At 59.6% G+C, this 115,097-nt stretch carries 106 protein-coding genes and 3 pseudogenes (2 of these 109 cut by a window edge); 65 read left to right on the top strand and 44 right to left on the bottom strand.

The features are described 5' to 3' along the window. The 3 genes from QMK58_RS03835 to QMK58_RS03825 form a co-directional block, all read left to right on the top strand. Nucleotides 1–275 carry the 3' portion of a MerR family transcriptional regulator gene (locus QMK58_RS03835; protein ID WP_053154212.1) on the top strand. The gene continues 82 nt to the left of window position 1, outside the view, so the window shows 275 of its 357 coding nt (coding positions 83–357); its start codon lies off the left edge, out of view; the stop codon is at nt 273–275. A gap of 19 nt (nt 276–294) precedes the next feature. Beyond that, nucleotides 295–984, top strand: coding sequence for an SDR family oxidoreductase (locus QMK58_RS03830; RefSeq protein WP_053154183.1), 690 nt, complete (start codon nt 295–297; stop codon nt 982–984). A gap of 167 nt (nt 985–1,151) precedes the next feature. Further along, the gene (locus QMK58_RS03825; RefSeq protein ID WP_053154180.1) at nt 1,152–2,510 is read left to right on the top strand and encodes an 8-oxoguanine deaminase; all 1,359 of its coding nucleotides are present in this window, start codon (nt 1,152–1,154) and stop codon (nt 2,508–2,510) included. A gap of 71 nt (nt 2,511–2,581) precedes the next feature. Here the strand turns inward: QMK58_RS03825 and QMK58_RS03820 are convergent, their stop codons facing one another. After that, nucleotides 2,582–3,670, bottom strand: coding sequence for a calcium:proton antiporter (locus tag QMK58_RS03820; protein ID WP_320395887.1), 1,089 nt, complete (start codon nt 3,668–3,670; stop codon nt 2,582–2,584). A gap of 306 nt (nt 3,671–3,976) precedes the next feature. Between QMK58_RS03820 and QMK58_RS03815 the strand changes: the two genes are divergently transcribed. The 3 genes from QMK58_RS03815 (at nt 3,977) to QMK58_RS03805 (ending at nt 7,202) form a co-directional block, all read left to right on the top strand. Beyond that, complete coding sequence (locus tag QMK58_RS03815) at nt 3,977–5,059, top strand: BMP family ABC transporter substrate-binding protein (protein WP_053154034.1); 1,083 nt, start codon at nt 3,977–3,979, stop codon at nt 5,057–5,059. 141 nt (nt 5,060–5,200) lie between these two features. After that, nucleotides 5,201–6,166: a 2-oxoglutarate and iron-dependent oxygenase domain-containing protein gene (locus tag QMK58_RS03810; RefSeq protein ID WP_053154032.1), complete on the top strand. Its 966-nt coding sequence runs from the start codon at nt 5,201–5,203 to the stop codon at nt 6,164–6,166. Nucleotides 6,167–6,248: 82 nt separating this feature from the next. Beyond that, nucleotides 6,249–7,202, top strand: coding sequence for an adenosine deaminase (locus tag QMK58_RS03805; RefSeq protein ID WP_053154029.1), 954 nt, complete (start codon nt 6,249–6,251; stop codon nt 7,200–7,202). Between the two features lie 67 nt (nt 7,203–7,269). On the opposite strand, the gene QMK58_RS03800 is transcribed toward QMK58_RS03805, so the two are convergent. Then, nucleotides 7,270–8,004: an ArsR/SmtB family transcription factor gene (locus QMK58_RS03800; RefSeq protein ID WP_053154019.1), complete on the bottom strand. Its 735-nt coding sequence runs from the start codon at nt 8,002–8,004 to the stop codon at nt 7,270–7,272. A gap of 295 nt (nt 8,005–8,299) precedes the next feature. Then, nucleotides 8,300–9,229, bottom strand: coding sequence for a LysR family transcriptional regulator (locus QMK58_RS03795; protein ID WP_320395886.1), 930 nt, complete (start codon nt 9,227–9,229; stop codon nt 8,300–8,302). A gap of 125 nt (nt 9,230–9,354) precedes the next feature. On the opposite strand from QMK58_RS03795, the gene QMK58_RS03790 reads away from it, so the two are divergent. Then, nucleotides 9,355–10,368, top strand: coding sequence for a zinc-binding alcohol dehydrogenase family protein (locus QMK58_RS03790; protein ID WP_053154014.1), 1,014 nt, complete (start codon nt 9,355–9,357; stop codon nt 10,366–10,368). 239 nt (nt 10,369–10,607) lie between these two features. Further along, nucleotides 10,608–10,781 carry a hypothetical protein gene (locus QMK58_RS03785; protein WP_172681778.1) on the top strand — a complete coding sequence of 58 codons (174 nt, stop codon included), beginning with the start codon at nt 10,608–10,610 and terminating at the stop codon, nt 10,779–10,781. Nucleotides 10,782–10,789: 8 nt separating this feature from the next. On the opposite strand, the gene QMK58_RS03780 is transcribed toward QMK58_RS03785, so the two are convergent. Together QMK58_RS03780 and QMK58_RS03775 are read right to left on the bottom strand one after the other, a co-directional pair. Continuing rightward, the gene (locus QMK58_RS03780) at nt 10,790–11,986 is read right to left on the bottom strand and encodes a multidrug effflux MFS transporter (RefSeq protein ID WP_320395885.1); all 1,197 of its coding nucleotides are present in this window, start codon (nt 11,984–11,986) and stop codon (nt 10,790–10,792) included. Nucleotides 11,987–12,079: 93 nt separating this feature from the next. Then, nucleotides 12,080–12,277 (bottom strand): cation transporter, encoded by a 198-nt coding sequence (locus QMK58_RS03775; protein ID WP_053154002.1) that lies wholly within the window; start codon nt 12,275–12,277, stop codon nt 12,080–12,082. Nucleotides 12,278–12,426: 149 nt separating this feature from the next. Between QMK58_RS03775 and QMK58_RS03770 the strand changes: the two genes are divergently transcribed. The 3 genes from QMK58_RS03770 (at nt 12,427) to cueR (ending at nt 15,803) form a co-directional block, all read left to right on the top strand. After that, nucleotides 12,427–12,810 carry a hypothetical protein gene (locus QMK58_RS03770; RefSeq protein WP_320395884.1) on the top strand — a complete coding sequence of 128 codons (384 nt, stop codon included), beginning with the start codon at nt 12,427–12,429 and terminating at the stop codon, nt 12,808–12,810. 189 nt (nt 12,811–12,999) lie between these two features. Further along, nucleotides 13,000–15,393: a heavy metal translocating P-type ATPase gene (locus tag QMK58_RS03765; protein ID WP_053153996.1), complete on the top strand. Its 2,394-nt coding sequence runs from the start codon at nt 13,000–13,002 to the stop codon at nt 15,391–15,393. Beyond that, entirely contained in the window at nt 15,390–15,803 is a 414-nt protein-coding gene (cueR, locus tag QMK58_RS03760) for a Cu(I)-responsive transcriptional regulator (RefSeq protein WP_053153993.1), read from the top strand. Before QMK58_RS03765 ends, cueR begins: the two co-directional genes overlap by 4 nt. Nucleotides 15,804–15,935: 132 nt before the next feature. On the opposite strand, the gene QMK58_RS03755 is transcribed toward cueR, so the two are convergent. Beyond that, nucleotides 15,936–16,829: a PA4780 family RIO1-like protein kinase gene (locus tag QMK58_RS03755; protein ID WP_053153990.1), complete on the bottom strand. Its 894-nt coding sequence runs from the start codon at nt 16,827–16,829 to the stop codon at nt 15,936–15,938. Between the two features lie 708 nt (nt 16,830–17,537). On the opposite strand from QMK58_RS03755, the gene QMK58_RS03750 reads away from it, so the two are divergent. Continuing rightward, nucleotides 17,538–18,251, top strand: a complete 714-nt coding sequence (locus QMK58_RS03750; protein ID WP_371259751.1) for a methyl-accepting chemotaxis protein — start codon at nt 17,538–17,540, stop codon at nt 18,249–18,251. Nucleotides 18,252–18,302: 51 nt separating this feature from the next. Here the strand turns inward: QMK58_RS03750 and QMK58_RS03745 are convergent, their stop codons facing one another. After that, nucleotides 18,303–19,580 (bottom strand): acetyl-CoA C-acetyltransferase, encoded by a 1,278-nt coding sequence (locus tag QMK58_RS03745; RefSeq protein ID WP_053153987.1) that lies wholly within the window; start codon nt 19,578–19,580, stop codon nt 18,303–18,305. A 172-nt stretch (nt 19,581–19,752) separates the two neighbouring features. Between QMK58_RS03745 and QMK58_RS03740 the strand changes: the two genes are divergently transcribed. Next, nucleotides 19,753–21,105, top strand: coding sequence for a 3-oxoacyl-ACP reductase (locus QMK58_RS03740; RefSeq protein ID WP_053153985.1), 1,353 nt, complete (start codon nt 19,753–19,755; stop codon nt 21,103–21,105). 2 nt (nt 21,106–21,107) lie between these two features. Then, nucleotides 21,108–21,962, top strand: a complete 855-nt coding sequence (locus QMK58_RS03735) for a MaoC family dehydratase (protein WP_053153982.1) — start codon at nt 21,108–21,110, stop codon at nt 21,960–21,962. Between the two features lie 603 nt (nt 21,963–22,565). Here QMK58_RS03735 and QMK58_RS03730 read toward each other — a convergent pair. The 8 genes and pseudogenes from QMK58_RS03730 to QMK58_RS03695 all read right to left on the bottom strand — a co-directional run. Further along, nucleotides 22,566–22,670 (bottom strand): annotated as a pseudogene (locus QMK58_RS03730) (response regulator); the annotation flags it as partial. Between the two features lie 58 nt (nt 22,671–22,728). Continuing rightward, the gene (locus tag QMK58_RS03725) at nt 22,729–22,941 is read right to left on the bottom strand and encodes a Flp family type IVb pilin (RefSeq protein WP_082344400.1); all 213 of its coding nucleotides are present in this window, start codon (nt 22,939–22,941) and stop codon (nt 22,729–22,731) included. After that, complete coding sequence (locus tag QMK58_RS03720; RefSeq protein ID WP_320395883.1) at nt 22,889–23,464, bottom strand: TadG family pilus assembly protein; 576 nt, start codon at nt 23,462–23,464, stop codon at nt 22,889–22,891. The genes QMK58_RS03725 and QMK58_RS03720 overlap by 53 nt, the downstream gene beginning before the upstream one ends. Before the next feature lie 3 nt (nt 23,465–23,467). Continuing rightward, nucleotides 23,468–23,614 carry a hypothetical protein gene (locus QMK58_RS03715; RefSeq protein ID WP_320395882.1) on the bottom strand — a complete coding sequence of 49 codons (147 nt, stop codon included), beginning with the start codon at nt 23,612–23,614 and terminating at the stop codon, nt 23,468–23,470. Nucleotides 23,615–23,760: 146 nt separating this feature from the next. Then, nucleotides 23,761–24,324 carry a DUF4136 domain-containing protein gene (locus QMK58_RS03710; RefSeq protein ID WP_053153974.1) on the bottom strand — a complete coding sequence of 188 codons (564 nt, stop codon included), beginning with the start codon at nt 24,322–24,324 and terminating at the stop codon, nt 23,761–23,763. Between the two features lie 54 nt (nt 24,325–24,378). Further along, on the bottom strand, nt 24,379–24,999 hold the full coding sequence (locus QMK58_RS03705; RefSeq protein WP_053153971.1) for a DUF4136 domain-containing protein: 621 nt from the start codon (nt 24,997–24,999) through the stop codon (nt 24,379–24,381). Nucleotides 25,000–25,011: 12 nt separating this feature from the next. Then, the gene (locus tag QMK58_RS03700) at nt 25,012–25,761 is read right to left on the bottom strand and encodes a methyltransferase (RefSeq protein ID WP_053153968.1); all 750 of its coding nucleotides are present in this window, start codon (nt 25,759–25,761) and stop codon (nt 25,012–25,014) included. Then, nucleotides 25,761–26,063 (bottom strand): MazG-like family protein, encoded by a 303-nt coding sequence (locus QMK58_RS03695; RefSeq protein WP_053153965.1) that lies wholly within the window; start codon nt 26,061–26,063, stop codon nt 25,761–25,763. Before QMK58_RS03695 ends, QMK58_RS03700 begins: the two co-directional genes overlap by 1 nt. A gap of 178 nt (nt 26,064–26,241) precedes the next feature. On the opposite strand from QMK58_RS03695, the gene QMK58_RS03690 reads away from it, so the two are divergent. Beyond that, entirely contained in the window at nt 26,242–26,535 is a 294-nt protein-coding gene (locus tag QMK58_RS03690) for a hypothetical protein (RefSeq protein WP_053153962.1), read from the top strand. A gap of 84 nt (nt 26,536–26,619) precedes the next feature. Next, a complete protein-coding gene (locus QMK58_RS03685) occupies nt 26,620–27,969 on the top strand; it encodes an MATE family efflux transporter (RefSeq protein WP_053153959.1) in 1,350 nt (449 codons plus the stop codon). On the opposite strand, the gene QMK58_RS03680 is transcribed toward QMK58_RS03685, so the two are convergent. The 6 genes from QMK58_RS03680 to QMK58_RS03655 form a co-directional block, all read right to left on the bottom strand. Continuing rightward, nucleotides 27,963–28,757 (bottom strand): DUF4123 domain-containing protein, encoded by a 795-nt coding sequence (locus tag QMK58_RS03680; protein WP_320395881.1) that lies wholly within the window; start codon nt 28,755–28,757, stop codon nt 27,963–27,965. The two genes, QMK58_RS03685 and QMK58_RS03680, sit on opposite strands and share 7 nt — an antisense overlap. Further along, nucleotides 28,754–30,073, bottom strand: coding sequence for a type VI secretion system Vgr family protein (locus QMK58_RS03675; protein WP_053153952.1), 1,320 nt, complete (start codon nt 30,071–30,073; stop codon nt 28,754–28,756). The genes QMK58_RS03680 and QMK58_RS03675 overlap by 4 nt, the downstream gene beginning before the upstream one ends. Nucleotides 30,074–30,306: 233 nt before the next feature. After that, nucleotides 30,307–32,220: an arginine decarboxylase gene (gene speA, locus QMK58_RS03670; RefSeq protein ID WP_053153949.1), complete on the bottom strand. Its 1,914-nt coding sequence runs from the start codon at nt 32,218–32,220 to the stop codon at nt 30,307–30,309. 217 nt (nt 32,221–32,437) lie between these two features. Next, nucleotides 32,438–32,809, bottom strand: coding sequence for a translation initiation factor Sui1 (locus QMK58_RS03665; protein WP_007914613.1), 372 nt, complete (start codon nt 32,807–32,809; stop codon nt 32,438–32,440). Nucleotides 32,810–33,036: 227 nt separating this feature from the next. Beyond that, a complete protein-coding gene (locus QMK58_RS03660) occupies nt 33,037–33,606 on the bottom strand; it encodes an NUDIX hydrolase (protein WP_053153946.1) in 570 nt (189 codons plus the stop codon). A 3-nt stretch (nt 33,607–33,609) separates the two neighbouring features. Beyond that, entirely contained in the window at nt 33,610–34,677 is a 1,068-nt protein-coding gene (locus QMK58_RS03655; protein WP_053153944.1) for a DUF2333 family protein, read from the bottom strand. Nucleotides 34,678–35,149: 472 nt separating this feature from the next. Between QMK58_RS03655 and gcbA the strand changes: the two genes are divergently transcribed. The 14 genes from gcbA to QMK58_RS03585 all read left to right on the top strand — a co-directional run bounded on the left by gcbA (nt 35,150) and on the right by QMK58_RS03585 (nt 53,761). After that, the gene (gene gcbA, locus QMK58_RS03650) at nt 35,150–36,820 is read left to right on the top strand and encodes a diguanylate cyclase GcbA (protein ID WP_053153939.1); all 1,671 of its coding nucleotides are present in this window, start codon (nt 35,150–35,152) and stop codon (nt 36,818–36,820) included. A gap of 53 nt (nt 36,821–36,873) precedes the next feature. Next, nucleotides 36,874–38,820 carry a methyl-accepting chemotaxis protein gene (locus QMK58_RS03645; RefSeq protein WP_320395880.1) on the top strand — a complete coding sequence of 649 codons (1,947 nt, stop codon included), beginning with the start codon at nt 36,874–36,876 and terminating at the stop codon, nt 38,818–38,820. A gap of 190 nt (nt 38,821–39,010) precedes the next feature. After that, the gene (locus QMK58_RS03640) at nt 39,011–40,756 is read left to right on the top strand and encodes a protein-disulfide reductase DsbD (protein WP_053153932.1); all 1,746 of its coding nucleotides are present in this window, start codon (nt 39,011–39,013) and stop codon (nt 40,754–40,756) included. Between the two features lie 132 nt (nt 40,757–40,888). Beyond that, nucleotides 40,889–41,344 carry a type II 3-dehydroquinate dehydratase gene (aroQ, locus tag QMK58_RS03635; RefSeq protein WP_053153929.1) on the top strand — a complete coding sequence of 152 codons (456 nt, stop codon included), beginning with the start codon at nt 40,889–40,891 and terminating at the stop codon, nt 41,342–41,344. 24 nt (nt 41,345–41,368) lie between these two features. Continuing rightward, entirely contained in the window at nt 41,369–41,833 is a 465-nt protein-coding gene (accB, locus tag QMK58_RS03630) for an acetyl-CoA carboxylase biotin carboxyl carrier protein (protein ID WP_053153926.1), read from the top strand. A 17-nt stretch (nt 41,834–41,850) separates the two neighbouring features. Further along, nucleotides 41,851–43,209, top strand: a complete 1,359-nt coding sequence (accC, locus tag QMK58_RS03625) for an acetyl-CoA carboxylase biotin carboxylase subunit (RefSeq protein ID WP_053153923.1) — start codon at nt 41,851–41,853, stop codon at nt 43,207–43,209. 230 nt (nt 43,210–43,439) lie between these two features. Beyond that, nucleotides 43,440–44,318, top strand: a complete 879-nt coding sequence (gene prmA, locus QMK58_RS03620; RefSeq protein ID WP_053153920.1) for a 50S ribosomal protein L11 methyltransferase — start codon at nt 43,440–43,442, stop codon at nt 44,316–44,318. Nucleotides 44,319–44,348: 30 nt separating this feature from the next. Further along, a complete protein-coding gene (locus tag QMK58_RS03615) occupies nt 44,349–45,575 on the top strand; it encodes a DUF3426 domain-containing protein (RefSeq protein ID WP_320395879.1) in 1,227 nt (408 codons plus the stop codon). A 185-nt stretch (nt 45,576–45,760) separates the two neighbouring features. Further along, nucleotides 45,761–46,771: a tRNA dihydrouridine synthase DusB gene (gene dusB / locus QMK58_RS03610; RefSeq protein ID WP_053153915.1), complete on the top strand. Its 1,011-nt coding sequence runs from the start codon at nt 45,761–45,763 to the stop codon at nt 46,769–46,771. Continuing rightward, the gene (fis, locus tag QMK58_RS03605; protein WP_015093301.1) at nt 46,768–47,088 is read left to right on the top strand and encodes a DNA-binding transcriptional regulator Fis; all 321 of its coding nucleotides are present in this window, start codon (nt 46,768–46,770) and stop codon (nt 47,086–47,088) included. Before dusB ends, fis begins: the two co-directional genes overlap by 4 nt. Before the next feature lie 81 nt (nt 47,089–47,169). Then, nucleotides 47,170–48,777 carry a bifunctional phosphoribosylaminoimidazolecarboxamide formyltransferase/IMP cyclohydrolase gene (purH, locus tag QMK58_RS03600; protein ID WP_053153912.1) on the top strand — a complete coding sequence of 536 codons (1,608 nt, stop codon included), beginning with the start codon at nt 47,170–47,172 and terminating at the stop codon, nt 48,775–48,777. A 150-nt stretch (nt 48,778–48,927) separates the two neighbouring features. Then, entirely contained in the window at nt 48,928–50,223 is a 1,296-nt protein-coding gene (gene purD / locus QMK58_RS03595; RefSeq protein ID WP_320395878.1) for a phosphoribosylamine--glycine ligase, read from the top strand. A 99-nt stretch (nt 50,224–50,322) separates the two neighbouring features. Further along, the gene (locus tag QMK58_RS03590; RefSeq protein ID WP_320395877.1) at nt 50,323–53,100 is read left to right on the top strand and encodes a hybrid sensor histidine kinase/response regulator; all 2,778 of its coding nucleotides are present in this window, start codon (nt 50,323–50,325) and stop codon (nt 53,098–53,100) included. 64 nt (nt 53,101–53,164) lie between these two features. After that, a complete protein-coding gene (locus tag QMK58_RS03585; RefSeq protein WP_007991257.1) occupies nt 53,165–53,761 on the top strand; it encodes a MarC family protein in 597 nt (198 codons plus the stop codon). 196 nt (nt 53,762–53,957) lie between these two features. On the opposite strand, the gene QMK58_RS03580 is transcribed toward QMK58_RS03585, so the two are convergent. The 5 genes from QMK58_RS03580 to cobG all read right to left on the bottom strand — a co-directional run bounded on the left by QMK58_RS03580 (nt 53,958) and on the right by cobG (nt 59,348). Further along, nucleotides 53,958–54,773, bottom strand: coding sequence for a hypothetical protein (locus tag QMK58_RS03580; protein ID WP_320395876.1), 816 nt, complete (start codon nt 54,771–54,773; stop codon nt 53,958–53,960). Between the two features lie 193 nt (nt 54,774–54,966). Then, on the bottom strand, nt 54,967–56,676 hold the full coding sequence (cobJ, locus tag QMK58_RS03575) for a precorrin-3B C(17)-methyltransferase (RefSeq protein ID WP_053153903.1): 1,710 nt from the start codon (nt 56,674–56,676) through the stop codon (nt 54,967–54,969). After that, entirely contained in the window at nt 56,676–57,407 is a 732-nt protein-coding gene (locus tag QMK58_RS03570) for a precorrin-2 C(20)-methyltransferase (RefSeq protein WP_053154097.1), read from the bottom strand. The genes cobJ and QMK58_RS03570 overlap by 1 nt, the downstream gene beginning before the upstream one ends. Continuing rightward, entirely contained in the window at nt 57,407–58,033 is a 627-nt protein-coding gene (locus tag QMK58_RS03565; protein WP_053153900.1) for a precorrin-8X methylmutase, read from the bottom strand. Before QMK58_RS03565 ends, QMK58_RS03570 begins: the two co-directional genes overlap by 1 nt. Then, nucleotides 58,026–59,348: a precorrin-3B synthase gene (cobG, locus tag QMK58_RS03560; protein ID WP_053153897.1), complete on the bottom strand. Its 1,323-nt coding sequence runs from the start codon at nt 59,346–59,348 to the stop codon at nt 58,026–58,028. Before cobG ends, QMK58_RS03565 begins: the two co-directional genes overlap by 8 nt. A gap of 33 nt (nt 59,349–59,381) precedes the next feature. Between cobG and QMK58_RS03555 the strand changes: the two genes are divergently transcribed. The 24 genes and pseudogenes from QMK58_RS03555 (at nt 59,382) to ureC (ending at nt 82,128) form a co-directional block, all read left to right on the top strand. Further along, nucleotides 59,382–60,272, top strand: coding sequence for a hypothetical protein (locus QMK58_RS03555; RefSeq protein WP_320395875.1), 891 nt, complete (start codon nt 59,382–59,384; stop codon nt 60,270–60,272). Nucleotides 60,273–60,405: 133 nt separating this feature from the next. Continuing rightward, on the top strand, nt 60,406–61,617 hold the full coding sequence (locus QMK58_RS03550) for a bifunctional cobalt-precorrin-7 (C(5))-methyltransferase/cobalt-precorrin-6B (C(15))-methyltransferase (protein ID WP_053153891.1): 1,212 nt from the start codon (nt 60,406–60,408) through the stop codon (nt 61,615–61,617). Continuing rightward, the gene (locus QMK58_RS03545; protein WP_053153888.1) at nt 61,610–62,707 is read left to right on the top strand and encodes a cobalt-precorrin-5B (C(1))-methyltransferase; all 1,098 of its coding nucleotides are present in this window, start codon (nt 61,610–61,612) and stop codon (nt 62,705–62,707) included. The genes QMK58_RS03550 and QMK58_RS03545 overlap by 8 nt, the downstream gene beginning before the upstream one ends. Then, on the top strand, nt 62,704–63,432 hold the full coding sequence (locus QMK58_RS03540) for a cobalt-precorrin-6A reductase (protein ID WP_320395874.1): 729 nt from the start codon (nt 62,704–62,706) through the stop codon (nt 63,430–63,432). The genes QMK58_RS03545 and QMK58_RS03540 overlap by 4 nt, the downstream gene beginning before the upstream one ends. 171 nt (nt 63,433–63,603) lie before the next feature. After that, complete coding sequence (locus tag QMK58_RS03535; protein WP_320395873.1) at nt 63,604–64,002, top strand: DUF2946 domain-containing protein; 399 nt, start codon at nt 63,604–63,606, stop codon at nt 64,000–64,002. Nucleotides 64,003–64,051: 49 nt separating this feature from the next. Then, nucleotides 64,052–64,531, top strand: coding sequence for a copper chaperone PCu(A)C (locus QMK58_RS03530; protein WP_320395872.1), 480 nt, complete (start codon nt 64,052–64,054; stop codon nt 64,529–64,531). A 20-nt stretch (nt 64,532–64,551) separates the two neighbouring features. Then, complete coding sequence (locus QMK58_RS03525) at nt 64,552–64,998, top strand: DUF2946 domain-containing protein (protein WP_053153879.1); 447 nt, start codon at nt 64,552–64,554, stop codon at nt 64,996–64,998. A gap of 84 nt (nt 64,999–65,082) precedes the next feature. Further along, nucleotides 65,083–67,200 (top strand): TonB-dependent copper receptor, encoded by a 2,118-nt coding sequence (locus tag QMK58_RS03520; protein ID WP_053153876.1) that lies wholly within the window; start codon nt 65,083–65,085, stop codon nt 67,198–67,200. A 109-nt stretch (nt 67,201–67,309) separates the two neighbouring features. After that, nucleotides 67,310–68,689, top strand: a complete 1,380-nt coding sequence (locus QMK58_RS03515; RefSeq protein WP_320395871.1) for a PepSY domain-containing protein — start codon at nt 67,310–67,312, stop codon at nt 68,687–68,689. Between the two features lie 180 nt (nt 68,690–68,869). Continuing rightward, nucleotides 68,870–69,658 carry an ABC transporter ATP-binding protein gene (locus QMK58_RS03510; protein WP_320395870.1) on the top strand — a complete coding sequence of 263 codons (789 nt, stop codon included), beginning with the start codon at nt 68,870–68,872 and terminating at the stop codon, nt 69,656–69,658. Further along, nucleotides 69,655–70,059: pseudogene (locus QMK58_RS03505) on the top strand (iron ABC transporter substrate-binding protein); the annotation flags it as partial. The gene QMK58_RS03510 and the pseudogene QMK58_RS03505, both read left to right, overlap by 4 nt. A gap of 28 nt (nt 70,060–70,087) precedes the next feature. Further along, a pseudogene (locus QMK58_RS03500) lies at nt 70,088–70,762 on the top strand (FecCD family ABC transporter permease); the annotation flags it as partial. A 197-nt stretch (nt 70,763–70,959) separates the two neighbouring features. After that, nucleotides 70,960–71,382, top strand: a complete 423-nt coding sequence (locus tag QMK58_RS03495; protein WP_320395869.1) for a hypothetical protein — start codon at nt 70,960–70,962, stop codon at nt 71,380–71,382. Nucleotides 71,383–71,693: 311 nt separating this feature from the next. Next, nucleotides 71,694–72,959: an urea ABC transporter substrate-binding protein gene (gene urtA, locus QMK58_RS03490; RefSeq protein WP_053153869.1), complete on the top strand. Its 1,266-nt coding sequence runs from the start codon at nt 71,694–71,696 to the stop codon at nt 72,957–72,959. A 166-nt stretch (nt 72,960–73,125) separates the two neighbouring features. After that, nucleotides 73,126–74,628: an urea ABC transporter permease subunit UrtB gene (urtB, locus tag QMK58_RS03485; protein WP_053153866.1), complete on the top strand. Its 1,503-nt coding sequence runs from the start codon at nt 73,126–73,128 to the stop codon at nt 74,626–74,628. Next, on the top strand, nt 74,628–75,707 hold the full coding sequence (urtC, locus tag QMK58_RS03480; RefSeq protein WP_053153863.1) for an urea ABC transporter permease subunit UrtC: 1,080 nt from the start codon (nt 74,628–74,630) through the stop codon (nt 75,705–75,707). Before urtB ends, urtC begins: the two co-directional genes overlap by 1 nt. Next, a complete protein-coding gene (gene urtD, locus QMK58_RS03475; protein ID WP_320395868.1) occupies nt 75,704–76,576 on the top strand; it encodes an urea ABC transporter ATP-binding protein UrtD in 873 nt (290 codons plus the stop codon). The genes urtC and urtD overlap by 4 nt, the downstream gene beginning before the upstream one ends. Nucleotides 76,577–76,708: 132 nt before the next feature. Next, nucleotides 76,709–77,407 carry an urea ABC transporter ATP-binding subunit UrtE gene (gene urtE / locus QMK58_RS03470; RefSeq protein WP_053153857.1) on the top strand — a complete coding sequence of 233 codons (699 nt, stop codon included), beginning with the start codon at nt 76,709–76,711 and terminating at the stop codon, nt 77,405–77,407. A gap of 161 nt (nt 77,408–77,568) precedes the next feature. Beyond that, nucleotides 77,569–78,408 carry an urease accessory protein UreD gene (locus QMK58_RS03465; RefSeq protein ID WP_320395867.1) on the top strand — a complete coding sequence of 280 codons (840 nt, stop codon included), beginning with the start codon at nt 77,569–77,571 and terminating at the stop codon, nt 78,406–78,408. A gap of 161 nt (nt 78,409–78,569) precedes the next feature. Continuing rightward, nucleotides 78,570–78,872 (top strand): urease subunit gamma, encoded by a 303-nt coding sequence (gene ureA, locus QMK58_RS03460; RefSeq protein ID WP_053153851.1) that lies wholly within the window; start codon nt 78,570–78,572, stop codon nt 78,870–78,872. A gap of 9 nt (nt 78,873–78,881) precedes the next feature. Then, nucleotides 78,882–79,415, top strand: coding sequence for an N-acetyltransferase family protein (locus tag QMK58_RS03455; RefSeq protein ID WP_320395866.1), 534 nt, complete (start codon nt 78,882–78,884; stop codon nt 79,413–79,415). Between the two features lie 6 nt (nt 79,416–79,421). Beyond that, nucleotides 79,422–79,955 carry a GNAT family N-acetyltransferase gene (locus QMK58_RS03450; RefSeq protein WP_053153845.1) on the top strand — a complete coding sequence of 178 codons (534 nt, stop codon included), beginning with the start codon at nt 79,422–79,424 and terminating at the stop codon, nt 79,953–79,955. Next, the gene (locus tag QMK58_RS03445) at nt 79,955–80,260 is read left to right on the top strand and encodes an urease subunit beta (protein ID WP_053153843.1); all 306 of its coding nucleotides are present in this window, start codon (nt 79,955–79,957) and stop codon (nt 80,258–80,260) included. Before QMK58_RS03450 ends, QMK58_RS03445 begins: the two co-directional genes overlap by 1 nt. A gap of 167 nt (nt 80,261–80,427) precedes the next feature. Then, nucleotides 80,428–82,128 (top strand): urease subunit alpha, encoded by a 1,701-nt coding sequence (ureC, locus tag QMK58_RS03440; protein ID WP_053153840.1) that lies wholly within the window; start codon nt 80,428–80,430, stop codon nt 82,126–82,128. A gap of 64 nt (nt 82,129–82,192) precedes the next feature. Here ureC and QMK58_RS03435 read toward each other — a convergent pair whose 3' ends face one another. Further along, entirely contained in the window at nt 82,193–87,406 is a 5,214-nt protein-coding gene (locus QMK58_RS03435) for an NEL-type E3 ubiquitin ligase domain-containing protein (RefSeq protein ID WP_371259747.1), read from the bottom strand. A 317-nt stretch (nt 87,407–87,723) separates the two neighbouring features. Between QMK58_RS03435 and QMK58_RS03430 the strand changes: the two genes are divergently transcribed. Beyond that, complete coding sequence (locus QMK58_RS03430) at nt 87,724–88,869, top strand: sensor histidine kinase (protein ID WP_053153834.1); 1,146 nt, start codon at nt 87,724–87,726, stop codon at nt 88,867–88,869. Nucleotides 88,870–88,962: 93 nt separating this feature from the next. Here QMK58_RS03430 and QMK58_RS03425 read toward each other — a convergent pair whose 3' ends face one another. Both QMK58_RS03425 and QMK58_RS03420 read right to left on the bottom strand, forming a co-directional pair. Then, on the bottom strand, nt 88,963–89,268 hold the full coding sequence (locus QMK58_RS03425) for a chaperone modulator CbpM (protein ID WP_053153831.1): 306 nt from the start codon (nt 89,266–89,268) through the stop codon (nt 88,963–88,965). A gap of 26 nt (nt 89,269–89,294) precedes the next feature. Further along, on the bottom strand, nt 89,295–90,242 hold the full coding sequence (locus QMK58_RS03420; RefSeq protein ID WP_320395865.1) for a DnaJ C-terminal domain-containing protein: 948 nt from the start codon (nt 90,240–90,242) through the stop codon (nt 89,295–89,297). A gap of 294 nt (nt 90,243–90,536) precedes the next feature. On the opposite strand from QMK58_RS03420, the gene QMK58_RS03415 reads away from it, so the two are divergent. Beyond that, complete coding sequence (locus QMK58_RS03415) at nt 90,537–91,811, top strand: Hsp70 family protein (protein WP_053153825.1); 1,275 nt, start codon at nt 90,537–90,539, stop codon at nt 91,809–91,811. Nucleotides 91,812–91,936: 125 nt separating this feature from the next. Here QMK58_RS03415 and QMK58_RS03410 read toward each other — a convergent pair whose 3' ends face one another. The 3 genes from QMK58_RS03410 to QMK58_RS03400 all read right to left on the bottom strand — a co-directional run bounded on the left by QMK58_RS03410 (nt 91,937) and on the right by QMK58_RS03400 (nt 94,349). Then, nucleotides 91,937–92,950 carry an AI-2E family transporter gene (locus tag QMK58_RS03410; protein ID WP_053153822.1) on the bottom strand — a complete coding sequence of 338 codons (1,014 nt, stop codon included), beginning with the start codon at nt 92,948–92,950 and terminating at the stop codon, nt 91,937–91,939. A 231-nt stretch (nt 92,951–93,181) separates the two neighbouring features. Continuing rightward, nucleotides 93,182–93,490 carry a PsiF family protein gene (locus tag QMK58_RS03405; protein ID WP_053153819.1) on the bottom strand — a complete coding sequence of 103 codons (309 nt, stop codon included), beginning with the start codon at nt 93,488–93,490 and terminating at the stop codon, nt 93,182–93,184. Nucleotides 93,491–93,554: 64 nt separating this feature from the next. Next, the gene (locus QMK58_RS03400) at nt 93,555–94,349 is read right to left on the bottom strand and encodes an AraC family transcriptional regulator (RefSeq protein WP_053153816.1); all 795 of its coding nucleotides are present in this window, start codon (nt 94,347–94,349) and stop codon (nt 93,555–93,557) included. A 96-nt stretch (nt 94,350–94,445) separates the two neighbouring features. Here QMK58_RS03400 and QMK58_RS03395 point away from each other — a divergent pair, with 96 nt between their 5' ends. Continuing rightward, entirely contained in the window at nt 94,446–95,333 is an 888-nt protein-coding gene (locus QMK58_RS03395) for a DMT family transporter (protein ID WP_053153813.1), read from the top strand. Nucleotides 95,334–95,432: 99 nt separating this feature from the next. Here QMK58_RS03395 and QMK58_RS03390 read toward each other — a convergent pair whose 3' ends face one another. From QMK58_RS03390 to QMK58_RS03380, 3 genes are all read right to left on the bottom strand, one after another. After that, complete coding sequence (locus QMK58_RS03390; protein WP_053153810.1) at nt 95,433–96,323, bottom strand: lipase family alpha/beta hydrolase; 891 nt, start codon at nt 96,321–96,323, stop codon at nt 95,433–95,435. Nucleotides 96,324–96,431: 108 nt separating this feature from the next. Further along, nucleotides 96,432–96,737, bottom strand: coding sequence for a DMT family transporter (locus QMK58_RS03385; RefSeq protein ID WP_053153807.1), 306 nt, complete (start codon nt 96,735–96,737; stop codon nt 96,432–96,434). After that, nucleotides 96,738–97,376, bottom strand: a complete 639-nt coding sequence (locus QMK58_RS03380) for an FMN-dependent NADH-azoreductase (protein ID WP_053153800.1) — start codon at nt 97,374–97,376, stop codon at nt 96,738–96,740. 109 nt (nt 97,377–97,485) lie between these two features. On the opposite strand from QMK58_RS03380, the gene QMK58_RS03375 reads away from it, so the two are divergent. Further along, the gene (locus QMK58_RS03375; RefSeq protein ID WP_172681777.1) at nt 97,486–98,403 is read left to right on the top strand and encodes a LysR substrate-binding domain-containing protein; all 918 of its coding nucleotides are present in this window, start codon (nt 97,486–97,488) and stop codon (nt 98,401–98,403) included. Between the two features lie 92 nt (nt 98,404–98,495). Here QMK58_RS03375 and QMK58_RS03370 read toward each other — a convergent pair whose 3' ends face one another. Further along, the gene (locus QMK58_RS03370; protein WP_053153795.1) at nt 98,496–100,571 is read right to left on the bottom strand and encodes an AsmA family protein; all 2,076 of its coding nucleotides are present in this window, start codon (nt 100,569–100,571) and stop codon (nt 98,496–98,498) included. A gap of 386 nt (nt 100,572–100,957) precedes the next feature. Here QMK58_RS03370 and QMK58_RS03365 point away from each other — a divergent pair, with 386 nt between their 5' ends. The 7 genes from QMK58_RS03365 (at nt 100,958) to QMK58_RS03335 (ending at nt 106,222) form a co-directional block, all read left to right on the top strand. After that, the gene (locus tag QMK58_RS03365) at nt 100,958–101,428 is read left to right on the top strand and encodes a hypothetical protein (protein ID WP_053153792.1); all 471 of its coding nucleotides are present in this window, start codon (nt 100,958–100,960) and stop codon (nt 101,426–101,428) included. Nucleotides 101,429–101,599: 171 nt separating this feature from the next. Beyond that, the gene (locus QMK58_RS03360; RefSeq protein ID WP_095056332.1) at nt 101,600–102,232 is read left to right on the top strand and encodes a TetR family transcriptional regulator; all 633 of its coding nucleotides are present in this window, start codon (nt 101,600–101,602) and stop codon (nt 102,230–102,232) included. 283 nt (nt 102,233–102,515) lie between these two features. Further along, nucleotides 102,516–103,016, top strand: a complete 501-nt coding sequence (ureE, locus tag QMK58_RS03355; protein WP_320395864.1) for an urease accessory protein UreE — start codon at nt 102,516–102,518, stop codon at nt 103,014–103,016. Beyond that, nucleotides 103,013–103,687, top strand: a complete 675-nt coding sequence (locus QMK58_RS03350; RefSeq protein ID WP_320395863.1) for an urease accessory protein UreF — start codon at nt 103,013–103,015, stop codon at nt 103,685–103,687. Before ureE ends, QMK58_RS03350 begins: the two co-directional genes overlap by 4 nt. 23 nt (nt 103,688–103,710) lie before the next feature. Beyond that, nucleotides 103,711–104,325, top strand: a complete 615-nt coding sequence (gene ureG, locus QMK58_RS03345; protein ID WP_053153781.1) for an urease accessory protein UreG — start codon at nt 103,711–103,713, stop codon at nt 104,323–104,325. A 29-nt stretch (nt 104,326–104,354) separates the two neighbouring features. Further along, on the top strand, nt 104,355–104,927 hold the full coding sequence (locus QMK58_RS03340) for a HupE/UreJ family protein (protein ID WP_320395862.1): 573 nt from the start codon (nt 104,355–104,357) through the stop codon (nt 104,925–104,927). 161 nt (nt 104,928–105,088) lie between these two features. Next, on the top strand, nt 105,089–106,222 hold the full coding sequence (locus QMK58_RS03335) for an AGE family epimerase/isomerase (RefSeq protein ID WP_320395861.1): 1,134 nt from the start codon (nt 105,089–105,091) through the stop codon (nt 106,220–106,222). Between the two features lie 24 nt (nt 106,223–106,246). Here the strand turns inward: QMK58_RS03335 and QMK58_RS03330 are convergent, their stop codons facing one another. The 8 genes from QMK58_RS03330 to QMK58_RS03295 form a co-directional block, all read right to left on the bottom strand. Continuing rightward, nucleotides 106,247–107,152, bottom strand: a complete 906-nt coding sequence (locus QMK58_RS03330) for a cation diffusion facilitator family transporter (protein ID WP_053153773.1) — start codon at nt 107,150–107,152, stop codon at nt 106,247–106,249. A 168-nt stretch (nt 107,153–107,320) separates the two neighbouring features. Continuing rightward, nucleotides 107,321–108,082: an SDR family oxidoreductase gene (locus QMK58_RS03325; RefSeq protein ID WP_053153769.1), complete on the bottom strand. Its 762-nt coding sequence runs from the start codon at nt 108,080–108,082 to the stop codon at nt 107,321–107,323. Nucleotides 108,083–108,934: 852 nt separating this feature from the next. Beyond that, on the bottom strand, nt 108,935–109,654 hold the full coding sequence (locus tag QMK58_RS03320) for an ABC transporter ATP-binding protein (RefSeq protein WP_053153766.1): 720 nt from the start codon (nt 109,652–109,654) through the stop codon (nt 108,935–108,937). Next, nucleotides 109,651–110,523 carry an ABC transporter ATP-binding protein gene (locus QMK58_RS03315; RefSeq protein ID WP_053153763.1) on the bottom strand — a complete coding sequence of 291 codons (873 nt, stop codon included), beginning with the start codon at nt 110,521–110,523 and terminating at the stop codon, nt 109,651–109,653. Before QMK58_RS03315 ends, QMK58_RS03320 begins: the two co-directional genes overlap by 4 nt. Then, a complete protein-coding gene (livM, locus tag QMK58_RS03310; RefSeq protein WP_053153760.1) occupies nt 110,520–111,803 on the bottom strand; it encodes a high-affinity branched-chain amino acid ABC transporter permease LivM in 1,284 nt (427 codons plus the stop codon). The genes QMK58_RS03315 and livM overlap by 4 nt, the downstream gene beginning before the upstream one ends. Nucleotides 111,804–111,806: 3 nt before the next feature. Further along, nucleotides 111,807–112,721: an ABC transporter permease subunit gene (locus QMK58_RS03305; protein WP_046819754.1), complete on the bottom strand. Its 915-nt coding sequence runs from the start codon at nt 112,719–112,721 to the stop codon at nt 111,807–111,809. Nucleotides 112,722–112,961: 240 nt separating this feature from the next. Continuing rightward, a complete protein-coding gene (locus QMK58_RS03300) occupies nt 112,962–114,095 on the bottom strand; it encodes an ABC transporter substrate-binding protein (protein WP_053153757.1) in 1,134 nt (377 codons plus the stop codon). 362 nt (nt 114,096–114,457) lie between these two features. Then, nucleotides 114,458–115,097 carry the final stretch of an NAD(P)/FAD-dependent oxidoreductase gene (locus QMK58_RS03295; protein WP_053153754.1) on the bottom strand. The gene runs 644 nt beyond the window's last position, so 640 of the gene's 1,284 nt are visible here — the last part of the coding sequence; its start codon lies beyond the right edge, outside the window; the stop codon is at nt 114,458–114,460.

Genomic DNA, 115,097 nt, shown 5'->3' with positions numbered 1-115,097 from the left:
CTCAACGCAGCGCCAATGGGTATCGCGATTATCCGGCGGACATGGTGCAGCTGGTGCAATACATCAAGACCGCTCAACGGCTGGGCTTCAGCCTCAGCGAGATTGGCCACAGCGTCGCGGCAATCTGGCAGTCGCCCGATCCCGACAGCGCTGTCACGCAATTGCTGCAAGACAAACTCAAACTGATCGAAGCCCGAATGGCTGAACTCGGCGCGTTGCGCGATGAGTTGCAACAACGACTCGGGCAACAGTGTCCATTGAATCCACGACCCTGACTTTTCAAGGAAGCCACTCATGTCCACGGCAAAAAACGCACTCATCATTGGTGCCTCTCGCGGGTTGGGCCTCGGCCTGGTGAAAACCCTGCTGGCCGATGGCTGGCAAGTCACCGCTACCGTACGCAATCCACAGAATGCCGAAGCCCTGCAGGCGTTGGGCAAGGTGCGGATCGAAAAACTCGACATGGACGATCAGCAAGCCGTGCTTGCCCTGAGCCAGCAACTCAATGGCGAGGTATTTGACTTGCTGTTCGTCAATGCCGGCGTCAAAGGCCCGGACGTTCAAACGCCGAACGGTGGGGCAACGATGGCCGAAGTCGGTCAGCTGTTTTTTACCAATGCCGTGGCGCCCATCAACCTGGCCCAGCACTTTGTCGGGCAGCTTCGTCCCGATACTGGCCTGCTGGCATTCATGAGTTCGGTGCTGGGCAGCGTGACCATGCCCGACGCGCCGGAGCTGGCGCTGTACAAGGCCAGCAAGGCGGCGCTGAATTCGATGACCAACAGCTTTGTCACTCAATTGGGCGACACCCGACTTACCGTGCTGTCGTTGCATCCGGGCTGGGTGAAAACCGATATGGGCGGTGAAGGCGCGGATATCGATGTGGACACCAGCACGCGCGGCCTGGTCGATCAGGTGAATGCGTTTGTTGGCAAAGGTGGGCATCACTTCATCAATTACCGGGGTGAGACCATTCCCTGGTAACACTACCGCCCACCTGTAGGTTATTTGTTGTCTTGTCGGGCCGGGCTTGCCGGCATCGACGTTTTGATCGACACTGCGCCCCTCGCCTCCCCGGCGACCCTGGATCAGCAGACAGGGCAACACTGAGCTGGCAACCCTGAACCCAACTTTCAGAGGAGCCGGCCAACATGCCTGCGACCCGTACCTGGTTAAAAAATCCCCTCGCCATTTTCACCTCCAACGAGCTCGATGCCCGTGGCGGCCTGGTGCTGCAAGACGGTGTAATCGTCGAAGTGCTCGGCGTCGGCCAGCAACCGTCCGCGCCATGCAATGAAGTGTTCGATGCCCGCGAACATGTGATCCTCCCGGGCCTGATCAACACCCATCACCATTTCTACCAGACCCTGACCCGTGCCTGGGCGCCAGTGGTCAATCAGCCGTTGTTCCCATGGCTGAAAACCCTCTACCCGGTCTGGGCACGCCTGACCCCGGAAAAACTCGCCCTCGCCACCAAAGTCGCCTTGGCCGAATTGCTGCTGTCCGGCTGCACTACCGCCGCCGACCACCATTACCTGTTCCCCGAAGGCCTGGAAAACGCGATTGACGTGCAAGTCGAAAGCGTCCGCGAACTGGGCATGCGCGCCATGTTGACGCGCGGTTCGATGAGCCTCGGCGAAAAGGACGGCGGCCTGCCACCCCAGCAAACGGTGCAGGAAGGTCAGGTGATTCTCGACGACAGCCAGCGCCTGATCGCCGAGTACCACGAACGCGGCGACGGTGCGCAGATCCAGATCGCCCTGGCGCCCTGCTCGCCGTTCTCGGTGACGCCGGAAATCATGTCCGCCAGCGCCGAACTGGCCAACAAACTCGACGTGCGCCTGCACACGCACCTGGCCGAAACCCTCGACGAAGAAGACTTCTGCCTGCAGCGTTTCGGCCTGCGGACCGTGGATTATCTGGACAGCGTCGGCTGGCTCGGCCCACGCACCTGGCTGGCCCACGGCATCCACTTCAACCCGGACGAAATCGCCCGCCTCGGCGACGCCAAAACCGGTATCTGCCATTGCCCGAGTTCTAACATGCGTCTGGCTTCGGGCATCTGCCCAAGCATTGACTTGACCGATGCCGGCGCCCTGCTTGGCCTGGGTGTGGACGGGTCGGCGTCCAATGATGCGTCGAACATGATGCTTGAAGCGCGTCAGGCGCTGTACATCCAGCGCCTGCGTTACGGCGCCGAAAAGATCACGCCAGAGCGCGTGCTGGGTTGGGCGACCAAGGGGTCGGCCAGTCTGCTGGGACGGACCGATATCGGCGAACTGGCCGTGGGCAAGCAGGCCGACCTGGCATTGTTCAAGCTTGATGAGCTGCGCTTCTCCGGCAGCCATGATCCGGTCTCGGCATTGCTGCTGTGCGGTGCGGATCGCGCGGATCGGGTGATGGTCGGTGGCAAATGGCGAGTGATTGACGGGCAGGTTGAAGGGCTGGATCTGAAGGGATTGATTGCCGATCACAGCCAGGCGGCTCGGCAGTTGATCAGCGGCGTCTGATAGGACGCCATCGCCAGCAAGCCGGCTCCTACAGGGTTGCTTTCGTAGGAGCCTGCTTGCTGGCGAAGCTTTTAAAGACCCAACAGCGACAACATGATGAACGTCGCAAACAAAACAAAATGCGTCATGCCTTCGATAGCGTTGGTTTCGCCGTCGTTGAGGTTGATCGCGCTGACGATCAGGGTGATGAAAATCATCACGGTCTGCACCGGGGTCATCGCCATCTGAAAGGGCTGGCCGGTGTAGAGCGCCATCGCTTCCATCACCGGGACCGTCAGGATCACCGTCGACAGCGACGCCCCCAACGCGATGTTCACCACCGACTGCATGCGATTGGCCAACGCGGCGCGCAACGCGGTCAGAATTTCCGGCGCCGCTGAAATCGCCGCGACCAGAATCGCCGTGATCACCGGCGGTGCACCCGTTCCTTCCAGGCCCAGGTCGAGGGTCTTGGACATTACCTCGGCCAGCGCGCCAATCACCACCACGCCAAATACCAACAGCCCGATGGACAGCGTCAGATTGACCGGCTGAGGTTCTTCGCCTGGCTCTTTCCTGCGGCGTTTGTCCGGGTAGCTGTAACTGAAAAAATAGCTGTGCGGACCGACCTGCATGCGCAAAAACAAAGCGTACAGCACCACCATTGCGCCGATGGTAAACGCGGAATAAAGCTTCCAGTTGGCTTCTGGAATGAACTCCGGCACCACCATCGACACGCCCATGGCCGTGAGAATCATCACCCCATAGCTACGCGCAGAATCATCGTTGTAGGACTGCTCGCCATGCTTGAGCCCGCCCATCAATGCGGCCAGGCCAAGGATGCCGTTGATGTCGAGCATCACGGCCGAGTAAATCGTGTCACGCACCAGCGTGGCCGACGCTTCATTGCTCATCATGATCGCCAGGATCACCACTTCCACCAGCACGGCGGCCAGGGTCAGGATCATCGTGCCGTAGGGATCGCCGACTTTCTCCGCCAGCAGTTCAGCCTGATGGGCCACGCGCATGGAGGCCGCGACGATGAACGCGATCAGCACCAGCCCGGCGGTCAATGCAACAGCCTGACCGCTGTGGAGCATCCAGTGCTCCAGCGGATAGGCCACCACGGCGGCAATCAGGGCCAGCAGCAGAAAGGTTTCTTGCTTGAGAACAGAGAGCATGTCGGGCCTTTTGCCGTGGAGTAACGGATAAGTGACTGACTGCGCGGTGGAGCTAACGTTTCGTTAAACCTTAGCGCACCAGTGGATGGCAGCTGCGCCAGGCGTTGCACTTTTATCGGTCTCAGAGGACCTATCACGAGCAGGCTCGCGCCTATAAGGATCGCGGCGTTTTTGTGGGAGCGGGCTTGCCCGCGAAGGCCGCGCCTCGGTCCAAAGCCTTTTGTTGTCTTGTTGGTCAGCATTTTGCATTGGCCTTGTCAGGCCCAAGCGCCCAGCCAACCACACAACAAAATGGAGTTTCAATTCATGCACAAACGTCCGTTGAAGAAGCTGCTTTGCGCCGTTGCGGCGGCCATCGGTCTGAGCGCCAGTCTGACCGCGAATGCGGCCGACCCGCTGAAAGTCGGCTTCGTCTATATCGGCCCGATCGGTGACCACGGCTGGACGTATCAGCATGAACAGGGGCGCAAGGAACTGGTTGAAAAATTCGGCGACCAGATCACCACCAACTATGTGGAAAACGTCGCCGAAGGGGCCGATGCCGAGCGGGTGATCCGCAACATGGCCAAGGACAAGTACGACCTGATCTTCACCACGTCCTTCGGCTACATGAACCCGACACTGAAGGTCGCCAAACAATTTCCCAAAGTGACCTTCGAACACGCCACCGGCTACAAGCAGGACAAAAATCTGGGCACCTACCTGGCGCGTACCTATGAAGGTCGCTACGTCGGCGGTTTCCTTGCGGCGAAGATGACCAAGACCAAAAAGGTCGGCTACGTCGCCTCGTTCCCGATTCCGGAAGTGATCCGCGACATCAACGCCATCCAACTGGCTCTGAACAAATACAACCCTGGCACCGAAATCAAAGTCGTGTGGGTCAACTCCTGGTTCGATCCGGGCAAGGAAGCCGACGCAGCCAACGCGCTGATTGATCAGGGCGTGGACGTGGTGTTCCAGCACACCGACAGCCCGGCGCCGATCCAGGCAGCCGAGCGTCGCGGTGTGTACGCCGTGGGCTACGCTTCGGACATGGCGCACTTCGGGCCCAAAGCGGTGCTGACCTCCATCGTCAACGACTGGGGTCCACACTACATCCAGGCGACCCAAAGTCTGATCGACCATACCTGGAAACCCCAGGATTACTGGGGTGGCTTGAAAGAAGGCACGGTTGAACTGCCGATCAGCGATCTGGTGCCGGCTGCGGTAAAAACCGAAGCCGAGCAGATCATCGCTGACATCAAGAGCGGTGCCCTGCATCCGTTTACCGGACCGATCAAGGATCAGGCCGGCGTCGAGAAAATACCGGCAGGCGTGAGCGCGACCAATGCGCAGCTGGCGTCGATGAATTACTACGTGGAAGGCATGAAGGCCGAGATGCCGAAGTAAATTTTGCTCCCCACACAAACCCTGTGCGAGCTAGCCTGCTAGCGATGACGGTGTATCAGGCGACTTTTTTGTTGAATGACACACCGCTATCGCCAGCAGGCTGGCTCCCACAGTTGATATTCAGCGTATTCAGGATTGTGTATGAACAGCCTTCCCGTCATCGATATCAGCCCGCTCTACAGCAATGACCAAAACGCCTGGCAAGCCGTCGCCGCACACATCGACCGTGCCTGCCGCGATTGGGGATTTTTCTACATCAAGGGGCATCCCATCAGCGCCGAGCGCATCAATGCACTGCTAGACCATGCCAAACACTTCTTCGCCCAACCTTGCGCTGAAAAGCTCAAGATCGATATCACCCAGACGCGCCATCATCGTGGCTACGGCGCCATCGCCACCGAACAACTCGATCCGAGCAAGCCGAGCGACTTGAAAGAAACCTTCGACATGGGTCTTCACTTGCCGCTCGAACATCCCGATGTGCTGGCAGAAAAACCCTTGCGCGGTCCCAACCGTCATCCGTCACTGCCCGGTTGGGAAGCGCTGATGGAGCAGCACTACGTCGACATGCAGGCCTTGGCGCAAACATTGTTGCGGGCAATGACTCTGGCGCTCGGCATCGAACGGGATTTTTTCGATTCGCGCTTCAGCGAGCCGGTCAGCGTCCTGCGCATGATCCACTACCCGCCGCGCCATGCCGCCAGTTCCGATGAGCAACAAGGCGCCGGCGCCCACACCGATTACGGCTGCATCACGCTGCTCTACCAGGATGCCGCCGGTGGCCTGCAAGTACGCAACGTCAAAGGTGAATGGATCGACGCGCCGCCGATCGAAGGTACGTTCGTGGTCAACCTCGGCGACATGATGGCGCGTTGGAGCAATGACCGTTACCTGTCGACGCCGCACCGGGTGATCAGCCCGCTCGGTGTGGACCGCTATTCGATGCCCTTCTTTGCCGAGCCACACCCCGACACTCGGATCGAATGTCTGCCCGGTTGTCAGGATGAGCGGCATCCGGCGAAATATCCGACCACCACTTGCGCCGAATTCCTGCTCTCGCGTTTCGCTGATACCTACGCCTATCGACGGGAACAGGAAGCCGTGTAATGAACCGGCTGGTCAGGTTTTACCAAATGTCGCCGCTAGCCTCTGTAGAATGGCGACCATTGCACCTGATGAGAAAAGAATTATGTACGACTGGCTGAACGCCCTGCCCAAGGCAGAACTGCACCTGCACCTGGAAGGCTCGCTGGAGCCCGAGTTGCTATTTGCCCTGGCCGAACGCAACAAGATCGCCCTGCCGTGGAGCGATGTCGACACCTTGCGCAAGGCCTACGCCTTCAACAATCTTCAAGAGTTCCTCGACCTCTATTACCGAGGGGCCGACGTGCTGCGCACCTCCCAGGATTTCTACGACCTGACCTGGGCCTACCTGCTGCGCTGCAAACAGCAGAACGTTGTTCACACCGAGCCGTTCTTCGATCCGCAGACCCACACCGACCGTGGCATTCCATTCGAAGTGGTGCTCAATGGCATCGCCGCCGCGCTCAAGGATGGCGAACAGCAACTGGGCATCACCAGCGGCTTGATCCTGAGCTTCTTGCGTCACTTGAGTGAAGAACAAGCGCAGAAAACCCTGGACCAGGCCCTGCCGTTCCGCGATGCGTTTGTAGCGGTTGGCCTGGACAGCTCTGAAATGGGCCACCCACCGAGCAAGTTCCAGCGCGTATTCGATCGTGCACGTGGTGAAGGTTTCCTGACCGTTGCCCACGCCGGCGAAGAAGGCCCGCCCGAGTACATCTGGGAAGCCCTGGACCTGCTGAAAATCCAGCGAATCGACCATGGTGTTCGCGCCATCGAAGACGAGCGCCTGATGCAGCGGATCATCGACGAGCAGATTCCGCTGACCGTGTGCCCGTTGTCGAACACCAAACTCTGCGTGTTCGATCACATGTCGCAGCACAACATCCTCGACATGCTCGAGCGTGGCGTGAAGGTGACCGTGAATTCAGATGATCCAGCGTACTTCGGCGGCTACGTCACCGAGAACTTCCATGCACTGCATACCCATTTGGGCATGACACAGGACCAGGCAAAACGCTTGGCGCAGAACAGCCTGGACGCACGGTTGGTAAAACCGTAAGCCTGCGCGCATTACATTTTGTAGAGCCTGGCTTGCCGGTGAACGCCTTCGCCAGCAAGCCAGGCGCCTACAGCGCCATTTCCAGTTCGCCTTGTGTGGCGAGCCGATGGATTTCCCGCTGTCCGATGGCGGTGACCTGCAAGGCCCGTGAGTCGTTCGGTAGCGTCAACCAGCCGGACTGCATGAACAGCTGCAATAACGCAGCCCCCAATGATCCCCCCAGGTGCGGACGTCTTTCACTCCAGTCAGGACAGGCACACGCAGCCCTGCCGTTGTGATGCGCCAGTGCTTGAATGTAGACACCGCGTGCTGCCAATTCGGTGGAGCCCTTGAGGGTGATCGTCACACGCCTTTCGAACTGCTCGATCCAGCCGGCATCCAGCAAACGCTGATACAGATCAGCAGCCAGCGTCCCGCCCAAATGGTTGTCGCAAAGCCGCGCGCTCAACAATGACGAACGCACCACCTGAGGTTTGGCCAGCGGAGCGGCGCGCTTGAAAATCTGCGGAATGTCCTGGGGCGTGCTGGCCAGCGTCGCACTGGCCAGTGCTTCGATCGCCGCACCGACCTCCGGAGCCGAGAGGCGGAAAAAACGCTTGCGCCCTCGGATTTCAACTTTCAACAGACCTCCGGCGGACAAACGCCCCAGGTGTGCACTGGCCGAAGACGGTGAGAGGCCGGCCAACAAGGCCAGGTCTTCGGTTTGCCGCGCCGAGCCATCCATCAAAGCCCACATCATTGCGCTGCGCTTTGGGTCAGCCAGCAATGTGGCGATCTGGCTGATGCAAGGTGCATGTTCCATGTATTCACTCCCTGTTGAATCGTTTCGTCCACTGTCCAGAGACCCCTTGAACAGTAATGTGTCGTAGGCCAATCCGAGGAAACCGCCTTTACCCGGGCAAAGTCTTCGCGCACCTGAGCCATCAACGGGCAGCGACTGCAGAGGTCAGGCTCGGGGTATGCGAGGCCTCGTCATTGCGATCGACGCTGCATACCTGAGGCGAGCGCTAGTATAGGCGGGTTAACCTCCGGTTCCTGCCCTTCGCAAACCAAGGGTGCTGATAGTTCCTGAAGGAAATTTCGCTATTTTCCTGCGACTAATCGTCGATAGCCGTCAACCCCGGAAAATGAACGCTCAAGCGGCTGCATCGACTGGCCAGCATTTCTCGCAACAAGTTCACGGGCTTACTCAATTGTGCGCGATGGGCGCACAACAGATTCAGTGGTGCACGCTCACAAAGCAATTCGGGCAGCAGCACTGTCAAGCGACCGGCAAGGACATCACCGGCCACATCCAGCCAGGATTTGTAAGCGATACCGGCACCGGCCACGGCCCACAGCCGCACGACATCGGCGTCGTCGCTGAAACGATCACCGCTGACGGTCAGGCCGACCTCTCGCTTGCCGTCGTGAAAACGCCAATGGTCGTGAACGCGACTGCCCAGCATGTACAACAGGCAATTGTGCTGCGCCAACTGCTCCAGATGCCGCGGCTCGCCATGCCGGGCCAGGTACTCCGGCGCCGCGCACAGCACGCGACGGTTCTGCGGGGCGATTGGCAGGGCTACCAGGCTGGAGTCTTCCGGCTCGCCATAGCGCAGGGCAATATCCACAGGCTGGCGAAACAAATCAGCGATACGGTCACCCAGCAACAAGCGCACGGTAAGTTTCGGATGCTCGCGCTGAAACTCGTCCAGCCAGGGCAACAGCAAATTGCGCCCGAAGTCCGACGGCGCCGATAACTGCAAGACGCCACTGACCTGATCCTGACCGCTGGCCAACAGACGCCGGCCTTCGTCAAGATTGCTCAACGCTGCCCGGGCGTATTCAAGAAAGCCTTCACCTTCGGCGGTCAGGCGCAGGCTGCGGGTCGAGCGGGCGAGCAACCGGGCACCGAGTTGCTGCTCAATTCGCTTCAATGCTGCACTGGCCACCGCCGGCGACATGTCCATGCCCCTTGCGGCAGCAGACAGACTGCCCAGGTCCGCCGCCCGGACAAACAACTGCAAGTCATCGAAACGTAGCATCCAGAATACCGATTATCAAAAAAGCATTGAAAGAGACTGCTGTTTTAGCCGGTTTTATCTCCAGGAAAAATAGCTAATCATCTGCGCCATCGAATCTCTTCTTTATTAATGCTCAGGAACTGACCATGAAAGCCATTGCCTACTACGCCTCATTACCGATCAGCGACGAAAAAGCCCTGCAAGACATCGAGCTGCCGGAACCGGTCGCCGGCACTCGCGACCTGCTGGTGGAAGTCAAAGCCATTTCCGTAAACCCGGTGGACACCAAGGTTCGCCAGAACGTCCAGCCTGAAAACGGTGCCGCCAAGGTGCTGGGCTGGGACGTGGCCGGCGTGGTCAAGTCCGTCGGTAGCGAAGTCACGTTGTTCAAGGCCGGCGACAAGGTGTTCTACGCCGGTTCCATCGCTCGCGCTGGCGGCAACAGCGAACTGCACGTGGTGGATGAACGCATTGTTGGGCATATGCCGAAAACCCTCGGCTTCGCCGAAGCCGCCGCGCTGCCGTTGACCGCCATTACCGCCTGGGAACTGCTGTTCGAACGCCTGCAAGTGCGCGAAGGAGAAACCGACGAAGGCCAGCGTTTGCTGATCGTCGGTGCCGCAGGCGGCGTGGGTTCGATTCTGGTGCAACTGGCCAAACAACTCACCGGTCTGACCGTCATCGGCAGCGCTTCGCGACCGCAAACCCAGAGCTGGGTGAAAGCACTTGGCGCCGATCTGGTCATCGATCACAACCTGCCCTTGAGCGAAGCACTCAAACAGGCCGGCATTGATCAGGTGACCCACGTTGCCAGCCTGACCCAGACCGACCAGCACCTGGATCAACTGGTCGAGGCATTGGCGCCCCAAGGCAAACTGGCGCTGATCGATGATCCCAAGTCGCTGGACGTGACCAAGCTCAAACGCAAGAGCCTGTCGTTGCACTGGGAGTTCATGTACACCCGCTCGCTGTTTGAAACCGACGACATGATCGAGCAGCACAAACTGCTTAACCGAGTCGCCCAGTTGATTGACGCCGGTACACTGAAAACCACGGTCGGGGAACACTTCGGCACGATCAATGCCACGAACCTGCGCCGAGCCCATGCGCTGCTGGAAAGCGGAAAATCCAAGGGCAAGATTGTGCTGGAAGGGTTCTGAAGCGCTGAAGAAATCGGTCGCGATTTTCATCACTCGCTACGTTTACGCCGTGTGCGACCGGGATGCTCCGGTCGCACGCGGCTGCGATTCATACGGCCGAAAAAGAGTGTTTTTTTTCGTTACAAACCGTCAGTCCGACAGTTGATCCTTGTCACATTGGTGCTCGTATTCAGGACTACAATCGAATCTCCTGCGAGGCAGTCTTTTGCGTGAACGTCTTTTACGAGAGGAGATCAGCTGTGAAGATCCTGATAAAAGAATTGGCAAAATCCCAGTGGCAGGTCCGTCTGGACCAGCATGCAGTCACCTTCCGCAGCGAAGCAGAAGCTCGCGCTTTCACGCGTCTCCTTGAAGCGCGCATCCACGCCCCTCATCAACTTCCCGATCTCCACCCGCAGCGCGCTGCCGGCTGATGGCTGACTCAAACCTGGGCTTGCGCCAGCGCCCGGGCATTTTGCAGACGTCGGGTGAGCATCGTCGCGCTCACCACCAGAATTCCACACAGGCTGATGACCATTGCCATCGGCACGGCGCTGCCGTCGTGCAACACACCGACCAGTGCCGCCGCGCCGGCTGCGACACTGAACTGCAGGCAACCAAGCATCGCCGAAGCACTGCCGGCGCGGGCGCCCTGCCCGTTCATGGCACACGCCGAGGCATTGGGCAGGATACAACCGAGGCTGGCGATGCAGATGAACAAGGGAATCAACAGCGGCCATAGGTGCTCGGGGTGCAGAGCGCTGACCGCAAGCAGGGTCAAACCGGCACCGAGGTAAACCCAAACCGCGCGCGCCAGCAGAAAAGCCGGTCCACGTTTGGTCAGCAAGCGAGCGTTGATCTGTGCCACCAGAATAAACCCCAGCGCATTGATGCCGAACAGCCAGCCGAAATGCTCAGCCGGAACACCGTAGAGTTTGATGAAGACGAACGGTGAGCCCGCAATGTAGGAAAACATCCCGGCGATGGCGATGCCACCGATCAGGGCATGTCCGAGGTACACCGAATCGGCCAGTAACCGACCGTACTGACGCAATGCACCCGAGAGCGGTTGACGCGGTATGTGAGCCGGCAGACTCTCCGGCAATCCCAAGGCGATGGCCAGGCCCGCCAATGCACTGAAACCGGACAGGACAAGAAAGATCGACTGCCAGCCTGTGGTGTTGACCAACAGCCCGCCGAGCATCGGCGCGAGGATAGGCGCCAGCCCCATCACCAGCATGAGTTGCGAAAAGACTTTCGCCGAACCCACTGCATCACATTTATCGCTGACCACCGCCCGGGAAATTACCATCCCCGCGCATCCACCCAACGCCTGGATGAAACGCGCACCGATCAGCCACTCCAGATTCGGCGCATAAGCGCAGGCCAGGGAAGCGGCCGTGAACAGCCCGACACCGGCCAGCAATGGCATGCGTCGCCCGAACCGATCCGCCACCGGACCATAAGCCAGTTGACCAATGGACAGGCCGAGGAAGTACGCCGCCAGCGTCATCTGAACGTGTGTTTCGTCCGTACCGAAGGCGAGGGCCATGGCCGGAAAGGCGGGCAGATAGAAATCGATCGCCAGCGGACCGAACGCGCTCAAGGCGCCAAGAATCAAAATGGTACGAAAGTTCATCAGGCATCCAGTGCGGCAGAAGTCAGCAGCCCGACAGTCTAGCCGCGCATGGACGCCTTGCACATAAAGATAGCTCGCTAACTATTAAAAAGATCAGATCAGCTTTACTGCGTAGCCTTCCTCGCTAATCGCCTCGACGACTTGCTGAGCGGTCAGCGCGCTTTCCACGCCAACTTCTCGGGCCTTCAGATCGACGCGCACGCTGGCCGCGGGGTCCTTTGCCTGGACAGCCTGAGTGATGGCCTTGACGCAGTGACCGCAGGACATACCTTCAACGTTGAACACTTGCATGGGAAGACTCCTTGGATGACGGTTGTGAGCAGTCTGGAGCTTGCCACCATGGCAAGGTCAAGTTCTGAAGTGATCTGCCGGGCTGGCAATCGGCGCCGGCCTCGGCCAAGCTGCGTCCATCAATGACTTGAACTCAGGAGATGCAGCCTATGCGCTGGTCAGCTTTCAGCCTGTTTGGCTTTCTCAGCCTCTTCGCCGCGGTGTCCTCAGCCAATGCTGCCGGGGAGGATTATGGCGTGCTGATCATTTCCCGCGAGCGGCTGGAAGTTGCGACGAGCTGCGAAATCGGCGTGTACATCCAGGATCAACTGGCGGCGCGGCTGTTTCAGGAGCAAAGCACGTCTTTCAACCTGCCGCCGGGCAATGTGACCTTGCGTCTTAAACTGCTGCCTGGCCAGGCACCGGGATGCAACCCGGGCATGCTCGCGCCGGGCTCTCAGGACATCCAGCTCAGGGCGGGTGATGTGCTGAAGTACCGGATCGCGATGACGCGGGAAGGGATGTACCTGAAGCGCGCCGATCTCGGCTACTGACACACCCCTTGTAGGAACGAGCCTGCTCACGATAGCGGTCTGACACTTACATCCATATTGGATGTGCCGCCGCCATCGCGAGCAAGCTTGCTCCTACAATTGGATCTGCGGTGAATATCAGATTGGTGCTTGACCTTGCCAGCATGGCAAGGTTGATCCTGTGGTCATCTACTACAGGGAGTGCGACCGATGTCCGATTCCACCACGTTCGATCTGCCGATAACCGGCATGACCTGCGCCAGTTGCGCGGGCCGTGTCGAACGCGCCTTGAGTAACGTCATCGGCGCCAGTGCCGTCAGCGTCAACCTCGCCACTGAACAGGCGCGAGTCCAGGCGCCTTCTGGCAGCCTGCCCGCGTTGATGGAGGCGGTGGAAAGAGCCGGTTATGGCGTACCACAGCACAGTCTGGAATTGAGCATCGACGGCATGACGTGTGCTTCCTGCGTCGGTCGCGTCGAACGTGCGCTGAACAAAGTGCCGGGGGTGAAGAGCGTCAGCGTCAATCTGGCCAACGAACGCGCCCACCTCGAACTACTCGGCCAGATCGACCCGCAAATCCTGATCGCCGCCGTGACCAAAGCTGGTTACACCGCCAGCGTCCGGGAAGCCGACCACCCACCTGCCGATAACCAGCAACAGCGCCTGCACCGCGAGCGTCTGGCCTTGATCATGGCCATCGCCCTCGCCTTGCCACTGGTGCTGCCGATGCTGTTGCAGCCGTTCGGCGTGCACTGGATGCTTCCGGCCTGGGCGCAATTCGCCCTGGCCACGCCGGTGCAATTCATCTTCGGCGCACGGTTTTATGTCGCTGCGTGGAAAGCCGTGCGCGCCGGGGCGGGCAACATGGACTTGCTGGTAGCCCTCGGCACCAGCGCCGGTTATGGCTTGAGTGTGTACGAATGGGCCACGGCCACCGATCGCATGCCGCATCTGTATTTCGAAGCCTCGGCGGTGGTGATTGCCCTGGTGTTGCTGGGTAAATATCTCGAAAGCCGCGCCAAGCGCCAGACAGCCAGCGCTATCCGCGCACTTGAAGCCTTGCGTCCGGAACGGGCGATTCAGGTGATCGATGGGCGCGAGCAAGAAGTCGCCATCAGCGCCCTGCGCCTTCATGACCTGGTGATGGTCAAACCCGGCGAGCGCTTCCCGGTGGATGGCGAAGTGATCGAAGGCCAGAGCCATGCCGACGAGGCCCTGATCAGCGGTGAGAGCCTGCCGGTGCCCAAACAACCCGGTGACAAGGTCACAGGTGGCGCGATCAACGGTGAAGGCCGGTTGCTGGTACGCACCCAGGCCCTCGGTGCAGAAACCGTGTTGGCGCGGATCATCCGCCTGGTGGAAGACGCCCAGGCCGCGAAAGCGCCGATCCAGAAACTGGTGGATAAAGTCAGCCAGGTGTTTGTGCCCACGGTGCTGCTGATTGCCTTGGCAACCCTGATCGGATGGTGGCTGTACGGCGCGCCAATGGAAACCGCGCTGATCAACGCTGTCGCCGTGCTCGTGATCGCCTGCCCTTGCGCCCTCGGGCTGGCCACACCGACGGCGATCATGGCCGGCACCGGGGTCGCGGCGCGATACGGGATTCTGATCAAAGATGCCGAGGCATTGGAGCGTGCCCATGAAGTCGGCGCCGTGGTGTTCGACAAGACCGGCACATTGACGTCTGGCGCACCGCGCATCGCGCATTTGAGTGCGATCGACGGTGACGAAGCGACCCTGTTGCAACTGGCCGGTGCCCTGCAACGCGGTAGCGAGCATCCGCTGGCCAAAGCGGTTCTCGACGCCTGCGCGGAACGCGACTTGAGCGTGTCCGATGTCACCGACAGCCAGTCCCTGACAGGGCGCGGTATTGCCGGAACCCTTGAGGGACGTCGGTTGGCGCTGGGCAACCGTCGCCTGTTGCAAGACTGCGGTTTAGAACCCGGCTCACTGGCCGATTCGGCCACCGCTTGGGAAACCGAAGGCCGGACCTTGTCCTGGTTGATCGAGCAAAGCCCCGACCCGCGCGTGCTGGGCCTGTTCGCCTTCGGTGACACCCTCAAACCCGGTGCGCTGCAAGCCGTGCAGCAACTCGCCGTCCGCCACATCAGCAGCCACTTGCTGACCGGTGACAATCGCGGCAGCGCCAACGTAGTTGCCCAAGCGCTGGGCATTACTGACGTGCACGCCGAAGTGCTGCCAGCGGACAAAGCCGCCACGGTTGCAACGTTGAAGAAAACCGGTGTGGTGGCGATGGTCGGTGATGGCATCAACGATGCCCCGGCCCTCGCAGCAGCCGACATCGGTATCGCCATGGGCGGTGGCACCGACGTGGCCATGCACGCGGCCGGGATCACCCTGATGCGTGGCGATCCGCGCCTGGTGCCGGCAGCACTGGAGATCAGCCGCAAGACCTACGCGAAGATTCGTCAGAACCTGTTCTGGGCCTTCGTTTATAACCTGATCGGCATCCCGCTGGCGGCGTTCGGCTTCCTCAATCCGGTGCTGGCCGGTGCGGCGATGGCCTTGTCGAGCGTCAGCGTGGTCAGCAATGCGCTACTGTTGAAAACCTGGAAACCCGAGGATCTGGAGGACAACCGATGAACATCGGCCAAGCGGCCCGCCATAGCGGCCTGAGCGCAAAGATGATTCGTTATTACGAGTCCATCGGTTTGCTCAAGGCCGCCCATCGCACCGAGAGCGGTTACCGGGTGTATGGCGATGACGACCTGCACACCCTGGCGTTCATCAAACGCTCGCGGGATTTGGGTTTCTCGCTGGAAGAGGTCGGCAAACTGCTGACCCTCTGGCAAGACCGTCAGCGGGCCAGTGCCGATGTGAAGGCACTGGCGCGTCAGCACATTGATGACCTGAACCAGAAAATCCGCGAACTGGGGCAATTGCGCGATACGTTGCAGGATTTGGTCGAGCATTGTCAGGGCGATCATCGGCCGGATTGTCCGATCCTGAAAAACCTGGAGTCGGGTTGTTGCACCGAACCGGTTCGAGCCTGAAACCCAATGCTTATGTAGGAGCTGCCGAAGGCTGCGATCTTTTTAGAGGCAAAGATCAAAAGATCGCAGCCTTCGGCAGCTCCTACGGTAGATGAAAAAAACCCGGCCGACGCCGGGTTTTTCTTTAGCCGATCACTGCATCCAGGGTGGAGGCGGTTCTTCGGCCTTGTTGGGTGGCGCGTCATCCGCCGCACGGGCCGCTTGCTTGCGCTCTTCATCCAGGCGTGCAGCCTCGATCTCGCGCATGATGCCGCCCACGTCGGCCAGCTCTTCCGGTTCGTCAAACTCGCCGGTCAGGACGCTGGCCGGGTGCAGGGTGCCGGCCTCATACAATGCCCACATTTCTTTGGCATACCGGGTCTTCTTCAGTTCCGGTGCGAACCGGCCGAAGTAGGACGCCATGTTGCCCACGTCCCGTTCCAGCATGCTGAATGCGTGGTTGTTGCCCGCCGCATCCACCGCTTGCGGCAGGTCGATAATTACCGGGCCGGTCGGAGTCAGCAGCACATTGAACTCGGACAGGTCACCGTGCACCAGACCGGTACACAGCATCAGCACGATCTGCGAAATCAGGAACGCGTGATACTCACGCGCCTGGTCCGGCTCCAGTACCACGTCGTTCAGACGCGGCGCCGCATCGCCATACTCGTCGGCCACCAGCTCCATGAGCAGCACGCCTTCGAGGAAGTCGAACGGTTTGGGCACCCGCACACCGGCACCGGCCAGACGAAACAGCGCCGCCACTTCGGCGTTCTGCCAGGCATCTTCGGTTTCCTTGCGGCCAAACTTCGAGCCCTTGGCCATCGCACGGGCCTGACGGCTGTTGCGTACCTTACGGCCTTCCTGATACTCGGCCGCCTGACGGAAACTGCGTTTATTCGCCTCCTTGTAGACCTTGGCGCAACGTAACTCGTTGCCGCAGCGCACCACATAAACAGCTGCTTCTTTACCACTCATGAGTGGGCGCAGCACCTCGTCGACCAGACCGTCCTCGATCAGGGGTTCAATGCGTTTTGGAGTCTTCATCAGCTTTTATTGTGGGTCCTTTATTACCAAACACGCGAAAGTCATTCGTTATACGGCAATCCACTCACGGGTGGGAGGGGGGGCCGACCTATGAACACTGCCAGGAACGACAAGAAGCACACAATGTGCCGGATTGATCGCAACATTGCGGTGTCCATCCCGAGCCGCCAAAGATCATAGCCGAGCTCGCATGACCTGTAGTGCAAGGTCTGCAAGGGCATTTGTGACAGAAGCTGACATCCGGGCTCATACCCTTTGTAGGATATTTCTCAATGGACCTCAATTTCCTCCGACAACAGCCGAAGTCCTAAGTGACAAATCGATTTGTCCGACAATCGCTGCGACAACAATAGCGATGCCGCACTCAAGGACCCGAGTTGACTCCGAAAGCATTCCCCAGGGCGAGGCCGACAAAAAAGTCTTTACCCTCCTTCAGGACCTCGGTAACAGTCATCCGGCTTACGCCTACGCCATCCTCGGCACCGCCGCCGGCGGTTACGTATCGTGGCCAGCGGACTGGAAGGCATCGCCCAAGACGAAGGCGACCTGACGAAGAACCTGCAAATCCGTGGCAGTGATGAAACCGCCCCACTGGCCAGCTGGTTCAACCAGTTCCTGACCGCGATTCGCAACTTGATCCAGAGCATCGGCGGCGCCGCGGGCAAGATCCTCGCCACGTCCAGGAGCTCGACCCAGGTTTCCAGCGAGATGGCCGAAGCTGCCGGGCGCCAGCGTGAAGCGGTGGACATGGTGTCCACGGCATTCCACGAAATGGTCTCCACCGCCAACGAAGTCGCACGCTCTTGCAGCCAGGCCGCCGAGTCCGCCGACAGCGGCCAGCGCCAGGCGCGCGAAGGTCAGCAACAGATCGATGCTGCGGTGAACAGCGTGGATCGCCTCAGCCAGGAAATCGAACAGTCGGCCCAGTCAATGCAACAGCTGGAGCGAGACAGCAACGACATCCAGTCGATCCTCGGGACCATTCGCTCGATTGCCGAACAGACCAACCTGCTGGCCCTGAACACGGCCATTGAAGCGGCGCGCGCAGGTGAACAGGGTCGCGGTTTTGCCGTGGTGGCGGATGGAGTGCGAGCCCTGGCCAAACGCACCAGCCAAGTGGCCCAGCAGATGCACGCGAACCTGGAAGTGTCGCAGCAATCGGTGACGCGGATCGGTGAAGCACGCAACAGCTTCGGGCAGATTCGCGAATCGGTGGATGTGATCCGCGACATGAACACCCAGATCGCCACGGCGGCGGAACAGCAGCATCAGGTGGCCGAAGACATCAACCGGCACATCAACCAGATTCATGACGATGCGCAGTTGGTGGCGGAACTGGCCAACTCGGCGAGACTGGACTCGCAGAGCCTGGCCGGGTTGTCGAGTGAGCTAGACGGGCCGGTGCGCCGCTTCCGCACTTAAAGATCAAAAGATCGCAGCCTGCGATCTTTTGCAAACAGACACCCACTCAAATCACCTTTCGATGATTACGGTCACGCCCTGCCCACCCGCGGCACAAATCGAAATCAACCCGCGTCCCTTGCCCGCCGCATCCAGCAGCTTCGCCAGGTTGGCGACGATGCGCCCGCCGGTTGCCGCAAACGGGTGCCCGGCCGCCAACGAGCTGCCTTTGACGTTGAGTTTGCTGCGGTCAATTGAGCCCAGTGGCGAGTCAAGGCCAAGGCGGGTTTTGCAGTACTCGGGATCTTCCCAGGCCTTCAAGGTGCACAACACTTGCGCGGCGAAAGCTTCGTGGATTTCGTAGTAATCGAAGTCCTGCAAGGTCAAGCTGTTACGCGACAGCAGGCGCGGCACCGCGTAGACCGGCGCCATCAACAGGCCTTCCGCGCCGTTGACGAAATCCACTGCCGCCGCTTCGCCATCGCGCAGGTAAGCAAGAATCGGTAAACCGCGCTCCTTCGCCCACTCCTCGCTGCCCAGCAGCACCAGCGATGCGCCATCGGTCAGCGGCGTGGAGTTGCCCGCCGTCAGGGTGCCCTTGGCGCTTTTCTCGTAGGCCGGTTTGAGTGAGGCGAGTTTTTCCAGCGTCGAATCCGCACGCATGTTGTTGTCGCGGGTGAGGCCGAGAAATGGTGTCATCAGATCGTTGTGCCAACCTTCGGCATAAGACGCGGCCAATTTCTGATGACTCTCAAACGCCAGTTGATCCTGTGCTTCACGGGGGATGTTCCATGTCTGGGCCATCAACTCACAATGCTCGCCCATGGATAAACCGGTGCGCGGTTCGCCGTTGCGCGGGAATTCGGGGATCAGGTGTTTGGGGCGCAATTGCAAGAAGGTCTTCAGTTTGTCGCCGGTGGTCTTGGCGCGATTGGCTTGCAGCAGAATTCTGCGTAGCCCTTCACTGACACTGATCGGCGCATCGGAGGTGGTGTCGACGCCACCGGCAATGCCGCTATCGATCTGGCCCAAAGCGATCTTGTTCGCCACCAGCAACGCCGCTTCCAGCCCGGTACCGCAGGCCTGCTGGATGTCATAGGCCGGGGTGGCGGGTGACAGCCGTGAACCGAGCACGCACTCGCGGGTCAGGTTCATGTCCCGCGACAATTTCAGCACTGCGCCGGCGACCACTTCACCGATGCGCTGGCCATGCAAGTTGTAGCGTTCGATCAGGCCTTCGAGGGCGGCGGTGAGCATCGACTGATTGCTGGCCGTGGCGTATTGGCCGTTGGAGCGAGCGAAGGGAATCCGGTTACCGCCGATGATCGCGACGCGACGCAACTGAGTCATGAAAAGCTCCTGATGAAAAATCAAAATCCGGTAGGAGCTGCCGAAGGCTCGGTCCGCGCTCGGGCCTTCGGCAGCTCCTACAATGATCTAGCGTAGGCCTTATCTTGTGAATCGAACGACTGATCAGCGTTCATGGTCCACACTTTGAACCTCAGCCACTGGAGCGCGTTCCATGTCCGACCGCTATATCGACTTCGCCAACTCGTCCTTCGGCCATCGTGTGGTCGGCGCGCTCGGGCTACCTTCGCCCACCCGACTGGAGCGTTGGCAAGCAGGACGGTTGCGCCCTGTGGAAGGTGCACTGCTGATTGGTGGCGGGCCTCTGGCGGAGAAAGTCGGCGCCTTTGCCAACCGCCTGACCGATGCAATCTACCGCTACGGCACCGAGCCTTCCATGGCCACGGCATGGATTCCCGGTCACGGGCCAAAACTCAAGGCCGTGGTGTTTGACGCCAGTGATCTGGTGCACACCGACGCACTCAAACAGCTGCGCGAATTCTTCCAGCCTCTGATGAAAAATCTCGATCATTGCGCACATCTGGTGGTGCTGGGGCGGGCACCGGAAACCTTGAGCGACCCGTTCGCCGCCAGTGCGCAACGTGCATTGGAGGGCTTCAGCCGGTCGCTGGCCAAGGAGCTGCGCAGCGGCGGCACGCTGCAATTGATCTACGTCGGCGAAGGTGCGGAAGATCAACTCGAAGGCCCGCTACGGTTCTTCCTTTCGCCCAAAAGTGCATTTGTTAGCGGACAGGTCCTTCGCCTGCAACCTTGCGCGACTCAAGTAACGGACTGGACGCGACCGCTCGCCGGGCGCAAGGCGCTGGTTACCGGTGCGGCGCGAGGTATCGGCGCCTCGATTGCCGAAACCCTGGCCCGTGACGGCGCCGACATCATCCTGCTGGACGTTCCGTCAGCCAAGACCGATCTCGACGCCCTCGCCGCCCGCCTTGGTGGCCGCAGCATCACCCTGGACATCTGCGCCGAAGACGCCGCGGCACAATTGATCGAACAGTTGCCCGACGGCATCGACATTGTGGTGCACAACGCGGGCATCACCCGGGATAAAACCCTGGCCAACATGACCCCCGAATTCTGGGACGCGGTGCTGGCGGTCAACCTCAATGCTCCGCAGGTGCTGACCAAGGCCCTGCTCGACAACGGTACGCTGCACGACGACGGCCGAGTGATCCTGCTGGCCTCCATCAGTGGCATCGCCGGCAATCGCGGGCAAACCAATTACGCGGCGAGCAAGGCCGGATTGATTGGCCTTGCGCAGGCCTGGGCCCCCCTGTTGCAGGAGCGCGGTATCAGCATCAACGCGGTGGCCCCGGGCTTCATCGAAACGCAAATGACCGCGCACATTCCATTCGGCCTGCGCGAAGCCGGGCGACGCATGAGCTCGCTCGGTCAGGGCGGTCTGCCGCAAGACGTCGCCGAAACCGTGGCCTGGCTCGCGCAACCGGGCACCGGCGCGTTCACCGGGCAAGCGCTGCGGGTTTGCGGGCAAAGCGTTCTGGGGGCTTGAGCATGATCACCGACTGGCACACCCTCAACCGCGAACCCGGCCTGACGGGCCTTTATGCAAGGGCAGCGACACGCCGCAAAATCACCGGCACCACCCTGCCCGATTCGGGGATGCGCTGCTGGGTCAATGTCGATCCCAAGCGGCTGGCGGCTTATCGCAAGGTCTGCGGTTTTGTCGACAACGGCCTGCTGCCGCCGACCTACCCGCACATCCTCGGTTTCGCGTTGCAGATGCAACTGCTCACCGCCAAAGACTTTCCCTTTCCACTGTTGGGCTTGATTCACTTGAGCAATCGCATCCGTGTGTTGCGCCCGATGGGTGGAGTGAGCCGCGTGCGAGTCAGCGTGCAGGTACAAAACCTGCAGCCCCACGCCAAAGGCGCCACGTTCGATCTGCTCACGACGCTGGACGATCAGCTGGGGCCGCTGTGGGAAGCGCAAAGTCAGATGCTCTGTCGCGGCGTCAAATTCGAAGGCGAGCCGGTTGAAGAGTCGATAGTGCCGACGCTGACATTGACCGAAGTCGCTCGCTGGGAAGCACCTTCGGACATTGGCCGGCAGTACGCCAAAGTGTCCGGCGACTACAACCCGATTCACCTGAGTGCAGCGAGTGCCAGGTTGTTTGGTTTCCCGACTGCGATTTCCCATGGTTTGTGGAACAAGGCACGCACCCTGGCTGCGCTCGCCGAGCATCTGCCGGCGGCGAACATCGAAATCGCCGTGCAGTTCAGGAAACCCGTGCGCCTGCCCAGCGAAGTGACATTGATGGCCAGTGCACCGGGGGCGAGCGGGGACTTGCAGATGCTGGGCGCGGGAGACCTGGAGCACATGGTTGGACATTGGCGGCCGGTTGCCTGACAGGGTTTATGGGATCTACATAATGTGGATTGGCAGGCCGCCTTCGCTGGCAGGCCAGCTCCTACAGGGATTGGGTATAACAGTAAGATTCAGGTCGGCTGGCAGGCCGCCTTCGCTGGCAAGCCAGCTCCTACAGGGATTGGGTATATCCGTAAGATTCAGGTCGGCCGGCAGGCCGCCTTCGCTGGCAAGCCAGCTCCTACACGGATTGGGGCATCACCCCCTGCTTTCCACCACTCAACAGGCCGAGCGTTAGCTCGCCTGCAGCTCTTGATCTTGATCCACCCGCCCCTTCGGGAGGCTGAGTGGAGGTGTTCATCCGGGGGGTAGGCGCGCAGCGCCGTTCGACGCAGTCGAACACATCGAGAGGAGGTCGAAGCGAAGCCGACCGGAGGCGATGACCCCGGATGAATACCGGAGCGAAGGAACGCCGAGCCTAAGCGAGGGGCCGGACGCTCGGGGCGAGCGTTTTTTTGGTTACTTTTTTTAGGCGCTTGTAAAAAAAGTGACTCGCCGTAAGGGCGAAACCACAAGCCGCCGTAACCGCAAAAACGGATATGTCCCCAATCAACCCACAACATGGTCGGCCCAGAGGCCGCCAAGTCACCCCTTGACCAGATAAACAAGTGGCTGGGGAAACAGATTGTTCAGCGTCTCCAACAACCGCACGTGATAAATCGGCTTGCGAAACAAATCGAGCACCTGCAACGAGTTAGCGCAGACATTAAAATCCGCCTTTAGCAATAACAAGTAACCCACGCCTTGGCTACGGAGCAGCAGGAATCAAAGCCGTTGTGATAGTTGCAAAGAGAGTCTTGATCGAAGTGCCCACTCCGCTACTTAGCCCGGCAATTACCACGGCGACCATTGCTGCCACAATCGCATACTCAATACCCGAAGCTCCCTCGGTATCTTTCGCCAGCCCTTTATAAAAAGCGATTTCGGATTTGACCTTCTGAACAAGCTTGGAAAAAGACATGACATTCTCCTGGACGAAGGTAACCCAGCAGGTTGATCTGGGTGTCGACCAGGCCCTGCCATCCGGCGACACTCAGGTTAAGGTTGCCCCCGAGCATCTGCCCCAAAAGCAGGTTCAACGCTGCCGACTTGCTGGAGTCAACCACCAGCGCCGTACTGCCGATAGTCAGCATGGCCAGGGGTGGCAAGATGGCCGGTGCGCTGACGGCTGTCGCGCTGAGTTTGGTGGTCAGATTGACGGGGCCCGGGCTCATCAACGCATAGATGCCCGCCGCGAAACTGGTGGTTACCGTTTGGGTCACGATTACGCGAACCGCTTCTTTTTTGTTCGCATCGACCACGAAGGCGCGAAGGTTATTGGCCCCTGTCTGCAGCGAGCCGCAGGCGGTTTCCAGGGTCATGCCATCGTTGGTGTTGTATCCGTTTCGGGTGGCACTTTCGAGCGAGTAACCCGCAGCACTCATCCCCGGTGACAGGCAATCGCCATTGCGGCTGACCGCCTCGAGCGCCGCGACATCCGCCAACCGTTATATCTCGCGCTGCTCCAGATAAAGCCTGCCGCTATCGACCACCAACAGCATGGAGCCCAGGGCCATGGTCAAGGTCAAAGCGGCCATCAGGCCAAGCGCTCCCCGTTGCCGGGCCGGGCCGCGAAACTGCATACGGGGAGACATGGCGCACTCCTTTGCCGGCGCACTGCCGGGTGCTACCTCCATTGGTGAAAAGCAGTGTAGACAAGGGTGGTCGAGGCTGCTGGCAACTAGCCACTTAAGACAATGAAAAACCCCCTGCGAAACAGGGGGTCATGAAAGCGCCAACGTCAGGTTCTGCGCGGAGGATAATTGGCCAGAATCCGGGTGACCGTTTCATGGATGGCCGTACTGCGATCCGATGGATTCGGGCTGCCGCTGAGCATTTGCTCATCGCTGCCGCGCCACACCAGCTTGCCGTCCTTGCCATCGAGCAGGTCGATCTGGATGGTCGCGACCTTGTAAGAAACCAGGCGGGTTTCGTTGTACATCGGCGCGCCATAGTAGCCATACCATGGGTTACCCCATCCGCCACCGTAGTTGGTGGTCACCTGTTGCTGGCGTTCCTCGACAATCAGGTAGGCCTGCACATTCAAATCACCCTTGGCGCCCGAGGCTGCCGGGCGCAAGCCACGCTGATCCAGTTGATCGGTCACCGCCTCGCGCACGCGTTGCTCGGTCAGGTCACTCTTGATCCGTGGATCATCGGGACGATATTGCAGAGCGGGTTCTTTCCAGCTCCAGCTGTGATAAGCCGCGAAGTCACGGCTGGCATCATAGTCGTGATTAACCTGGTTGGCGGCGCAGGCACTGAGCAGCGCGGCCACTGCCAGTAAAGCTAAACGGCGGAACATGATGATTCTCCGGTGGAAGGCATGAACCTGCGAAATGCTTCTTATCTACAGAAGCTAACTGGGAGGATACGCTGACATGGCCTTTTCCACAGCCTCCCGAATGGCATCGGTGCGCTGACTTTCACTGCCACGGTTGCTGGTTTCGGCACTGGAACTCCAGACCGGTTGACCGCTCTGGGCGTCGTACATGTCCACCTGGACGACCACAACCTCTTCCGAATAGGTGCGGATGACTGGAACCGCGGTGTACGCACCGTAACTGTTGCCGTAGTGGTTGTAGCCGCCATAACCGCCGTAGTACGCACCACCGTAATAATCGTCCCGAGCCTGACGCAAACGCGTTTCCATGCGCAGGTCGGCGCTGACGAACAGGTCTGCCGGGCGATTATCGTGCAATGGGCGCAAACCGCGTTGATCCAGCGCATTGCTGACAGCTTCGGCGACTTGTGCCGAGTCCGCCCAGGCTGTGCCAGGAGGCAGATGCCCGTCGAGCCAGGCCCAGCTGCGATAGCGCCCATAGTCGCGGACCGGCGCCGGATAGGCACTGCGGTCAAAGGTTTTGGCGGCCTCGGGCGGCGCCGGCGGCAAGGGCTTGGAGGTGGCCACATATGGGTTGGTGCCCTGGCAAGCGGTCAGCGCCAGACAGATCACCAATAACCCTGAACGACTTTTCATTTCGAGCTCCGATCAGATCGGCCGACAGATCCAGTGCAAGTAACGCCCAAGCCCGGCAAAGCTCGGATGGCGACGGTGGGCCAGTTCCATTTCCAGCAAGTCCACCAACTCGGCGCGGGCCTGGAATTCCACCGGCATGTAATCGTGAAAAACCCGCACGCCACTCTGGATTTCGACCTGCCACAGACCTTCAAGTTGCGCCGCCAATTCGCGCGGATCAAGGGGCTGTTGCGGGGTCAGGCTCTGCTTTTCACCGGCCATGTCGTTCTTGCGCATCTTGCGGAAGTGGCCCTTGAGCAAGTTGCGGTAAATCAATGCATCGCGGTTGTAGAACGCGAGGGAAAGCCAACCGTCGGCCTTGGTCAACTGATGCAGCACCGGCAGAATCGCATGGGGTTCGGCCAGCCATTCCAGTACGGCGTGGCACAGCACCAGATCGTAAGGTTCGGTAAGTTGGCCGAGCAGGTCTTGCCACGGGGCCTGGATGAACGTCGCTGTCTGCCCCGCGTCTGCAAAACGCTGGCGAGCGCCGTCGAGCATCGGCTCGGCGGGTTCGGCAAGGGTTACCTGATGGCCGCGCTCGGCCAGCCACAACGACATGTGACCAAGGCCGGCACCGATGTCCAGCACGCGCAGCGGACGATCCGGCAGGGTTTCGGACAGGTCGGCCTGCAACACCGCCAGACGGATCGCACCTTTGGCACCGCCGTAGATTTTTTCAGCGAAACGGGTCGCCAACTGATCGAAGTGACGGTCGCTCATCAGCTGAACCTCCGTTCGCTGTCCGCCAGTTTGCTGCGCACCACTTGTTCCATGTCCAGGCCCAACTCACTGCACAACAACAGCAGATACAGAACGATATCGCCAACTTCCTGCCCGGCGTGGGCAAGCTTGTCTGCCGGCAACTGGCGGGACTGGTCTTCGCTCAGCCACTGGAAAATTTCCACCAGCTCGGACATTTCCACGCTAGCGGCCATGGCCAGGTTTTTCGGGCTGTGAAATTGCCGCCAGTCATTGCGGTCACGGATGGCGTGCAGGCGTTCGGTCAGTTCAACAAGGTTCATCGGGCTCTCCTGAAGGCGTATAGCTTCAGGGGGATGACCGAGGATGGCAAGTGACAACGGTTGAGTGTCACCTTTGTTTTTTTGTCGGAGGGACTGTGCAACGCTCTATGCTAGTGGGAACTCGGCAGCATGATCGACAGCCCAAGACTCAATTCTCTTTAATCAGGACGTGCACTCCATGCAGGTAGAAGGTTTTTCCGAATGGCTCGGCCAGGTACTTGGCTCGATCATCCGTTTCATCGTTGATGGCCTCAGCGGGCTGTTCAACCTGTTGAGCAATGCCAGCAGCAATTTTGTCGAAGGCTTGTCCGGGGCGCTGGGCATGGATACATCGGTTGTCAGCATCATCACCCTGATCCTCGGGCTGATTCTGCTGTGGTCGGCGATTCGCGCCTTTCTCAATGCATCGATCATCATGGGAATCATCTGGTTGATGCTGGGTCTGTGGTTGCTCAGCTGGATCATCCACTAGACCCTGCACAAGCGCCCTCGCCACAATTGATCGCAGTTTGCTCGCGATGTGTCGTTACAATGCCGGCTCCGCCGAGGAGCCTGCATGTCCAACCTGATCGCCGACTGGCGCGACCGCCCCACCCATCGCCGGGTCTGGGCGCTGGCCGCGCCGATGATTCTCTCGAATATTTCCGTTCCGCTGGTGGCGCTGGTCGACAGCACCGTCATCGGTCACCTGCCCCATGCCCATCAACTCGGCGCCGTGGCGGTGGGTGCCAGCCTGTACACCTTTCTCGCCTGGGCCATGGGTTTTCTGCGCATGGGCACTACCGGGTTCGCTGCTCAAGCCGCCGGGCGCGGGGATGGCGCGGCGTTGCGGCAGATTTTGTTGCAAGGGTTACTGCTGGCTATGGGGCTGGCGGTCGTATTAGGTGCAGTGGGTGTACCGTTGAGCGGGGCCGCATTGCACTTCATGCAACCGTCGGCCGAACTCGATCAACTGACTCGCGAGTTTTTCCACACTCGACTATTCGGACTGCCGGCCGCACTGGCCAGTTACGCGCTGGTCGGCTGGTTCCTCGGCACCCAGAATGCCCGGGCACCGTTGGCGATTCTGCTGAGCACCAACCTGGTCAATATTGCCCTGAACCTGTGGTTCGTCCTCGGCCTGGAATGGGGCGTGGTCGGGGCCGCACGAGCCTCGGTGATTGCCGAGTGGACCGGTGCCCTGATCGGTTTGCTGATGACCCGCAAAGCCTTGCGTGCCTACCCCGGGCATATCGTCTGGGCCGCGTTGGCGGTGTGGCAGAGCTGGCGGCCGCTGCTGGCGGTGAACCGCGACATTTTCATCCGTAGCCTGGCGCTGCAATCGGTGTTTTTCCTGATCACCGTGCAAGGTGCGCGACTGGGCGATGCCACGGTCGCCGCCAACGCCCTATTGCTTAATGGCCTGTTGCTGACCGCCCACGCCCTCGATGGCCTGGCCCATGCCGTGGAAGCCCTGTGCGGGCACGCCATCGGCGCCCGCGATCGCGATGCCCTGCGCCGTTCATTGGTGGTGGCGTGTGGCTGGTCCCTGCTGGCGAGCCTGGGTTTTGCGGTGTTCTTTCTGTTCGCCGGGCATCTCTTTATCGAAATGCAGACCGACATTCAAAGCGTGCGTGACACCGCGTTCGTCTATCTGCCCTATCTCGCCGCCCTGCCGTTGATTGCGGTCTGGAGTTACCTGCTCGATGGCCTGTTCATCGGCGCCACTCGTGCCCGGGAAATGCGCAACGGCATGCTGTTGACGGTGGCACTGGCGATCCCTTTCGGCGTGTGGCTGCAGGACTGGGGCAACCATGGCCTGTGGATTACCTTCCTGTTGTTCATGTTGCTGCGCAGCCTGACGCTTGGCGTGATTGCCTGGTATCTGCGGCGCGACGATGGCTGGTTCACTCGTGCCACTCACTGATCGCGCTGCCACAGGCGACGCAAATGATCGAGGCGTTCCTGCTGGGTCCGCCCCGTCAACGGCTGCACGGACACAGCGCCAGGATGCTGCAACCGTAACGTCAACCAGTCATCGAGCACCGCACGCTGGCTGAAGCCCAGCGCCAATCCTTCCTGTAATTTGGCCCACAGGTCGCGATATTCGATAGAGGTGGCTCGGCTCCAGCGCCACGCATACTGTTCAAGCAGGCAAGTCTGAAGTTTCCCCTGTTGTCCGGCGCTGAGGTCTTCTTCGATTGCCAGCGGCCTCACCGCCAACCCCGGATTGTGCAAACATTGCCAGCCTTCACACCCCATCGCGCGATCAGCCCAGGTTCCACCGAACCAGCGTATCTGACTGATCGGTCCCAGCCAGCGGCTCAGTTCGGCGGCATCACAGGCGTCGAAAAAGTAACTTGCCGTGTTCGGGTTGTAGTAACTCAGCATCGCCCGGTGCAGACCGAAAGTGACGGTCAGCATGCGTCGCAAGTGCGCCAGCAAACGTGCGACCGATACGTCACTGACCATCAATAATCCTCGCCAGCGCTGCCCATCGACGTCGCACAAATCAGTCAGAACCGGGCAACTCATCAGATCGACAAGTACCGGTCCGTGCGTTTTCTGCGCCTGCCATTCCGTGCCTTCGAACAACCAGAACCACCGTGCCTGGGCAAACACCTGTCGCAGAATCTCTGTGGCGGGTACCGCAGCCGATGTATCGAGCAACAACCATTGCGGCGGCGAGTCACGCGTGGATGGGGTGCCAATCATAGGCTGCCGCTCTGGCCAAGCCATGTCGCCGCGCGGCAACTGCAGAGCACCTGAGCACAATGATTGAAGCTGCCGCCACCGGGCAACAGGCACAACAACATCAGAGGTTCACCGCCATGCAACCATTGCTGCAGAACCTTCTCGCTCACGGCGTCCAGTGGCGGCACGCAAGCGTCCAATTCTTCGGTAGCTTGCGGCACATGCAGCACCCCGGTGATCAACGGCTGATCCGGATCTCCTTCGATGAAGCTCACGACCAACTCGGTCCCCTCGTGCAATGTCGCGCCGGTGCTGGATTGCAGTTGTGGGTCCAGCGCCAGCCAGCAGTGGCTGGACACCGCGCCCTCCCCTTGGTAGATCCAGTCAAATTGCACCGGCACCGGCCTTTCGGGATCAGGGGTCGGCTCATCGACTTCGACCACCCACGCGCGGTGCAGGCTATGCATCCGGGGTTTGGCGGCCGGACACGGCGGCTCGAATGGTGTCGCCCAGTGAAGTGCCCGGACCTGATTGTGATAAGGCGCCGCCATGTCCTGACTGCCATGATGATCGACACTCGTCAGCAACCAACGATGATTGCATTGCGTGACCGGGTGGCCGGCCAGCGGCATCAGCTGACCGCTGCGCAGGGTTGGCAGATCGGTACGACATTGCGCCAGTTGCACGGCAGACTGATCACTGCGCTGATGCTCGAACTGACGTACTGCGGGCGCCCCCCCCTCGGTCCTGAACATCGCGAACTCGCCCACGGGAAAATCCCTTGGGGCATCGCTGAACACCAGGCAATGCAGGTTGGCATGGTGCTCGAAACGGTAATGAATTCGCTCTTCGGCACACAGACGCTGACAAAATTGCAGATCCGACTCTCGGTACTGCGTGCAGAAATCCCGAGGTGGGTATTCACCACTCAATTCGAAACGCCGTGCCTTGCCGACTATGCCGTGTTCCTTGAGAACCTGGCCGAGTATCTCCGGCACCGTGCGGCCACTGAAGATCCGTTGGCTGACGCGCTGGGCGAGACAGGCCAGCCGCGGGCCCAGACGTGCCTGACAAAGCCTGACACCCCCACCGTGATCGCGCTGGACGATTTCCTGCAATTGTCCATGCACGCAACTTCCCACTGGCCCGAAATGCAAAGCGGCGGAACGGTACAACAGGCTGGCCAGGTCAAGCATCCGATCCGCGATCAGCAATTGAATGTCGAACACAAACGGTGCACTGATGGCTTCGCTACCGGTAAAGGCCAAAACCTCAAAGACATCGTGCAAACCTGCTACATCCAGACGAAATGAAGGCTCGCTGACTGGATTGAACATCGGTTTTTTTCTCTACAGGAGGGGCGGCCGGGGATTCTCGCCGAGAGGCATGGCCGAGTAGAGAGCTGAAATACAACTTAGGAAATGACCTACGCGAAAAGAGGACCAATAGCCTGATTCGCTGAGGACGTGGGAAATTTCTCGGAAAACTAGAGAGCCGCCTCACCAGGTCATCTGAAATTTCCGCAGCAAACGGTAAATTTTCAGACAACCTGATGAGCGTAGTGCTTACCTCAGGAAGACAGGTAAGACGAGCGGGTCAGCCCCAGGCGCAGGGCATCGAGGAACTGGGTGCGCTCGGAGGCACTGATGCGGGCACTGGCGCACTTGTCGCGGTAGTGGGTCATCAGTTCTTCCGGCGACAAGTGCACGTAACGCAGCATGTCTTCGATGGTGTCGTGGGTTTCGATGCCCGCGTGATACACGCTGCCATCGGCGTTCTGGTAGATGTTCACCGAGTCGGTGTCACCGAACAGGTTGTGCATGTCGCCGAGAATTTCCTGATACGCGCCGACCAGGAACACGCCCAGCAGGTAATCCTCGCCTTCGTTCAGGGCATGCACCGGCAGACTGGTTTCGATGCTCTGCTCGTCAACGTACTGGTTGATCTTGCCGTCGGAGTCGCAGGTCAGGTCTTGCAGCACTGCACGACGCAATGGTTCTTCGTCGAGGCGGTGCAGCGGGATGATCGGCAGCACCTGATCGATGGCCCAGGTGTCCGGCAAGCTCTGAAACACCGAGAAGTTGCAGATGTACTTGTCGGCCAGCTTGTCGTTGAGTTCGTCCAGCACCTGACGGTGGGAACGCTGACGCGCCTTCAACGAGTTGTGCAGTCGACGGCATACGGCGAAGTAGCACTGCTCGGCCAGGGCTTTCTCGGCCAGGGTCAGCTTGCCGTCGGCATACTGGGAGGCAACATCGCTCATGTAGTGCGTGGCGCGCCAGTAGGTTTCGGTGACCATCTCGATGTCGGTCGGACCCAGCAGGTCCACCAGCCACTGCACGGTTTCCGGCAACGCTTCCTTGTTCTCGATCTGCGGCACGTCGTCGTTGTGTTTCTCGACGTCGGTCACCTGGATCACCAGCATCGCGTGGTGCGCGGTCAGGGAACGGCCGCTTTCGGAGAAGATGTTCGGGTGCGGCAGGCTCTGTGCATCGCAGAACTCTTTGAGCATCCCGACCACGACACCGGCGTAATCGTCCATGTCGTAGTTGATCGAACTGGCGTTACGCGAATGCGTACCGTCGTAGTCCACGCCCAGGCCGCCGCCCACGTCGATGTGATCCACTGGCAGGCCAAGGTTGCGCAGCTCGCCGTAGTAACGGATCGCTTCCTTGAAACCGTGCTGGTAGTCCGCCAGGTTGGCGATCTGCGAACCCATGTGGAAGTGCAGCAGGCGAATGCCCTGGTCCAGACCGGCAGCGCGGAAACGCTCAACCACCGACAACAGTTGCGCCGCCGACAGACCGAACTTGGATTTTTCACCACCGGTGTCCGCCCACTTGCTCGAGGCCAGCGACGACAGACGCACGCGCAGACCCACTTGAGGCTTGACCTTCAGCGAGGCCGCTTCTTCGATCACCAGGCCGACTTCGGACTCTTTCTCGATCACGATGAAGACGTTGTGGCCCAGCTTCTGCCCCATCAGCGCCAGCCGAATGAACTCACGGTCCTTGTAACCGTTGCAGACGATGGTGCCGCCCTTCGGAGCCAGTGCCAGCACCGCCAGCAACTCAGGCTTGGAGCCGGCTTCCAGACCGATGGAGACGTTCTGGGTGGCGATGATGTTTTCAATCACCGCTTCCTGCTGGTTCACCTTGATCGGGTACAGCGCGGTGTACTTGCTCTGGTACTCCAGACGCTCGATGTTCGCGTCGAATGCGCCCGTCAACTGACGCACGCGGTCTTGCAGAATGTCAGGGAAGCGCACCAGCAACGGCAGGGACAGGCCGCTTTTGCGCAGTTGGTCGACTTGCTCGAACAGATCGATTGGCGAACTGCTCGGACCGTTCGGACGAACTTCGACGCGACCGGCGTCATTGATCGCGAAATACCCGGCCCCCCAATGGCGAATCCCGTAAACACTGCGGCTGTCCGCAACTGTCCATTGGCTGCCATCGTCTTTGCGTGTGCGTCGTACGGACATCGAAGTCCCCTATAAAGAAGTCATAGTGCGTCGCCTGGGTTCAGGCCGGCGCAGTCTAAAGAATGAAAATGACGGTTCGTCAACGAGGCAATAGACCCCGCCGACCGCAGTGAGTTTAGATACCGGTCAGAACAGGCTCTGTGAAAACCATGTAGACGATGCCGGGCCTGATGTCATCAGGACCGGATCAAGCCGAGGGTGGTTTTCACAGAGGCTGCTAGCCGCCGGACTTCTTTGCCTTGAAACCGTGCTTGATCAGTTCAGCCAAGAGTAGCTCGACATGATCGCCCTGGATTTCGATGATCCCGTCTTTCAACGCCCCACCGGTCCCACAGCGTTTCTTCAACGTCGTGGCCAGTTCCTTGAGCGCGTCTTCAGCCAACGGCACGCCGGTGATGGTGGTCACCGTCTTGCCGCCACGGCCCTTGCTTTCGCGACGCACGCGAGCGATGCCGTCGCCGGCCGGGATAACGGTCTGTTTGCAGATACAGGCGTCCACCGGTTTACTGCATTCCGGGCAATGACGACCTGCGTCGGTGGAAAATACCAAGCCACCCAGGGCGGCGAAGGATGCGGCTTTTTTGGCCACCGGCAATCCTCTTTGGAGGACAAAGACTGGTCGCAGCACCTGGGCAGGGCTATCGACCGCGAAGCCCCACTCAGGCAGGGGCAGCGCTACTGAAACGGTACGACATTCATTTCACTGTAGGAGCGAGCTTGCTCCTACAGCAACAACAAGCAATACCGGTTCAGCTTGAAAAGGTCGCGCAGTGTAACGGCAAAAACGCCGATTGCTAAGAGCCAATCGGCGCCAATTTATAGCGGTTTTGCGACGTTGCTTTGTTGAGCCTTCAGATAGCGCTTCAACGCAGCCAAAGAGTCCGGGCAATAAGGCTTCTGCTCGATTTCCAGCATGACCTGATCGACGGGAATAAAGCGCGCTTCGAGCACCTCTTCCGGCTGCAGTATCAACGGCCCGTCCCAGACCGCCGAAAAGGCCGAGCACCAGAGACGATTGCCGGTGTCTTCAAAGAAAAAGTGGTCATGGGCGATCAGCTCTACGCCACTGACGCCCAACTCTTCTTCAAGCTCCCTGGCCGCCGATTCGGCGTAGGTTTCACTGGCCAGCACCATTCCACCCGCCGCCACGTCCCAATAACCGGGGTAAATCGCCTTGCTCAGCGTGCGCCGATGCACACACAGTTCACCGGCAGAGTTGAACAACATAATGTAGGTGCCGCGCCCGATCAGCCCGCGCTCGCGCAAATCGGAACGGACCAGGGCGCCGAGCAGGTTGTCCTGCTCGTCGACCCAGGCAATTTGCTCGGCATCCGAGGCCGCACGGTGCGCGGCCTCTCGCAGGTTATCGATAGAGCTATCGACCATGACTCAGCCCTGATTGAGCAGTTGACGCAAATCGATCACCGCCGCATTGGCCCGGGAAATGTAGTTGGCCATGACCAGCGAGTGGTTGGCCAGCACGCCGAAGCCGCTCCCGTTGAGAATCATCGGACTCCACACCGGCTCCTGCGACGCTTCCAGTTCACGAATGATCTGGCGCACGCTGACAGTGGCGTTCTTCTTGGCCAGTACATCGGCGAAGTCGACTTCGATGGCGCGCAGCAGGTGAGACAAAGCCCACGCCTGACCCCGGGCTTCGTAGAACACGTTGTCGATCTGCATCCACGGCGTCTCGACGATTTCTTCGTCGACCTGCGGCACTTCACCCGGCGCCACGACTTCGGTTTTCAAAGCAGTGTTGAGCTTGACCCGACCAACGCTGGCCGACAGCCGTTGCGACAGCGAACCCAGTCGGGTCCCGACATCACCCAGCCAGTTGTTGAGGTTGTCGGCGCGGGCGTAGAACAGCGCGCTTTTCTGGTTCGGGTCGGACAGGCGCGCCTGATAACGGCTCAGGGAGTTGATCCCTTCCTGGTATTCGGACTCACTGGATGGCAGCACCCAGCTTTTATTGTCGAAGTTGAAACGCGGCTCGGCCTTGGCCAGGTCGGCGTCCTCGGCGGACTGAGACTGCGAACGGGCGAAGTCTTTGCGCAACGCACGGCTCAGGTCACGGACCTGCACCAGCACGCCGTATTCCCAGCTCGGCATGTTGTCCATCCACAGGCCTGGCGGGAAACGGTCGTTGGAAATGTAACCGCCCGGCTTGGTCAGCAAAGTGCCCGCGACGGTCTTGAGCGTTTCGACCGTGGTGTAGCCGACGACCATCTGCTTGCCTTCTTTTTCAGCGGCTTGCTGGGCCGTTTGCTGAACAGGGAACAGCGCGGGCTCCTGGCTCCAGTACCATCCCAGAACACTCGCCACCAGCAAGTAGAGTCCGATCAGAGTGGCCAGCGCACGGCTGAACAACAGACCGCCCAAATAAGTGCGGGTGGCCGACTTGGGCTCAGCGGCACGTTCAGGCGCACTGCCTGCGCGGTTCTTCCAGTCCAGCATGGCGATATCCTTTCAATCACTTGAGTTCACGGTTCGACCACAACCATACAACAACGTGCCTTCGCCCGGCACGCACGCATTGCATTGATCGCAGAAATTGCCGCACGCAGGACCAAAAACCTGCGACCCGAAAAAAACACCCATGCACCACCGAAATACGCCTATTGGTCTGGATGACGCCCCTAGGGGAATCCCTGATCCTTTTGCCGCACAAAAACGACCCGGTCAAAGAGATCAAATACACGAATCATCGCACCTGCACTGGAATTGGTCGGACCGGCGACAAAGGCCCACAGACAACGCTCACGGCCGCTCCGGCCAGACTTGCGGAGCAAAAAAATGACTGTCTGGTCACGAACTGAATGAGGTGCCCTTGCAGATTATTGATGTACCGCTCTCATGTAGCCGGAAAGTGGTGCTAGCATAGAGCCACCACTCGACCTCAGCTTGCACCCTAACCAGTAGTCAGGATATGACCGAGCCAGAAGAGCCCAGCCGCGAGCGCCTCAAGCACCACTTTGCCCAGCGGGTAATTCATCAGGCACGTCAGATCCTTGAGATATGGCAACGCCTGCAACGCAGCGAGTGGTCCACTGCCGACCTTTCGGAGTTGAGCGAGGCCAACTTGCGGCTGTTGCGATTTGCCGAGCGTTTCGAACAACCGGAACACTCGCAGCTGGCACGCCATATCGGCAAATCGCTGGAGGCCGTTGACGCCAATCGCGGGCGCCTGAGCAGCGGCCTGATCACTGATCTCAATCGCTTGATGCAGCGCCTGTCGCGTACCGGTCTGCGCCATGGCGATCAGCTCGATCAGACCTTCCTGCCACCGCTGCGCAAGCCGATCTACGTGATGTTGCAGGATCACGACCGTGCCGAGCGCCTGGCCAAGCAACTGGAGTTTTTCGGGCTCAGCGCCCAATCCCTGGAAAGCGTAGCCGCGTTTCGCTCCTCTATGGTCGAGCGGCTGCCAGCGGCGATTGTCATGGACGTTGACTTCAGTGGTCCCGGCGTTGGCCTGAAACTGGCCGCAGAAGCCCAGGAAGGCCTGGATCATCAACTGCCGCTACTGTTCTTCAGCCTGCACGAAACCGATACGCCGACCCGCCTCGCCGCCGTGCGTGCCGGTGGTCAGGAATTCCTCACCGGCACCCTCGAAGCGTCGAGCCTGCTGGAGAAAATCGAAGTCCTGACCTGCGTTGCCCAGTACGAACCTTACAAAGTGCTGATCATCGACGACTCCCGCGCCCAGGCTTTGCACACCGAACGTCTGCTCAACAGCGCCGGGATCGTCACCCGGACCTTGATCGAACCGATCCAGGCCATGGCCGAACTGGCGGACTTTCAACCCGATCTGATTATCCTCGACATGTACATGCCGGCCTGCACTGGCACGGAACTGGCCAAGGTAATCCGCCACAACGACCGCTATGTCAGCGTACCGATCATTTACCTGTCCGCCGAAGACGATCTGGACAAGCAGCTTGACGCAATGAGCGAGGGCGGCGATGACTTCCTGACCAAACCGATCAAGCCGCGGCACCTGATCACCACCGTGCGCAACCGTGCGGCCCGGGCGCGCAATCTCAAGGCGCGGATGGTCCGCGACAGCCTCACCGGCCTGTACAACCACACCCACATTCTGCAATTGCTTGAAGACTGCTCGTTTCGAGCTCGTCGCGAGCAAAAGCCGCTGAGCTTTGCCATGCTCGATATCGACCACTTCAAACGGGTCAATGACAGCCACGGTCATCCCATGGGGGACCGCGTGATCAAGAGCCTGGCGCTGTTTCTCAAGCAGCGCCTGCGCAAAACCGACTTCATCGGCCGATACGGTGGTGAGGAGTTCGCGATTGTGATGCCGGACACCGACATCGAGGCGGCCCACAACGTGCTCAACGAAATCCGCCAGCGTTTTGCCGAAATTCATTACCCGGCGCAACCCCAGGACCTCTGGTGCACATTCAGTGCCGGGGTGGTCCAGATGTGCGAAAACTCCGACAGTCTGACGATGGCCAGTCAGGCGGACGAGGCGCTCTACCACGCCAAAAATGCCGGACGCAACCGCGTACAGGCTGCTCCGGCGTCAAAGCAAAGTGCCACTTTTTTATCGGATTCGACCGATACGGTCATAACTCTGTAATAGAAACGCAATAACTTCAGGCGCTTACCGTTTTTGCCGTTGGTAGTCCCGAAATGCGCCTGAAGCTGCTGACCAATCTCAATACCCTCCTGTTGGTGGCCGTCTGCGTGGCCCTCGGCATCACGCTGTGGTGGTCGCAAAAAGCCCTTGAGCGCCCGTATTTGTTGATGGAGCGCTACCTGGGCCTTTCCCGGTCATTTCAAAATGAAGTGGTGCGCAGCGTTGAAGACTATCTCGCAAGCGGCGATGCCCTACGCCTGAGCAGTGCCAGCCAGGCCATCGACCGCCTGCAAAAGGAGCTCGGCGAATTACCGCCGGCACTGGAGCAGACCTTGCGCCCCAGCCTCTCAAACTTGAGTGAGTTCAGCAAAACCGAGCTGCTGGCGGCCGGCAAACTCGCCGGCGATCCGCAGGCGCTATTACTGCAAGCCGAACGGGAACTCGGCGCCAGCCTTGATCAACTCAACCAGTACGCCAGCGGCAACGCGGCCTATCTGGCGCCACTGCTCATCGCCTCGCAACATCTGGCCAAACTGTCGCTTGCCCGGGACAAGCTGGTCAGCAGCGGTCGCAGCGAATTGGCCGCCGATGTCGAACGAGAAGTCGCCAACATTCGCGCCCAAGCGGAAAAACTCGACGCCCTGCCGTTGCTCGGCGTGACCGCCAGCAGCGAATCGAGCACCGATGATTTCGCTTCGATGATGGGTCTGGAGAACACTGAAAAGGCCGCAGCCGAAGATGCCGGCGTTGGGCTCAAACGCGAACTCAACAGTCTGCTCAGCCGTTACCCGGCCGAACTCGCGCGCACCCGCGATCAAATCCGCAAACGCGCCGACCTCAGTACGGCGACGCACCTGAAAATCTCCTACGTGCAGCAGGCCATCGCCGGACTGGAGCCCGTGGTGCGTGCCCAGCACGGGCAGATCCAGAGTGAAGTGCGACTCATGCAAGGGATAATGATCGGTCTGATCTTGCTGATCGCCCTGCTGATCGACACGTTGCAACGCAAGCTCGCCCGGACCCTCACCAACCTTGCTCCGGCTCTGTCGACCTGGGCTGAAGGCGACTTCAGCCGGGATATCCAACTGGGCAACAGCAACCGCGAATTGCATGACATTGAAGCGTCTCTCAATCGCCTGCGTGCCTATCTGGTGGACCTGGTGGGAACGATTCGCCGCAATGCCGAGCTGGTGGCCGGCAGCAGCCGGACGCTGGCCGACCTCAGCAATGACCTGCATGACGGGGCGGAACATCAGGCCGGTGATACGGCGCTGATTCGTGATTCACTCAGCGAACTGGAGGCCACCATTCAACAAGTGGCCGGCGACGCCAGCCAGGCCGCCGACGCCAGCCGTCACGCGGGGCTGGCGGTCGAGCATGGGCAGAAAGTCATTGGCTTGAGTCTTACTGGCCTGCATGCGTTGGTGGGCGAAGTGCAAGGCAATGCGCAAATGATTGAGCACCTGGCCGAGGAGTCCGCCACGATCGGCGGCGTATTGACGGTCATTCGCTCGATTGCCGAGCAGACCAACCTGCTGGCGCTCAACGCCGCCATTGAAGCGGCTCGCGCCGGAGAAATGGGCCGAGGGTTTGCCGTGGTCGCGGAAGAGGTTCGGTCACTGGCGCAACGCACTGCCGGGGCCACAGCCGAGATCCAGACCTTGATCGCCGGCCTGCAAACCGCCGCGCGGCAGTCGGTAGTGGGCATGCGCGCCCAGGTCGAACACGCTGAAGCCACCGCCAGCCAGGCTCAAGCAGCCGATGGCGCGCTGGATAAAATCGTCGCGGCGATCCAGACCATTTCCGACACGGCGGTACGCATCGCCGATATCACCGCCCAGCAAAGCGGCGCTGTCAGCGAGATACGCGATCACAGCGAGCGAATTCACCAGCTGGGTGGGGATAACTTGCTGCGCATTGGCGAAGGGCGTGAGCAGGGAGAGAACCTGCTGGTACTGGGTGGGCGCCTGCATACTGCCGTTCAGGCTTTTCGCGTCTGACAGACCGCCTTCGCAAGCAGGCTCGCTCCTGCATGTGTTTTGTGAACTGTAGGAGCTGCCGAAGGCTGCGATCTTTTGACCTTGCAGTTGAGAGGCAAAATCAAAAGATCGAAGCCTTGGGCAGCTCCTGTTTCGATGCGACCCTAATCTCTCAGCTATCATCCCCCCAATTCCGATACGCGAGATTGTCATGCGCCGTTTGCTCTACCTGCTGCTTTTAGTCTTCGCCTTGCCGGTCACCGCCACCGGTTTGCTGGAGAGCCGACCCAGTTCCACTCTGGGCTCGATCAACAACAGCGCAGACTTTTTGCCGGTGCGCGAAGCCTTTCAGCTGAGTCTGGTCGACAGTACGCCGCAATCGATCAAACTGCGTTTTGTCGCCACCGAGGGCTACTACCTCTATCGCCATCGATTTCAATTTCGTGCCGATCCGGCCGACGCCCTGCTCGGCACGGCACGCCTGCCCGACGGGCAAAAAAAGCACGATGAGTATTTTGGCGATGTAGAGGTCTATCACGGCATTCTCGACGTCGAGCTACCGCGCACTGACTCACGCGCTTTCACCCTGGTCGTGACGTATCAGGGCTGCGCCGACAAAGGCCTGTGCTATCCGCCCGAAACCGAGCGCCTGAGCATCAGTGACAGTAGCGCCGCAGGGACTCCCTACAACTGGAGCTGGCGAGAACTGGCGCTGTTCTTCCTCGCCGGTCTGGGCCTGACGTTCACGCCCTGCGTGCTACCGATGCTGCCGATTCTGTCGGGCGTTGTCTTGCGCGGTCAGGTGGGCGGCTTGCGCGGGTTCAATCTTTCGCTGGCGTACGTGCTGCCTATGGCTGCCTGCTTCGCCCTGCTCGGCGCCTTGATGGGGATGTTCGGCGCGCAGTTGAATCTTCAGGCACGCCTCCAATCCGCTTGGGTGCTGGTGCCGTTCGCGATGTTTTTTGCAGTGTTTGCCCTGGCGATGTTCGGCGTATTTGAACTGAAGTTGCCGCAAGCCATCAGCAGTCGCCTGGACCGCATCGCCGGCCGCACCGAGGGCGGCTCCCTGTGGGGTGCCGCGGTGTTGGGCGTAGTGTCCAGCCTGCTGGTTTCGCCCTGCGTTTCGGCGCCCCTGGCCGGTGCATTGTTGTACATCAGCGCCAGTGGTGATGCCTTGGGCGGTGGAATCAAACTGTTCATGCTCGGCCTCGGCATGGGCGCCCCGCTGCTGCTGGTGGCCACAGGCGGCGCGGCCTGGTTACCGAAAAGCGGACCCTGGCTGGTCTACGTAAAAAATGCGATTGGCGTGTTGCTGCTGGGCCTGGCAATCGGCTTGCTCAGCCGTGTCTTGCCCGGCCAGGTCACCTTGCTGATGATCGGCTTGCTGGCCGGCGGTGTCGGGTTATTCATGGGCGCGCTGGAGTTCGTCTACAAACCGCCGAGAAAACGCCTGGGACAGTTGCTCGGGATGTTTTTGCTCTTTTATGCGCTGTCCTGCTGGTACGGTGCGTTCAGTGGCCAGACCGACCCGTTCAATCCAATTGGCCAGCCGCGCATCGCCGCAGGTGCCGCCCAAGCGCAAAGCATCAGTGCCTGGCAAACCGTCAGCACTCCGGCGGATCTGGATCAGGTACTCAGCCAAGCACGATCCTCCAACACGCCGCTGTTGCTCGATTGGTACGCCGATTGGTGCATCAGCTGCAAAGTCATCGAACATGAAGTGCTAAACGATCCGATCGTCGTCGAACGCCTCAAGGGCTACCGGCTGATCCGCTTCGACATCACCGCCAGCAACGCCGAACAACGCGCCCTGCTCGACCACTATCAGCTGTTCGGACCTCCGGCGCTGATGTTTTTCGGCAAGGACGGTGCGGAACGCGCCGATGTTCGGGTGATCGGCGAGATCAACGCAAAAAACTTCGCCGAACGTGTTGCGAAGGCTAATGACCAGAATTAATCAAGCAGTCATATATTTTGCGCAAACATCGGGCATCGTGCTGGCTATTGCAGAGAACTGGACAGTCATAAAGGCTTTGCGGCATAGTCGCCGGGTTCTGACAATTGCACACGGATAACAAAGGAACAGCCGATGGCGACGCTACTCGTTCTGCACGGACCCAACCTGAATTTGCTTGGCACCCGTGAACCGGGCACCTATGGCGCTACGACTCTGGCGCAGATCAACCAGGACCTGGAACGCCGCGCCCGCGAAGCCGGCCACCATTTGCTGTACCTGCAAAGCAATGCCGAGTACGAATTGATCGATCGCATCCACGCTGCGCGCAGCGAAGGTGTGGACTTCATTTTGATCAATCCAGCAGCTTTTACGCATACGAGTGTCGCATTACGTGACGCGCTGCTGGCGGTGAGCATCCCATTCATCGAAGTGCATTTGTCTAACGTGCACAAACGCGAACCTTTCCGCCATCACTCTTACTTCTCCGATGTAGCGGTGGGAGTGATCTGCGGCCTTGGCGCCAGCGGTTACCGACTGGCCCTGGAGGCCGCCCTGGAACAGCTTGAACAACAAGTTAACCGCCCCTGACCGACCCTTGGGAGTTGATGATTCATGGATATCCGTAAAGTTAAGAAACTGATCGAATTGCTGGAAGAGTCCGGCATCGACGAGCTCGAGATCAAGGAAGGCGAAGAGTCCGTACGCATCAGCCGTCACAGCAAGACCCCGGCTCAGCAGTACTACGCGCCGGCTCCAATGCCAGCTCCGGCTGCCGCGCCTGTCGCTGCCGCCGCTCCAGCTGCCGCTGCCGCCCCTGCTGCTCCGGCCGCCCCTGCACTGAACGGCACCGTTGCCCGTTCGCCGATGGTCGGTACGTTCTACCGCAAATCTTCGCCATCCTCGCCGTCCTTCGTTGAAGTCGGTCAGACCGTGAAGAAAGGCGACACCCTGTGTATCGTTGAAGCCATGAAGATGATGAACCACATCGAAGCTGAAACCAGCGGTGTGATCGAATCCATCCTCGTTGAAGACGGCCAGCCGGTTGAGTACGACCAACCGCTGTTCACCATCGTTTGAACCGCGGAGAGCCTTTGATGACTGCGAAGTTGGAAAAAGTTCTGATCGCCAACCGCGGTGAGATCGCCCTGCGGATCCTGCGCGCCTGCAAAGAGATGGGCATCAAGACCGTCGCCGTTTACTCCAAGGCTGACAAGGAACTGATGCACCTGGGCCTGGCAGACGAATCCGTCTGCATCGGTCCGGCATCGGCCGCCCACTCCTACCTGCACATTCCGGCAATCATCGCCGCGGCCGAAGTGACGGGCGCCACTGCCATTCACCCTGGCTACGGCTTCCTTGCGGAAAACGCCGACTTCGCCGAGCAGGTCGAAAACTCCGGCTTCGCTTTCATCGGTCCAAAAGCCGAAACCATTCGCCTGATGGGCGACAAGGTTTCGGCCAAGCACGCGATGATCGCCGCTGGCGTACCGACCGTTCCGGGCTCTGACGGCCCGCTGCCGGAGGACGAAGAAACCGCTCTGCGCATTGGTCGTGAAGTCGGTTACCCGGTGATCATCAAGGCCGCCGGCGGCGGTGGTGGTCGCGGCATGCGCGTTGTGCACAAGGAAGAAGACCTGATTTCCTCGGCACAACTGACCCGCTCCGAAGCAGGCGCGGCGTTCGGCAACCCGATGGTCTATCTGGAAAAATTCCTGACCAACCCACGTCACGTGGAAGTTCAGGTTCTTTCCGACGGCCAGGGCCAGGCCATCCATCTGGGTGACCGCGATTGCTCGCTGCAACGTCGCCACCAGAAAGTCCTCGAAGAAGCGCCGGCACCGGGCATCGACGAGCAGGCTCGCCAGGAAGTCTTCGCCCGCTGCGTCAAGGCGTGCATCGACATCGGTTACCGTGGCGCCGGCACTTTCGAGTTCCTCTACGAAAACGGTCGTTTCTACTTCATCGAGATGAACACTCGTGTCCAGGTAGAGCACCCGGTTTCGGAAATGGTCACCGGTATCGACATCGTCAAGGAGATGCTCAGCATCGCCGCCGGCAACAAGCTGTCGTTCACCCAGGATGACGTGGTCATCCGCGGTCACGCGCTGGAATGCCGGATCAACGCCGAAGACCCGAAGACCTTCATGCCGAGCCCGGGCACGGTCAAGCACTTCCATGCACCAGGCGGCAACGGCGTTCGCGTCGATTCGCACCTGTACAGTGGATATGCCGTTCCGCCGAACTACGATTCGTTGATCGGCAAGCTGATCACCTACGGCGCAACCCGTGACGAAGCCATGGCGCGCATGCGCAATGCGCTGGACGAAATCGTGGTCGACGGGATCAAGACCAACATCCCGTTGCACCGCGACCTGACCCGCGACGAAGGCTTCTGCAAAGGGGGTGTGAACATTCACTACCTCGAGCACAAGCTGGCTGGCGAGAAGCACTAAGCTTCGACCCTATCAACAAAGCCGCCTTCGGGCGGCTTTGTTGTTTAAGATCAGAAGATCGCAGCCTGCGGCAGCTCCTACATCTGGAATGCGTTCCCCTGTAGGAGCTGCCGCAGGCTGCGATCTTTTTGCTTCACCCCTATAGTCGTCATCTGCGTCGCGCTCGCGTAAACTTGCGCGCTTCTCGCAGACCGCTAGGCTGCAATCTATATTTTTCAAAGGTGCCCGCCATGCCTTGGCTGCAAGTACGTCTCGCCATCAGCCCAGAACAAGCCGAAACCTACGAAGACGCTTTCCTTGAGGTCGGGGCCGTCTCGGTGACCTTCATGGACGCCGAAGATCAGCCGATCTTCGAACCGGAACTCAATACCACGCCGCTGTGGTCCCACACGCATCTGCTGGCCCTGTTCGAAGGTGGCACCGAAGCCGCCAGCGTACTGGCTCATCTCGAATTGCTCACCGGCGGCCCACTACCCGAACATCACAGCGAAGTGATCGAAGACCAGGACTGGGAACGCACGTGGATGGACGGTTTCCAGCCGATGCGTTTTGGCCAGCGCCTGTGGATCGTGCCGAGCTGGCACGCCGCGCCTGAGCCGGATGCGGTCAATCTGCTGCTGGATCCGGGCCTCGCATTCGGCACCGGCACCCACCCGACCACCGCGCTGTGCCTTGAATGGCTCGATGGCCAGGAGCTGAAAGACTGCAACGTGCTGGACTTCGGTTGCGGCTCGGGGATTCTGGCGATTGCCGCCCTGCTGCTGGGTGCCAGGGAAGCCGTGGGCACCGACATCGACGTGCAGGCGCTGGAAGCCTCGCGCGACAACGCCGGACGCAACAACATTGCCGAGCACCTGTTCCCGCTGTACCTGCCGGAAGATCTGCCGCAGGTTCCGGCGGACGTACTGGTCGCGAACATTCTCGCCGGCCCTCTGGTATCCCTGGCACCACAACTGACCCGCCTGGTAAAATCGGGCGGGCGTCTGGCGCTTTCCGGCATACTCGCCGAGCAAGGCGATGAAGTGGCTGCCGCGTACGCCAAAGACTTCGATCTGGACCCGATCGCCAATCGCGATGGCTGGGTGCGCATCACTGGCCGTCGGCGCTAGAATGAGCGCCTGCATATTCCGGATCGCCGCATGACCGACAGTTTCGTCACCCAGTGCCCGCATTGCCAAACCAGCTTTCGCGTCAGTCATGCCCAGTTGAGCGTGGCGCGGGGGGTGGTTCGTTGCGGCTCGTGCCTGCAGGTGTTCAATGCCGCCAAGCAGCTGCTTGAGCAAGCCGGCAAGCAAGCCCCGGCAGCAGCACCACCGGCTATTACCGAGATCCTCCCCGAGCCCCGCGCCATTAGCCAAAAGCAATGGCGCGCGGCCGAACTGGATCTGGATAGCCTGGACCTTGACGAAGAGCTTGCCCGACTCGAACAGCGGGAAATCCAGCCCGCCACCGAACTCGGTCGACATCGTGACGAATCGCTGAGCGCCCGTCGCGACTCCGCCGAGCAGGACGAGGAGCCATGGTCCGACAGCCTGTTCAGCGAATCGGCCGCCGATCGCGCTCGATCCGAGGAATCCCTCGATAGTTTCGAAGCCCCTGAACCGGCGGAATCAAAAACCGTTTCGCGCACCGAACCCTCGCTATCCCTGGAGCCGGTTGAACTGGACGACGAACCGCCCCAACTGCTCTTGCACGACCCGCTCGACAAACCACTCAACCATGAGCGCCTGTCAGCAACCGACGAGCACGAAATCGACGACGCACTGCCAACGGTCGAACCGCTGCGCCAGCGCCGCGAACGCAACGAACCCGGCGTGCGCTCCGAAGTGCTCCAGGACCTGACCGACGATCCGCTGCAACTGGACTGGCAAAAACGCCGCTCTCCCTGGGGTCGCCGCCTTCTCTGGCTGTTGCTGACCCTGCTCGCCGCCGGCGCGCTTGCCGGGCAGTACATCACCTATCACTTCGACGAACTCGCGCGACAGGATCAATACCGCCCATGGTTCCAGCAACTGTGTCCGCAAATCGGTTGCGACGTGCCGTCCAAGGTAGACATCGCAAAAATCAAAAGCAGCAACCTGGTCGTGCGCAGCCATCCGGAGTTCAACGGCGCGCTTGTGGTCGATGCCATCATCTATAACCGCGCCCCGTTCTCCCAACCCTTCCCGCTGCTGGAACTGCGCTTTGCAGACCTCAACGGCCACCTGATCGCCAGCCGTCGCTTCAAACCCGGCGAGTATCTCAATGGCGAACTCCAGGGCAAGGTGGAGATGCCGCCGCAGACGCCGATCCACATCGCACTGGACATCCTCGATCCCGGCGCAAAAGCGGTGAACTACAGCTTGAGCTTTCACTCGCCAGAGTGAATCGCTTCCCCGCTCAGGGATTGACGTCGGCTTTCTGACTTTCAGCCTGCGGACCAAACCACTGGTAATAACAGAATAACTGTTCAGATTTTGTTCAATTCAGCCTTTATCCAGTCATCGAGAGCGGGTATCATGCCAACCCTTTTTCGAACTCTCATGATCCGGCCCCACAACAGGGAAGTCCTATGTCGGCGGTACGCATCGGTCCATACACATTACAAAACAGCTTGATCCTCGCCCCGATGGCGGGTGTCACTGACCAACCCTTTCGTCAGCTGTGCAAGCGTTTGGGCGCGGGACTCGTAGTCTCGGAAATGGTTACCAGCGACATGAGTTTGTGGAACACCCGCAAATCGCGCATGCGCATGATCCACGAAGGCGATCCCGAGCCACGCTCGGTACAGATCGCCGGTGGTGATGCTCAGATGCTGGCGGATGCAGCCCGAGCCAACGTAGAACTGGGCGCACAGATTATTGACATCAACATGGGCTGTCCGGCGAAGAAGGTCTGCAACAAGGCTGCCGGCTCCGCGTTGCTGAAGGATGAAGCACTGGTCACCGAGATCCTGCAGGCTGTTGTGGCTGCGGTTGATGTGCCGGTAACCCTGAAGATCCGGACCGGTTGGGACCGGGACAACAAGAACGGCCTGACGGTGGCGAAGATCGCCGAACAGGCAGGCATTACGGCGCTGGCAGTGCATGGCCGCACCCGAGCCGACCTGTACACCGGTGAAGCCGAGTACGACACGATTGCTGCGATCAAGCAGGCCGTGTCGATCCCGGTTTTCGCCAATGGCGATATCGATTCGCCTGAGAAGGCCCGGTACGTGCTCGACGCGACCGGTGTCGACGGCCTGTTGATTGGCCGGGCTGCCCAGGGGCGGCCGTGGATTTTTCGCGAGATCGATCATTTCCTGCGTACCGGCGAGAAGCTCCCGGCGCTGGAACTGATCGAGGTGGAACGCATTCTGCTAGAGCATCTGGCTGCCCTGCACGCTTTCTATGGCGATGTCATGGGTGTCCGTATCGCTCGAAAGCATGTGGGCTGGTATCTCGCAACCTTGCCGGGCGCCAGGGAATTTCGCGCCCACTTCAATCGTTTGGATGGTACGGAAACACAATGCGCCAACGTTCGGGAGTTTTTTGCCGAGCGTTACAAGAGCCTGACAGGGGACGGAGAAGGGGTGGCCGCATGACGATGATGACCGAGACTTTAGTGAGTGGAACAACACCCGTGAGCGACAACGTAAATTTGAAACAGCACCTCAATACGCCAAGCGAAGAAGGCCAGACCCTTCGCGGGAGTGTCGAGAAGGCGCTGCACAATTATTTCGCCCACCTTGAGGGCGCTGCCGTCACGGATGTGTACAACCTGGTGCTCTCCGAAGTCGAGGCTCCCCTGCTCGAGTGCGTGATGAACTACGTCAAGGGCAACCAGACCAAGGCCAGCGAGATGCTCGGACTGAACCGTGGCACGCTGCGCAAGAAACTCAAGCAGTACGATTTGCTGTAAGCATTCAATCAAACCAGAAAGGCGCCCGCGTAGAACCGGTCGCCTTTTTTGCTGACTCCTTTGCTTTTGATGGAAATTGAGATGACCGACCAGACTACCCGCCTGCCGATCCGCCGCGCCTTGATCAGTGTTTCCGACAAGACCGGGATCCTCGAATTCGCCAAGGAGCTTGAAGCCCTGGGCGTCGAGATCCTCTCCACCGGCGGGACGTTCAAGCTGCTGCAGGACAACGGCGTTGCCGCAGTGGAAGTCGCGGATTACACCGGCTTTGCCGAAATGATGGACGGCCGGGTGAAGACCCTGCACCCGAAAATCCACGGCGGCATCCTCGGTCGTCGCGGTATCGACGACGCCATCATGAACGAGCACGGCATCAAGCCGATCGACCTGGTAGCGGTCAACCTGTACCCGTTCGAAGCCACCATCAACAAGCCAGGCTGCGACCTGCCGACCGCCATCGAAAACATCGATATCGGCGGCCCGACCATGGTCCGTTCCGCAGCAAAAAACCATAAAGACGTGGCCATCGTGGTCAATGCCAGCGATTACGCCAGCGTCCTGGAAGGCCTCAAGGCCGGCGGCCTGACCTACGCTCAGCGCTTTGACCTGATGCTCAAGGCGTTCGAGCACACCGCGGCCTACGACGGCATGATCGCCAACTACATGGGCACTGTGAATCAGACTGCCGAGACACTGAGCACCGAAGGACGCAGCGAATTCCCGCGCACCTTCAACAGCCAGTTCATCAAGGCCCAGGAAATGCGCTACGGCGAGAACCCGCACCAGAGCGCAGCGTTCTACGTTGAAGCCAAGCCTGCCGAAGTGGGCATCGCCACTGCGACCCAGCTGCAAGGCAAAGAACTGTCGTACAACAACGTGGCCGACACCGATGCCGCACTGGAATGCGTGAAGAGCTTCGTCAAGCCGGCCTGCGTGATCGTCAAGCACGCCAACCCGTGCGGCGTAGCCGTCAGCCCGGACGCTGAGGGTGGCATCCGTCAGGCCTACGAACTGGCCTACGCCACCGATACCGAATCCGCCTTCGGCGGCATCATCGCCTTCAACCGCGAACTGGATGCCGAAACCGCCAAGGCCATCGTCGAGCGTCAGTTCGTTGAAGTGATCATCGCGCCTTCGGTCAGCGAAGAAGCCCGCGCCATCGTGGCGGCCAAAGCCAACGTGCGCCTGCTGGCCTGCGGCGAGTGGTCGGCTGATCGCGCCGCTGCCTGGGATTACAAGCGCGTGAACGGCGGCCTGCTGGTACAGAGCCGCGACATCGGCATGATCGGCGCCGATGACTTGAAAGTGGTCACCAAACGCGCCCCGAGCGAGCAGGAAATCAATGACCTGATCTTCGCCTGGAAAGTCGCCAAGTACGTGAAGTCCAACGCCATCGTCTACGCCAGGAATCGCCAGACCATCGGTGTCGGCGCCGGCCAGATGAGCCGCGTGAACTCGGCGCGCATTGCTGCTATCAAGGCCGAGCACGCTGGCCTGCAGGTAGCCGGTTCGGTGATGGCTTCCGACGCTTTCTTCCCGTTCCGCGACGGTCTGGACAATGCAGCCAAGGCGGGCGTGACTGCCGTGATTCAGCCAGGCGGCTCGATGCGTGATGCCGAAGTGATTGCTGCTGCCGACGAAGCCGGTATCGCGATGGTGTTCACCGGCATGCGCCACTTCCGTCACTGACAGCACAGCATTCCCCCTGTAGGAGCGAGCTTGCTCGCGAAGAACGACTAGACGCCACAGTGTTTCAGACACCCCGCGTTATCGTTAACCACCATCGCGAGCAAGCTCGCTCCTACAGTTCCCAGATTTGCGTCATCCGAGGTTTTTGAAATGAATGTTTTGATCATTGGCAGCGGTGGCCGTGAACACGCACTGGCCTGGAAAGTGGCTCAGGATCCGCGCGTGCAGAAAGTGTTCGTAGCCCCGGGCAACGCCGGTACCGCCATCGAAGCCAAATGCGAGAACGTCGCCATCGACGTGCTGGCGCTTGAGCAGCTGGCAGACTTTGCCGAAAAGAACGTTTCCCTGACCATCGTCGGCCCCGAAGTGCCGCTGGTTGCCGGTGTTGTGGACCTGTTCCGCAGCCGTGGCCTGGATTGCTTCGGTCCGACCGCAGGCGCCGCACAGCTGGAAGGCTCGAAAGCCTTCACCAAAGATTTCCTGGCGCGCCACAAGATCCCGACCGCCGACTACCAGAACTTCACCGAGATCGAGCCGGCCCTGGCTTATCTGCGTGAAAAAGGTGCGCCAATCGTGATCAAGGCCGACGGTCTGGCTGCCGGTAAAGGCGTGATCGTCGCCATGTCCCTGGCCGAAGCCGAAGACGCCGTGCGTGACATGCTCGCCGGCAATGCCTTTGGCGACGCAGGTTCGCGGGTCGTCATCGAAGAATTCCTCGACGGCGAAGAAGCCAGCTTCATCGTGATGGTCGACGGCAAGAACGTGCTTCCGATGGCCACCAGCCAGGACCACAAACGCGTCGGCGACGGCGACACGGGCCCTAACACTGGCGGCATGGGCGCCTACTCCCCTGCTCCGGTCGTCACCGCCGAGGTGCACAAGCGCGTCATGGACCTGGTGATCTGGCCAACCGTGCGTGGCATGGCCGAGGAAGGCAACGTCTACACTGGCTTCCTGTATGCCGGACTGATGATTGACAAGGCTGGCAATCCGAAAGTTATCGAGTTCAACTGCCGCTTTGGCGACCCGGAAACCCAACCGGTCATGCTGCGCTTGCAGTCGAGCCTGGTACTGCTGGTCGAAGCGGCACTGGCGCAGGCACTGGACAAGGTCGAAGCGCAATGGGATCCACGTCCGAGCGTCGGTATCGTATTGGCTGCGGGCGGCTATCCTGGTGACTACACCAAAGGCGCAGCCATCAATGGCCTGGATGCGGCGGCAGCAATGGAAGGCAAGGTCTTCCATGCCGGTACTGCGCTCAAGGATGGTCAGGTCGTAACGGCCGGTGGTCGGGTACTTTGCGCCACCGCCATGGGTGCGAGCGTCGACGCTGCCCAGCAGCAAGCGTACAAACTGGCAGCCCGTATTGATTGGGAAGGCTGTTTCTATCGTAAGGACATTGGCTACCGTGCCATTGCCCGCGAGCGTGGCGAAGATCAGGAATAAGGTAAACACCGCGCCAGGCAACGGACCCGACTCCTTGCCTGGCTATTCCGGCGCCGCGCATCGTTATATTCTGGCATCAACCTAAGAAGGGATTTCGCCGTGCGCTGGCTCAGGATTGCCATAAGTTTAACCGTCACGCTGCTGACCTTGCTCTGCATGCTACCGGCCCAGGCCGAGCAAGGCAGTGGCTGGGCGGTATTGCTCGACGAACAGGGCGATCTGCAACTGAGCGACATCCGTTCTGCCCGCTACACCAATCAATTCAGCCCTATCGAACTCGACCGCCTCAAGGCAGCCGAGCCCGACGGCGCGTTATGGCTGCGATTCAGGCTCTCCCCCGGCAAGCATGAGCAGTTGCTGCGGGTGTTCGCCCCCGACCTGCGCCAACTCAATATGTATGTGCTGGACGGCGACAAGCTGATCGAGCACTCCAGCACGGGCAACGAACAGCCACAGGCTGCACGACCACTGCCAAGCAGTGACTTCATGTTGCCTCTGCCAGAAAGCGACACCCCCCTCGACGTCTACCTGCGAATCACCTCTGGCCATCAATTGAGGCCCTACATCACCCTGCAAGCGGCCGTCATGACCGCCGCCAATCAAAGCCAGACGCTGGTTTACGGACTGCTGTTCGGTTGCATCACAATGCTGATCCTGCACAACCTCCTGCGCTATACCTACACCCGCTCTCGCAGCAGTCTCTGGGTAGCGGCGTGCGAGGGCTTGCTGATGCTGAGCATGCTGTTGCTGCTGAACCTCGCCGGGCCATGGCTGCCAGACTGGTACGCACTGCAAGCGCCAGGCGCCTATCTGGCGTTATTGCTGACAGCACCTTGCGGCCTGATGCTGACAAACCGGTTCTTCGCCCCTCTTGGCCCGCATCCGCTGAACAAGCTGATAATGGGCGAGGTGCTACTCATCACCTCCTGCGGCCTGATGCTGTTGTTCGTCAACACCTTGCCACTGAACTTCATCACCTACGCACTGGTGGCCCTGGCTGGGCTCACCATGCTGTTCGTCAGCGCCTATCACTGGCAAAAAAATTATCGTCCGGCACGGTTTTTTGTGGCGGCAATGATTGTATTCAACCTCGGTACGCTGATTATCCTCCCTGCGCTGCTGGGACTGACGTTGATTGAACCCCACGGGTTGATCACCATCCTGCTGATATTCATCTGCATCAGTGGTTTGCTGATGAGCATCGCATTGAGCGAGCGTCAGCGCAGCATCACCGAGAATCGCTTCAGCATCAGTCGCGATCTTGCGGCCAGCAATGCCGAGATCAATGCCAAGGCAGAATTCCTGGCGAAGATAAGCCATGAAATCCGCACTCCGATGAACGGCGTGCTGGGCATGACCGAGTTGCTTCTGGGTACGCCGCTCTCGGTCAAGCAGCGCGACTACGTACAGACCATCCACAGTGCCGGCAACGAACTGCTGACGCTGATCAACGAAATTCTCGACATTTCCAAGCTCGAGTCAGGGCAGATTGAACTCGATGATGTGCAGTTCGATCTCAACGCGTTGATCGAAGATTGCCTGAGTATTTTTCGCGCCAAGGCCGAACAGCAGAACGTCGAGCTGATCAGCTTTATTCAGCCACAGGTTCCGCGGGTCATCAGCGGTGACCCGACGCGACTTCGCCAGACCCTGCTGAGCCTGCTTGAAAACGCCTTGAAGAAAACCGACGAGGGCGAAATCCTGATCGTCGTGGCACTCGACGAACGCACCACCAAACCGCGCCTGCGCATCGCCGTACAGGACAGCGGCGAGCCCATGAATGCCGAGGAACGCGATGCGCTGATGCACGCCGAACTGCATAGCAGACACTTTCTTTCCGCTACTCACCTGGGTGGTAACCTGGGGCTGGTGATCGCCCGCCAATTGATTCGCCTGATGCAAGGAGAGTTCGGCATCAAGAGCGGCTCCAATCAGGGCAGTACTTTATGGCTGACATTGCCACTGGATCCGGATCGTCTCGAGCATCCGACCTCGGACCTCGACGGCCCGCTGCAGGGTGCGCGTGTACTGGTGGTAGATGACAACGACACCTGTCGCAAGGTGTTGGTGCAGCAGTGCACGGCCTGGGGCTTGAACGTCAGCGCTGCACCGTCCGGCAAGGAAGCGCTGGCGCTGCTACGCACCAAGGCACACCTGCGCGATTATTTCGACGTGGTCCTGCTCGATCAGAACATGCCCGGCATGACTGGCATGCAACTGGCCGCCAAGATCAAGGAAGACCCAAGCCTGAACCACGACATCCTGTTGATCATGCTGACCGGCATCAGCAATGCGCCCAGCAAGATCATTGCCCGCAACTCCGGGATCAAACGCATCCTCGCCAAACCGGTTGCCGGGTACACGCTCAAAACGACCCTGGCCGACGAATTGACACAGCGCAACAAGGGCCTGGTTCTCACCCAGCAACCGCAAAACGCTGGCCCCCTGCCGGTCAAGGTTCCCAGTGATTTCCGTATTCTCGTCGCCGAAGACAACAGCATTTCAACCAAGGTCATCCGAGGCATGCTGGGCAAGCTCAACTTGCAACCGGACACCGCCAGCAATGGCGAGGAAGCCTTGCAGGCGATGAAGACCCAACATTACGACCTGGTGCTGATGGACTGTGAAATGCCAATCCTGGACGGCTTCTCCGCCACCCAGCAATTGCGCGCGTGGGAGGTGGGTAATCAACGGCCCCGTACACCTGTAGTGGCGCTGACTGCGCACATTCTCGCGGAACACAAGGAACGAGCGCGGCAGGCTGGCATGGATGGACACATGGCCAAACCGGTCGAGCTCTCGCAGCTGCGCGAATTGATCGAACACTGGGTTGCCCAGCGTGATCAGCACAATCGTGCGGCGGCCCAAACGTCCTGAGCCGACAGAGCCTGCAACGCCTGATAGACTCCCCCTCGACTTCCCCCGCCAGTGAGCCTGCACCATGCTCCATGTGTTGTTCAGTGTTTACCTGAAGATGCTGGTGCTCTACAGCCCGTTCTTCGTGTTGTCCTGCTTCATCAGCCTGACCCGCGGTTATTCGCGCAAGGAACAGCGTCGGCTGGCCTGGAAAGTGGCCCTCGCCACACTGGTCTCCAGCGTGCTGCTGTACTTGTTCGGGCGGGTGATTTTCAGCGTTTTCGGCATCACCGTGGACGCGTTCCGCATCGGTGCCGGCAGCGTGCTGTTTATCTCCGCACTGGGCATGGCGCAAGGCAAGTCGGCAGTGCAGACCGACAACGTGCAGCAGGACGTGACGATCGTCCCACTGACCATTCCGCTGACGGTTGGCCCTGGCACCATCGGTGCCTTGCTGGTGATGGGCGTAGGCCAGCCACACTGGGACGACAAGCTTACGGCCATTGTCAGTATTGCTTTAGCCAGTTTTACGGTTGGCGTTGTGCTGTTTTTATCCGGCCGCATCGAACGCATCCTCGGCGACCAGGGATTGCAGATAGTCAGTCGGCTGATGGGGTTGTTTGTCTGTGCATTGGCAGCGCAGATCATCTTTACCGGGGTAAAGGGTTACCTGGTGCCCTGAAAAGCCGCATCGATCGCGCTCGCCAGTCTTGAGGCCCCTGGCCTGCCGCCCTCACCAAAGCAAGGTGTCAACTCGGGCTTGCGAAAGGAGCGACAGAGGCGGCAAGAGAAAGCCGCCAGCCTCTACATAGGCCGAGTCCGTCATAAATCGATCCTTCTCAGAACGGCCAGAGACGCATCGCCTCTGGCTGTATACCTTACTTGCGCCGACTGAAACGCTTTTTCAAAAGTTCCCTGCGATGCTCATCCACATACGCCTCAATTAGCGATTGGTTAGCTGCGTATTTAGCGGGATTGAAAGTTACAAATGACCTGCCTTGAAAAATATCCAGTGTCGAAGTTCTCCAGTCGACAAACAACACACCGCCATCGTTACCGCCTCCTCGATGATCAACCGATGCAACGGCGATCAAAATAATACCGTTGGCCATTTGCTCGCAGGGAATAGCAGATAAACGAACACCTTCGATATTTTTAGATTCCACATTCAACAGGTTTAGCGCCTCAGGCTCTTTCTTCAGCGCGCTCAATGTCGAGTCAGCAATCGCACTGAGCACCGACGCCCCTGGTATTGCAGCCTTCGCCGCATCAGCGGCCGTCTGGACAATATCAACAATGATATTGTCCAACGTGAGGTTCAGAGAGGCTGAACCGTATTTTGTGTAGCCTTCATCTGGCACAAAACACCCGAGCGCTTTCATACACTGGTGAAATTCGCGGAACCAGGCTTTCGGATCTTTGCCACCGGGGACCGCGTAACTGGCCTCCATCTTGGACATGGTGATCAGGTTTTCAATAATGGCCATATTCTCGGCCGTGATCTTGTCACCGTAACCGACGAGGCTGTTACCCAGCACCAGGGCGTCCAGATTTTTGGTCGGCATGGCGTCTAGATCCGTGGCTGCAGACCTTCGGAACCGTTTGCCCGGCGAGGTAGTTTGGCGCGCTTGCGTACGTTGCTTTATAAACTCAATACTTTGTTCAACACTGACAGAACTTTCAAAAACTTCCATGACCAACATCCCTTTAGTTAATTAAAAATGCTCAATCCGAGAGCAGTCGAAATTTAACCCGGGAAATTCAAACTAACAACTTCAACTAAATACAACATGTGTAAGCTGCACTTAATTGACAATCACCCTTACAACCGCCTTGAGCAAACAACCAAGGCGGCCCGGTTTATTCGACCGGTAACAGAAAGAGTTATTACTCGACAGGCAAAAGCTTATCGCCATAGCTTCGTGGCGTGTAAACCCAGACGCCAGCGTCAGCACGTGGAATCACGCGAGTTGTCGACGAACCGATGAGTACCATCGTCCGCATATCCACCTGATCGGGACTCAACTGGCCCAGTGTCGTAACCTTCAAGGTCTGCCCCGGACGACCGATGTCACGACCTAACACCACCGGAGTTTGGGGAGTGCGGTGCTGGGCGACGATTTCCAGTGCCCGACCCAGTTGCCAAGGGCGTGCTCGGGAAATTGGATTGTAGAAAGCCAAGGCCAGATCGGCCTGTGACGCCAGATCCAGGCGGGTCTCGATAATCGACCAGGGTTTGAGGTTGTCCGACAGCGACAATACACAGAAGTCATGGCCCAGTGGTGCACCCGCCTGGGCGGCAGTCGCCAGCGAAGCAGAGATGCCAGGCAGGATTTCCAGATCAACGCGATGCCATGCTGCATCGGCGGACTCGTGAAGCGCTTCCAGCACGGCCGCAGCCATTGCGAAAACACCCGGGTCGCCAGACGACACCACCACCACTGAACGCCCTTTGGCTGCCAGTTCAAAAGCGTGCCGGGCGCGCTGCATTTCTTCGCGATTATCCGTGCAATGCAACACCTGCTCGGCGCGGAAAGGCCCCGCCATGCGCACATAGGTTTCATAACCCAGCACGTCATCGGCGCGGGCCAGTTCAGCCTTCACCGCCGGCGCCATCAATTGAGCATCGCCAGGGCCCAGACCAATCACGGCAAGGCGTCCACGAGGACGGCCGACATGCGACGAGTCCAAAGGCTGTTCAGCGATTGCAATGGCAATGGCGCCGTCAAGCAGGACGGAGATTGACTGGCCAACGGCACGGCGCAGTCCATCACCTCTTAATGCCTCAGGCTTGGCGAACCGCAACGGCACATCCAGTTCAATCGCCGCTTCACGCAGCGCCGGGCTGGCCATTTCAGTCTCGCAAGCCAGCAGACAGACCAGTGACTGTTGCGCGATTGCGGCTTGATGCAAAGCTGCGCGAACGGCTGTCGGCACATCCGCCATTCCCGGACTCACAGCGACCACGACGTTGCGTGGATAGATCAACAGTTCGTCTTTCGCCGGGCTACGTTCAACATGGCTGACATGCACCGTCAACCGCGCTTGTGCATCCTCAGGTAATTGCGCCTGTGCCAGCCAGGGGGCCGAACCTTCGATGCGCACCGTTTCGCCTGCCAGCAAATCGGAAACAAAACGCTTGCCCCGCTCCAGATCACCCAGGGCATATCCATTGGGTGGGTTGAGCAAACACGTGCCGAAACGCAGCTCCCCGCTGGTGGTGATTGCCGCGCAGACTTCAAGTGCCGCTGCAATCTCCCGCGCCATTACATTCACGCCGCCGAGGCCTCCCAGCAATGGCACCACCGCACTGCCATCTTCGGCCACCGCCAGCACCGGCGGCTCGGCACCTTTTTCCAGCAACAGCGGCGCCAGGGTGCGAATCACGATCCCGGCAGCGCACAAGGCAATGATCGGCGTGCCCTGTTGATAAAACTCACGAAGAGTCGAACCGAATTCACGATAGGTTTGGTCCGCACCGTCCACCCGTCCGGACAGGCCGTGAATCAGGGCGTCGGGATACACCTGTTGAATACTGCGCGCGGTGGCGAGACTGCCGTTGCCGAGAATGACAATCGCCGGAACTGAAGGAATCATCAGCCTTGCCACCTTTCACCGGGAACGATGATCAACGAGAAGTAAGGCGAAGACATCGGCTCGACCTGATCCAGCGGTACGATCTTCTGATTAGCCATGGTCGCGCGCTCGACGTACAACGCACGCTCGGCCAGACCGAGTTCTTCCAGCACCTGACGAACCTTGGGAAAGTTGCGCCCCAGCTTCATGATCACCGCCGCATCGGCATCGGCCAGTCGACGTTTGAGCTCGTCGGGCGGCAGCACACCGGACAGCACCGACAGGCTCTGATTGCGATACACCAGCGGCGCGCCGAGCACCGACGCCCCCCCCAGCATCGAACACACACCCGGCACAACTTCGGCCTGGTAACGCTCGGCCAGTCGGTCATGCAGGTACATGTAGGAGCCGTAGAAGAACGGATCGCCCTCGCAAATCACCGCGACATCGCGACCGGCGTCCAGATGCGCGGCCACCGCCTGGGCGGCCTCATCGTAGAAATCGCTGATGACTTGCTCATAGGACAACGGTGCCGGCAGCACTTCGGTGGTCACCGGATACACCAGTGGCAGCAGATTCTGCGCCTCTTGAAGATGCGCCTCGATGATGCCGAACGCGTTGCCCTTCTTACCCTTGGCCACGAAGTACGCCACCACCGGCGACTCTCGCAGCAAACGCAGAGCCTTGACCGTAATCAGTTCCGGATCACCAGGGCCCACGCCGAGGCCGATCAACCGTCCAGGTTGCTGCATCATTCGATCTCCGTGGCGAGGGCATTGACGGCGGCGGCGGCCATGGCGCTACCGCCCAGGCGACCTTGCATGATGACGAACGGCACGCCACGGCTGTCTGCCGCCAACGCTGCCTTGGACTCGGCCGCACCGACAAAACCCACCGGAAAACCGAGGATCAGTGCCGGTTTCGGAGCGCCGGCATCGAGCATTTCCAACAGATAAAACAGCGCAGTGGGCGCGTTGCCGATTACCACCACACTGTCCTTCAGATGCGGGCGCCACAGCTCCAGGGCGGCGGCGGAGCGGGTGTTACCCAACTCGCGGGCCAACTGCGGGACGCTCTCATCACGCAGGGTGCAGATGACCGGATTGTTCGCCGGCAAACGTGCCCGGGTAATACCTTCGGACACCATCCGCGCATCACACAGGATCGGCGCTCCGGCAGCCAGCGCATCGCGCCCGGCCTTGCCCGCGCCGTCGGAAAACTGCAGACCGTCGATGGCCTCGACCATGCCGCAGGCGTGGATCACACGGACCGCGAGCTTCTCCAGATCAGCCGGGATTCGGTCGAGGTTGGCTTCGTCGCGGATGATCGCGAAAGAATTGCGATAGATCTCCTGACCGTCGCGGATGTAATCAAGCATCAAGGGGGCTCCGTGAGCGGGCGTCGAGCAGGGACGCGACCGCTTCAATAGTAAGGTTGCGTGCGTGCAGCGCGCCGAAACCCGGCAGCGCTGCATTGCGAAAATAGAGATCGTAGTGATCGGGTGCGACAGCCAGCAATGTGACAGGGGCACTGTGTGCGCAAGCGCAGGAGCGCGCACAGCCTGACAAGTGAACCTGCACCGGTACAGATTGATCACCCAAAAGTACGGCCAGTTGCCGTGCATCACACTTGGTATCCGCCAGCCCTTTGGCACAACCGGTCGAGCCGGTGCACGCCACGAGATGGGACAGGGATTGGGTAGCGTCGGTCAGATACCCCAGGGCGCGTAACTGCTGACTGACAGCGCTGGCGTCTGCTTGGCTGATGTTGGGCAGCAACACGCTTTGCCAGGGTGTCATGCGCAGGCTCGCGTCGCCGAACGCCTCGGCCAGCATCGCCGCGCCCTTGAGCATTGCTGGATTCAACCGCCCCAGCGGTGGCATGGCACCAACGTACACAAGGCCTTCCTCGCGCTGTGGATAAATGCCGATGTGCATCCCGCAGAGATTGGGCGTGCGCTCCCAGTTCTCGATGGGGGACAGTGATACATGCCCGGCCAGTCTTTCCAACAGCAAGTGAAGCGGATGCTCGGCCAGCAAATGGCGCATCCGGGTCTGCTCCGGCCGGGCGAGTTCAAGAAACAATTCCAGCACCGTCACCACCAGGCGGTGTCCATCCCGCACCCGTACCGCCGCGACAGGCGCTTGCGTCGGACACCCGCCCAGACCAAACGCCAGCAACTGCTCGCCATTGCGCTCAACCGCGCTTAACCAAAGATCATGGGGATGTTCGAGCATCGCCAGGCCTTCGCCGCCATCGAGTTGCACGGCGAACTTGGCCGATAGCTCGTGAAAGCGCGGATGGGTTTGCAAAGTGTCGAGAATTTGCCGGGCCAGAGGGCGAGTGTCGATCAGCAGATGCCGATCAAGGCCGGCGGTAGGACTGAGCATCAGATTGCGCACATCGTCGCCGGCGACAGTGGTGGGTCCCAGCCCGGCGGCCAGCAGTGTATCGATCAATGCCCGTGCATCAGGACCAATGCCGCGAACTTGCAGGTTGGCCCGATTCGTCACCTCGATCACGCCGCCGGCGTATCGCTGCGCCGCATCGGCCACGGCAAGGGCTTGATCCGCGCGGATAGCGCCGCCGTCAAGTTTGATCCGGCAAATGCCACCGTCCAACGCCTGGACGACACGCAACAACCCGGGACAGGCCGAAGGGCGTATAGGACTGGAAGTCTGACCTGAATTCACGGGATGGCCGGTTGCGGGACGAAGGTCGGCATTATGCCTGCTTTGCTCGGCGGGATGAAAAGCTCAAATGGGTTGACGACGAAACGCGTGAGCGGCTGGTCGATGATTGAGTGTTCAGGTGGATGGACATCAAACAGGCATGCCCTTCTAAACGAAGCGCAAGACTCATTTATTCAAACAACGTTGATTTCAACTCATCAACCGCTCTTGTACGGTCCGAAGGCTTCACAACCCTCACCAACCCACTGTGAAAACATGGAGCTTCATATGGATATTCAACTGCCTGCGGGCACCACGACCGGACACAACCTGGTTTCATGCATAGGTGAACTCTCACTGCAGGACTTTGACGATTTGACCCAATGCACCCAAATCGCCACGTGCTCTGCCGATAGGCTCAGCAGCCGTTTTGCCAACTCGGCAGTGTGGCTCAACGAGTACGTCAATACACTGGATTTTCTAGGCTGGTCCGTCTTCAATGATGCCATCTTCACCCGCACACAATACGATGTCTCGAAAAGCGTTGCCGACCTCCTGGTGCAAAGCGCTCAGGCCATGCCCGATCGCCGCCAGGGAAATGCCATGATCGACACGCTCGACGCCTTGAAACCCAACAAAGCGGCGAACTATTCCCTGGACACTGAAAGCTTGCAGGGGGAGCGCTTTCAGGTCATTCCGACCCGTTACGACGCAAAGGGCTTTCTGGAAATTGGCGTTTTTAACCTGGAACTGGTGGCTAACACGAAAAAGAGCAGTTTTCTGTTCTGGAATTGGGCGGGACACACGACCCACATTATTCAGCAATGCGCCTACCTGAAACTCGACAGACGTAAACTCGACACCCGAAGAGCACTCATCGAGAAAAAGCTTCTCAGCATCAGCATGAAAAGATTCGACTTGGCAAAGACCAGAAACAACGCCTGAGGCCCGCAAAACGACTTCACCGACTTCCGACAGGCCAATGCAACCGCCACCGCGCTATCATGCGCAACGGCGCAGACAGGCACAGGCCTGAGCGCTGTGAGGAATAGGCGTCGCTTGATAAATGAGGAACAGCATGACCCCCTGGCTGACAGTGGTAGGCATCGGTGAAGACGGCTTCAAGGGCATGGGCAGAAATGCCAGGCATGCGTTGCTGGGCGCATCACGGATCATCGGCGGCCAACGCCAACTGGATTTGCTACCGGTCTGCATACGTGGCGAGCGTCAACTGTGGCCCAGCCCGTTTTCGATTGAGCCGGTTCTGGCCAGACGCGGAGAGCCTGTCTGTGTTCTTGCCAGCGGCGATCCGATGTTCTATGGCGTTGGCGCCAGCCTCGCTCGAAAACTGCCTGCCAGTGAAATGCTGATCCTGCCCGCGAGCTCTTCATGCTCGCTGGCAGCCTCCCGGATGGGCTGGGCATTGCAGGACGTCGTTACGCTTTCAACGGTTGCCCGTCCGATCCCGGCACTAAATGCCTACTGGGCCAGCGGTGTCCGCATGCTGGTGTTGAGCAACGATGGTAGAACCCCCGCCGCTGTCGCGACCCTGCTGCGCGAGCGCGGATTTGGTCCGAGTCGCATGACCGTTCTGGAGCATCTGGGCGGCGAAGCCGAACGCCGCATCGAAGGGGTCGCCAGCGACTGGCACGATACGCTGATCGCCGACCTGAACCTGATCGCCATCGACTGCATCGCCGAACCGAACACACCGCGCCTGTCACGACTGGCAGGCCTGCCGGACTCGGCATTCAAACACGACGGCCAACTGACCAAACGCGATATCCGCGCCATCACCCTCGCCCGCCTCGCCCCAATGCCCGGTGAACGGCTGTGGGATGTCGGTGCCGGCTGTGGCTCGATCGGCATCGAATGGATGCGCGCTCACCCCAGTTGCCGCGCACTGGCCATCGAGGCGGATGCGGGCCGACAAGCGTTGATCGAACATAACCGCGATGCCCTTGGCGTTCCTGGTCTGCAACTGGTACGAGGCAGCGCCCCGCAAGCGCTGACCGGGCTGGAACGGCCCGACGCCATTTTCATCGGCGGCGGGGTTACCCGTGAGGGCGTGCTCGATACATGCTGGACCGCACTTAAACCCGGTGGGCGCCTGATTGCCAATGCTGTGACCTTGCAAAGTGAAATGTCTCTGATGAACTGGCGCGAACAGCACGGCGGCGAGCTGACGCGCATCCATATCGCTCAGGCCCAACCGCTGGGAGACTTCGACACCTGGCGTCAGGCCCTGCCGATTACCCTGTTGGACGTGACGAAGCCTTTCGATGCGTGACGAAACCGCAGAGCAACCCGCGCCCCTGCGCAGTGGCCTGACCACCGGCAGTTGCGCCACCGCCACCAGCCTCGCAGCCGCTCGCTTGTTGCTCGGCGGCCTGTGCGCCGACGCAGTCGAAATCATTCTACCCAAGGGCAAACAGGTGCAAATGCGCCTGGAGTTCTGCCGCCTGACCGAACACGGCGCTGAGGCGGGCACCATCAAGGACGCCGGCGACGATCCGGACGTGACACACGGCGCCCTGCTCTTCTGCGAAGTTCGCCTGAGTGCCACACCGGGCGTTCGCTTCATCGCAGGGCGAGGCGTCGGTACGGTCACCCGGCCGGGGCTGGTGCTAGGGGTCGGCGAACCGGCGATCAACCCGGTGCCGCGCAAAATGATTGGCGATCACTTGTCGCGGCTGGCTGACGAGTTCAGTTATGGCGGCGGTTTTGACGTCACGATCAACGTCGAGGACGGCGAGGCACTGGCGTTGAAAACCATGAACCCGCGCCTGGGCATTCTCGGCGGCCTGTCGATCCTCGGCACCAGCGGTATCGTTCGGCCATTCTCCTGTGCGGCCTACATCGCCTCGATCCATCAAGGCATCGATGTCGCCAAAACCAACGGTTACCTGCACATCGCCGCTTGCACCGGCAACGCCAGCGAAGACACCATGCGCCGGATCTATAACCTGCCGGAAATTGCCCTGATCGAAATGGGCGATTTTGTCGGCGCCGTGCTCAAGCACCTGCGCAAAGTGCCTGTGGATAAACTCAGCCTTTGCGGCGGTTTCGGCAAGATCAGCAAACTGGCGGCCGGGCATATGGATTTGCACAGCCGTCATTCCAGCATCGACCTGCCGCAACTGGCCGACTGGGCGGCGGCAATCGGCGCCGATGCAGCTTTGCAGCAAGACATTCGCGAGGCCAATACCAGTCAGCAAGCCTTGGCCATGGCTAGCGCCGCCGGGGTCGCCCTCGGTGATGAGGTGTGTCGGCACGCCCTGAACTTCGCCCGCAGCGTCGTGCCTGCACAGGTTCAGGTCGAGGTGTTTGCCATCGACCGTCAAGGCGGGATCGTTGGACATGCGGGAGCTTTTCAATGAAGCGAATCTTGCTGCTCGGAGGTGTGACCGAAGCCTTGGCCATCGCCCGCACACTGGGGCCGCAGCACATCTACAGCCTCGCCGGCATAGGGCGGGTGCCGACGGATCTGCAGTGCCAGGTTCACGTCGGTGGCTTTGGTGGAGCCGAAGGCCTCGCGCAGTTCATCCGCGAAAATGGCGTCGACCTGCTTCTCGACGCTACCCATCCTTACGCCGCCCGGATCAGCCAGAACGCCGCGACAGCTGCCCGACTGAGCGGCATTCCCCTTTGGGCCCTTCGGCGCCCGGCATGGCAACCCCAGCCCGGTGACGACTGGCGAGAAGTCTGCGATTGGGCGGAACTGATCGAAACCCTGAAACCCTTTCACCGCCCCCTGTTCACCCTCGGTCGCGAGCCGCTACAGCATCTGGACGAAATCCCTGTGGAACAATTCTGGACCCTGCGCGCACTGGACGTTTACCCGGGCAACACACGTTGCGAAGTGATCGGCGCGCGCGGGCCGTTTTTGATCGACGATGAACGTGCCCTGTTCGAACGCAGGAACATCGACGTGTTGATCAGCAAAAACAGCGGCAGCAGCGCGACTGAACCGAAGCTTGAGGTGGCGCGGGAGCGTGGGGTGCCGGTGATTGTATTGAAGCGGCCGGTGTTGCCGGGGGTTGAGCGTGAGTTTGGCTCGGTGGCCGAAATATTGCGTGCAATGACAGAGCAGGCATCGATGTGATCGATGCGAACGAGCAAAGCCAAAGTGATACTGGCACTCTGGAATTCGCGACTATCATGAAGGCTATGATTGTTTGGCGCTGCGACACCAAACCACACGCAGTCTTTTTACTTATCGGCCCTGATCAGGCTAAATAGCCGCGCCTGATCGCTCACCCACCGGATTTGTCCCATGTCCCGACAACGGCTCGCAATTGCCTGGATCGCCTGCTTCGCAGTGCTGTTCAACATGCTCGCCATGCCGATGACCGGTGCGATGGCGCAGTCGGCGAAGTCGCCTGCCGAACAATTGTTGTGGGGCAGTTTCTGCTCTTCCAGCGGTACGAAGATGGTGGCGATTTCACTGGGGAATATCGAACAGAAAGCGCCACAAAACGACGACCATTCCAGCATGCAGCATTGCTGGTGCTGCTCTGGCTCCGCCCCCATGGTCGCGCTTCCCGGTCACGAGCCACAGCTGTATTTCGCGCACTTCGAGTCCAATCGAAGCCAGCCGCCGCCATCGCTGAACACCCCGACACCGCGCCAGCAATGGCCGAGCCTCAATCCTCGCGCCCCCCCTCTGGTCTGATTCCTGCTCGCAATTGATCTGCGTTTTTGAATCGCTCTGGAGAACTGCCATGTTGAACAAACTCATCGTTCTGGCTGCGTTGCTGCTGCCTGCCTGCTTTGCCAATGCCCACGAATACAAGGTCGGTGCACTGGAGATCGCCCATCCCTGGTCGCAGGAGTTGCCGCCCAATGCACCGACCGTGGCGGCGTACTTCATCATCCACAACAGCGGTAACTCCGCGGACCGTCTGCTGAGCGTCGACTCGCCGATTGCCGGCGAAGCGCAATTGCACGAACACGTGATGAAAAACGACCTGATGAAGATGCAGCCGGTACCGAGCGTGGAAATTCCAGCCGGCGGCAACGTCACCTTCGCCCCCATGGCCTATCACGTGATGCTGGTGAACCTGAAAGACCGCAGCCTGCTCAGTGACGGCAAGCGCTTTCCCATGACACTGCACTTCGAGAAATCCGGCGACGTGAGCGTCGAAGTCGCGGTGCAGAAACAGGCGCCCGAGGTTACGGCACAGCACGTGCACGCCCAGTAAGCGTCTGAGCAGAATTCGCCATGCGCCCGCTTAGCGCCAGGTCATCCAGGTCACGCGGTCAGTCATTGAGCCTGACACGCGGCAGCTGGATCAGCCTGTTCGCCATGCTGATGATTTTCATCGGTCCACTGATTTCCCAGTCGATGCCGATGGATCAGCACGCCCCGATGTCCATGGAAATGTCGATGGACATGAGCATGGACATGCCGGCGATGGAGCACGCCGGACACGGCGCGCAACCTGCCGCCGAACATTGCCCACCAGAAGCCGGACACCATGCGCTGTGGGAAAAGTGCGGTTATTGCAGCCTGCTGTTCAATTGCCCGGCGCTGACGGGTGGCGGGTCATTCGCAACGTTCGACATCCCGACCGTCAACACCTTCACGACCCCTTCCCCACGCCTGGGTCATGCCCGGCAAACCTTCTTCCCCGGCGCCCGCACCCGCGCCCCGCCTGTCGTCGCGTAAACACCCACCTCCGATTTCACACGGTTGCGCAGACAGCATCAGGTTGTCGGCCGTGTCGTTTACGACTGTTCGATGGAAATTGTCATGTCCAGGTTTTCCGCTGCCCCGCGCTTGAGCACTGCCCAAGCCTCTAATGCCCTGAGCGAGTCCAGCATTCGCTTCAGGCACGCCACCGCGCTCCTGTGCGGTGCCTTGCTCGCGCCTTCCGCGCTGGCCGATGAACACACCGGTCACAGTGAAGAACTGAGCCCGACCGTCATCACCGCCATTGCCCCAAGTTCACCGTTGACCATCGTCACCAACCCCAGGGATCCACGCCAACCGGTGCCGGCCAGTGACGGCTCCGACTATCTGAAGACCATTCCAGGCTTCGCCCAAGTACGCAACGGTGGCACCAATGGCGACCCGGTCTTGCGCGGCATGTTCGGTTCGCGACTGAACATCCTCACCAACGGCGGCATGATGCTGGGCGCCTGCCCGGGCCGCATGGATGCGCCGACTTCGTACATCTCACCGGAAACCTACGACAAACTGACCGTGATCAAGGGCCCGCAAACCGTGCTCTGGGGTCCAGGGGCTTCGGCCGGTACGATCCTCTTCGACCGCGAGCCAGAAAGCTTTGGTGAACTCGGCACACGGGTAAACGCCAGCGTGTTGGCCGGCTCCAACGGCCGTTTCGACAAAGTGGTGGACGCCGCTGCCGGCGGGCCATTGGGTTATGTGCGCGTCATCGGCAACACCGCACAGGCCGACGATTACAAGGACGGCAACAACGACACCGTGGCGTCACGCTACGACAAATGGAACGGCGACGTCGCCGTCGGCTGGACCCCGAACGCCGACACCTTGCTGGAGCTGACTGCCGGCAAGGGCGATGGCGAAGCCCGTTACGCCGGACGCGGCATGGACGGTTCGCAGTTCCTGCGCGAGAGCCTTGGCCTGCGTTTCGAACAGTCCAACATCGGCGATGTGCTGGACAAGATCGAAGCGCAGGTCTACTACAACTACGCCGATCACGTGATGGACAACTACACCCTGCGCACGCCGTCCGGTACCGGGATGATGGCCGGTCCCATGGCGTCCAACGTCGACCGCCGCACCCTCGGTGCGCGGGTCAAAGCGACATGGCGTTGGGCCGATGTGCAGTTGATCAGCGGCATCGACGCACAAACCAACGAGCATCGCCAACGCAGCGCCATGGGCATCGATACCTACAAGGACCTGCCGTACACCAAGGACGCCGACTTCCATAATTACGGGGTGTTCGGTGAGCTGACCTGGTACGCCGCCGACCGTGATCGCTTGATCAGCGGTGCACGCCTGGACCGTGCCTCGGCCAGGGATTTGCGGCAAACCATCGGCTCGGGCATGATGACCCGCCCGAACCCGACCGCCGACGACACCCGCGCCGATACCCTGCCCAGCGGTTTCATCCGCTACGAACACGATCTGGCCGACAGCCCGACCACGCTGTACGCGGGCCTCGGTCACACCCAGCGTTTCCCGGATTACTGGGAGCTGTTTTCGCCCAACTCCGGCCCCGCCGGATCAGTGAACGCGTTCGATTCGATCAAGCCGGAAAAAACCACTCAGCTCGACTTCGGCCTGCAATACCAAACCGAAGACCTCGAAGCCTGGGCCTCGGCGTATGTCGGCCAGGTGCGCGACTACATCCTGTTCAACTACACCCCGACCATGATGGGCACAACCTCGCAAGCCGAAAACATCGACGCGCGAATCATGGGCGGCGAACTGGGCGCAGCCTACAAGCTCAGCGAAAACTGGAAAGCCGACGCGACCCTGGCCTACGCCTGGGGCAAGAACAGCAGCGATGGCAATGCATTGCCGCAAATGCCGCCGCTGGATGCGCGTTTCGGCCTGACGTATAGCGAAGAAAACTGGAGCGCCGGCGCTTTGTGGAGAGTAGTCGCCGCGCAAAACCGTATCGACCAGAACAAGGGCAACGTGGTCGGCAAGGACTTCGACAAGACGCCAGGTTTCGGCGTTTTTTCTCTCAACGGTGCCTATCGGATCAACAAAAACTGGAAGGTCAGCAGCGGTGTCGACAACCTGTTCGGCAAGGCTTACGCCGAACACTTGAACCTGGCCGGCAATGCCGGTTTTGGCTACCCCGCCAATGACCCGCAAGCCATCAAGGAACCGGGGCGAACGCTCTGGACCAAGGTGGATATGAGTTTCTGACAACAGCGCAGGCAAGCCGCTCCTTTGTAGGAGCGAGCTTGCTCGCGATCGGTTACGCAGCAACCGCAAAACAAACAACTAAAAGATCCAGCCACGCGGAGCACACGTGATGAAACAGCCCAAAGTGAATTTCTACAACCTGGCCTGGCGCTGGCATTTTTATGCCGGATTGTTCGTTGCGCCTTTCATGGTGATGCTGGCCCTGACCGGCACCCTCTACCTGTTCAAGCCGCAGCTTGATTCATTGATGTACAGCAGCCTGCTCAATGTTCCGGCCGGCCATCACAGCGTGCCGGCCGACGATCTGCTCAAGCGTGTGAAGGACGCCTACCCACAGGCAACCATCAAGCAATACCTGCCCCCGGTCAGCGCCGAACGCAGCGCACAGTTTGTCGTGCTCAATGGCGGCAACGAGCTGAATGTGTTCGTCGATCCGTACCACGGCGACATCCTCGGCGAGCAAGATGCCAAGAAAAACCTGCAAGCCATCGCCCGGGCGATCCATGGCGAGTTGATGATCGGTACCGTCGGTGACCGGCTGATCGAACTGGCCGCTGGCTGGGGCGTGGTGCTGGTGGTCTCCGGGGTGTTTCTGTGGTGGCCGCGCGGTCAAGCGGCGGGCATATTGTGGCCACGTTTGAGCAGTCGCGGCCGCGTCCTGTGGCGAGACCTGCACGCCGTCACCGGATTCTGGGGTGCCTCCCTGCTGCTGGTGATGCTGCTCAGCGGCATGACCTGGACAGGGTTCTGGGGCCAGCAATACGCAGCGGTGTGGAACGTCTTTCCGGCAGCGATGTGGGATGACGTGCCGAAATCCGACGTCGAGGCCCGCAGTCTCAACAGTGCAACCCGCCAGACCGTCCCATGGGCCATGGAAAACACCCCGATGCCGATGTCCGGTGACCATGCCGAACACATGGCCCACGGTGGTGCGCAGGCCGGCCCGGCCGCGCCGACCATCAGCCTGCAAGACGTGCAGAACATCGCCGTGCAACGCAAGGTCGAACCCGGTTACAGCATCACCTTCCCGACCACCGCCACCGGTGTCTTCACCATCGCCGTGTTCGCCGACGATCCACGCAACGACGCCACACTGCACGTCGATCAGTACACCGGCGACGTACTCGCCGATGTGCGTTACGAGCAATACGGCACGGTTGCCCGCGCCACGGAAATCGGCGTGATGCTGCACGAAGGCAAGATGTTCGGGGTGGTCAACCAGATCATCGTGCTGATCATCTGCCTGATGATCCTGCTCAGCGCCGTCAGCGGTGTGGTGATCTGGTGGAAGCGTCGCCCGCAAGGCAAGTTGGGCGTACCGCCGCTGCGCCACGACCTGCCAAAATGGAAGACCGCGATGGTCATCATGTTCGCGTTGGCGGTGGCCTTCCCGCTGGTGGGCGCTTCGCTGGTGGTGGTGTGGTTGCTCGATCGGCTGCTGCTGTCGCGTTTCACCCGGCAAACTGAATCGGCCTCATCTTCATCTTGAAACAGGCGAGATGCGCGGTGGAACTAGCAATGTAGACTTCCCCCGCACATCACACTGGCAATAGCGGGTCTCTTTTCGGGCCTCATCGCTGGCAAGCCGGCTCCTACAGAATGTGCACAAGTCCCGTAGGAGCTGGCTTGCCAGCGATGAGGCCATTGGCTTCACCTCAAGAATAGTTGCATGACCTCGCTACACCTCAAGAACCTCGCCTGGACACCCCTGGGACACGGCCATTGCCACCACCAATTCCAGCTGCGTGACGCCTCGCTACACGTGACTGCCGGTGAGTTCGTCGGGCTAATCGGCCCCAATGGCAGCGGCAAGACCAGCCTGTTGCGCTGTGCCTGGCGCTTCAGTAAACCGAAAAGCGGGGAGGTCAGACTCGATCATCACAATGTCTGGAAACAATCGTCGCGCTGGTGTGCGCAACGCATCGCCGTGGTGTTGCAGGAATTCCCCGAGGCCTTCGGCCTGACCGTCGAGGAAGTGGTCGCCATGGGGCGTATGCCGCACAAAGGCCTGTTCGATGGCGACACTGTCGAGGATCGAATCCTCGCGAGCCAGGCCCTGGAATCGGTCGGTCTCAAGGGCTTCGAGGATCACGCGTTCACCACCCTCTCCGGTGGCGAAAAACAGCGTGTGATCCTTGCCCGCGCCCTGGCCCAGCAACCGCAACTGTTGATCCTCGATGAGCCGACCAATCACCTCGACCCGCGTTATCAGCTGGAGCTTTTGAAGTTGGTCAAGCGCCTGAAGATCGGCACCCTGGCAAGCATCCACGATCTCAATCTGGCCGCTGCCTTTTGCGATCGGCTGTATGTGATCAACCATGGTCGTATCGTTGCCAGCGGTACTCCGAAGGAAGTCCTGACCGTTGCGCTGTTGCGCGATGTGTTCGGCGTCCAGGCGCTGATCGATGAACATCCACTGCACGGCTACCCACGAATCACCTGGATAACCCAACCATGAAGCTGCTGCGCTCCATTCTTTCCCTAACCCTGCTGCTGGGTAGCACCCAGGTGTTTGCCGAGGCCACGCACTACCCGTTGACGATTCAGAGTTGCAACCGTGAAGTGACCTTCGAGCAGGCACCCAAACACGCGCTCAGCCACGACATCAACATGACCCAGATGATGCTCGCCCTCGGCCTCAAACCACAGATGGCCGGTTACAGCGGCATCAGTGGCTGGAAGGCCGTGACGCCCGAGATGCAGAGCATTCTCGAAGGATTGCCGGAGCTGGCGGCCAAGTATCCGTCGGTGGAAACCCTGCTCAATGCCAACGTCGATTTCTTCTTCGCCGGTTGGGATTACGGCATGCGCGTGGGTGGCGATCTCACGCCGCAGAGCCTGCAGCCGCTGAGCATCAATGGTGGGTGCCGGCCTGGCATTGATCGGCGCGGTGCTGCATGTCGGTGAAATCGTTGGCCTGCTGACCTTGCCGATCGCGGCATTCATCGGTGCATTGTTGAGCATGCTGGTGGTGCTGATGATCGCCAGTCGTCATGGTCGCCTGGACAGTGACCGCTTGCTGCTGTGCGGCGTGGCTGTGTCGTTCGTGATGATGGCGATTGCCAATTTGCTGCTGTTCATGGGCGACCATCGAGCCAGTTCGGCAGTGATGTTCTGGATGCTTGGCGGGCTCGGATTGGCACGTTGGGAATTGCTCGCCGTGCCGGCAGTCAGTGTGTTGCTCGGGCTCATTTTGCTGCTGGGTATGGCACGACCACTGAATGCGCTGATGAGCGGCGAACAGACTGCGGTGACCCTGGGCCTGAATGCACGCAGCGTGCGCCTGCGAGTGTTTGTGATTGCGTCATTGATGACCGGGGTGCTGGTGTCAATCAGCGGCTCCATCGGTTTTGTCGGGCTGATGGTACCGCACATCGCGCGGCGCCTGGTCGGGGCTGAACACCGAAGATTGCTGCCGGTGTGCGTGTTGATCGGCAGCGTGTTTCTCGTCTGGGTCGATGTCCCCGCCCGGACACTGATCGCCCCCGAAGACTTGCCCATCGGCGTTGCCACTGCGGCGATTGGCGGGCTGTTCTTCATCGGCCTGATGCGCCGTCGTTAACGCCACTTTGATTAAACAAACTTCAGAACTGCATTTACGCCCGGAAAAATCTCGTATTGAGTTAGCGCTTAACAAGTTCACCATCATATTCATACTCCGCACTCGCGAGTTAAAACGTACAACGCTCGCACACTTCAATGACGATTATTCCTACAACTTAATCGCCACAACTCTTACAAGAGCGGAAAGAGGCAAACATGTTCAAAAAGTTCATCGCATCCGTTGCGATTGTTTCAGTACCCGCTTGGGCAGTGCAGCCGCCCTTTACTGGCGCTGACTACAGCGGTCGGTATCAATGTACCGGAATGGACAGCCATATCGGTCCGTTTGAAGGTGTTGTCGAGATGAAGCTCAATGCCGGACAGAGTACCGGCGAACACGGTGCCTACAGTTTAACGCTGACGCTGCCCGACAACTCCAGATATAACGGGTTTGCTGCCGCCAATTTGAGCTCCCTGGCGATTTACTTTGCCCATACGGATCCGTCGCTCAAGGATTACGGCGTCGGGCTCGGGAAAATTGCTAAAACCCCTGAAGGGAAAACTTCATTCACCAAGTACTACTACGGCCCTGAGTACGAAGGAGGCGGACATGGTTTTGAGACCTGCATTAAAAGCTGAGTTGTTGCGCCGCTGACCTTGTGGGAGCGGGCTTGCTCGCGAAGAGGGTGTGTCAGACAACTTAAATCGCAACTGCAACACTGCATTCGCGAGTAAGCCCCACAATTCATCGATGCTACCTGCCCCAATTCGGCGCAACGCTTCGCACCAACGCGCCAGACTCGATCCTTGTTGGTGCGCTGCCAAACTTCGCAACCGCTCTAGAACGACATTTCCCTGCCTTTGCCCGACCGGGCACAGCCCTTGCTATAGACCCTTCAGTAGTCCGCATCTGCCACCCAGAAAATTCATAAGTTCATGGAGATCGCACAATGAAGCGTCGCAGCTTGATCAAGGCTTTCACACTCACGGCATCCATTGCCGCGATGGGTATGACCTGGACCGTCCAGGCCGCAGAGACCATCAAGGTCGGCATTCTGCATTCCCTGTCCGGGACCATGGCGATCTCCGAGACGTCGCTCAAGGACATGGCGCTGATGACCATTGACGAGATCAACGCCAAGGGCGGCGTGAACGGCAAGATGCTGGAACCGGTGGTGGTGGACCCGGCGTCGAACTGGCCCCTGTTCGCCGAGAAGGGTCGCCAACTGCTGACCCAGGACAAGGTCGCCGTGGTGTTTGGCTGCTGGACCTCCGTATCGCGCAAATCGGTATTGCCGGTGTTTGAGGAACTCAACGGCCTGCTGTTTTACCCGGTGCAATACGAAGGCGAAGAGATGTCGCCGAACGTGTTCTACACCGGCGCCGCGCCGAACCAGCAGGCGATCCCTGCCGTTGAATACCTGATGAGCGAAGAAGGTGGCAGCGCCAAGCGCTACTTCCTGCTCGGCACCGACTACGTCTACCCGCGCACCACCAACAAGATCCTGCGTTCGTTCCTGCATTCCAAGGGTGTGGCCGACAAGGACATCGAAGAGGTGTACACCCCGTTCGGCCACAGCGACTATCAAACCATCGTCGCCAACATCAAGAAATTTTCGGCCGGTGGCAAAACTGCCGTCATCTCGACCGTCAATGGCGACTCCAACGTGCCGTTCTATAAAGAACTGGCCAATCAGGGCCTGAAAGCCACCGACGTTCCGGTCGTGGCGTTCTCGGTGGGTGAAGAAGAACTGCGCGGCATCGACACCAAACCGCTGGTGGGTAACCTGGCGGCGTGGAACTACTTCGAGTCGGTTGAGAACCCGGCGAACAAGAAGTTCGTCGCCGACTGGAAAGCCTACGCCAAGAAACACAACCTGCCGGGCGCCGACAAAGCGGTAACGAATGACCCTATGGAAGCCACCTACGTCGGCATCCACATGTGGGCGCAAGCGGCGGAAAAAGCGAAATCGACCGATGTCGACAAAGTCCGCGAAGCCCTCGCCGGCCAGACCTTTGCCGCGCCGTCCGGCTACACCCTGACCATGGACAAGACCAACCACCACCTGCACAAGCCCGTGATGATCGGCGAGATCCAGGCCGACGGTCAGTTCAACGTCGTATGGCAGACCGAAGGGCCGATCCGCGCTCAACCGTGGAGCCCGTTCATTCAGGGCAACGACAAGAAGCCGGACTATGCGATGAAGAGCAACTAAAGCCACTGGATGCCGGGCCCGAGCTTGGAGCTCGGGTCTGACACAACACCTGTAGGAACTGGCTTGCCAGCGATGCAGACGACTCGGTCGTATTTGATGCTCCGAGGTGATGCCATCGCTGGCAAGCCAGCTCCTACAGGGTCCGTGCATGACCAGGACGTTCGACATGCCCACTGCCTTTTATCGCTTCATCCTCGCCATCGCACTCTTGTTGCCGATGGCCGCTCATGCCGGCGACGCCGAAGACTTCGTCGCTGCCAATCCGGTGCAGCAAGCCAAGCTGCTGGAAACCTGGGCCGCGCAGCCCGATCCCGCTCGCATCGAACTGATCAACGCCCTGCAACAAGGCGAATTGACCGTCAACGGCCAACCAAAAACCTTGCGCCTGAATAACCGTCTGCGGGGTCTGATCGATACTGCTCTGGCCAGTCACCAGTTGCTCGCCGCCGACGCAAAAGTCCGTTTGGCCGCCGCGCAGCTATTGCAGAAAAGCGCGAAACCGGCGCAACTGAAATTCCTCGACCAGCAACTGGCGGGCGAACAGGACGAAGGCGTTCACAGCGCCCTGAGCCTTGCCCTGGCCAATCTGCAATTGGTCGACAGCGATCCCGCCGTGCGCCTCGCCGCCGTGCGCTTGCTCGGTGAAACCGGCGACCCGTTGGCCCGCACCCGTCTCGAAGGCTTGCTCGAGCCCGGTGTCGAAACCGATGCCACCGTGCATACCGCCGCCGAAACCAGCCTCGCTCAAGTCAAACGCAAACTGCTGATCGGCGAACTCTTGGGTCAGGCCTTCAGTGGTATGTCACTGGGTTCGATTTTGCTGCTCGCGGCATTGGGACTGGCGATCACCTTCGGCCTGCTCGGCGTGATCAACATGGCCCACGGCGAGATGCTGATGCTCGGCGCCTACTCGACGTATGTGGTGCAGTTGATGTTCCAGCGCTACGCACCGCAGGCCATCGAGTTCTATCCACTGATCGCGTTGCCGGTCGCGTTTTTCGTCACCGCCGCCATCGGCATGGCGCTGGAGCGCACGGTGATCCGCCATCTCTACGGCCGGCCGCTGGAAACCCTGCTCGCCACCTGGGGCATCAGCCTGATGCTGATTCAACTGGTGCGTCTGGTGTTCGGTGCGCAAAACGTCGAAGTGGCCAACCCTGCGTGGTTGTCGGGTGGGATTCAGGTGCTGCCGAACCTGGTGTTGCCGTACAACCGCATCGTCATCATCGCCTTCGCCTTGTCCGTGGTGGTGCTGACCTGGCTTCTGTTGAACAAGACACGCCTGGGCCTGAACGTGCGCGCTGTCACGCAGAACCGCAACATGGCGGCCTGCTGCGGCGTGCCCACCGGACGCGTGGACATGCTCGCCTTCGGCCTCGGCTCGGGCATCGCCGGCCTCGGCGGTGTGGCGCTGAGCCAGATCGGCAACGTCGGCCCGGACCTCGGCCAGAGCTACATCATCGACTCGTTCCTGGTGGTGGTGCTCGGCGGCGTCGGCCAATTGGCCGGTAGCGTGTTCGCAGCGTTCGGTCTCGGGATTGCCAACAAGATTCTCGAACCGCAGATCGGTGCCGTGCTCGGCAAGATCCTCATCCTCGCGCTGATCATTCTGTTCATCCAGAAACGTCCGCAAGGCCTCTTCGCATTGAAAGGACGGGTGATCGACTGATGAACCAGCCCCTGCTCGTTACCGCGACACAAAAAGCCGGACCTAAAGTCTCGATTGCCGTCGGTGCGGTGATCCTCGTATTGCTGTTGGCGTTGCCGCTGCTGTCCCTGTTATCACCGGACAGCGCGCTGCACGTCTCGGCTTATACCCTGACTCTGGTGGGCAAGATCCTTTGCTACGCCATCGTCGCCCTGGCGCTGGATCTGGTCTGGGGGTACGCCGGATTGCTGTCCCTCGGTCACGGTCTGTTCTTCGCCCTCGGCGGTTATGCAATGGGCATGTACCTGATGCGCCAAGCCTCGGGGGATGGCTTGCCGGCGTTCATGACATTCCTGTCGTGGACCGAACTGCCGTGGTTCTGGATCGGCACCAGCAGCTTTCTCTGGACCCTGTGTCTGGTGGTATTGGCGCCGGGATTGCTGGCACTGGTGTTCGGTTTCTTCGCCTTCCGTTCGCGGATCAAGGGCGTGTATTTCTCGATCATGACTCAGGCGCTGACCTTCGCCGGCATGCTCCTGTTTTTCCGCAACGAAACCGGCTTCGGCGGCAATAACGGTTTCACCAATTTCCGCACGATTCTCGGCTTCGGCATTACCGAACCTGGCACCCGCGCCGTGCTGTTTCTTGCCACAGTGCTGCTGCTGGTGGCGAGCCTGTTCATCGGCTGGCGTCTGGCGCAAAGCAAGTTCGGCCGGGTACTCACCGCCCTGCGCGATGCGGAAAACCGTCTGATGTTCTGCGGCTATGACCCTCGCGGCTTCAAGTTGTTCGTCTGGGTGTTGAGTGCAGTGTTGTGCGGTCTGGCAGGCGCGTTATACGTGCCACAAGTCGGCATCATCAACCCCAGCGAAATGTCGCCGACCAACTCGATCGAGGCCGCGGTGTGGGTTGCCCTGGGCGGGCGCGGCACCTTGATCGGCCCATTGCTCGGCGCTGGCGTGGTCAACGGCATGAAGAGCTGGTTCACCGTGGCGTTTCCCGAGTACTGGCTGTTCTTCCTCGGCGCGCTGTTCATTGTCGTGACCCTGTACCTGCCCAAAGGCGTGATTGGTTTGCTGAAGAAAAGAGGTGAACAATGAGAGTTACGGCAACGGCTGAATTCATGCTCGAACCGGCATTCTTTCCACCGCTGGAACCCAACCGCGATGCTGGCACCAGCCGCGATGCCCTCGGTCTCGGCCTGCGCGCAGGCCCCGGCCTGAATACCCGTCACGGCACGATCCTGACCCTGGAAGACATCAGCGTCAGCTTCGACGGTTTCCGTGCGCTGAACAATTTGAACCTGTACATCGGCGTCGGCGAATTGCGCTGCATCATCGGCCCCAATGGCGCTGGCAAGACCACGCTGATGGACGTGATCACCGGCAAGACTCGCCCAAGCCACGGCAAGGCCTGGTTCGGCGAAACCCTGGACCTGAGGCAAATGAGCGAAGTGCAGATTGCCCAGGCCGGCATCGGTCGCAAGTTCCAGAAACCGACGGTATTCGAAGCCCTGAGCGTGTTTGAAAACCTGGAACTGGCGCAGAAAACCGACAAGTCGGTATGGGCCAGTTTGCGCGCTCGCCTGAATGGCGAACAAAAAGACCGCATCGCCGAAGTGCTGGAGACCATTCGCCTGACCACTTCGGTCAATCGGCCGGCGGGCCTGCTTTCCCACGGTCAGAAGCAGTTTCTGGAGATCGGCATGTTGCTGATGCAGGACCCGCAACTGCTGCTGCTCGACGAACCGGTGGCAGGCATGACCGATGCCGAAACCGAATTTACCGCCGAGTTGTTCAAAAGCCTCGCCGGCAAGCACTCCTTGATGGTGGTGGAACACGACATGGGCTTCGTCGGTTCGATCGCCGATCACGTCACTGTGCTGCATCAGGGCAGTGTGCTGGCCGAAGGGTCGCTGGAGCAGGTGCAGGAAAACGAGCGCGTCATCGAGGTCTACCTCGGTCGCTGAAGTTTGCGAATACAAAACCTGTAGGAGCTGGCTTGCCAGCGATAGCGATGCAACTGCCGACATTGATGTTGAATGTCATGGCCTCATCGCTGGCAAGCCAGCGCCTACAGGGGATTTGAGGAGAACGTGAGAATGCTGCAAGTCGAAAAACTGCACCAGTACTACGGCGGAAGCCACATCCTGCGCGGCCTGTCGTTTGACGTGAAGGTCGGCGAAGTCACCTGTCTGCTCGGGCGCAATGGCGTGGGCAAGACCACCCTGCTCAAATGCCTGATGGGCCTGTTGCCGGCCAAGGAAGGCGCAGTGAACTGGGAGGGCAAACCGATCACCACGTTCAAGCCCCATCAACGCGTACACGCCGGCATCGCTTACGTCCCGCAAGGCCGGGAAATCTTCGGCCGTCTGACCGTCGAGGAAAACCTGCTGATGGGCCTGTCGCGATTCCCCGGCAGCGAAGCCAAGGAAGTCCCGGCGTTCATCTACGAGCTGTTCCCGGTACTGCTGCAAATGAAACAACGGCGCGGTGGCGACTTGTCCGGTGGCCAACAACAGCAACTGGCAATCGGCCGTGCCTTGGCCAGCCGCCCTCGCCTGCTGATCCTCGATGAGCCCACTGAAGGCATCCAGCCGTCGGTGATCAAGGAGATCGGCGCAGTGATCAAAAAGCTCGCTGCTCGCGGCGACATGGCGATTTTGCTGGTGGAGCAATTCTACGATTTCGCCGCCGAACTGGCCGACCACTACCTGGTGATGTCCCGGGGCGAAATCGTGCAACAGGGCCGTGGCGAAAACATGGAAGCCGAGGGCGTGCGCGGACTGGTCACGATCTGATCTCACCGGCCAAAAAAAAGCATGAAGCACCAATTTGTTGCAGCGCTACCCATGCGACGCCTCCTGTTGGTGCGCGCTGACGATCAATTGCCGCCTCCTGCCGGTAATGTCCCCGGCACAGCCTTTGCAGAGATCCGCTTATCTCACAATAAGCATTGACCATGACTCTTCCAGCTTCCGGCGTCTTGTTTACCCCCAGTTGGCACGCCGAACTGGAGCTGGGTTATGCCCGATTCGGGGCCGGCACCCGCCCGGTTCTGCGCCGACACCAAGGCCCGCTCAGGGTGCAGAAGCATCTGTATGCCGAAGGGCCTGAAGTCTGCCAGCACATCATCGTCCATCCACCCGGTGGAATCGCCGGCGGTGATCGGCTGGATATCTCCGCCTGCGTTGGCACCGATGCCTGGGCGCAGATCACCAGTCCCGGCGCAGCCAAGTGGTATCGCGCAGCCGGGCCCGCCTATCAGCAGTTGAAGTTGCAGGTGGCGGCCGGTGGGACCCTGGAATGGTTGCCGCAAGAGACGATCGTCTTCAGCGCCGCCCAGGCTGAACTCAGCACCTGCGTCGACCTTGAAGGCGATGCGCGGCTGTTCTACTGGGACGTTGTGGCGCTGGGCCGACCGGCCAGCGGCGAGCGCTTTGACCTCGGACATTTTCAGGCGCAACTCGATATCCGTCGCGACGGCCAGTTGCTCTGGCATGAACGTCAGCGCATTGTCGGAAATGACGGTTTGCTCGATTCGCCGATCGGACTGGATGGGCAGCCGGTGTTTGCTACGTTGCTGGTGACGGGTGAGATTGATAGTGAACTGCTGGAGAGCTGCCGCTCGCTACCCAACGACGTGCGAGGGGATCTGACCCAACTTCCAGGATTACTGGTTGCCCGGTGCCTGGCCAGTGAAGCGTTGTTGGCGCGGGGATGGCTGATCGATTTGTGGCGATTGCTCCGCCCGGCGTTGCTTGGCCGCGAAGCCGTCCCCCCTAGAATATGGAACACCTGAACACCGATCCCTTGTAGGAGCTGTCGAGTGAAACGAGGCTGCGATCTTTTTTCCGCTGAAGAGCAAATTCAAGATCAAAGGATCGCAGCCTCGCTTCGCTCGACAGCTCCTACGGGAGGCAAAACGCACGATATTTATTCTGCCAAAAATGGATTCCAACGATGGACCTGACCCCACGCGAAAAAGACAAGCTGCTGATCTTCACCGCAGGCCTGGTCGCCGAACGGCGTTTGGCGCGCGGTGTGAAACTCAATTATCCGGAAGCCATGGCGTACATCTCCGCCGCCCTGCTCGAAGGTGCGCGTGACGGCCAGACCGTGGCTGAGTTGATGCACTTCGGTACTACTCTGCTGGCTCGCGAACAAGTGATGGAAGGCATCCCGGAAATGATCCCCGAGATTCAGGTCGAAGCCACCTTCCCTGACGGCACCAAACTGGTCACCGTCCATCAACCCATCGCCTGAGACCGCGCCATGACTTACTCCATCCGCGATGCCGTGCACGCCGACCTGCCGGCGATCCGTGACATCTACAACGACGCAGTGCTCAACACCACCGCGATCTGGAACGAACAATCCGTCGACCTGGACAACCGTCAGGCCTGGTTCCGCGCCCGGCAAGCCCAGGGGTATCCGATTCTGGTCATCGTCGATGCCGACAACACTGTGCTCGGTTATGCCTCGTTCGGCGACTGGCGACCGTTCGACGGCTTCCGCCATACCGTCGAGCACTCGGTTTACGTGCGCAGCGACCAGCGCGGCAATGGGCTCGGTCCGAAATTGATGACTGTGTTGATCGAGCGCGCCAAAGACTGCGAAAAACACGTGATGGTCGCGGCCATTGAAAGCGGTAACGCTGCATCGATTCGCTTGCATGAGCGCGCCGGTTTCAAGACCACCGGACAAATGCCTCAGGTAGGCACCAAGTTCGGCCGCTGGCTCGACCTGACATTCATGCAGCTGACCCTCAATCCCGGTGCAGAGCCGCCAAGCGTCAGTAAGGAGTAACGCCCAATGAACGCCGCCCAACTGCGACGCGTCAACGTTGAAAGCTTTGCCCACTACCGTCAGGGCCTGATTGACTTGCTGCTCGATGCCGTCGGTTACGGCGCCAGCGTCGGCTTCATGGCAGACCTGGATGCGATGCAGGCCCACGCCTACTTCGACGAGGTCCAGGACAACCTCAACAAGGGCAACGTGCTGCTGTGGGTGGTGGTCAAGGACGAACAGGTGCAGGCCAGTGTGCAACTGGGCCTGTGCCGCAAACCCAATGGCTTGAACCGCGCCGAAGTGCAAAAACTACTGGTCCGCGAACATGCACAGCGTCGCGGTCTGGGCCAGCAGTTGATGGCGACGTTGGAAAAAGCCGCCCTGCAACACCAGCGCGGCATGCTCTACCTCGATACCGAGGCCGGTTCGCCCGCCGAGGATTTCTACAAGGCTCTGGGTTACACCCGCGCCGGGGAAATTCCCGACTACGCCTGTGACCCGAGTGGTCGCTACAAGCCGACCGCCCTCTACTACAAGATTCTCCAAGGAGCCCATTGATGATTCCCGGTGAATACCAGATCGAGCCCGGCGACATCGAACTCAACGTCGGCCGTCGCACCCTCAGCCTTAAGGTGGCGAACAGTGGCGACCGGCCCATCCAGGTCGGCTCGCACTACCACTTTTTTGAAACCAATGACGCGCTGACGTTCGACCGCGCCGCCAGTCGTGGCATGCGCCTGAATATTCCTGCCGGCACCGCCGTGCGGTTTGAGCCGGGGCAGAGTCGCGAGGTTGAGTTGGTGGATTTGGCAGGGCATCGTCGGGTGTTCGGGTTTGCCGGCAGGATCATGGGTGATCTCTAAGTCATGCCGCGCCAGTACCGGCCCCTTCGCCAGCAAGCCGGCTCCTACAGGGAATCGCATTCCAACACCGCTTTTGCGGTGACCTGTAGGAGCTGCCGAGCGCAGCGAGGCTGCGATAGCGAGCAACGCGAGCGGTTTGAATTTCAATTAAATCCCAAGGCATGCGCATGAAAATCTCAAGACAAGCCTACGCCGACATGTTCGGTCCCACCGTCGGTGACAAGGTGCGCCTGGCCGATACCGAGCTGTGGATCGAAGTCGAAAAGGACTTCACCACCTACGGCGAAGAAGTGAAATTCGGCGGCGGCAAAGTCATTCGTGACGGCCAGGGCCAGAGCCAACTGTTGGCTTCCGAAGTCGTCGACACCCTGATCACCAACGCGCTGATCATCGACCACTGGGGCATCGTCAAGGCCGATGTCGGCCTCAAGGACGGCCGTATCGCCGCCATCGGCAAAGCCGGCAACCCGGACATCCAGCCCAACGTGAACATCGCCATCGGCGCCAGCACCGAAGTGATCGCCGGTGAAGGCATGATCCTCACCGCTGGCGGCATCGACACGCACATTCACTTCATCTGCCCGCAACAGATCGAAGAAGCACTGATGAGCGGCGTCACCACCATGATCGGCGGCGGCACTGGCCCCGCCACCGGCACCAACGCAACGACCTGCACTTCCGGGCCATGGCACCTGGCGCGCATGCTCCAGGCCGCCGACGCGTTCCCGATGAACATCGGTCTGACCGGCAAGGGCAACGCCAGTTTGCCCGAGCCGCTGATCGAGCAGGTCAAGGCCGGCGCCATCGGCCTCAAGCTGCACGAAGACTGGGGAACGACGCCCGCAAGCATCGACAACTGCCTGACGGTGGCCGATCAATTCGACGTACAAGTCGCGATCCACACCGACACCCTCAACGAATCCGGTTTCGTCGAAACCACCCTCGCCGCGTTCAAGGGTCGCACCATCCACACCTATCACACCGAAGGTGCCGGGGGCGGGCACGCGCCGGACATCATCAAGGCCTGCGGCTTTACCAACGTGCTGCCGAGTTCGACCAACCCGACCCGGCCGTTCACCCGCAATACCATCGACGAACACCTCGACATGCTGATGGTCTGCCATCACCTGGACCCAAGCATTGCCGAAGACGTGGCCTTCGCCGAAAGCCGTATCCGCCGCGAAACCATTGCCGCCGAAGACATCCTCCACGACCTCGGCGCCTTCTCGATGATCAGCTCCGACAGCCAGGCCATGGGCCGCGTCGGCGAAGTCATCACGCGAACCTGGCAGACCGCCGACAAGATGAAAAAGCAGCGTGGCCCGCTGCCTCTGGATGGTGAAGGCAACGACAACTTCCGCGCTAAACGCTACATCGCCAAGTACACCATCAACCCGGCGATCACCCATGGCATCAGCCATGAAGTGGGTTCGATCGAAGTCGGAAAATGGGCGGATCTGGTGCTCTGGCGCCCGGCATTTTTTGGCGTGAAGCCGACGCTTATCCTCAAGGGCGGCGCCATCGCGGCCAGCCTGATGGGTGACGCCAATGCTTCAATTCCCACGCCTCAACCCGTGCACTACCGCCCAATGTTTGCCAGCTTCGGCGGCTCATTGCATGCCACCAGCATGACCTTCATCAGCCAGGCTGCGCAGGATGCCGGATTGCCGGAAGCCTTGGGGCTGAAGAAGAAAATCGCCGTGGTCAAAGGCTGCCGCGATGTGCAGAAGACCGACCTGATCCACAACGATTACCTGCCGAACATCGATGTTGATCCGCAGACTTATCAGGTAAAGGCCGATGGTGTGTTGCTGTGGTGCGAGCCAGCAGAAACCTTACCGATGGCGCAGCGATACTTTCTGTTTTAAGCACAATAACGCGCAGAAAAAAGCCCCGATGACACCCATTGTCATCGGGGCCAAGTGCAGACGATCAGCTACTTTGCTCTACCGTGAAAGGGATCTCCGTTCTCTGGATCTTTGCCCGGTCCATTGCTTCCTGCGTCAGTTTTTTCAGCAGTGTGTTCTTTTCTTCATCAATGAGTTCGAGGTCTGCGATATAGCTTTCCTCACTCATGATCTGGCCAGCAGCAAAATCACTTTCCGGTTTGCCCAGCTCCGTCGCCAGCACTCGAAGCTCTTCTTTCAGGCGATCCTTTTCTTCGGGTGATAACGTCAAATCTTCTGCCCTTGTGTCCATCGCTACTTTGTACTCGGTTGTCGCATCGATACGGCGCTGAAGACGCTTGAACGCCTGACGGTTAGAGCCCTTTACATAGCGATTCCACAGCGGTTGTTCTGCGATCGAATCGCGCAGCAAGTCGCCTTCCTCCAAGGCAAGAATCCGTTGCTCAGCTGCCTCGATCATCGGCGGTGTCACACCGGCAATCCTGCGAAACTGCATGCCGCGCGCCTGCCAGGGAAGATCCAACCGCTGCGCCAGTTCTGTCATATACGCCAGATGAACCTCTACCTCATCAATCGACCCTGTGACCTCACCTTGCGCATCTACACGCCTGAATCGCTCACCCGCTGCCAGGCGTTCCGACACCCGTCGACGGGCGATAGCGCCAAGCTGATCCAGGCGTGACTTGCCCCGGGCGAGTTCCAGCAGTTGCGTTTCGACCAGGTCCTTGGCAACCAATGCATAGGCCTCATGAACCAGCACCTCGACCCCCATCGCGTTGAACAGCTGAGTGCCGCCGTCGACACACTCCGTGGGGGAAAGGGCCTCATTGAAAAGCTTCTCGCGTAACTCGGTGTTTTGCGCCATGGCTTCGAGCATTCGCCAGACTTTACCGGTCAAATCGATTCGGTAAGCGCCCCCTGCCTTGAAGTCAGCGGACTCGGTGAGCTTTCGGATCTCATTGAAAAAGTTTTCCGAGTGGTATTCGTCTTCCACCTCGTCCCAGATTTTCTGCCTGACGCTCCATTCCTCCCTGGACATGCCCTCATCCCAGAAAGCGCCGTCCATGACTCCCCTGGGTGGATAGGGCCGCTCAGGGTCCATCCCGATTGATTCGGCATACAACCTGAGGGTGTTCCGGTTATCGGCGGATAACCACTGCGGCTCATGACTCAACCGGGTGCGTGTCAGGAGTTCCGCGCGAAACGAGCCGGGAGCCACCACCGGGATCTGCTCGAGCCGGTTTAAGCGCAGGTCCAGATAGATATGCCGTGGACGTGGCTTGGAGAACAGCCCAACTGGCCAACGGTCGATGCCACAACCGACGAGGGTCAAAATCTCCAGATGCGGCATCTGGCTGATGTCTGGCACCAGGACCAGCGGGTTGCCATTCATGTTTAGCCATTTAAGCTGCGTCAGTTTTTTCAGACGCGCCACGGCGCTCTGGGTCAGCGCGATGTCGTTGTCAATGAGCGTCAGATGCGTCAAAAACCACATCTCGCTCACTTCTGGGGGCAGACGATTGAGCAGGTTGCCCGTGAGGTCCAGTTGCCGCAGCCACCGGAATGGCTCGAGAAATTGCGTCTGACTGGCCAGCAGGGAGGTATTGCGCAGGCTCAAGTGAGTGACATGATCAAAATTGGCGCGCAACTTCGGCATTCCGACAAGGTGACGACCCATGGGCAAATCATCGAGGATCAGCGCCTGAGGCCGGATCACGCCTGGCATCTCCTCCCCTTCCGGCCCGACACGCTGCCAGCATTGCCTGATCAGTTTGTATAAGCGGTTTCGGGCTTCCCATTCGGCGACGCCCGCTGGGCTGAAGCGAAACGAGATGGTTTGAGAGTTGATCCACTGTTGCAGGGTCCGGCTCAACTGATCGAACTCGGCTTCCAGGCCTCTGAGGCCCTGTTCGACCACGACACTCTCCTGTCCGTACTGCGCCAGAAGCGATTCAACTTCTGCTTCGGTAAACGCCGGGTACAACGAGCGGACACGTCGACGAAACCCCGTCCACTCCAACGCCTGCCGGGTATAGCCAGGCATACCACCGCGCAGTTTCATGATCTCGGGGTCGTAGTGAGGTTTGCGAATCGGGTTCTCCAGTAGAATCGGCTCAAGCCGTTCGTGGCTCAGTGGATTGTCCTGAATCGCCTTCTCCAGCCCCTGCGCGTCATGAATTTCAAAGCCCAGCGCCGTGCGCTGCGCGTCGGGCAAGGCATGCAGGACGGCGGCGTATAGCGTGTCCTCACCGTGCAAGTGCTGATCGAGTTCATCCCTGGCCTCAAAAAGCCCGTTTTCGCTACGGACCAGTACTTTACGAATCGGTGCGCTCTGCGCTCCGACGCTGTCGAACAAGTTGCCCTGAGCGGAATAGTCGCGGATTTCGAGGCGCAAATCCTTGGGCCAACCCGGCAAAGACTCCAGTGAATGCAGGACCAGCCGCGTGGTGTCGCTGCTGTACAGCTCCGGGAGGTAAAGCCCTTCATATGCACGGTTCAGACGCAATTGCTCCAAGGCCTGGTCAGACTGTCGGGACAGGGCCATAGGCACGCGTTTTTTTTCGGTCATGAACTTCAAGTCCGCCGGATCAGCATGATGCAGCAGTTCTTCCGCCAGGCTGTTCGGCAGGTCCGACGCTCGGAGCTTGAGGCGTGCCACCAAGGGGGTCGTGAGGCGCTCGCGCTGTGCATAAAGACCATCGAAAAGCTGCCGTTTTTGTTTGGCTGCCTGCTCTGACAGTTTTTTGCGCAAGGTCTCGATGCGCGCCGTCCGGTCACCCGACAGCCACTCTCCAAGCACGTCGCGCAATGCCGTTTCATCGAGAAAATCCACGACCTTTTCAGGCAGTTTTCCTGCGACGAGGTCCTCATGGCTCAACGTTAACGTCTGCGCGGCAACAGCCTTGAAATCCCCGACCTTGACCGAAGGACCTGACAAATCAGGCCCTTCAAACACTTCGATGGCCTTACCGCGGGGCCATCCACTCAACTCAGTCATGAACCGGGGTAAAAATCCGGCCAGATCCGCGTTAACTCGATTGGCGAGAATCATCGCTTCGCAAGCTTCGGCATCTGCATACGCCTTGAAACGTTCAAGCGTATCGCCCATCAGCGCAGGCATGGTTTCGTGCTCGGCATGCAGGCGGCGCAATGCATTTTCGTGCACACCACTGACGTGCAGAACCTGCTCCAGCGTTTCATCGGACAATCCGTCAACTTGCGCTCCCAAACGCCTGAGCAACGTCGCCTTGTCCCATTCCAGCGGCATGTCGAGTTCAGTCTTCCAGCTGCCAGCACCGTTATGCTCCAGCAACGGCTGATAAGCGTCTGGCCGGGTCGGGTGCGCGAGTCGCTGCTGTCCGGTCTTCGGGTCTTGCTTGAGCGCATAATGTTTGTCGTCGATCCGCAGCAGATCCTGCCCTAGATGCCGGTAAAGCCCATCCTCGCTGGCTACGATGGTTTTGGGCACGGCGACCGGATGTTCGTAAGGCTTCAGATCAGGATTCCAGAGTTTTTCCCCATCACCGAATGCCACCGGTTTAAGGCCCTCGACAAACGGTGAAACCTTGACCGGGCTCACCGCCCCGCCCGGTACCACATGCCCGGCGCCCATGATCGCCAGTTGGGCGAAGTTGATCAGGACACCATTGATGTAGGCTGCTCCCTCCTCCTTGTCACCTTTACTCCAGTCCTCAATACCTTCTGCAAGCTCGGCCAGCATTTGCGCGACCATGATGCCCAGCACTGCCTCGCCAAGACCGGGTACGAGTAGCGCTGCATAACTGAAAATGTTCCAGCCGATGTCGAGATAGCTGGTCAGGCGCTTGAACCGGGTTGTCGCATCTTCATCGTCGGTCGGCACGGCAATGCTGCGAGCATCGGCAATGGCCTTGTCACGCCGATCGATGAACAGGCGCAACCATAAATCACCCGTTATCGTGTTGGTGATGGGCTCGGCATTGGGATTCTCGACCGCCGTTTCCCGCCACCAGGGCCCCATGTCCAGAGGTTCGCGTTGCACCCATTTGAATGTCTTGAGGCGTTCGTTGACCCGTGCGAAGAAATGCCCCTTGTCTTTGTGCGCGACGAATCGGCTGAAAAACGCCTGATAGTCCGGGTTTCGCAACTGGCTGATCAGCGTCTTCATGAAGTCGCTCAGTGATGCGTATTCCTTTACAGGATGGTCCGGATCATCCGGTACATAGGCGATCAACGTGCCGGTCAAGCGACTCTGCTGATGGATGTCGTCCTTTCGGATCACTTCATCGACCAGACCCTTCGGTCCGTTGGCGAAGAACGCCTGCAACAGCTTGAAGCGGTCATATGAATTGCCCCGTAGCACCGGAATTCTCTCGGACCATTCACTCCAGAATTTCCAGGCGTCGGGCGTTAACGCATCAATGGCCTGTTTGATCTGGGAAGGCTCACTGACCGCACTGAACAGCACAATGCCGGTCAGCCGAAATCCCATCAGCGACAATCGATGACCGTGCAGCGGCCGGTCATCCAGGGTGACATTCTCGTGACCCTCGCGGATGCCCCCCAACTTGCCGAACACCTGCGGGCAGATGTCGCCCTTCAACCGCGCAGTCAGTGCCGCCACATGAAAGGCTGATTTCTCGCTGGCCAATGATTCCTGCTGCAACACCTGTTTTGCCTGCGAAGACGTTGGCAGAAGAATGGACTGGAGGTGTTTCTGGTATTGCCCGCCGATATCCAGCTCTCGGCATAAGGTTGCGAACTCCGGCAGCGTAATCGCCGGGTCGAGTACAAGGCTGCCGCGCAGGTCCTTGCGATAGACACCTGAACTGTTTCGAAATGCATCTTTTTCGGTTTCAGACGCTTCGAAGTTGTGCAACGCGGCTTGCACCATCGTTGAGGTGCGAACGCGACTGGCGCCGGTGTCGATGCCGAAGATGATTTTGCTGGGCATTTCAAGTTGAACGGTCAGGTCATCAACGTTCTGCAAGGTCTTGAATGTCGACTGCAGCCCGTTGCTCAGCAAAGGCTTGGCGAAGGCATTGATGTCGTGCTGCAAGTCGCCGAGCGTCTTGTCCAGTTGTCCTTGCAGGCGCCAGCGTTCATCCATCAACGTTTTGAGTTCCCGACGATCGTCCTCTGAAGCACCTGCATACCAATCCGGCATCGCAGGTTTGGTTTCGACCAGCGCTTTCAAACGCGCAATCGGAGCCGTTTTTATTGCCGGCGGTATCGCTTCGAATACACGGTTGTAATGCATCCCCTTGTTATCGTTCGAAACGGGCTCGGCGTTTTCTATCGAATTGCTTCCATGCAAATCGGCCATAATTTGTTCACTTATTTAATGAATTGGGAGCCACCAGCTTATTCACCGCTCGCCCCCAAAAAAAGTCGAAAAAACAGTGGATCCAACCACGTTAACAAAGCCCGTTTTGTTCGAAAATTACGCTGCCGACATTACATATGTACCGCCACGACGGCCCTCGTTCATGCCACTGAATGAGCGGTCGTGTTTTTCTCCTCAAAGGGTCTACTATTTCGACTCGCACGCCTTCGTTTCATGTTCAGGTAACCGCCATGCGCCTTTCCGAGTTCATCGTCTTGAATGTTGATCGCATCGTCGATGAGTGGGAGCAGTTCGCCAAAACCATCACGCCTGCCGCCGAGACCATGGACAGTGCCGCCTTGCGCGACCATGCCGGTTCGATCCTCAGAGCGGCGGCGCGAGACATGAACAAACCCCAAACGCCCAGCGAACAAGTGGCCAAGGCCCGCGGTGAAGGCCCGGAAAAAACCCCGAGCCTCGACGAGGCCGGCGCCAGCCACGGTGAGCTGCGCCATACCGTAGGGTTCGATCTGGTGCAAATGACCAGCGAATTCCGTCATCTGCGCGCCTGTGTGATTCGCCTGTGGGTCGACAGCCTCCAATCCCCGGAAGTGGCGTATTTCCAGGACATGATCCGGTTCAACGAGGCCATCGACGAAGCCCTGGCGGAGTCCACAGCCACCTACGCCGAGCAGGTCAATCGCTCGCGGGACATCTTCCTGGCGATCCTCGGCCATGACCTGCGCGCGCCCCTGCAAGCGGTAAGCATGTCCACCGAAATCCTTCTGCGCAAGGCGACTCTCGAAGGGGATGCGCTCAAGTGCGCGATCCACATCAAGCGTGGCACCGGGCACCTGGCGATGATGGTCAGCGATCTGCTGGAACTGGTGCGCAGCCGCTTGGGCAAAAGCCTGCCAATCGAGCCCGCGCCCATGGACCTGGCCGAGGTGGCACAGGAGGCGATTGCCCGGGCCTGTGCCGGGCAACCGGAATGCGATCCGAGCCTGACTATTGCCGGCGATACCCACGGCATGTGGGACGCTAGAAGGCTCGATCAGATGCTGCAAAACCTGATCGGCAATGCGCTGCAACATGGCTCGAACAAACGCGAGGTGACGCTGACCCTGAGTGGGGAGGCGCACAGCGTGCGGCTGACGGTACACAACGACGGCCTGCCGATTCCCGCCGACGCGATCCCGACCCTCTTCGATCCTTTGGTGCGCAGCGCCAGCGAGGAGCTCGGCGAGCCCACCACCAGCCTCGGTTTGGGACTGTTTATCGTCAAGCAAGTAGTGGATACGCATCAGGGGACGATTGAAGTCAGTTCCAATGAGGCGGATGGGACTACGTTTACCGTGGTGCTGCCACGCAAAGTGCAGACTCGACATCACACGTAGGAGCTGCCGAAGGCTGCGATCTTTTGATGTTGTTTTTCATTATCGCTCGAGTGCCAAAGTTCAAGATCAAAAGATCGCAGCCTTCGGCAGCTCCTACTCCACCAACAACCGCCCCAACCGTTGCTTCAACATCAGGTTCTCCGCCCGTAGTTGCTGGACCTCTTCGAGCAAATCCAGCGCCAGGGCGACGCCTTCCCATTCCAGGTCCAGGTCGCGCCGCAGCTTGGCGGCGCGTTTGGCCAAGGTCAGCTCGTAGTCGTTGAACACCCAGTCCTTGGGCTGAGCGCCCTGAGGTTCGAGGATGCCGTGCTCGACGATTTCGATCACGTAGACGTCCGACAGGTCGGTCGCCTCACAGAATTCTGCCATGTCCAGTTGAACGATCAGGGGACTGCTCATGTCAGTGACTCCTTGGTTCTAGGGGATCAAAAGTTCTCCCGCGGATCGAACGCGGCTTTTTTCGCCAGCTCCTGCCACAAGGCCTTGATCTCATCGTCCGACTTCTTCGGCATGACCGCCTTCAGTTGCACGAACAGGTAACCGCGTTCTCCGGCCTTGTTCATCAAGCCATGGCCCTTGGCGCGCATGCGCTGGCCGTTCTGGCTGCCGGCCGGGACCTTGAGGTTGATCTTGCCGGTCAGGGTCGGCACGGCGACTTCAGCGCCCAAGGCCAGCTCCCACGGTGCCAGTGGCAAGGTGATGATCAGGTTCTCGCCTTCGACGTCAAATTTCGGGTGCGGCGCAAAACGGATCGTCAGGTACAGGTCGCCATTGGCCCCGCCACCGACGCCCGGAGCGCCCTGCCCTTTGAGGCGAATACGCTCGCCATCGGCCACACCGGCCGGGATCTTCACGTTCAGGCTCTTGCTGGTGTTGCTCACATGCTGGCCGGCCGCGTTGTATTGCGGCACCTGGAACGTGACCTTCTTCGATTCGGTCGACAGTGTTTCTTCGAGAAAGACCCCGAGTTCCATTTCCACGTCCTGCCCTCGACGTCCGGTGCTGCGACGCGACTGTTCACCGCCACTGAAACCAGGCCCACGGTTGCCGAAAATCGAACTGAAGAAGTCCGAAAAATCGCCCGTGTCCTGGCCACCGGTACCGAAACCGCCACGGCTTTGCCAGCCCGGTGGTCCCTGGAACGGTTGGCCATGCTGGCCATAGCGGCGCAGGTCGTCGTACTCGGCGCGCTTGTCGGCGCTTTTCAGCGCTTCATAGGCTTCCGAGGCATCCTTGAATTTGGACTCGGCGTCCTTTTCCTTGCTGACGTCGGGGTGGTACTTGCGCGCCAGTTTGCGATAGGCAGCCTTGATCGCCTTGTCGTCTGCGGTCGGTTCCACACCGAGAATCTTGTAATAGTCTTTGAAGTCCATCGCGGGAATCACCATCCGTTATCAAAATCGCGCCACCGTCGCAGCATGCACTTGTTTGCAGCATTGAGGTTGACCGATCTCAGTTTAGTGACCGGGCGGCGCAGCAAAAGTTTATCGGCAGCAGTCGGGGCTTCAAGGATTGCCCCGTGGCTCGCCGGTTGATGCAGGGTAGTTTGGGGGTGAACGGTCGTCTTTCAAGGATCATCAGACGAGATTTAGCAGATAACCGGCCTTCGAATCTGTCGCGCACTGACATACACTGCGCGGCCGTTTTTTAACCGGAACCTGAAAGACATGAACAACGCATCTCCAGCCCGTGCCTTGGGTATCGACTTTGGCACGTCCAACTCCACTGTCGGCTGGCTGCGCCCCGGCGTGGAAACGCTGATCGCGCTGGAGGACGACAAGATCACCCTGCCGTCAGTGGTCTTCTTCAATATCGAAGAACGCCGCCCGGTGTACGGCCGCCTGGCGCTGCACGAGTACCTGGAAGGCTACGAAGGTCGCCTGATGCGCTCGCTCAAGAGCCTTCTGGGGTCCAAGCTGATCAAGCACGACACCAGCGTCCTCGGCACGGCGATGCCGTTCAAGGACCTGCTCGGGCTGTTCATCGGCCAGCTCAAGAGCCGCGCCGAAGCCGCCGCCGGTCGGGAATTCGAAGAAGTGGTGCTGGGTCGTCCGGTATTTTTTGTCGACGATGACCCGATGGCCGACAAAGAAGCCGAAGACACCCTGGTGGACGTGGCACGCAAGATCGGCTTCAAGGAAGTCTCGTTCCAATACGAACCGATTGCCGCCGCATTCGACTACGAGTCGACCATCGAGAAAGAAGAGTTGGTACTGATCGTCGATATCGGCGGTGGTACTTCCGACTTCTCGCTGGTGCGCCTGTCGCCGGAGCGTCGGGGTGTGGATAACCGCCACGAGGACATCCTCGCCACGGGCGGTGTGCACATCGGCGGAACCGACTTCGACAAACAGCTCAGCCTGCAAGGCCTGATGCCGCTGTTCGGCTATGGCAGCCGCATGAAGAGCGGCGCCTATATGCCGACCAGTCACCACATGAACCTGGCGACCTGGCACACCATTAACTCGGTGTATTCGCAAAAATCCCAGTTGGCCCTGGGCAGCATGCGCTACGACATCGAAGACACCGGCGGCATCGATCGCCTGTTCAAGCTGATCGAACAGCGCGCCGGGCATTGGCTGGCGATGGAAGTGGAAGAAACCAAGATCCAGTTGACCCACGCCGAGAGTCGCCACGTACCGCTGGACCGCATCGAAGCCGGTTTGAGTGTGGAACTGAGCCGGGCGCTGTTCGAGTCGGCCATCGACAACCTCCTGGAACGCGTGCGCAACAGCGTCACTCAGCTACTGGCTGATGCCGACGTGCGGGTTGATCAGGTCGATACGGTGTTCTTCACCGGCGGTTCGAGCGGGATTCCGGCGCTGCGCAACAGTGTTTCGGCGATGTTGCCAAATGCTCGGCATGTGGAAGGGAACATCTTTGGCAGTATCGGCAGCGGTCTGGCGATTGAAGCGGCCAAGCGTTACGGCTCTATGGACTGATCCGAAACCAGGGTGCCCCAATCGCTAGCAGGCTAGCTCCCACATTGAATCTGTGGTGTTCACACAACATGTGTGGGAGCTAGCCTGCTAGCGATGGCGTCAGATCAGGCAATACAGCTGCCTGATCAAACCATTCCCACCTGCTTCAACTCGCTCTTCAGGTACGCGTAATAAATCGGCCCCGCCACCACCCCCGGCAGGCCGAATGCGGCTTCGAACACTAACATTGCCAGCAGCAACTCCCACGACTTGGCGCTGATCTGCCCGCCGACGATGCGCGCGTTGAGGAAGTACTCGAGCTTGTGGATAACGATCAGATAACCCAGCGCCGCCACCGCCACCCAGATCGACAGTGACAGGCCGACGATGGTAATCAGGGTGTTCGACATCAGGTTGCCGATCACTGGCAACAGTCCGAGCAGGAACGTCAGGACGATCAGGGTCTTGGTCAGCGGCAGCTTGATGCCAAACATCGGCAGCACCACCGCGAGGAAAATCCCGGTGAACACGGTGTTGAGCAAGGAAATCTTGATCTGTGCGAAGACGATGTTGCGAAAGGCCTGGACCAGCAGGTGCAGGCGATCGAACAGCGCGGCGGCCAATGGCTTGCGCTTGGTCAGATCCGGCACGCGCTGCAAGGCGATGATCGCGCCGAGCACCATGCCGATCAGTAACGTCACGAACATGTGCGCCGCGTCTTTGCCCACCAGTTGCAAATCACTGAGGTGCTTGCTCACCCACTCGCCAATCGCCACGCGAAATTCTGCGGCACTGGCCGGCAGGTAAGCGTCGATGAACGGTGGCAGTTGCCCGCGTGCGCGATCAACCACACCCATGAATTTGTCGAGCGAAGCGCCGGGGTTTTCGGCTTCGTGTAGCAGGAAGCTGATGGCACCGGCGAAGATCAGCGTCAGCACGCTGACAATCAAAGTCCCCAGCAAAGCCACGGCAAGCCAGCGCGCGCGCCGGCCTTCGATGAGCCGTTGCAGTTGCGGGGTGAGCATGTTGACCAGTTCGAATACGAGCAATCCTGCCAGCAGGCTGGGTAACAGGCGCAACGGCAACACCAGCAACAAACCGCCAAAAATAATGACCCAGCTGATGACCAGCAAAACTTGACGCTGAGAAAACGTTGGCATACAGCCTCAAAAACGAACGGCGTAAAAAGGATTGGCAGTCTGCCAGCGATCCGGTGTGAGCACTAGGATTGTGTCGATCGACCTTAGTGGGGGTTCAGGTTTTTTTCAGCGCCCTTAACGGCCCCATCGCGAGCAAGCTTGCTCCTACAGGAGAACTGAGTACACCGGACATTGTGGGAGCTAGCCTGCTAGCGATGAGGCCAGCACGGCTGCCACTGTCTTTGAGACGATTTACCTCTTCAGGCAATTGCTCATGAACGCCTTGCGCTCATCGCCTTTGAGAAGTTTGGCGGTAGCATTCGCGTTGCAGTTTTTCATTTTTTCCTGCTGAGGCGTCAACACTGTTCCTACCTCGTTGGCCGGCGGGGCCGCTTTCAGGCAGGTACTCATGAAGGCTTTGCGCTCATCGCCCTTGAGGCTTTTGGCCGTAGCGTCGGCATTGCAGGTGGTCATCTTTTCCTGTTGGGCCGTGTTGGCGGCAAAGCCCTGGGAGCACAGCAGCAAACCGATCATCAACAACGGGGCACGCAATATCTTCATGGAGTTTTCTCCTGCTTTCCGCACCGAAGGGCACGGCCTTGCACTGGAGTGTAGACAACGCCCGTTACACCTTCCTGTTCTCCAGGTGGCTGCGGCGATATTGCTCCGGCGTGCATCCGGCCTGGCGCTGGAACATGGCGATAAACGCCGAACCGGTGCTGTAGCCCATGTCGAAGGCAATTTCCTGAATACTGTGCTGGCTGTCCAATGCCTCGATGGCCGCGAGAAACCGCAGACGCTGGCGCCACTCACCGAAACTCATGCCCAGCTCGCGCACAAACTGTCGCGCCAGGGTGCGCTCGCTGACATGGATGCGCGCCGCCCATTGCGCCAACGGTCGATTATCCCCTGGCTCGGCCTGTAGCGCTTCCAGGATGGCGAACAGCCCGGAACTGCTGGCGTAGGGCAGATAGCACTCATGCACCGGCGCTTGTTGCAGTTGATCGACCAACACTTGGGCCAGACGCTTGTCCGCGGCCTGTTCGGGGATCTTCACATCCCGTGTGGCGAAGTCCTTGAGGATCGCCTTGAGAATATCGCTGATGGCCAGGGTACAGGCCTGTTGCGGCAGATCACTACACAACGACGGCGCGAGACAGACAGCGCGGTAATTGATTGGCTGATTGCTGTAGAAACTGTGCTCGGTTTCGGGCGGCACCCACACGGCGTATTGCGGCGGAGACATGAAACGGCTGCTGCCGATTTCCATGTGCAAGACCCCATTGGCCGAGTACTCAAGCGTGCCCCAGGGATGTCGGTGCGGCGCGGCATATTCGTGGGTGTTGAAGTCGGCGTAACGGAAGTACACCGGCGCCGGCAGTTCGCTGAAATCCAGCAGGTCGATGTGTTTACTGCTCATGCTGTCCGGAATCAGGGGTGGGTTGTCAGGTTCGAAGTATAGGCTTGAATCCAGACAGTGGATAATTGCCCCTCATTAACGTTCTGGTTTTCTGCGATGCAATACGCTTATCCCCTGTTGGCCATTTTTATCTGGGCCGGCAACACCGTGATCACCAAAATGTCGGCCGGGGCGATTTTCCCCGCCGAGATCGGTTTCTACCGCTGGCTGTTGGCCGGGTTGCTGTTCACACCGTTCATGCTCAAACCGGTGCTCAGCCATTGGCCGAAGATCCGCCCGAACCTGGGCAAGATCTTTGTCCTCGGCGTGCTCGGCATGGCGGTCTACCAAAGCCTGGCGTACTTCGCCGCCGCCCTGACCTCGGCCACCAACATGGGCATCATCCTGTCGCTGATGCCGTTGATGTCGTTGGCCATGGCGATCATCAGCCTCGGCCAGCGCCTGACCTTCGGCGCCTTGGCCGGTGCAGTGCTGTCGCTCGCCGGCGTTCTGGTGGTGGTGTCATCCGGCAGCCTCGGCACGCTGCTGGAACACGGCGTAAACCTGGGCGATGCGATGATGTTGGTCGCGACCCTGGCCTACGCGGTCTACAGCACCCTGCTGAAAAAATGGCAGCTGAAACTGCCGCCACTGGTGTTGTTGTATTTGCAGGTGTTGGTGGCCGTGGTGGTGCTGTTCCCGTTGTTTCTCGCCTCGGAGAAAGTCGGCCCGACCTTGCAGAATATTCCGCTGGTGCTTTACGCCTGTCTGTTGGCTTCGATGGTCGCGCCATTGGCGTGGATGCAGGCCGTAGTGCGTTTGGGACCGAGTCGCACCGTGATGTTCTTCAATTTGCTGCCGGTGATCACCGCGCTGATTGCGGCGGTGGTGCTGCATGAGCAATTGGCGATGTATCACTTGGTGGGCGGGGTGTTGACGTTGGGTGGGGTGATTGTTTCCGAGCGCTGGACGACCGTATTGAGCCGCAAGACTAGCGTTGCCTGAGCAAAAAAGATCGCAGCCTTCGCCAACTCCTACCTGTAAATACGCGCCAAATGTAGGCGCTGCCGAAGGCTCGGGCCGCGATCGGACGATCTCTTGACCTTACAGACCCGCCGCATTCAGCCGCGCCGCATGCTCGACAAACAACCGAACCGGCTCCGCCCCCTTCCCCACCAGCCCCAGCGACTGGTTGACGATGTCGAAGTGATCCAGCGGATACTCATCGCCAATCACCGTTCCCAGATGCGAGCTATATCGCCCCACCATGCCGTCACAATGCCCGGCTTCACGTACGAAGGTTTTGGCGAACAGCCGGCAACTGCGATTGGTCCCATCCAGCAGATTGCGTCCACGATCGGTAATGCCCGGCTGCAGGGTGCCGGACCAGGAGTAATAGCGCACGCCAGCAACCTCCTCCGGCCCGTGTCCACCCCAGGTTTCGGGCAGGCCCTGCGGATAACGTTGATTGAACAGCGCCACGCCCTCGGTAGTGAGGGAATGATGGGAGGCATGGATATCCACCGGCAGCTTCGGCCCGCGATAGCCGGTTTCCAGCAGGCACATCAACGCATTGACCATGTGCAATAGAAGGGTCAGCAACCGGCCGCTGACGCTGTCATGGGGATAGTGTCGGTGCAGGTAATCGGCGAGTTCAGAGCCGTGATTCGGCCCCGCCACCGAGGTGACCGAGGCGACCAGGTCCGGACGCCTGGCCGCTGCATAACGGGCGGTCAGCGAGCCTTGGCTGTGGCCGATCAGGTTGACCTTTGCGGCGCCGGTTTCCCGCAGAATCTCTTCGATTCGCGCCAACAGTTGCTCACCGCGCACTTCGCTGGAGTTGAGCGGCGAAACCTGCACCGCGAACACCACCGCACCACCACGGCGCAACGCCTCGACGATCCCGTACCAGTACGGATACAGCACCAGACGGATAAACCCGAGCATTCCCGGGACCAGCACCAACGGATAACGCGGAGCAGAACCTTGCGACATGGGCGGACATCCTTGTGATCGGTGAGATGACGCCAGGCAGGATGCAAGACATCCGCCAAGCATCAACAGCGAAGATGACAACTCGACGACCAGTCTATGACATCCGCCCTACTTCAGCCCCACCACGCCAGCCACGATCAGCCCGACCGACACCAGTTTGACCGCCGTCAGGCTTTCACCCAGCAGCGCGAAACCGAGAAACACCGTGCCTAGCGAACCGATGGCAGTCCAGATCGGGTAAGCGATGCTCACTGGCAATTCGCGCATGGCCAGGGTCAGGAAGTAGATCCCGCCCACGGCCGCTAGCACGGTGATCAGCGAAGGCCAGAGCCGGGTGAAGCCTTCGGCGTACTTCATGCCCATGGCGAAGGTGACTTCAAACCCGGCGGCGACCAGCAGAAACAGCCAGGCCATCTAGAACTCCCTGGCTAGCGCCAGCAGGCGCTGCTCGGCTTCGGCCGCAGAGATTTCGAAGGTGCGTTCGGCGGACTCCTCGCCCTCGACAGCAACCACCGTGACATCGGTGATGCCAATGAACCCGAGCACAGTGCGCAACAACGTATCGGCATGATTCAAGGCTTCCAGCTCACCGCCCGGACCGAAACCGAAACCGCCACGACTGGTGATGATCAGTGCCTTTTTGCCTTGCACCAACGGTTGATACTGGGCCACGCCATTGTCGAGGGTGTGATTGAACGTCAGCCCGACCCGCACAATCTGGTCGATCCAGGCCTTGAGGCCGCTGGGCACGCTGAAATTGTGCATCGGTGTGGAAATCACCAGCAAGTCGTGACCGAGCAGTTCGCTGACAAGCTGGTCGCTGAGCGCCAGGTCGGCCTGCATCGTCAACGGTCGCGCATCGGGTTCGGGATAAAAGGCGGCGGCCACGAACGCTTCGTTGACCGGCGCAATCAACACCCGGCCCACTTCGCGGCGGGTCAGTTTCGCGTCGGGATACCGGGCTTGCCACGCGGATAAAAAGCCTTCCGCCAGACGCCGCGAATGCGAACGCTCACCCCGTGGACTGGCATGCACAGCAAGAATTCTACTCATCTGAACCTCCTCAGGACTAAACTCAAACGGCTTGTGGCTTGCAGCTTGAAGCTCGCAGCTGCCCCGCTTCAAATGAGCAAAAATCAGTCAGGGTGAATTTGTTTCATCCATGGAGATTCGCATGTTTGCTTCGCTGCCGTTGACCGCCCTGCGCGCCTTCGAGTCCGCCTCACGCCTGCTGAGTTTCAAGGCCGCCGCTGAAGAGCTGTCAGTGACGCCGACAGCGGTATCCCACCAAATCCGCTCTCTGGAAACCTGGCTCGGCGTGCAACTGTTCGAACGCCTGCCCCGCCAGGTACGCCTGACCGACTGCGGAGAACGACTTTTCCACAGCCTGCACGGCGCCTTTCTCGACGTGGCGCAAAGCGTCGACACCCTGCGCCCGCAACGCAGTGGCACGAATCTGACGATCTCCACCACGGCCGCCTTCGCCGCCCTTTGGCTGGTACCACGGTTGGGGCGTTTTTATGCACGGCACCCGAACATCAACATCCGCCTGGACACCCACTGCGAAGTTATCGATCTGCACCAGGACGCCAGCGTCGATCTGGTGCTGCGCTACAGCCTCGACGATTACCCGAACCTGTATGGCCTGTGCCTGTTCGATGAGTCCTTCGGCGTGTACGGCTCGCCAGAACAGGTCGCCCTCGCGTCCCATCGCCTGCCGTCATTGATCAGCGTGCGTTGGCACAATTCGAAACTCTATGCCCACGGCTGGGAGGCCTGGTGCGCTCGGTCCGGCGAAACCTGGCTGACCGGCCAGCCCGCAGTGCGCGAGTACGACGAAGAGCATTACGCCCTGCAAGCAGCGATTGCCGGTCAAGGGCTGGTGCTGGCGAGCAATATTCTGGTGTCCGAAAGTGTGGCCAGCGGATTGTTGCTGGGCTATCGGAGTGATGTTCAGGTCGATGGCGCCGGTTACAGCGCCTTGTGCGTACCGGGACGCGAACGGCACCCGCCGGTGCGGGCGTTTTTTGCGTGGTTACGTGAAGAGGCGTTGGCGTCGGGACATGCTCTAACGACGTGAAAACGGTTGCGCCTGCCAGTCCGCCATCGCGAGCAGGCTCGCTCCACCGGTATTGCTGGAACGGGCTTGCTCGCGATGGTTCGCGCTAGCACCTATTTACCTGGCTTGACCGTGACAGGCGCCTTGCCAGCCTTCATTTGCTCGAGCAATGGCGCGCACTGATTCGGCTCACCGCCGCTCGGCGCCACCAGCGCCAGCAAGCCCGCCGCCGGTGCGGCGATTACGCCCAACGCAACCATTCCCGCGCCGCGCAACATCAACGGCACGGCTTTGACCCCGGCATCAGGCTTGATGAACTTGCCGCGCACATACAGTGGTGACCGCAAGGAAATCAAGCGCCAGCCCTTGGATTCCGGGGTGATGGTCAAGTCCAGTTGCTCCGTCGCCATGTTCGCCGTGCCGTCGACGTAGACGATGGCGTTTTCGGTGTCGAAGACGAACAGGCGCGTGGTCGCCAAACCTGACTGGATGCCGAAATCGGCGGCCGCGCAGTTGATCTTCACTTCCTTGTCGCCAAAGATCTTGCCGACCACATAATTACCGACGTTCAACCCCGCCAGCTCCATCAGCTCGCGACTGATGGCGCCGTCGTTGATCAGCATTTTCAGGTTACCGTTGGCACTTCCCAGCAGTTTGGCGACCGAGTTGCCACGCCCGGTAATGTCGGCATCGCCGTTGAGCTCGCCGAAGCTGGTTTTCATTGGTTCAAAGGTCGGGAACAGTTGTTTGAGCTTGAAGCCGCGCGCCGTCAGTTTTGCCCGGCCTTCCAGCGGGTCGGTATGGCCATTCAAACGAATCTGCGCATCCAGATTCCCGCCCGCCACGCCGAAGCGCAGCGGCTCAAGGCTGAGCACGCCGTCGGTGAGCACCAGGTGCGTGTAGAGATCGTTGAACGGAAGTTTTTCGCTGTGAACGATGCGCTTGCCGGTGAACTCGACATCGGCGTCCATATCGCGCCAGCGATCGGTCTTGAACTCTTCGACCGGCAACGCTTTGTCGGCCGGTTGCTTGCTGTCACCGCCACGGGCTTTTTGCTTGGCATTGGAGTCGGCACCGATCAGCGGGCCGAGATCGGCAAACAACAGTTGGTTGGACAGCAGCGCACCGCTGAGCTTCGGCCGGGGCTTGCTGGCGACGTAGCTCAGATTTCCGTGAATATCACTGCCACCGATCTTGCCGTTGAAGTCTTCATAGCGAAACACCGCGCCACCGGGCTCGTGAAGTTTTGCAATCAAGTGGCCGTCGGTGGCATACGGTGGTGTGTCCGGCAAGGTGATGCCGGTCAACGGATAAAGATTGCCCAGGCTGGTACCGGCCAGTTTCAAGCGCAGATTCAGGGCGCCGAGATTCATCGGATCGGTCAGGGTGCCGACCAACTCAATGCTTGAGTCAGCTACCTTCACCTGGGCCTGAAGCGGAAACGGCCGGGTTGAATCCTGCAGGGCCAGCAACCCACCGATCTTACCCTGGCCCGAGAGTTTCTCGCCGTGGTACTGGCCGTTGACCTTGAGGCCGAAGGCGTAGTCCTGCGGGGTCGTGCCTTGCGCCTGAGCGGTCTTCGTCTCCTTGTCGCCGACGATGTCGCTGAACGGAATCGGTTTGCCCAAGGGATCGATTAGCACGTCGAGTCGGGTCTTGAGGTTCTGGTCGTCGAGGGTGACGTGGCCCTTGTCGAAACCGATCGCACCGATATCCACCACCCAACTCGACGGTTCGGCATTCGGGTCCTTGGGATCGAACTTGAATATCCAGTTGGCGCGTCCATCGGCCAGGCGTTGCAGGTCGGCATTCGGCTCGGTGAGGTCAATGCGCGGAATCACCACCCGCTGCGCCAGCAACGCCAAGGGCGAAATGCGCAATTCGACGCGTTTGAGGGTGACCATTTGCGGCGCCTTGGACCAGTCCGGGTTGCCCAGGCTCAGGTCTTGCGCGACCACATGTGGCCAAGGTACCCAAGCGCGCCAGCCGCCTTCATCGGGCTCGCGTTGCCAGACCACCGACAGGTCGCCATTGATCGCAAACGCCCTGTGCAGCTCTTGCGAAACTTTGGCATTGAGCGGCGGTTTGATCCGGTTCCAGTCAAAGAACACGATGACCAGCACCAATACCGCCAGCAGGACTACGAGGCTGGCGAAGGTCCAGGCGAGAATTTTACGGGTGCGCGTCATTGCACAGGACTCCTGATACGACTGAGCGCCCGGACTGCGACGCACATTTGAAACGGTAAGCCGGAAGCGGCCTGCCATGAACTCTACGACTGAAAAAAGCTACGCAGGTTTAATCGAAAGACCAATTTTACCGAAACACACCAGTCCGATACCGACTCATCAGTCATTTAGCGTTACGGCCGCGCACTTTTGCGCGTCATGCACGGGTTGAAGATACCCATACCAGCGCCAAACCAACTCCCGGAAATGCCCGGTCTAGAGCCACTGCGCAGAACAATCAATTCTGTTGATTATTACCATTGCGTTTATGAACTTTTATATCGACTTATCGAGAGTAGCATTGCCCTCGTACCCACTTTCCAGCACTCCCAAGGAGCACAACAATCATGAAACGCCAAATATTTCTTAGCCTTACCCTCTCGATGCTGGCCGGCACCGCCTTCGCTCTGCCTGCCGCTGAACAGGCAACCCCACAAGTAAAAGCCAGTCACTCGGTGTTCAGCCAAACCGTGGCTGCCGATGGTTCTGACCGTACTCCACAAGGCCAGACCCTGGCTGCTGATGGCTCGGACCGCACGCCACAAGGCCAGACCCTGGCTGCTGACGGCTCGGACCGCACGCCACAGGGCCAGACTCTGGCTGCTGACGGCTCGGACCGCACGCCACAGGGCCAGACTCTGGCTGCTGACGGCTCGGACCGCACGCCACAAGGCCAGACCCTGGCTGCTGACGGCTCGGACCGCACGCCACAGGGCCAGACTCTGGCTGCTGATGGATCCGACCGTACCCCACAAGGTCAAACGCTCGCTGAAGGCGGTGGTGATCGTGTGATCGAACGCAACAGCGCTCTGAGCTAAGCCCCATGGCCGCTCAGAAAAAAAGCCCAATCAACGGATTGGGCTTTTGACTTTTTGGCGGTTCAGTTGATAGCAGCACTTCCCCGCGTGATCCCTTCGATAGTCGTTCGACGCCAGTAAAGCCGATTTGCTAGAGTGCGCCGCTGTCCTTGTCCAGAAAACACCCTTGCGATGCTGCCCCGCGCCGAACAGAAACAACAGACCCGTAACGCCCTGATGGACGCTGCCCGGCGCTTGATGGATGGCGGCCGAGGATTCGGCAGCCTGAGCCTGCGCGAAGTGGCGAAAACCGCCGGCATCGTGCCCACCGGTTTCTACCGGCATTTCGCCGACATGGATGAGCTGGGCCTGGTATTGGTCAGCGAAGTCGGTCAGACCTTTCGCGAAACCATTCGCCTGGTTCGCCACAACGAGTTCGTGATGGGCGGCATCATCGATGCTTCGGTGCGGATCTTTCTCGACGTGGTCAGCGCCAACCGTTCGCAGTTCCTGTTTCTCGCCCGTGAGCAGTACGGCGGCTCGTTGCCGGTGCGCAAGGCGATTGGCCGTTTGCGCGAAGACATCAGCTCGGACCTGGCCGCCGATTTGTCGCTGATGCCGAAACTGCAACACCTGGACATCGCCGGCCTGAACGTCATGGCCGACCTGATCGTCAAGAGTGTGTTCGCCACCCTGCCGGACATCATTGATCCACCGGCCGAAGCGCTGCCTGAACATCTGACGCCCCAGGCGAAAATCACCCAGCAACTGCGCTTCATCTTTATCGGCCTGAAGCACTGGCAAGGGCTCGGCAGCACTGAGTAGTTTCTGTGGATGAAATCCTTGTAGGAGCAAGCTTGCTCGCGATGAGGGCATGCAATTCACCCTCGATGTGACCGTTACACTGCTTTCGCGAGCAAGCTCGCTCCTACAATTAACCGTGTCGCTTCAACTTGGTGCGCAAACCAGAAATGACGCACCAACTTCTGCCACGATTTCGCCGCACCGTCTCTCGCCCTACATCTCCGACAGCCATTTCCTACACATCACCCCGATTGGCAAGCCCCTTGCTCTAGCCTGAACATTGTTCATTGCTGGAAGCCTCCCGATGCTGGTGATTCACCGCAGAATCGACCCCCAACCCGCCTGGACCACCGAACTTCACCTGACGTTCGAAGCCCGCAGCAAAAGCCGTTTGCGCTGTTTCAGCGCCGAGGGCGAAGACGTCGGGTTGTTTCTGGAACGCGGTCAGCCGCCGCTGTATGACGGTGAATGCCTGCAAGCCGAAGACGGGCGTATCGTCCGCGTTTGCGCCCGTCCCGAACAATTGCTGCACGTCACCTGCGCCAACGCTTTCGAACTGACCCGCGCCGCCTATCATCTGGGCAACCGCCATGTCGCCCTGCAAGTCGGCGATGGCTGGCTGCGTCTGCTCGACGACTACGTGCTCAAGGCCATGCTCGAACAACTGGGCGCCTGCGCCGAAAACATGGAAGCGCCATTCCAGCCGGAGCACGGTGCCTACGGCGGCGGCCATCACCATTCGCGTCATGGCGATGAAGATTTCAACTACGCGCCGAAACTGCACCAGTTCGGCGTGCGCACATGAACCCGGCCTGGGCCCTGCTGCGCCTGGCGAGTCCGCAATTGCCGATTGGCGGCTACAGCTACTCCCAAGGGCTGGAAATGGCTGTGGATAACGGCCGGGTTCACGACCCCGACAGTGCGCGACACTGGATCAGTGATCAGTTGCTTTTGAATCTGGCACGCTTCGAAGCCCCGCTGTTGCTCGCCCATTGCGTGGCCGCCAGCGAGGAAAATTGGGACGAGTTGCTGCAACACTGCGAACGACACCGCGCCAGTCGTGAAACCCGCGAGCTTCATCAGGAGAGCCGACAGATGGGCTACTCGCTTCAGCAGTTGCTCAACGGTTTACCCGAACTCGATGAGCCGGCCCGCACCTTCCTCGATCAGCGTGCCGAACCGCATCTGGCCCTGGGCTGGGCGTTGGCCGCCCGCGCCTGGCTGATCACCCCGCAAGATGCCTTGGCCGCATGGCTCTGGAGCTGGCTGGAAAACCAATTGGCGGTGCTGATGAAAACCCTTCCCCTGGGTCAGCAAGCCGCCCAACGCCTGACCAGCGAACTGCTGCCGCTGCTTCAACAAGCTCAACAGAACGCCACTCGAATCGATCCCGATCATTACGGCAGCGCCGCGTTTGGCTTGTCCCTGGCGTGTATGGCCCACGAGCGCCAATACAGCCGCCTGTTCCGTTCCTAGGGCCTTTTATTATGGAGAATCACATGAACGCACAACCTCTGCGCGTCGGTATCGGCGGTCCGGTCGGTTCCGGCAAAACCGCCCTGACCCTGGCCCTGTGCCTGGCCCTGCGCGAACGCTACAACCTGGCCGTCGTGACTAATGACATCTACACCCGCGAAGACGCGGATTTTCTGGTGCGCAACGAGGCCCTGGCGCCCGAGCGCATCATCGGCGTGGAAACCGGTGGCTGCCCGCACACGGCCATCCGCGAAGACGCCTCGATCAACCTCGAAGCCGTGGATCAATTGAACCGTCGCTTTCCGGGCCTCGATCTGATTCTGGTGGAGTCCGGTGGCGACAACCTTTCGGCGACTTTCAGCCCGGAACTGTCTGACCTGACCATTTACGTGATCGATGTGTCGGCCGGCGACAAGCTGCCGCGCAAAGGCGGTCCGGGGATCTGCAAATCCGATTTGCTGGTGATCAACAAGATCGACCTCGCACCGTTGGTAGGTGCTTCGCTGTCGATGATGGACAGCGACACAAAACGCATGCGCAACGGCAAGCCCTTTGTGTTCAGCAACCAGAAAACCGGCCAGGGGCTTGAAGAAATCATCGCCTTCATCGAACGCCAAGGCTTGCTGACCGCCGCCTGATCGCCACTTATCAACAAGGAAGCTTTTCCATGACACTCAATCGCATTCTCGGCGCACTGACCCTTCTGCTGACCCCCACCATTGCCTTCGCCCACCCAGGGCACGGCGACAACGGTCTGATCGCGGGCATCAGCCATCCGATTGGCGGGCTCGATCACTTTCTCGCGATGCTCGCCATTGGCCTGTGGGCGGCGCAGCAACAAGGGACTGCGCGCTGGGCACTGCCATGCACCTTCGTCGGCTCGATGTTGGTGGGAGGGATGCTCGGGTTTGACGGGTTGAACCTGCCGGCGCTGGAAAGCGGGATTGCGGCGTCCGTGTTGGCACTCGGTTTGGCGGTTGCGCTGGCGGTGCGCCCGCCATTGGTGATGGCGGTTATGGCGACAGCGTTGTTTGCGCTGTTCCACGGCGTGGCTCATGGACTGGAACTGCCGGACATGTCGAGCCCCTGGACTTATGCCGCTGGTTTTGTCGCGGCCACAGCAGCGTTGCACGCGGCGGGTTATGCCGTGGTGCGGGTGTTGCCGCAAGCAGCTGCGCCACTGATCCGACTGGCCGGCGGGGCTTCGGCGGCGACCGGCGCGTGGTTGCTGGCGGGCTAACGAGCCTCCCCGTAGGAGCTGGCGCAGGCTGCGATCTTTGATCTTGCATTCAAAATCAACATCAAAAGATCGCAGCCTGCGCCAGCTCCTACGAGGATCCATCGAGTCGGCCTCTCTGCTAACATGTCGCGCAATCAACCCTGCCGTGACGACGCCAGCCAATGCCGCCTGTTTCCCGCACCGCCTCCCAGCCTGAATTGACCGCCCTGTTCGCCTCGGTGCAACAGCACTTCCTGGACGTCATAGTGCCACTCTGGCAAGGCCCGGGCTGGAACGCCGATGTGGCGCTGCCCTATGAGGCGCTCGACGCCGAGCACCAACCGCTTGCACCGCAACGTTACCGGGCCATGGCCTGTGCGCGGCAGTTGTATCTGTTTGCCAGCCTGATTGGCCAGGTGTCGGGCGCCGAAGAGCGTGCCGCCGCGTTGTTCCGCTCCCTGCAGCGGCACTTTCACGATGCCGAGCACGGCGGCTGGTTCTACAGCATCGACCCGCAGGGTGCGCCGCTGGATCAGCGCAAAGACCTCTACACCCACGCGTTCATCCTGTTCGCCTGTGCCCATTACTGGGCCAAGGTCCGCGAACCATTGGTGGAGTCGGTACTCAATGCTTCACTGGAAGTGATCGCGCAACGTTTTGCCACAGGCGACGGCCTGTACGAAGCCACGCTTGACCGCGACTGGTCATCGCTCGACAGTGGCCCCCTGCAAAACCCGCTGATGCACTTGGCCGAAGCCTTTCTCGCTACCTTGTCTGTACGCGAAGATCATGCCGTACAGCAGGCGCTTGTCGAGTTATGCACCGCGATGCAAGCACGCTTCATCGACTCGCAGCATGGCGTGTTGATGGAGAAACCACTGGGCTCTGTGGATAACTGGTTCGAGCCTGGACACCAGTTCGAGTGGTACTTCTTGCTGGAGTCGTCCAACCTGCTGCGTGGCTCGAAACTGCATGACTCCCTGGAGCGTGCGTTCGCTTTCACCGAGCAATTGGGTGTCGATCAGCAGACCGGTGCCGTGCGGGCCATGCTTGACCTTGGGCCGGGCGGTGGCACTCGGGATGGCACACAGCGCATCTGGGCTCAAGCCGAATACTTGCGCGCATTGACCTTGCGCCCAAACAGCGAGGCCGCTGTGCTGCATCAATTGCAGGCGCTACAGCAGCGCTCCCTGCATGCTGGTGGCTGGTACGAATGCCGTGACGATGGCGGTGAAGTCAGCCGACGCGACATGCCGTCGACCACGCCTTATCACTTGGCGACCTGTTATCGCGGATTGGCCGAATACCTCGCCTGATTGGTGTGACGAGGAGGAATCCAATCACTCGATCCATTTGCGGTCTCCGGTAAAGCTGATCGTCAGCCATCGTGCGGCGTCTGGTTCGCCGAGGTTTGTGGAAATTTCCTCGCGCAAACTGTCCAGTTGCCCCACACCGTCGAGCCAATAATCCTTTGGCAATACGATGTGAATCTCGATAAAGCACGCTCGGCCGTGCTTCTGCACGTAGGAAATGTAATCCTCGAATCCATGCTCGACCTTGGCCACCTCCATCACCTGACGCACCTTGTCGTCCAGTTGATCCGGGACAATCCCCAACACATCGCGCAGGGCGGGGCCGAGGATTTTGTAAGCCGGGGGGAGCATGCCCAAGGCCAGCAGAATCAGGATCATCGGGTCGACATATACCGCCCACTTGTCGTAACCCTGCGTCTTGAGCAGCAGTGCTATGAGAAAGCTCACCAGCAGTCCCGCCGACAGCATCGCGTCCACCAGCCAACTGATGTTGTCGAACTGGATCAGCGATGAGTTGAGCGTGCGATTGCGATGACGGACGTAGAAGAAGTAAATCAATTCAACGACGGTGAACACTGCCGCGTAGAGAATCACCAGTCCGAGCTCGACCTCGCGACCTCCATTGATGATGCCGAACACACCGTTGAGAAACGCATAGACGGCCACCAGGAATATGAAACAGCCTTCGATCACCAGCACCATGGGTTCCAGGTGCCAGGAACCGAACTGGAAGCGCTGATTGCTTTCCTTGGCGATCAGCCGGGCGGTCAGCAGCATCAACACCTTGATGAAGGCCGCGATTAACGAAAAGAAACCATCGAACAGGATCGATTGGGAACCTGAAACAAAACCGGTAATGATTCCGGCGAATGTCACCAGGAGCATCAGAAATGTCGATTGTTTGAGCAGTAGCTGCTCTTCTCGATTGCGCACTTGGTCTCCTCGAACACCTCTAGACCGCAGGATGCGGCGAGATTGATGGGTGAGGAGTCTAGCTGAAGTCCAGCGTGTCTGATCCGCCCCTTTCGCGAGCAGGTCCGCTCCCACACGGGTTCTCTGGTGTTAACAGATCCCCTGCTCGCAAAAGGTCGTTACTGGATATTAAGACTTGCGCTCGATGGCAAACCCGGCCCAGGTCTGGCTGACCGGCATCAGTTCCAGGCTATTGATATTGATGTGCGCCGGAGCGTTGAGCACCCAGAAGATCGTGTCAGCAATGTCCTGCGGCTGAATCGGCTCGGCACCGGCGTAGGTTGCGTTGTAGCGCTCCTGGTCACCAGCAAAGCGCACCAGGGAGAACTCGCTTTCGCACAGGCCCGGTTCGATGTTACTGACACGTACGCCCGTGCCTTGCAGGTCGCAGCGCAGGTTCAGTGAGAACTGTTTGACGAACGCCTTGGTCGCGCCATACACGTGGCTGCCCGGGTACGGATAGTTACCGGCGATGGAACCCAGGTTGACAATACCGGCGCCACGACCGTGGGCGATCAGGCGCGGCAACAGCAGGCGAGTGCTGTACATCAAGCCTTTGACGTTGGTATCGACCATGGTGTCCCAATCGTCCAGATCACATTTCGGTGCCGGGTCAACACCCAACGCCAGGCCTGCGTTGTTGATAAGCCCGCGCAGCTTGGCGAAGGTTGGCGGCAACTTCGCGATCGCCTCCTCCATGGCTTTGCGATCACGCACATCGAGCACCAGGCCATGGACCTCGGTCTGCTTCGACAGCTCGGCGCACAGTGCATTCAGGCGCTCTTCACGACGGCCCGTCAGCACCAGTTTCCAGCCGGCCTCGGCAAAACGACGGGCACAGGCTTCACCGAAACCGGAAGTCGCGCCGGTAATAAACAGGGTGTCGGACATCGTGTTCTCCTTGCATCGGCTGATCGCCAGCCATTGAAATAGAAAGTCAGCAGGCAGCATGCCCGGCCTTTTCCACAGCGGCAACCACCGCGCCAACTGTATAAAAAACAATCAATTCTCGCCATGCCTTACCGGTCGTGGCCTGCAGCCATGTGCACGCACGTTATCCACAGGCCGGTCCACAGTCTTTGGGGGCAAATGGAAAAGCTGCAAGCCGCTGTCCACAAGGCTTTGCGCAGGAATTGAAAACTTTTTTGCTTGACCTCAAAACACTCGCTGTGTAACCAACGATTAATTTTTCGACTTGCCGGTCAACTCAGCGATGGCGCCAAGCCAGTAACTACGGCCTTCAGCGGGGTCTTTCCAGAGTTTAACCACAGACTTATCCACAGGCTTGCCAGCGGTCTGGCAGTGCATTTTCAGTGCTAACAAAAAGGTTGACAAAGCAGTCTCCCGGCTACGCAAAAATACCTGATCAAAAAACAACCACACCCTTGAAAGCCTTGTATTCAAAGGCTTTCAGCCTGCTACCCCCATGTTATTCACAGTCGGTTCCACAGCAAACGGGGACAAGTCAAAACTGTGACAAAACAACTATTTGCAGCGGCTTTATGTCGCGGTTTGGGAGCTTTGGAATATTGTTTTCCACAATGTCCATCGGGCATACCACCCCCCCCTCCAGGAGCGAGCCTGCTCGCGATGGATGTCAACGATAACGCGAACATCCTGGATAAACGCGTTGTCCTGGAGATCTTCGCGAGCAGGCTCGCTCCTACTGGGTTCAGTGGTGTTGGGGAGGTATAAAAAAGCCCCGGCGATTGCGCGCCAGGGCTTGTGCATAACGATTGAAACTCAATGCCCGCCGAGATAAGCGTTACGCACATCCTCGTTGACCAGCAGCTCCTTGCCGGTGCCAGTCATGCGGATTTCGCCGTTGACCATCACGTACGCCCGGTCCGACAACCGCAGTGCATGGTTGGCGTTTTGCTCCACCAGGAAGATGGTCATACCGGTCTTGGCGAGTTCGCGCAGGGTGGCGAAGATCTGCTTCACCACGATCGGTGCCAGGCCAAGGCTCGGCTCATCGAGCAGCAACAACTTGGGCCGGCTCATCAAGGCTCGGGCGATGGCGAGCATTTGCTGCTCGCCGCCGGACATGGTCATCGCACGCTGAGTGCGCCGCTCCTCGAGGCGAGGGAACAGTTCAAACATGCGCTGCATGTCTTCCTTCGCGTACTTATCCCCAATCGGGATGGTGCCCATCAGCAGGTTTTCCTCGACGGTCATGTCGGGGAACACTCGCCGTCCTTCTGGCGACTGCGCGATGCCGTTGGAGGCAATGTAGTGGGACGACTTGTGGGTAATGTCCACGCCCTGATAGAGAATCTGCCCGTCCGCTGCCCTCGGCTGCCCGAAGATCGACATCAGCAGGGTCGACTTGCCGGCGCCGTTGGAGCCGATGAGGCTGACGGTTTCCCCTTCATTAATGTGCAGCGAGACTTTCTTGAGGGCCTGGATCGGCCCGTAAAACACGTCCAGTTCCTTGAGTTCGAGGATGGCACCGTTAGTCATACGAGCTCCTCTTCATCGGCGCCAAGGTAAGCGGCAATCACTTTCGGGTCGTTGCGAATCGCGTCAGGGCCACCCTCGGCAATGACGACCCCATGGTCCAGCACCACAATGTGGTCGGAAATACTCATCACCATACCCATGTCGTGTTCGATCAGCACCACGGTCAGATCGTGCTCGTCACGCAGCAGCCGGATCATTGCGCTCAGCGCTTCGGTTTCCTGAGGGTTGAGGCCAGCAGCCGGTTCGTCCAGGCAGATGATCTGCGGACGTGTGCACATGGCGCGGGCGATCTCCAGACGGCGTTGCTGGCCGTAGGACAATTCGCCGGCCAGACGATTGGCGCAGTCCACAAGGTCCACCACTTCCAGCCAGTAGAACGCGTGATCCAGCGCATCGCTTTCGGCCTTGCGATAGCCCTTGGTGTTGAGGATGCCGGCGAGCATGCTGCGGTTGACCCACATGTGCTGCGCAACCAGCAGGTTTTCCAGCACCGACATTTCCTTGAACAGGCGAATGTTCTGGAAGGTACGGGCCAGGCCTGCTCGGTTGACCAGGTGGGTGCCACCGAACATCTTGTAGTACAGGCGACTGGCGAAGGATTTCGGCGAGACGAAATCGGTCGGTTTGAACGACTCGCCCAGCAGTTGGATGACGTTGGTCCGCTCGCCCCGCACATTGAGTTCGATCTTGCCGCCGGAGGCCTTGTAGAACCCGGTCAGGCAGTTGAATACCGTGGTCTTGCCGGCACCGTTGGGGCCGATCAGGGCGAAGATCGAATTGCGTTCGACCTTCAGGCTGACATCGTTCAACGCCTTGATGCCGCCGAAGTGCATCATCAGCTTCTCTACCGAGAGTACGACTTCGCTCATGGCGCTACTCCTTTACGCGGTGTCACACCGGTACGGCTGATCCGAATCAGGCCGCGCGGTCGCCAGATCATCATCAACACCATCAGGATGCCGAACAACAGCACGCGGTATTCGGCGAAGCCGCGCAGCAGTTCAGGGGCGACGGTCAGCACGAAGGCAGCGATCACCACGCCGATGGTCGACCCCATACCGCCCAGCACCACGATGGCGAGGATCAGGGCCGATTCGAAGAAGGTAAACGAGGTCGGGTTGACGAAGCCTTGGTAAGTGGCAAAGAACACCCCTGCAAGGCCGGCGGTCGAGGCACCGATGGTGAATGCCGAAAGCTTGACCAGCACGTGGTTCAGACCCATCGAACGACAGGCGATTTCGTCTTCACGCAGGGCTTCCCAGGCGCGACCGACCGGCATCTTGACCAGACGATGCTTGATGTACAGCACGGCCAGTACCACCAGGAACAACACGGCATAGATGAAGTAGTACTTCACGTCCGGGTTGTAGGCGATGCCGAAGAACTCGTGAAACGGCACGCCGCCATCCTTCGCCCGCTTTCCGAACTCCAGACCGAAGAACGTTGGCAGTGGCGCCGGCATGCCGTTCGGGCCGCCGGTCAGCGACAACCAGTTGTTGAGGATCAGACGGATGATTTCACCAAAGCCCAGGGTCACGATCGCCAGATAGTCACCGTGCAGACGCAACACCGGGAAACCGAGGATGCAGCCGGCGAGGCCAGCGGTAATCGCTGCCAGTGGCAGCACTGTCCAGAAGCCCAGTCCGAGGTACTGATAACCGAGCGCCAGACCGTAGGCACCAATCGCGTAGAACGCCACATAACCCAGGTCGAGCAGGCCGGCCAATCCGACCACGATGTTCAGCCCCAGGCCCAGCAGAACGTAGATCAACCCGAGAATGACCACGCCCAGCAAGTAGGAGTTGGAGAAAAACGGGAACACCACGGCAATCACAATGATCAGTGGGATGACCCAGCGCAGCCGGGTCTTGTAGTCAGGCGGCAGCACATGAACGCCAGAGCCGGTAGATTCAAAACCTTCGAGGATTTTCAGCCCTTTGGAGGTTTGCAGGAACAGACTCAAGGCAAAACGCCCGGCCATGACGATGGCAACGATCCACGCCACCCGCGTGGTTTCCAGGTTGAAGCCGTAGCCATCGAGCACGACGCCGACAATCGGCCCGAACACGATCAGGGCAATGAGACCGGCAAGAATCGCGTCAACCAGGCTTTTTTTGACATCAATGGTTTTTTTAGTGGTTGAGGACATCGCTTACACCTTCGACACAAGAGGACGGCCGAGCAGGCCTTGGGGCCGAAAGACCAGAACGAGGACCAGCAGCGAGAAGCTGAAAACGTCTTTGTAGTCCGAGTTGACCAGACCTGAGAACAGCGACTCGGAAATCCCGAGGATGATCCCGCCGAGCATCGCGCCGGGCAGTGAGCCAATCCCGCCGAGCACCGCGGCGGTGAACGCCTTGATCCCGATGATGAAACCGGCATAGAAGTCGAATGTGCCGTAGTTCATGGTGATCAGCACGCCGGCCAGGGCCGCCATCGCTGCACCGATGATGAACACGTAGGAAATCACCCGATCGGTGTTGATTCCCAGGATCGAAGCCATCTTGCGGTCTTGCTGGGTTGCACGGCACATGCGGCCGAGCTTGGTGTACTTGATGATGTAGGTCAGCGCGGCCATGCCGACAAACGCGGCGACCAGAATGAAGACCTTGGTGTAGGTCAACTGCACAAAACCTGTACCGACCTCGACACGCCAGGCCCCCGTCAGCAAGGTTGGGACACCTTGTTGCTTCGCGCCCTGGGCGATCTGTGCATAGTTCTGCAGGATCAGCGAAATACCGATGGCGCTGATCAGCGGTGCCAGTCGGGTGGAGTTACGCAGGGGTTTGTAGGCGACACGCTCGATGACCCAGCCATACACCGCCGTGACGACGATGGTGAAGATCAGGGTGCCAAGCATCAACAGCGGGAAAGATTCGATACCGAAGTAAGCCAGCAGAGCCAGACTGATTGCCGCGAGGTAAGCGGAAATCATGTAAACCTCGCCGTGGGCGAAGTTGATCATGCCGATGATGCCATAGACCATTGTGTAGCCGATGGCGATCAGGCCATAGACCGACCCGAGGGTCAGGCCGTTGACCAGTTGCTGCAGGAAAATACCATCCATAACGCAATCTCACGCAATGAGACCCTGCACACCTGTGGGTGTGCGGTTCTTCTAAGGAAAATACAGATATACGTCGGAGCAATGTCAGACACGATCAGGCAGCCCTCACCGGCCCCTGTAGGAGCTGGCTTGCCAGCGATAGCGATTGAACAGTCGACAAAAATGTCGCCTGCAAGTCCGCCTTCGCCAGCAAGCCGGCTCCTACAAAGGTTCATCGGGGAGCTCTGATCGGGTCAGCCCTTACTTCTGTTTTTCCAGTTGGTGGTATTTGCCATCCTTGTCCCACTGGTAAACCACGTAGTCGGAGATTTTCAGGTCGCCCTTGCTGTCCCAGGTCTTCTCGCCCATGACGGTCTTGACCGGGTTTTTCTTCAGCCATGCAGCCGCTTCTTCGCCCTTGTTGGACTTGGCGCCGTTGAAGGCTGCGGCCAGGGTCTGGACCGAAGCGTAGGCGTACAGGGTGTAGCCTTCAGGCTCGGTACCGGCCTTGCGGAAAGCGTCTACCACGGTCTTGCTGTCTGGCAGCATGCGTGGGTCGGCGCCGAAGGTCATCAGCACGCCGTCAACGAATTGCGGACCGCCAGCGGTGGTCACCAGTTCATCGGTCACGATACCGTCGTCGGACATGAACTTGACGTCTTTCAGGCCTTGTTCACGCAGTTGACGCACCAGAGGACCGGCTTCCGGGTGCAGGCCACCGAAGTAGACGACGTCAGCGCCGGCACCGCGGATCTTGGTCACGATGGTGCTGAAGTCTTTTTCGCCACGGGTCAGGCCTTCATACAGCACCGGGGTTACGCCGCGCTTGACCAGTTGAGCCTTGGTGGCATCCGCCAGGCCCTGGCCGTAGGTGTCCTTGTCGTGCAGCACGACCACTTTCTTGCCCTTGAGCACGTCGACGATATAGTCGCCGGCCACGATGCCTTGCTGGTCGTCACGCCCGCACATCCGGAACATGGCGCTCAGGCCACGCTCGGTCACAGCTGGGTTGGTGGAGCCTGGAGTGATGGCGATGATGCCTGCTTCGTCGTAGATCTCGGAGGCCGGGATGGTCGACGAGGAGCAGAAGTGACCGACCACGCCGGCGACTTTCTGGTTGGTCAGGTCTTTGGCGACCGTTACAGCCTGTTTCGGTTCGCAGGCGTCATCGCCTTTGACCAGTACGATTTTTTCCCCGTTGACCCCGCCTGCCGCGTTGACCGCATCGGCCGCCGCTTGTGCACCCTTCATGTACTGTTCGCCAAATGCCGCGTTGGCGCCTGTCATTGGTCCCGCTACGCCGATCTTGATGTCAGCCTGAGCAAACGCAGAAACACCCAGCGCAGTTGCCACTGCGAGGGCCAGAAAACCTTTCTTGTAAAACGTCTGGGACATGAGGTGGTGCTCCATGGTTTTTTTAATTGGCACTGCGACTTCTCTGAATGCTCAGAGCAAGGGCCGTGCCATCGGTTTTTTATTCTGAAAAAAGTCGCTGCTTTCTTGTTATTTCGACTGTTTCGATCCCATTTTCATTGGGCGTGCAACCGTCTAAACCGCGGAAGGTAAAACCATTATTTTTTTGAGGCGCAACCCGACTGCGCCATCATTGCAACCGCGGCTTTAAACGACGTGCAACCAGCCTGTAACAACGTGCGTCACCGAAGTGCACACTGCTGGTGCGAGACTGCTACAACCCGCACCACTACAGGCTAGCTGCAGATCGAAAAAGCGCCGCTTCCCACTGTAAAAATCAGCCTTCAGATCACTATCCGCAGGCACTGGCCTGCGTGATACAGCGAGAATCCCGCCTCATACAGACAGCTGCGCAACCCTACTCCGGCCAATGGCTGCATGGGCGCGAAAGGAATCGGTAGCGCTTGAGGATTTGCGTTACACAGGTAATCGGCAAAAGCTTTGCCGACCACCGTTCCCGTGGTCACGCCCCGGCCGTTGTAACCGGTGACTGCCACTAAACCGGGCGCGGGTTCAAACAGACGCATCAAATGATCGGGGGTAAAGGCGATACAACCGGTCCAGGTGCATTCCCATTCAACCGGTTTCAGATAGGGGAAATAGTGTTGCTGAACCCGATCGGCCCAGGCTTTTAGAAACCACACAGGCTTCTGATTGCCATTTCCGAGGCTGCCGAGCAACAGACGTCCGTCCTCGTCTCGACGGATACTGCTCAGAACCTGCCGGGTGTCCCAGGAACCCTGACCGCCGGGGAGAATCTGCTGCGCAGCGTCTTCAGTCAGCGGCACCGACGCCACTTGGTAGTAATAACCGGGGAAAAAATTGCGCCGCAGTTCCGTCCAGTCGCCTTCAGTGTAGGCATTGGAGGCAATCACCACTTTTTCGGCCATGACCGAGCCTTGGTCGGTTTGCACAGACCAGCGC

This window comes from Pseudomonas sp. P8_241 (assembly GCF_034008315.1).
Taxonomy (GTDB): domain Bacteria; phylum Pseudomonadota; class Gammaproteobacteria; order Pseudomonadales; family Pseudomonadaceae; genus Aquipseudomonas.
This window is presented reverse-complemented; position numbering and strand designations above follow the sequence as displayed.

Coding starts and splice junctions, on each gene's coding strand:
- QMK58_RS03830 (WP_053154183.1), top strand. CDS start 295: ATGTCCACGGCAAAAAACGCACTCATCATTGGTGCCTCTCGCGGGTTG.
- QMK58_RS03825 (WP_053154180.1), top strand. CDS start 1,152: ATGCCTGCGACCCGTACCTGGTTAAAAAATCCCCTCGCCATTTTCACC.
- QMK58_RS03820 (WP_320395887.1), bottom strand. CDS start 3,670: ATGCTCTCTGTTCTCAAGCAAGAAACCTTTCTGCTGCTGGCCCTGATT.
- QMK58_RS03815 (WP_053154034.1), top strand. CDS start 3,977: ATGCACAAACGTCCGTTGAAGAAGCTGCTTTGCGCCGTTGCGGCGGCC.
- QMK58_RS03810 (WP_053154032.1), top strand. CDS start 5,201: ATGAACAGCCTTCCCGTCATCGATATCAGCCCGCTCTACAGCAATGAC.
- QMK58_RS03805 (WP_053154029.1), top strand. CDS start 6,249: ATGTACGACTGGCTGAACGCCCTGCCCAAGGCAGAACTGCACCTGCAC.
- QMK58_RS03800 (WP_053154019.1), bottom strand. CDS start 8,004: ATGGAACATGCACCTTGCATCAGCCAGATCGCCACATTGCTGGCTGAC.
- QMK58_RS03795 (WP_320395886.1), bottom strand. CDS start 9,229: ATGCTACGTTTCGATGACTTGCAGTTGTTTGTCCGGGCGGCGGACCTG.
- QMK58_RS03790 (WP_053154014.1), top strand. CDS start 9,355: ATGAAAGCCATTGCCTACTACGCCTCATTACCGATCAGCGACGAAAAA.
- QMK58_RS03780 (WP_320395885.1), bottom strand. CDS start 11,986: ATGAACTTTCGTACCATTTTGATTCTTGGCGCCTTGAGCGCGTTCGGT.
- QMK58_RS03775 (WP_053154002.1), bottom strand. CDS start 12,277: ATGCAAGTGTTCAACGTTGAAGGTATGTCCTGCGGTCACTGCGTCAAG.
- QMK58_RS03770 (WP_320395884.1), top strand. CDS start 12,427: ATGCGCTGGTCAGCTTTCAGCCTGTTTGGCTTTCTCAGCCTCTTCGCC.
- QMK58_RS03765 (WP_053153996.1), top strand. CDS start 13,000: ATGTCCGATTCCACCACGTTCGATCTGCCGATAACCGGCATGACCTGC.
- cueR (WP_053153993.1), top strand. CDS start 15,390: ATGAACATCGGCCAAGCGGCCCGCCATAGCGGCCTGAGCGCAAAGATG.
- QMK58_RS03755 (WP_053153990.1), bottom strand. CDS start 16,829: ATGAAGACTCCAAAACGCATTGAACCCCTGATCGAGGACGGTCTGGTC.
- QMK58_RS03750 (WP_371259751.1), top strand. CDS start 17,538: ATGGCCGAAGCTGCCGGGCGCCAGCGTGAAGCGGTGGACATGGTGTCC.
- QMK58_RS03745 (WP_053153987.1), bottom strand. CDS start 19,580: ATGACTCAGTTGCGTCGCGTCGCGATCATCGGCGGTAACCGGATTCCC.
- QMK58_RS03740 (WP_053153985.1), top strand. CDS start 19,753: ATGTCCGACCGCTATATCGACTTCGCCAACTCGTCCTTCGGCCATCGT.
- QMK58_RS03735 (WP_053153982.1), top strand. CDS start 21,108: ATGATCACCGACTGGCACACCCTCAACCGCGAACCCGGCCTGACGGGC.
- QMK58_RS03725 (WP_082344400.1), bottom strand. CDS start 22,941: ATGTCTTTTTCCAAGCTTGTTCAGAAGGTCAAATCCGAAATCGCTTTT.
- QMK58_RS03715 (WP_320395882.1), bottom strand. CDS start 23,614: ATGTCTCCCCGTATGCAGTTTCGCGGCCCGGCCCGGCAACGGGGAGCG.
- QMK58_RS03710 (WP_053153974.1), bottom strand. CDS start 24,324: ATGTTCCGCCGTTTAGCTTTACTGGCAGTGGCCGCGCTGCTCAGTGCC.
- QMK58_RS03705 (WP_053153971.1), bottom strand. CDS start 24,999: ATGAAAAGTCGTTCAGGGTTATTGGTGATCTGTCTGGCGCTGACCGCT.
- QMK58_RS03700 (WP_053153968.1), bottom strand. CDS start 25,761: ATGAGCGACCGTCACTTCGATCAGTTGGCGACCCGTTTCGCTGAAAAA.
- QMK58_RS03695 (WP_053153965.1), bottom strand. CDS start 26,063: ATGAACCTTGTTGAACTGACCGAACGCCTGCACGCCATCCGTGACCGC.
- QMK58_RS03690 (WP_053153962.1), top strand. CDS start 26,242: ATGCAGGTAGAAGGTTTTTCCGAATGGCTCGGCCAGGTACTTGGCTCG.
- QMK58_RS03685 (WP_053153959.1), top strand. CDS start 26,620: ATGTCCAACCTGATCGCCGACTGGCGCGACCGCCCCACCCATCGCCGG.
- QMK58_RS03680 (WP_320395881.1), bottom strand. CDS start 28,757: ATGATTGGCACCCCATCCACGCGTGACTCGCCGCCGCAATGGTTGTTG.
- QMK58_RS03675 (WP_053153952.1), bottom strand. CDS start 30,073: ATGTTCAATCCAGTCAGCGAGCCTTCATTTCGTCTGGATGTAGCAGGT.
- speA (WP_053153949.1), bottom strand. CDS start 32,220: ATGTCCGTACGACGCACACGCAAAGACGATGGCAGCCAATGGACAGTT.
- QMK58_RS03660 (WP_053153946.1), bottom strand. CDS start 33,606: ATGGTCGATAGCTCTATCGATAACCTGCGAGAGGCCGCGCACCGTGCG.
- QMK58_RS03655 (WP_053153944.1), bottom strand. CDS start 34,677: ATGCTGGACTGGAAGAACCGCGCAGGCAGTGCGCCTGAACGTGCCGCT.
- gcbA (WP_053153939.1), top strand. CDS start 35,150: ATGACCGAGCCAGAAGAGCCCAGCCGCGAGCGCCTCAAGCACCACTTT.
- QMK58_RS03645 (WP_320395880.1), top strand. CDS start 36,874: ATGCGCCTGAAGCTGCTGACCAATCTCAATACCCTCCTGTTGGTGGCC.
- QMK58_RS03640 (WP_053153932.1), top strand. CDS start 39,011: ATGCGCCGTTTGCTCTACCTGCTGCTTTTAGTCTTCGCCTTGCCGGTC.
- aroQ (WP_053153929.1), top strand. CDS start 40,889: ATGGCGACGCTACTCGTTCTGCACGGACCCAACCTGAATTTGCTTGGC.
- accB (WP_053153926.1), top strand. CDS start 41,369: ATGGATATCCGTAAAGTTAAGAAACTGATCGAATTGCTGGAAGAGTCC.
- accC (WP_053153923.1), top strand. CDS start 41,851: ATGACTGCGAAGTTGGAAAAAGTTCTGATCGCCAACCGCGGTGAGATC.
- prmA (WP_053153920.1), top strand. CDS start 43,440: ATGCCTTGGCTGCAAGTACGTCTCGCCATCAGCCCAGAACAAGCCGAA.
- QMK58_RS03615 (WP_320395879.1), top strand. CDS start 44,349: ATGACCGACAGTTTCGTCACCCAGTGCCCGCATTGCCAAACCAGCTTT.
- dusB (WP_053153915.1), top strand. CDS start 45,761: ATGTCGGCGGTACGCATCGGTCCATACACATTACAAAACAGCTTGATC.
- fis (WP_015093301.1), top strand. CDS start 46,768: ATGACGATGATGACCGAGACTTTAGTGAGTGGAACAACACCCGTGAGC.
- purH (WP_053153912.1), top strand. CDS start 47,170: ATGACCGACCAGACTACCCGCCTGCCGATCCGCCGCGCCTTGATCAGT.
- purD (WP_320395878.1), top strand. CDS start 48,928: ATGAATGTTTTGATCATTGGCAGCGGTGGCCGTGAACACGCACTGGCC.
- QMK58_RS03585 (WP_007991257.1), top strand. CDS start 53,165: ATGCTCCATGTGTTGTTCAGTGTTTACCTGAAGATGCTGGTGCTCTAC.
- QMK58_RS03580 (WP_320395876.1), bottom strand. CDS start 54,773: ATGGAAGTTTTTGAAAGTTCTGTCAGTGTTGAACAAAGTATTGAGTTT.
- cobJ (WP_053153903.1), bottom strand. CDS start 56,676: ATGATTCCTTCAGTTCCGGCGATTGTCATTCTCGGCAACGGCAGTCTC.
- QMK58_RS03570 (WP_053154097.1), bottom strand. CDS start 57,407: ATGCAGCAACCTGGACGGTTGATCGGCCTCGGCGTGGGCCCTGGTGAT.
- QMK58_RS03565 (WP_053153900.1), bottom strand. CDS start 58,033: ATGCTTGATTACATCCGCGACGGTCAGGAGATCTATCGCAATTCTTTC.
- QMK58_RS03555 (WP_320395875.1), top strand. CDS start 59,382: ATGCCTGCTTTGCTCGGCGGGATGAAAAGCTCAAATGGGTTGACGACG.
- QMK58_RS03550 (WP_053153891.1), top strand. CDS start 60,406: ATGACCCCCTGGCTGACAGTGGTAGGCATCGGTGAAGACGGCTTCAAG.
- QMK58_RS03545 (WP_053153888.1), top strand. CDS start 61,610: ATGCGTGACGAAACCGCAGAGCAACCCGCGCCCCTGCGCAGTGGCCTG.
- QMK58_RS03540 (WP_320395874.1), top strand. CDS start 62,704: ATGAAGCGAATCTTGCTGCTCGGAGGTGTGACCGAAGCCTTGGCCATC.
- QMK58_RS03535 (WP_320395873.1), top strand. CDS start 63,604: ATGTCCCGACAACGGCTCGCAATTGCCTGGATCGCCTGCTTCGCAGTG.
- QMK58_RS03530 (WP_320395872.1), top strand. CDS start 64,052: ATGTTGAACAAACTCATCGTTCTGGCTGCGTTGCTGCTGCCTGCCTGC.
- QMK58_RS03525 (WP_053153879.1), top strand. CDS start 64,552: ATGCGCCCGCTTAGCGCCAGGTCATCCAGGTCACGCGGTCAGTCATTG.
- QMK58_RS03520 (WP_053153876.1), top strand. CDS start 65,083: ATGTCCAGGTTTTCCGCTGCCCCGCGCTTGAGCACTGCCCAAGCCTCT.
- QMK58_RS03515 (WP_320395871.1), top strand. CDS start 67,310: ATGAAACAGCCCAAAGTGAATTTCTACAACCTGGCCTGGCGCTGGCAT.
- QMK58_RS03510 (WP_320395870.1), top strand. CDS start 68,870: ATGACCTCGCTACACCTCAAGAACCTCGCCTGGACACCCCTGGGACAC.
- QMK58_RS03495 (WP_320395869.1), top strand. CDS start 70,960: ATGTTCAAAAAGTTCATCGCATCCGTTGCGATTGTTTCAGTACCCGCT.
- urtA (WP_053153869.1), top strand. CDS start 71,694: ATGAAGCGTCGCAGCTTGATCAAGGCTTTCACACTCACGGCATCCATT.
- urtB (WP_053153866.1), top strand. CDS start 73,126: ATGCCCACTGCCTTTTATCGCTTCATCCTCGCCATCGCACTCTTGTTG.
- urtC (WP_053153863.1), top strand. CDS start 74,628: ATGAACCAGCCCCTGCTCGTTACCGCGACACAAAAAGCCGGACCTAAA.
- urtD (WP_320395868.1), top strand. CDS start 75,704: ATGAGAGTTACGGCAACGGCTGAATTCATGCTCGAACCGGCATTCTTT.
- urtE (WP_053153857.1), top strand. CDS start 76,709: ATGCTGCAAGTCGAAAAACTGCACCAGTACTACGGCGGAAGCCACATC.
- QMK58_RS03465 (WP_320395867.1), top strand. CDS start 77,569: ATGACTCTTCCAGCTTCCGGCGTCTTGTTTACCCCCAGTTGGCACGCC.
- ureA (WP_053153851.1), top strand. CDS start 78,570: ATGGACCTGACCCCACGCGAAAAAGACAAGCTGCTGATCTTCACCGCA.
- QMK58_RS03455 (WP_320395866.1), top strand. CDS start 78,882: ATGACTTACTCCATCCGCGATGCCGTGCACGCCGACCTGCCGGCGATC.
- QMK58_RS03450 (WP_053153845.1), top strand. CDS start 79,422: ATGAACGCCGCCCAACTGCGACGCGTCAACGTTGAAAGCTTTGCCCAC.
- QMK58_RS03445 (WP_053153843.1), top strand. CDS start 79,955: ATGATTCCCGGTGAATACCAGATCGAGCCCGGCGACATCGAACTCAAC.
- ureC (WP_053153840.1), top strand. CDS start 80,428: ATGAAAATCTCAAGACAAGCCTACGCCGACATGTTCGGTCCCACCGTC.
- QMK58_RS03435 (WP_371259747.1), bottom strand. CDS start 87,406: ATGCATTACAACCGTGTATTCGAAGCGATACCGCCGGCAATAAAAACG.
- QMK58_RS03430 (WP_053153834.1), top strand. CDS start 87,724: ATGCGCCTTTCCGAGTTCATCGTCTTGAATGTTGATCGCATCGTCGAT.
- QMK58_RS03425 (WP_053153831.1), bottom strand. CDS start 89,268: ATGAGCAGTCCCCTGATCGTTCAACTGGACATGGCAGAATTCTGTGAG.
- QMK58_RS03420 (WP_320395865.1), bottom strand. CDS start 90,242: ATGGACTTCAAAGACTATTACAAGATTCTCGGTGTGGAACCGACCGCA.
- QMK58_RS03415 (WP_053153825.1), top strand. CDS start 90,537: ATGAACAACGCATCTCCAGCCCGTGCCTTGGGTATCGACTTTGGCACG.
- QMK58_RS03410 (WP_053153822.1), bottom strand. CDS start 92,950: ATGCCAACGTTTTCTCAGCGTCAAGTTTTGCTGGTCATCAGCTGGGTC.
- QMK58_RS03405 (WP_053153819.1), bottom strand. CDS start 93,490: ATGAAGATATTGCGTGCCCCGTTGTTGATGATCGGTTTGCTGCTGTGC.
- QMK58_RS03400 (WP_053153816.1), bottom strand. CDS start 94,349: ATGAGCAGTAAACACATCGACCTGCTGGATTTCAGCGAACTGCCGGCG.
- QMK58_RS03395 (WP_053153813.1), top strand. CDS start 94,446: ATGCAATACGCTTATCCCCTGTTGGCCATTTTTATCTGGGCCGGCAAC.
- QMK58_RS03390 (WP_053153810.1), bottom strand. CDS start 96,323: ATGTCGCAAGGTTCTGCTCCGCGTTATCCGTTGGTGCTGGTCCCGGGA.
- QMK58_RS03385 (WP_053153807.1), bottom strand. CDS start 96,737: ATGGCCTGGCTGTTTCTGCTGGTCGCCGCCGGGTTTGAAGTCACCTTC.
- QMK58_RS03380 (WP_053153800.1), bottom strand. CDS start 97,376: ATGAGTAGAATTCTTGCTGTGCATGCCAGTCCACGGGGTGAGCGTTCG.
- QMK58_RS03375 (WP_172681777.1), top strand. CDS start 97,486: ATGGAGATTCGCATGTTTGCTTCGCTGCCGTTGACCGCCCTGCGCGCC.
- QMK58_RS03370 (WP_053153795.1), bottom strand. CDS start 100,571: ATGACGCGCACCCGTAAAATTCTCGCCTGGACCTTCGCCAGCCTCGTA.
- QMK58_RS03365 (WP_053153792.1), top strand. CDS start 100,958: ATGAAACGCCAAATATTTCTTAGCCTTACCCTCTCGATGCTGGCCGGC.
- QMK58_RS03360 (WP_095056332.1), top strand. CDS start 101,600: ATGCTGCCCCGCGCCGAACAGAAACAACAGACCCGTAACGCCCTGATG.
- ureE (WP_320395864.1), top strand. CDS start 102,516: ATGCTGGTGATTCACCGCAGAATCGACCCCCAACCCGCCTGGACCACC.
- QMK58_RS03350 (WP_320395863.1), top strand. CDS start 103,013: ATGAACCCGGCCTGGGCCCTGCTGCGCCTGGCGAGTCCGCAATTGCCG.
- ureG (WP_053153781.1), top strand. CDS start 103,711: ATGAACGCACAACCTCTGCGCGTCGGTATCGGCGGTCCGGTCGGTTCC.
- QMK58_RS03340 (WP_320395862.1), top strand. CDS start 104,355: ATGACACTCAATCGCATTCTCGGCGCACTGACCCTTCTGCTGACCCCC.
- QMK58_RS03335 (WP_320395861.1), top strand. CDS start 105,089: ATGCCGCCTGTTTCCCGCACCGCCTCCCAGCCTGAATTGACCGCCCTG.
- QMK58_RS03325 (WP_053153769.1), bottom strand. CDS start 108,082: ATGTCCGACACCCTGTTTATTACCGGCGCGACTTCCGGTTTCGGTGAA.
- QMK58_RS03320 (WP_053153766.1), bottom strand. CDS start 109,654: ATGACTAACGGTGCCATCCTCGAACTCAAGGAACTGGACGTGTTTTAC.
- QMK58_RS03315 (WP_053153763.1), bottom strand. CDS start 110,523: ATGAGCGAAGTCGTACTCTCGGTAGAGAAGCTGATGATGCACTTCGGC.
- livM (WP_053153760.1), bottom strand. CDS start 111,803: ATGTCCTCAACCACTAAAAAAACCATTGATGTCAAAAAAAGCCTGGTT.
- QMK58_RS03305 (WP_046819754.1), bottom strand. CDS start 112,721: ATGGATGGTATTTTCCTGCAGCAACTGGTCAACGGCCTGACCCTCGGG.
- QMK58_RS03300 (WP_053153757.1), bottom strand. CDS start 114,095: ATGTCCCAGACGTTTTACAAGAAAGGTTTTCTGGCCCTCGCAGTGGCA.